This window comes from Nocardia sp. NPDC050175 (assembly GCF_044459885.1).
GTDB lineage: Bacteria > Actinomycetota > Actinomycetes > Mycobacteriales > Mycobacteriaceae > Nocardia.
Genome location: NZ_JBITJI010000015.1, coordinates 1 through 115,343, shown reverse-complemented (window position 1 = coordinate 115,343; position 115,343 = coordinate 1). Strand labels below are relative to the sequence as shown.

Genomic DNA, 115,343 nt, shown 5'->3' with positions numbered 1-115,343 from the left:
CGTCTGGTGTTCGCGCAATCCACCGCGAGGTCGGCCGCGCCCGCCGCGTAGTTGCCGCCCAGGAGGGCGGCACGGACCAGGGAGTCGTCACCGGCCAGGTAGCGGGCGTTGGCCTCGTCGGCGAGGCGGAGCTGGATGGTTTCCAGTGTTTCGGTCGCGATGGGCAGGCCGTGTGCGCGCAGGCTCTCGAAGATGTCGCGGATCGCCAGCGGGGTCTCGTTGACCAGGTGGTACGCGGTATCGCGGGTCGCGATGAGGGAGATCTCCACGATGGCGCGGGCCACGTAGGTCACCGGCACCAGCGAGATCGTCGCGGCGCCGACGTCGGGTGCCATGCCGAGGATGGCCGCCGCGCGGATCATGTTCCAGAACGAGTCGTCGGCACTGTTGACGCCGACCTGCAGATCGCCGGAAACCAGCCCGGGGCGGTAGATCCGGGCGGGCACACCGCGCTCGGCCGCCTGCAGGACCAGTTGCTCCGCCGCCCATTTGCTCGCGATGTACCCCTGCGCGGGCAGTTCGTCGGCACTGATTCGGGTGCCCTCGTCGACCGGCGCACCGGGCTGGACGGCAGAGATCACCGTGTTGATCGTGGAGACGAAGTGGACCGGCTTGACCCGTTGAGTTGTCGCCAGGCGCAACACTTCTCGGGTGCCCTCGACGTTGGCGGCGCGCAGGCGAGGGTACGGCTCGAGGTGGTTCACCTGGGCGCCGTTGTGGTAGATGACGTCGATCCGCTCGGCGAGCCAGGCGTGGGACGTCTCGGACAGTCCGAGCGACGGTTCGGCGAGATCGCCTGGTACGAGCACGATTCGGGCCTCGGGCAGGTCGCCCCACAGCTGGTAGCGCCGCAACGCTTGGTAGACCCGGTCGCGCGCCGCATCGATGCTGTCGGCACGCACCAGGCACCAGACGACGGCGTCGGTGCGGTCGAGCAGTTCTCGCAGCAGGTAGGCCCCCACGAAGCCGGTGGCGCCGGTCAACAGCACGTCGCGGGCGGGACCCGGATGGATCGGTTCGAGGCCTGCGCTCGAAACCTCCGGTCCGAGTACGGCATCGGCGGTGATCATGGCCGGGCTGTGCACCGGGACGTCCTGACCATCGATGCGGGCGGCAAGGCTGCGCACGGTGGACGCGCTGAAGAGGGTAGCGACCGGCAGCTCGAGGCCGAGTCGAGCCGACAGCGCGTGCTGCAGGGTGAGGGTGAGCAACGACGTGCCGCCCCGGCCGAAGAAGTCGTCGTCGGCGCCGACCTGCTCGACTCCGAGCACCTCCGCGAACACCTCCGCGACTGTCTCCTCGGTCCGGGTGGCCGGCGGGCGGAAGGTCGCGGCCGCGAAGGTCGGCTCCGGCAACGCCTTTCGATCCAGCTTGCCGACCGGTGTCAGCGGAATCTCGTCGAGCGGCACGATCGCGGCGGGCACCATATGCCGTGGCAGGCTGCGCTCGGCGTACTCGGTGAGCCGATCCGCGTCCACCTCGCGCCCGGGCACCGCGCGCACATACGACACCAGAACCGTTTCCCCGGTGGGTGTTTCGTGTCCGATCGTGACCGCGAACCCGACGTCCTCGTGCCCGCTCAGCACCGCGTCGATCTCGCCGAGCTCGATGCGGAAGCCGCGGATCTTCACCTGGAAGTCCGAGCGCCCGACGTACTTCAGGTCCCAGGGAACTCGCGCGAAAGTGGCGGCGTCGGCCCGCTGTTCCGGCGGCGCGTTCCAGCGCACCAGGTCGCCGGTGCGGAACATGCGCGCACCCGGTTCGCCCCATGGATTCGCGACGAACCTACCCGCCGTGAGTCCGGCGCGCGCGTGGTAGCCGCGGGCCAAGTTCGCTCCGGCCAAATACAATTCGCCGGTGACACCGGGCGGCACCGGATGTAACCGCGCATCCAGCACCAACGCGGATACGCCGGGCACCGGCCCGCCGATGGTGATGTCACGACCCGCGGTCTGTGCACCGAGGGTCACGGCGATGGTGGCTTCGGTCGGGCCGTAGGCGTTGATATACCGTCGGCCCGGCTGCCATTTCGCCAGCAACTCCGGTGTCGTGACATCGCCGCCGACCAACAAGGTCCCGGTCGGCACGCCGGTGGGATCGACGGTGCTCAGCACCGCCGGGGTGGCGCTGCAGTGCGTCACTTGCTCGTCGCGCAGTACCGCCGCGAACTCGGGCCCGCCGATCACGGTGGGCGGCAGGACGACCAATGTCGCGCCGACCGACAACGTACACAACCACTCGAATGCCGCCGGATCGAAACTCGGCGAAATCGAGTGCAACAGACGGTGATTCGACTCGAGTTCCAGCGCACTCACCGTGTGGTCGATCAACCCGGCGAGCCCGGCGTGGGTGACCATGACACCCTTCGGCACACCCGTCGAACCGGAGGTGTAGATGAGGTACGCCGGATTGTGCAGGCGCAGTGGGGCAATCCGGTCGGCATCGGTGACCGGCGCTGCGGAGCGCCGGGCGCACACCGTCTGGATTGCCGGGTGGTCGAGCATCAGCCAGGTCACCTCATCGGGCAGGCGATCGACGTACTCGGTGGTGGTCAGGCCGATCACGGCCGCCGAATCGGTCACCATATGCCGCACCCGATCCACCGGATAGGCCGGATCGACCGGCACATACCCGCCACCGGCCTTGGTCACCGCGAGCACCGCCGCCAGCATCTGGCATGAGCGCGGGAAGGCCAGCGCGACAAGACGTTCCGGACCGACGCCGAGACTGATGAGGAACCGCGCCAGCTTCGACGAATACTCGTCGAGTGCACCGTAGGTGATCGATCGGCCCTGGTCGCGCACCGCGATACGGTCGCGCCCCCACCGCATCCCGCGGAGCAGCAGATCCGGCATCGCCACGCCTGCCGTCGCCTCGGGGTGGACCCGGGTGAGCGCGGCGTACTCGTCGTCGGCCAGCAACGCGAGATCCCCCACCGGCAGGTGCGGCCGTGCGACGATCGCCGCGAGCAACCGCGTGAACCGGTCCGCCAGCACCCGAATCGTCGCTTCGTCGAACAGCTCTCGCGCGAACGAGAACTGCGCGGCCAGGCCCGCGGTCGTCTCCCGGATCGCCAGCGACAGGTCGAACTTCTCGATACCGGGCTCGAAATCGACTGCGGCGACCCGCAATCCGGGCAACTCGAAGGTGGCATCCGGCAGATTCTGGAAGACGAACCCGACCTGGAACAACGGGTTACGCGCCGTCGACCGATCCGGGTTCAGCGATTCCACCAGCCGCTCGAACGGGATATCGGCATGCTCGAACGCCCGCAGGTCGACCTCGCGCACCTGCTCGAGGAGCGCACCGAAGTCCTGCTGCCCGGTGACCCTGGCGCGCAGCACCAGCGTGTTGACGAACATGCCGATCACCGCGTCGAGTTCGGACTCGCCGCGCCCCGCGACTGCTGTGCCGACGGCGATGTCGTCGGTCCCCGACCACCGGGCCAGGAAGATCGCCAACGCGGTGTGCAGCACCATGAACACCGTCGCGTTGTGCGCACGGGCGAGCTCGGCCAGTCCGTGCTGTACGTCGCTGTCGATCGAGAACCGCACGTGCCCACCGGCAAACGACCGCATGGGCGGGCGCGGACGGTCGAAGGGCAGCGCGAGCTCGTCGGGCAGGTCGGCCAGCGCGGTACGCCAGTAGTCGACCTGACGCGAGATCAGGCTGTCCGGATCCGTCTCGGCCCCGAGTGACTCGCGCTGCCAGATGCTGAAATCGGCGTACTGCACCGGCAGCGGCGCCCAATCCGGGGCCGTACCAGCCGATCTGGCCGCATACGCGACCATCACGTCGCGGGTCAACGGCGCCATCGACCATCCGTCACTGCAGATGTGGTGCGCGACGAACACCAGCACGTGCTCGGTCTCGGCGTCCGTGTCGACCCGGAACAGACTGGCCCGCAACGGAATCTCCACCGCTACGTCGAACCCGGCGGATGCCACTTCGACAGTCCGCGGCAGCACGTCGGCCACCTCGACTACTTCCGGTACGAGGTCGATGACGGCTTGTTCGACGGGCCGGATCGACTGGTAGGCAACACCATTGTGCTGCGGGTACACCGTGCGCAGGATCTCGTGTCGGGCGATCACGTCGCCGATGGCCAGGCGCAGCGCCGCGACATCCAGGTCGCCGGTCAGCCGCACCGCGATGGGGATGTTGTAGACCGCCGATTCCCGATCGAACTGGTTGAGGAACCACATGCGCTGCTGTGCCAGCGACAGCGGGATCCGCTCCGGCCGCGGCCCGGCCACCAAGGCCTGGCGCCCGGTGCCGAGTTGCCGTCCGACCTCGGCGGCCAGGGCGGCCACCGTAGGGGCGGTGAACAGCAGTCGCGCGGGCACCCGCGCGTCCAACGCCGCGCCGAGCCGGGCCGCGACCTGCGTGGCCAGCAGCGAGTTGCCGCCGAGTGCGAAGAAGTTGTCGTCCAAGCCGATTCGGCCGACGCCGAGCACCGACCCGAACACCTCGGCCACCGCTGCTTCGGTGGCGTTCTCCGGCGCGCGGAACACCGCGGTCTCGACCACCGGCGCCGGTAGCGCCTTGCGATCCAGCTTGCCGTGCGCGGTCAGCGGTATCGCGTCGACGACAACGAACGCCGACGGCACCATATATTCGGGCAACACCCGCGCCACCTCGGTGCGCAACGTCGCCACCTCGGGTTGCCCGACCAGATACGCCACGATCCGCTGGTCACCCGGTACGTCCTCGCGAACGACGACCGCGACCTGGCGAACCGACGCCGAAGCCAGGACGGCGGCCTCGATCTCACCGAGTTCGATGCGGAAGCCGCGCACCTTCACCTGATCGTCGGCCCGTCCCAGGTAGACGAGATCACCGTCGGAGTTCCACGAGGCCAGATCGCCGGAGCGGTACAGCCGGGATCCGTCCGCGACAAAGGGATTCGCCACGAACCGCCCCGCCGTCAATCCCGGATTGCCGAGATAGCCACGCGCCAACTGCACACCGGAGACGTAGATCTCGCCCGATACTCCCGTCGGTACCGGATTCAACCGGTCGTCCAGCACCCAGATCCGCAAAGCCGGTATGGCAGTGCCGATTACGCTGCGGTTGCTCGCCGAGACCCGATGCATGGTCGTGTGGACGGTCGTTTCGGTGATGCCGTACATGTTCACCAGCTGCGTCTCGCTGTGGCGGGCGCGCCAATCATCGAGTCGGCCGAACTCCAGCGCCTCGCCGCCGAACACGATGTACCGCAACGACAATGCGGCGAGATCGGTGTCCGCCGACAATGCGCGATCCGCCTCGGCCAGCTGATAGAACGCCGAGGGGGTTTGGTTGAGCACGGTCACCCGCTCGTCGCGCAGCAGCTCCAGGAATTGGTCGGCCGCTCGCGACGTTTCGTAGTCCACGACGACCAACGTGCCGCCGTGCAGCAGCGGTCCCCACAGCTCCCACACGGAGAAGTCGAACGCGTACGAATGGAACATCGTCCACACGTCACGATGGTCGAAGGTGAACTGCGAGCGGGTGTTCGCGAAGAGCGCCACGACATTGCGGTGCGGGATCTGAACGCCCTTGGGACGGCCGGTCGACCCGGATGTGTAGATCACATACGCGAGGTTGTCCCCGCGCAGCGCGCCTATCCGGTCCGCGTCGGTCAGCGGAGCGTCATCCGAAAAGTCGCTGTCGTGCACCGTGATCGAGGGTGCCGTGGTGGGCAGCGTGCTGCCCGGCTCTGTCACCACACACGCCGGATCGGCGTCGGCGAGCAGGTAGGTGATCCGGTCCGCCGGATACGCCGGATCGACCGGTAGATAGCCGCCCCCGGCCTTGACCGTCGCGACCAGCGCGACCACCAGGTCCAGCGATCGGGGCAATGCCACCGCCACCAGCTTTTCCGGACCGATGCCGAGCGCGATCAGCTTGCGCGCCAGCCTGTTTGCCCGGACATCCAATTCGCGGTAGGTCAGTGTCTCGGTGCCGAATTTGACCGCGGTCGCGTTCGGGTGCGCCGCCACCACGCTGTCGAACAACCCGGTGAGCGTCAGGTCCAGCCTGGGCGACGTGGCACGCGGGAACACGGTGGCGAAGAACTCGCGGAGTGGTTCCGGCAGGTGATGATCCGGCTGCGCGCCGATCGTGGCGACCTCCGCCTGGGTCACCGGCACCGCGTCGAAGATGCCCGTCGACCCTGCGGTCACATAGGCGATGTCGTCCTCTTGGATGGGACGCAAGCGATCCTGGTACGTCACCGGATCGCCCGACAGCTGAGCGAGCTCGGCGAGCACCCCGGCCTCGTCGACCGTCAGCCACTGGATCGAGCCGGAATTCCGGCTCGATCCAGGCCACGGCGTACCCGCCGTCAGACCGAGCGCCGGTCGCGCATCGGACAGCAGGTATTCGGCCTGCTCCGCCGGTGCGTTCGCGTCCACCACGACGAAACCCGCGCCGGTCTTCGCCACCGCCCACATCGCGGAAACCGCCCCGATCGGCGCGGCGATGGCCACGGCGACGAGGTCCCCCGACCCGACGCCGCGCCCGATCAGCAGCCGGGCCAACCGCGACGACACCTCGTCGAGCTCGCGATAACGCAGCACCGCGCCCGGCAGCGCCACGGCGACACCGTCGGGATCGGCCTCCGCCGCCACCGCCAACAGCCGCGGCAGGATCGCTGCCTTGAGCCGTCGCGTATGCACCGGTCGTGTGCGCACTGGTTGTCGCACCGGCCCGGACGCGTTATCCGTCACACCTATCTCCCCTACACATTTGCTTTACCCCAGCAGATTGCTCATAGCGCATCGCCGGTTATTGGTCACTTGACCAGTTCACGACACGGAGACTTTTTCGGGTCGGTGACGTCGCCGTCGCCCCCAACCGTCGGATTCCTATCACGAAACCGACCTACTACCGCACACTGGGTCTTCCAATTGAAAGTAGCCACTCAATAGCTCTTTCCTTGAAATAGTATCCGGAATGGTTTGGATTCTGCACCGAAAAGGCACCGGAGTGCCATCCGGCTTCAGCGCGTCATGGCTCATCGCGGACAGTCGGGCCGACCGCCGCCAGTTAACCAAGTCCTGGTCTCGACCGCCACCTACCACGATCACCCCGGACCGGCTCCCCCGCAGCCACTGGACAGGCTGACGTGCGCGATCACGTCCGAATCAGGTTAACGGCCTACGTCCTATTTACTAACACTTCCATGCAAGCCCCATTGCTTACCATTTGCCATACCCAAGATTACAGGGCAACCCCGTGACTCAACCCACATATACCATTTGGATATAATTAGGATTCTATGATGATTTGATTACGTCGATCAATCCACTTGATAGCACACTCGTGCAAAACACAGTCGGGGCCTTTCAGCTCGAGTCTTGCGCACGCCGGGATGCCGCGGGCGGGCGAGTCCACTGCCGAGCGTCTCGGTTCCGGCGCCGAGACCCGGCGCGGCCGCCGACGTGGGTACAGTCACTCAGCGGCGCTGTTGTGTAACAGTTTTGCCGCTGCGGAAGACGCACTGTGTGGGGATTGGGGCGGCCCGCGCCGGTCGAAGCACAGCCGATAGGGAGTACTAGATAGATGCATGTTCGATGAAGCTCACCGCACTACGCAGCACCGCCACGCTGCGCACCACCGTTGTCGCGCTCGCCGCCACGTTGTCCGTGAGCCTGCTCGGCGGGACCGCGTCGGCTGAGCCGCAGAAACCGTCGGCCGTCTCCTCCATCACCAAGGACGGACGCACCTGGCACCTCAAGGTCTACTCCGCCGCGATGGGCACCGACGTCGCGATCGACGTGCAGCGTCCGGCCGACGAGTCCAAGCCCGCGCCGAACCTGTACATGCTCAACGGCCTCGACGGCGGTGAGGGCACCGCCAGCTGGCAGGCGCAGACCAAGGCGCTGGAGTATCTGTCCGACAAGTCGGTCAACGTCATCCAGCCGATCGGCGGCCGCGGCAGCTACTACACGGATTGGCTCGAGCCGGATCCGGCGCTCGGCGTGAACAAGTGGAAGACCTTCTTCACCGAAGAACTGCCGCCGCTACTGGACAAGACGCTGCAGTCCACCGGCCGCAACGCGTTGACCGGCCTGTCGACCTCGGGCACCTCGGTGCTGCAGCTGGCCGAGGCCAAGCCCGGCTTGTTCAAGTCCGTCGCCGCGTACAGCGGCTGCGCGCAGATCGCCGACCCGGCGGGCAAGCAGTTCGTGAAGCTCGCCACCGAGACCTGGGCGGGTGGCGACACCAAGAACATGTACGGTCCCGACGACAGCCCGCTGTGGGCCGAGAACGACCCGGTGATCAACGCGGAGAAGCTGCGCGGCACCCTGCTCTACGTCTCCAGCGGCAGCGGCATCCCGGTGCTGGACGACGTCAAGTACTACCTCGGTAGCTCGCCCGGCCCCTCCGGCGCGCTCAACCTCAGCCTCGGCGTGATCATCGAGGCCGCCGTCAACGGCTGCACGAACAACCTGAAGAACCGGCTCGACTCGCTGAACATCCCGGCGACCTACCAGTTCAACCCCGTCGGCACCCACTACTGGCCGTATTGGGAAGAGGCACTGCACAATTCGTGGCCGATGCTCGCCCAGGGCATGGAACTGCCACACTGATCGGTGATCACTGAACGGGAGGAGTCCATCGGACTCCTCCCGTTTTCGTGTCACTCATCGGCACGCGTGGGGTCAGGCGAAGTCGGCGACCCGGGGCTCGCGTTGTTCAACCTGCGCAAACGGACCTTGGGCAGGGCCTATCGTCACTGCGATGAGCGCACACTTCGAGGAACTCGGCTGGCAGCAGACGGCTATGGGGGAGATCAGTTTGCGGCGGCGGTTCGAGCCGACTGCGCGTATTGATGTTTTCGAGGTCAAGCTCGGGGATGAGTATCTCATGTCGAGTCTGTTCACTGTGGCGGAGCGTGAGCTTGCGCGGTTGGGGTTGGCGCGCACCAAGGGGGCGGATTTGGATGTGATCGTCGGCGGGTTGGGGTTGGGTTATACCGCGCAGGAAGCACTGCGGGACAACAGGATTAGGAACCTTACTGTTGTCGAGTATTCGGATGCGGTGATCGATTGGCACAGCCGCGACTTGCTGCCTGACACAGTCGGATTGGCTGCGGACAGTCGAGTTGCCCTCGTTCGCGCCGACTTCTTCGCCGCAGCGACGGGCACGGTGGGTTTCGATCCGGAGAGTCCCGGGCGAACCTACGACGCGATCTTGCTCGACATCGATCACTCACCGCGCCACGTGCTGCACGACCCGCACACCGCTTTCTACACCCAGGACGGTCTGCGGGCCCTATCCAATTTCCTTGCCCCGCAAGGCACTTTCGCTCTGTGGTCCGACGACGCCCCTGACGAGCAATTCCTGTCGGTCCTGGAAACCGTCTTCACCGACGTCGCAGCCGAACAGGTGCCGTTCGACAACCCGCTCACCCGGGGCCGGTCGACCAACACGATCTACCTCGCCACCAGATCCTGACCTTCATCGCTGAATCCGGAGGATATTGATCGGCCACCAGAACCAGCGACCGGCCAGCGCCGCGATGGCGGGCACGACGAACGAGCGAACTATGAGCGTGTCGAGGAACAGCCCGATGCCGACGGTGGTGCCGATCTGGGCGATGTTGTGCGCGTAGCTGACCAGCATGGCGAACATCGTCACGCCGAAGACGAGCCCCGCGGTGGTGACCACCCCGCCGGTATTGACCATCGAACGGATGATGCCGGTATTGACCCCGGCCACGAGTTCCTCTTTGAATCGACTCACCAGCAGCATGTTGTAGTCCGCGCCCACGGCGACCAGGAAGATGAACGACACCGGCGCCACCGACCAGTGCAGCGGATTGCCGATGATGTGTTGCCAGATAAGGACAGTCAGCCCCAGGGCGGACAGGTAGGACAGCGCGACGGTGCTGATCACCGCGACCGCCGCGACCAGGCTGCGCAGCAGGATCAGGACCACGCAGAACACGAAGGCGAACGCGGCGACCACGCTGGTGATGAAGTCCTCGCGGGCGAAGGCTTCGATATTGAGCAGCGTGCCACCGGGACCGCCGACGCTGACCGTACTTCCGGCCAGCGACGTACCCTTCATCGCCCGCAACGACGCCGGGATGATCTTGGCGCTGAGATCCATCGCCTCCCGGCTGAACCCCTCCATCTGCGGCGTCACCACCATCCGCGTCATCTTGCCGTCCGGCGAAAAGAAGAACGGCAGCGCACTTTTGAACAGCGGACTGTCGAACGCTTGGCTCGGCAGGAAGAAGAACCCGTCGGGATCGCCCGCGGTGAAGCCCTTACCGACTTCGTCCAGGAACTGGGTCATCTCGGATATCTGCGGCAACAGAATATTCAGCGTGCCCTGCAGCGGCGCGAGCACACCGTTCACCTGACCGATGAAATCCCGCAGGCTCGCGATTTGCGCGCCGAGTTGCGGAAGTGCTTGCGACGCAGCATGAACACCGCTGACGAGCCCGTCGACCGTACTGTCGAGCTGCCCCACATCGTCGAACAACGAGAACCCGGTGACCGCCGCCTGACAGGGCCGCACCTCTTGGCAATTCGGGATCGCAGTCACGAATTGCCGTGCGGGCTCGGCGGTATCGCGTAGCGAGTTGAGCTTCTCGACCACGCCGCCGACCGCCGATTGCAACGCGACGGCATTGCTGTTCACCTGCGCGAACCCCTGCTCCCCGGTATCGAGCGCGGTCTGCACCCCTTTGATCGTGAGATTCAACTGATCGATGCGCCCCGCCAGACCGGTCAGGTCATCGAGCCGCGGCGTGAGCATGCTCTTCAGCTGGGTGAAGCGGTTGCCGATGTAGCCCGCCTGATCGGTCAGCGTGCCCTCTGCCAGCGGAGTGGTCAACGGCCGCGTAATGCCTTGTACCGCACTGACTCCGGGCACCTGCAAGACGGCGTTGGTCAGCTTGGCGAGCGCGATCAGATCCGCCGGGTTGCGCAGATCGTGATCGGATTCGACGAGAAACAGGCTCGGCGCCATGATGTTCGGCGGCAAATGCCGGTCCGCCGCCGCAATCCCTTGGTTCGCCAGGGAATCGCTGGGTTGCGCGATGCGCTCGTTGAAGCTCGGCCGGAAAGTCGGCAGCACGAGTATCGCCAGCACCAGCACGGCGAGACCGGCAACGAGCACCGGTCCCGGCCAGCGGACCACGGATGTCGCGATCCGCCGCCACCGACGCTGCGACGACTGCGGGCGTGGCTCGAGAAAACCGAGGCGGCTGCCGAGCGCCAACAACGCGGGCCCCAAGGTCAATGCGGCGGCAAGGGTCACGCTCACCGCGATCGTGCACGGCAGGCCGGAGGTGCTGAAGATCGCGAGCCTGGTGATGGACATGCAGGCCGTCGCGCCCGCGACCGTCAAACCCGAGGCCACGATGATGTGCAGAACCCCGTGCAGCGCTGTGTAATACGCGGTTTCCGGGTCCTCGCCCGCACGCCGGGCCTCTTGATATCGACCGAGCAGGAAGATCCCGTAGTTCGTGCCAGCACCGAGCACGATCACCGCGAGCAACGCGGACGCGAAGATCGAGACACCGATCACCTGGTGTTCGCCGAGGTAGGCGACCACCGGCCTGGCCACCGCCAAACCCATCCCGACCGTCAGCAGCGGCATGGCCGCAGTGATCGGCGAGCGATAGACGCACAGCAGCACCGCACCGACCAACCCCGCACACACCACGATGAGCAACAGCATCGAATCGCTGATCGCGACGAGTTCATCGTTGACGACCGCGGAGGGCCCCGTCAGGTGCACCTTGATCCCCGGCGGTGGCGGCGTATCGGCGATGATGTCCCTGGCCGCCTGGGTGGACTCCATGGCCAACGCGGTGCCCATATTCCCGGCCAGATTGAGCAGCACATAGGACGCTTTCCCATCCGAACTCTCACTGGCCGGCGAGAAATTCGGGTTGGACCACAGGTCCATCGCGGAGTTGACGTGCTTTTTGTCCTGAATCAGCCGATCCAGCAGCGTCGTGTAATAGCGGTGGGCGTCATTGCCGAGCGGCATGTCCCCCTCCAGCAGCACGTAGACGAAATTGTTCGTCCCCGACCCACCGAAAGAATTGCCCATCTTGACGATCGCCTGCACCGAGGAAGCCTGGTCCGGCAGAAATGACTGCGCGTGTCCCTTGACCACTGTTTCCAGTTGCGGGACAAAAAGATTGAGCCCACCGGCGGCCAGCAACCACACCGCGATGATCGGCAACGAAAACAGGTACAGCAGCCGCGCCGGCAACGGTCGACCAGGCGCACGCCGCGCAAGTGTCCTGTTGAACGGCACCGACAGCTCCGCGCGCATCCTGACCAGCACCGCACGCGCGCGCATCGAAGCCCGCGTTCTCCACTGCGGCATGCTCATGACACCGGTACCGCGCAGTTGACGGCGGCAAACCGCCCGCTCGACACCTGCGAATCACGAGCGTGCCCATCGACGACAATTCGGCACGAGACTCGGTCGGCTTCCGATTGCGCGACCACTCCCGTCGGCATCGTCAGTCGGTGGGTACGCAACGAAGTCCGCCACGGCAAATCGGTCGAGACATCCTTGACGTTGCCCTGGTCATCCAGATACGACAGCCGTACCGGCATTCCGCTCGGGCCGTCGATCTCATAGTCGACGACCTTCTCACTCGGCCGCCCCAGCACCGGCGGCGCGCTCGAATGCCCGATCGCCAAGTCCGGAATCTCGCTCAATCGCAACCGGCCGATGAATATCGCGGTCACACCCAGAACCAGGAATACAACGCCGTATACCCAAGCACTCTTCATAACGGTCTCCGCTATCTGTTCGAGTCCTTTTGTCCTTTTGTCCCGCAGAGTTCGCGGTACTCCGGTGCGGGCCTCGTTTCGCCAACACGTCGGCTGCCGATTCGACAGTCACGGAGATCTGCCGAGGGCGGTATATTGCCGTGACGCACGGTAACAGACACCATCGCAGGTCGGCAATATGTCATACGGCATACTTATGCCAGCGTCAGGCCCTTGACCACGCTGTTTGACCTGAAACCCGGGTCGGTGACCGGCTAGCGGTGCACAATCATCCCGTTGGGCACCCGCCCGTCGGCAGCGGTTTCCGCCGCAGTAGGCAACGCCGCAACGGTCGGCCCGTCACCCTCGGGCGCCCGCCGATCCTTTTCTCCCGCAATGATTTCCGCGGGCAGATGCAGCCGCGCGACGATCCCGCTGACCGGCGACACAGTCAGCTCGACCTCGATACCGAGCCGCCGCGCCAACCGCCCGACCACGTAGTGCCCGAGATACCGCGTCGGCGCGACGACGAAGTCCTGTTCGCCGCGCAAACGGGCGTTGGCCTGGGCCAATCGGTCCGAGGGCATGCCGATGCCGTGGTCGACCACGGCGAGCAGATAACCGGTCGGCAGCATCCGCCCATAGATCTCCACGTCGAGGTCCGGCGGTGAGAAGGCCAGTCCGTTCTCGATCAGCTCGGCGAGCATGTGCGCGAGCGCGGTGACCGCCCCGCCGACGATCGCGACGTCGTCCACCCGGTGCACCACCACCGGGTGGTAGTCGTCCACCTCGGACAGTCCGGCCCGGATCACGTCGGTGAGCGCGATCGGCTCCGCCCAGCGTCGCGGGCTGGCCTCGCCGACGAGCACCAGCAGGTTCTCGGCGTTGCGGCGCATGCGGGTCGCGAGATGGTCGAGCTCGAACAGGTTGGACAGGCTCTTGGGATCGAGTTCCTGCCGCTCGAATTCACTGATCAGGCTGAGCTGGCGGCGGACCAGGTTCTGGTTGCGGCGCGCGAGATTGGCCAGCGACTCGACGGTATTGCGCCGGACCAGTGCCTGCTCCGAAGCCAAGGTGAACGCGGTGCTCTGCACGCCGTCCAATGCCGCTGCCAGCGCGGTGATTTCGGTGCTCGCGCCCGGCGCGGCGCGCACCGGCTCCGGCGGCGGCGGCTGGGATTGGTCGGAGGTGTGCCAGGCCGCGATGACGCCGGGCAGCCTGCGATCGGCCACGTCGTCGGCCTCGAACGCCAGCATGGCCAGCGGACGCACGATCGCTCGCACACTGACGAAAACCATTGTCACCTCGGCGATTACCGCGATCAGCGCGGCGAGCAGCACGCCGCCGAGGATCAACGCGGCCTGCTTGCGCTGCACCACCGCGCGCTGGCGTACGTCGTCGCCGATCGCCTGCTGCACCCTGCGCTGCTCATCGATGACCGCCGTCATCTGCGCCCACCAGGTCACCGGATCCACCGAACGCAGCAGCGGCCCCGCGTACGACGCGATCGCGATCTTCTCCGATTCCGCTGCCTTGGTGGCGTTTTCGCTACGCAACGCGGCATCGAGCAGTTGCTGTTGCCGACTGGTCGCGTCGCGGGCGAATGCGGCGAGACCGGCCGTCTTGGCGGCGCGGATCTCCTGGAATTGCCCGTACTCGTCGACTCGGAACTCGTCGGCGGCGAAGACACCATTGAGGAAGCCGCGCTCCTTGGCCGTCTGTTCCTTCGTGTCGCCCAGCGCGTACAGCGCCCGCAGTCCGTGCCTGACCTCCGAGTCGCGCGCCGAATCCAGCCCGAGCGTCAGGCGATTCAACACGGTGATGCCGTCGGTATAGAACTGGAAGGCCACCTGCCTGCTGATCTGCCGACCATCGATCTGCCAGCGAGTGTTGGCCAGCGCGGCGAATCTGTCCAGCGCCGAACGCAATTCGGCCGCACCCGGCGTATCACCGATGCCACTTTCGAGCGCGTTCAACGCCCGATCGGTATTCACCCGCTGGTCGGCGACCGACTTCTCCAGCCGAGCATCGCCACCGAGCAGCCCATTGCTCAGCCCGCGCTCCCGCTGCACCTCTTGCACCAGATCCTGCACGGCCAGCGCCAGCGAAACCCCCGCCACAGTGTCCCCACTCTGCCGATACGACCCGACTTCCCGGACCACGATCACGCCGAGCAACACCGAAACCAGCACCAAGGAAACAATCAGAATCCGACTCAATTGACCGCGGATTGTGCGCGGCCGCACGATTCTGCTGCGCGCACCGCCAACTCCGGCAACAACTTCCGTTCTGCCACCGAGAATTTCCGAACGCTGAGGCAAACGCACAACCTGCTCCTCTGATCGACACCGCGATCGCCCCACGCAGAGCACACGGAAAGTCAGCAGCAGCCTCCGCCCACCCCCACCCCCTGTCAACGAAAATCCGGACAAACACCCCACTCGTTACATTTCTAAACACACTGGTAATCAACCCTTTTCGAGATGTCGACAACCTCACAACGCCGGATCGACGGCTGTGAGGTGACCGAAGGAGGCGACGCAGTCCACGACGAGCCGTTCACCGCCGCGCAGTCGTGCAGTCGTGCAGCCGACGAGCCCACAGCCGCAAATTCACCCCAGCTAGTGCATCCCCACGCACATATGTCGCCAACGACATATAGACTGTTGGAGTGAAGCCGCTGTTCTCGATCGAGATCGAGCCAGAAGTGCGGGACTGGCTGGAGTTGCTGCCCGCTAAGCACTTCCTCGAGGTTGACGAATATGTTGGCCTGCTCGCCGAGCGCGCTCAGACACTGGGCGAACCGTTCGCACGCCATCTAGGCGAGGGTGTGCGTGAGTTACGACCGACGCTCGATGGGGCCGCAACCCGGATCACCTACTGGTTCCGGTCCGACCGCACGATCGTGTTACTCACGACATTCCGAAAAACCAAGGACCGGGAGGACGCTGAGGTGAAGCGTGCCATCCGTGCGCGAATGGTGTGCGAGGCCGAACATGGCCCAGCACATGACGAGTTCGTTCGCGTGATCGAAAAAGGAGAGCTGTGATGACACACAGTCGATGGACGAGGCGAAACGATGACGAGCTGACCGAATCTGCGGCTGTCACCGAGGTACGGCAGGAGATCCGACTGTCGATGGCGTTGGCCGAGGCCGTCTACCTTCGCCGCACCGAGCTCGACTTGACGCAAACCGAGCTTGCCCACCGCGCGGGACTCACCCAGGCAAAGATCTCCCGGATCGAGGGGGCAGATGCCGTCCCCACTCTCCCACTGCTGGCAAAACTGGCGCGCGCCCTCGATGCATCGCTCAATATCGCGATCGACGAGGATGACGCACAGGTCAGCTTCACGCCGCACACCAGCGCGGCGTAGCCGACCGCCAGCCCGTTGATCGCCGGTGGCGCGCACACAGCGCGAGGCACTCGAGCAGCTGGTGCGGCGCCGCGTAATCATGCTGCCGCAGCAGCTCGAAGCGCACATTCCACCGGCGGCGGGACACCGATCCGGCATAGGGTTTCGGGTATGACGAGCAACCCGTTCTTCGAGCGCAGCGCGCTGCCCTACCAGTTGCCACCGTTTGCCGAGATCGGCGAGGAGCACTATGTGCCCGCGTTCGAGCGTGGCATGGCGGAGCAGCTGGGTGAGGTCGCTGCGATCACGGCCGTGGATGAGGAGCCGACCTTCGGCAATACCGTCGAGGCGCTCGAACGTTCGGGGGCGTTGCTCACCAGGGTGTCCAATGTCTTCTTCAATATCGCGTCGTCGGACTCCAGCGCGGGCACCGATGCGATCGAGGCGGAGATGTCCCCGAAGTTGGCTGCGCACCGGGACGCCATCTATCTCGATCCCGCGCTGTTCGCCAAGGTCGAATCGCTCTATCGACGCCGCGCCGAGCTGGGACTGGGCGCCGAGGAACTGCGGCTGGTCGAGCAGTATCACCTCCGGTTCGTCCGCGCCGGCGCCGGGCTGGATGACGCGGGTCAGGCCCGGTTGCGCGAGCTCAACACCGAAATCGCCGCGGCGACAACCGAGTTCGGGCAGAACAATGTGGCTGCCAGGAACGCCGCGACGGTGGTCCTCGACACCGAGGACGAACTGGCCGGACTCAGCCCGGCGGCGGTGACCGCCGCGGCCGAGAATGCCCGATCGGCCGGCCGCGCGGACGCCTGGGCGCTGAGCCTGCAGAACGTCTCCAACCAGCCCGTCCTCGCCCAGCTGGCCGACCGGGACGTGCGCCGCCGCGTGATGACGGCCTCGCTGGGACGCGGGCTGACCCCAGACCTCGACAACGGCAGCCTCGCCGTCCGCATCGCCACCCTGCGCGCCGAACGCGCCGCATTGCTCGGCTACCCCGACCACGCGTCCTACGCCGTGGCCGACCAGACCGCGAAGACCCCCGAGGCAGTCGAAGAGATGCTCGGACGCCTGGTCCCGCCCGCGGTGGCCAACGCGGAACGAGAGGCCGCCGAGCTGACGTCGGCAATGCGGGCCGACGACGAACTCCGCTCGTGGGACTGGCAATTCTGGTCCCAGCGAGTGCGCGCCGAGCGGTTCTCGGTGGACGCCGAGGCCTTGCGCCCCTACTTCGAACTCGAGCGAGTGTTGCGCGACGGCGTGTTCTTCGCCGCCGAACAGGTCTACGGCATCACGCTGCGCGAGCGCGACGACCTGGTCGGCTACCACCCCGAGGTCCGCGTCTTCGAGGTCTTCGACGCCGACGGCAGCGCACTCGGACTGTTCCTCGGCGACTTCTTCGCCCGGCCGTCGAAGCACGGCGGCGCCTGGATGAACGAACTGGTCAGCCAGTCCCGGCTGCTGGACGAGCTGCCGGTGGTGGTGAACAACCTCAATATCGTGAAGCCGCCGACCGGCGAACCGGCCCTGCTCACCTGGGACAACGTCCGGACCCTGTTCCACGAGTTCGGGCACGCACTGCACGGCCTGTTCTCCGATGTCCGGTACCCGTTCTTCTCCGGAACCGAGGTGCCCCGCGACTTCGTCGAGTTCCCGTCGCAGGTGAACGAGATGTGGATGGCCTGGCCGGAGGTACTGGCCAACTACGCCAAGCACATCGACACCGGCGAGCAGATGCCCGCCGAACTGGTCGAGCGGATGTCGGCGGCCGAACGGTTCGGCGAAGGCTTCCGGACCGTCGAGTATCTCGGTGCGGCGCTGCTGGATTGGGCGTGGCACCGCGTACCCGGGGCCGAGGCGCTGGCCGGGACGGACGCCGAGACGTTCGAGGAGGAGGCCCTGCGGAAGGCGGGCCTCGCGATCGAGGCGATCCCGCCGCGCTACCGGACCGGTTACTTCGCCCACATCTTCGCGGGTGGCTACGCCGCGGGGTACTACTCCTACATCTGGAGCGAGGTACTGGACGCGGACACGGTGGACTGGTTCGACGACGGTGCCGCGTCGATCCGCGAGAAGGGCACGGCATTCCGGCGCGAACTGCTCGCCCGCGGCGGATCGGTCGACCCGCTGGTCGCCTTCGAAGCCTTCCGTGGACGCGCGCCTCAGATCGAGCCGCTCCTGACCCGCCGAGGACTGATCAGCTGATGCGAGTGCAGGAGTGGCGCGACGGTGGGCGCCGGCTACGCACGCGAGCCGGCTCGGTGTTCGTCCGCTCCGCGCCAGGCGACGGGCCGACCGTCGTGCTGCTGCACGGTTATCCGTCCAGCTCCTACGACTTCCGTGAGGTCGTCGAGAGGCTCGGCGGCCGGGCCTGGCTCGCCATAGATTTCCTCGGCTTCGGCCTGTCGGAGAAGCCGCGCCCGCACCACTACAGCCTGTTCGAGCAGGCCGACATCGTCGAGGAGGTGCTCGCCGCCACCACGACGGACCCGATCGTCCTGCTGGCGCACGACATGGGCACCTCCGTCGCCACCGAACTGCTCGCCAGGGACCTCGACGGCTCGCTGACCTGCACCCTCGAACGCGCGGTGCTGAGCAATGGCAGTGTGATCCTGGAGAAGGCGTCGCTGCGCCCGATTCAGCAGATCCTGCGCGGCCCGCTCGGGCCGGTGGCGGCACGGCTGGCGAACCGCCCCGTCTTCACTCGCGAGTTCGCCCAACTGTTTTCGGCAGCCCACCCGCTGACGGCGAACGAGGCTCGGGCGCAGTGGGAACTGCTCTCGCACGACGCCGGTCATCGGATCGCGCACCTGCTCACGGCCTATCTCGACGAGCGGGTGACCTACGCCGACCGGTGGCACGGCGCGGTCCGCGACTGGACCAAACCGCTCGGCTTGCTGTGGGGCACTGCGGATCCGGTGGCCACCGTGGCCGTCCTCGACGGACTGCGCGCGCTGCGCCCCGCGGCCACGGTGCTCGAACTCACCGGCCTGGGCCACTATCCGCAACTCGAGGACCCCGAAGCCTTCGCCGCCGGTGCTCGAAAGCTGTTGGCTATCGATAACGCCTAGCCGAATTCGATTGTGGCGTAGCCTGTTTGGAAACGCGCAACGCGGGAATGACGCGAAGACCCGGCCAGCCGGTACCGGGAGATCGACCAGAGGAGTCATGCTCGTGACACGAACCGCACTCGTCTTTGCCGCCGCCACCGCCGCCGTGGCGCTCGGGACCGCCTCCGCCGCAGCGCAAACGGACAATGTCCCGCCGACCGTCGGGGGTGGTTCCGGCATCCTGGTCGACTCGCATGTCGGGTGCACGCTGACAACCATCGGCCGGGACAGCGCGCAACGGCTGGTCGGCTTGACGGCCGGACACTGTGGGCAGCCGGGCGCGACCGTGGTCGTCGAAGGCGATCCCGACGGTGCGGCGGTGGGCCGGTTCGTCTACTCCGATCACACCTTGGACTACGCGGTCATCGAATTCGATTCGGCGCGAGTGACTCCGGTGAACCAGGTCGGCGGCACCACCATCACCGGACTCGGCGGACCCGCCTCCTTCCCGAATGTCGTGTGCAAGCGCGGCAGCACCAGCGGGACGAGTTGCGGTGTCGTCTGGGGCGATGTGCGCGCGACCGCCACCGAGACCTGGACCCAAATGTGTGTGATGAAGGGCGATTCCGGGGCACCGGTAGTGATCGGCAGCACATTGGTCGGCATGGTGAACGCCTATCTCGGCGTCGGCTGCTTCGGACCGGAGGTCGGCACCAACATCAGCGCCATCATGAACGATCTGAACGCGCGCGGCGATATCGGCGCCGGGTACCAACCACTCTGACGTTTCGGGCTACGGCAGGAATCGCGCCAGCTGCGGGACCGCTTCGGCCACGTGATGGGCGTAGAGGCCTTCACCGATCCCGACGAAGTACCAACACTGCGGTGTCCGAACGAGTTTGCCCATCGCCAGGCCGGTGTGCGGGCCACCGCTCAGCACGTATCGGGTGATCTCGGCACCGGACGTGGTGTCGAGGAGGCGGAAGTACGCGTTCTCGATCTGCGCGAAACTCTGTTCGGAGTACGAGGTTACGAGGAAGATCACCGATGTCACCTCCGGCGCCAGCCGGGTCAGGTCGACGGTGATCACCTCGTTGTCGCCCGCGCCGTCGCCCATCGGGCTGTCGCCGCTGTGCGAGACCGATCCGTCGCGGGAGACCAGCTGCTCGTGGTAGACGGCGTCGAACAGGACTTCGCCCGCGAAAAGCAAAGCCGCCGAATTCAAGTCGACCCTGCCGCCGGGTGTGACCGTGCCGTCGTCGTCGACCCACAGGGCTTCGTCGGACGGATCCCAACCCAACGAGACCGCGACATGCTCGGGCAACGTGCCATCGGGATTCTGCAACGGAAAGGACAACCGTGTCCCCTTTCTCAGGGGCGACCACGGTATCCAGCTACCGCAACGCCTGACTATCTCGAAACTTGCCCGGGCTCAACCGCGTTCGGCCGACGATAGCTCCCGTCGCGCCTGCTCACCGTCGAGCGGCTCGTCACCATTGACGTGGCCGGGGCATCTTTTCGACCGCTGCCACCACGGACTCGGCCCGCATCCCTGCCAACCGAGTCCGAAACAGCCCGTTACCGGCCGCATACCCCGCAAATATCGAATCCAACCCCCGACTTTCGGCTACGTCCGGCGAATCACCACCGACGCGCACCCGCAAACGGCATCGACGACGGTGCGTCGCCCGCGTCAGTTCTGGTCGCAGGCGGTGACGGAACCTCGCGAGCCCTGGCCTTTGATGGTGCAGGTGTTCTTGCCTGCGCTGCCGTCGACGAGGTTGTTGTTGACATCGATGGTGATGGTGTCGTCGTCGTTGCCGCCGAAGATGCTGCCGTTGTTGGCGATTGCGGTGATGGTGTCCTTGCCGGTGCCGCTGTTGGGGTCGGCGCCGCTGGCGAAGTCGCTGCCGTCGCCGAGCACGACGGAGTCGGTGGTGCCGACGGTGCCGACGTCGATCTTGTCGTCGCCGTTGCCGCCGATCACGGTGGCGGCGCGGGAGTTTCCGTCCTTGTTGAGCGAGGTCGCCGACAGCACGTCGTTGCCGTCGCCACCGAAAACGCTGGCGCCGAGGTACATGTCGCCGGCTTTGATGGTGTCGTTGCCGTCGTCGCCCCACAGCGCGGAGCCCGAGCCGCCGAGCGTGCCGCCGGTGAGGGTGTCGTCGCCGGGCCCGCCGTGTACCCAGCCGCCGGTCATCTCGTCCACCGTGATGGTGTCGTTGCCCGCGTCCGGGATCGGTGCGAAGGCGTCGCCGTAGATGTCGGCCGCGCCGACGGTCCGGTGGATCGCGATCGTATCCTTGCCCGCACCGCCGAACACGGCGTCGGGCGCGTCCGGCGCGGTGGCGCTCGGCGGACGCTCGCCGAGACTGACGGTGTCGATGGTGATGGTGTCGTCGCCCTCGTCGCCGGACACCCGACCGCCGTGCGCACCGGCGGTGGTCTCCGGCTTGGCGGGATCGGGCTGGAAGACATACCCGAGGCTGCCGACCTTGATCACGTCGTTGCCCGGGCCACCCACGACGGCACCGTGGCGCCCGACGTTGCCGCCCGCGCCCTTCTGCATCGCCGCGTCGCAGGCGGCGGGACGATCTTGCCCGCCGACCGTGATCTCGTCATCGCCCGGACCACCGTCAAGGACGCCACCATTGATGTCGTTGGCGCCGAGGCCATCTGCCGGACAAACGAATCGACCGACATTACGCGCCGAGATCTTGTCCTTGCCCGCACCACCCAACACGACCGCCCCCTCGAGCACGTCCCCCTCGATCACGATCGTGTCATCGCCGTCCCCCGCGTCGAGCACCGCCCCGGCCGGCAGATTATCGGTACAGGTAATGGTGTCGTTGCCCGGCGTCACCGCTCCCCTGCACCCGGCGGGCAAACCCTCGGCCTGCGCCGGACCGGCCAGCACCAGCCCCGCAAGCAACGCGGAAACTCCCACGATCGACCGCGCCCGCATGACCACAGTTCATCCCTCCGTCGCACCGAAAACCTGCCCGGCCAAGATCACCGCCATTCCGTATTCGAACCTGCGGGGCATTCGGATCGGCGGCACTTGGCACTGCGTTCGGTGCGGAAGGATGGGAAATGCGCAATCCTGCGGCAACCGCACTGATCGAAAGCACCACCGACGCGGAAACGTCGAGTCGGGAAATCAGCTCGTGCGGTTTCGCCGCGATGGAAACCGGGTGCAGTGGGTCGGTCTCCATCGCAACGCTCAGGGTGGGATGAGCAGTGTCACAGCGGATTCGCGCACAGTAATCTCGGCGCGACTGTCGGATCGAGCGCTAATCCACCGGATCCGTCTCATAGACCGGGATCCCCCTGGCGTCCAGCATCTGGATGATGCCGACGAACTGATCGCGATCTCCGACGGCCTCCGGAACGTATTCGTTGATCTCGGCGTGGGTGATGTACTTCTGCTCGTGACCGAGGGTGATCAGTTCCTTGATTCCAGCATGGGGCATACGGTGATCTCCAGGTCTCGGGTAGCCGTACTGCTGTCGGCCCAGGGAAGCCAACGCTATCAGCGCCGCGCAGGTGATCGCTGAAATATCGGCGGAATCTACGGTTTCCACGGCTGTGCGACGGCGGCTCCGGCCGTTGGTCCGGTGAGATAGCCCGCTATGTGCGTCAGCCTGCCCCGCTGAGCGGGCGTCAGAAATTTGTAGCCGGGAATCGTGCGACGACAAGTCGTTGCACCGCAATGACATTCAGGCACGGCGATGCTGTGGTATTCGGAAGTCGCAACGGATTACGCGTGCCTCGAATCGCCGAATTCGCCGAACACCTTGCGCGCGTGGACATCAGCTTCGATGCAGCGCGCGGCTCCGGCATCGTTGTCGGCACCGACGATGCGGTCACCGGTGCGATCGAGTACGTCGCCATCGGCCGCGCCGAGGCCGAACACCTCGAGCAACAACTGGCGACCCGACCGAAGGCGCCCTCCAGCCGGACTGAGGCACTGAAGGGCGCCTTCGGTCGATATCGGGCCGAGCATTCAGGACGCGGTACTAGCACATTTACGCTGGACACGGCACGCGAGTACCCGTTCGGGTCAGCCGGAGCGGGCCCGCGATTTGGTAAGATTTGGACTGATCTCCGCTCGCCCCGCAGCAAGAACGTCGAGTTTCCAGCGTGAATTTCGCCAGAGCCATCGTTGTTCGAACTCGAGGGAGTATCAGTGCGACGAGTCGGTGTGCTGCTGATCGTTATCGGTGTCGGCCTAGGCTGGCCCTCGGCGGGCGCTGAGCCGCCGAAACCGGCTGCCGCACCGGCTCGCCAGGCGCTGTATCCCGAGAGCAGCTTCTATCCGCGGCTGATTCGACTCGAACACAGTGGCACGGCCAACGGCACCATTGTGGCGAGCGTCAATACGCTGCAACAAACCGGCGCGATCATCGCGAGTATCGACGGCGGCAAGACCTTTCGGCAGCGCGGCACCATCAGCGATTCCGTGTCCAGGAAGGGCAGCCAGCTGTGCTGTTCCGCGCTGTTCGAACTGCCGACGGCGGTGGGCGATATGCCGGCGGGCACCCTGCTGTGGGCCGACACGGTGTTTTCCGACGTGCTCGATGTCGTGCTGCGCCACGTAGAACAACGACTATGGGCCAGCAGGGACCATGGCGCGCAGTGGGAATTCGTGTCCAGCATCGCGACGTCGAACAGCCTGTTCAGCTTTACCGACTGGGGACCGCTGCTACCGAGCGCGTGGGAACCGAGCCTGTCGATGTCGGCCGACGGGCAACTCGTCGCCTTCTACTCCGACGAGACCGACAGCCGCGACCACAGCCAGAAATTGGTGCAGGTCCGCTCCCCCGACGGCGTGCACTGGGTGAATCAAACGGACACCGTGGTCAGCGACGTCAAATACGTCCGGCCCGGCATGGCCAATGCCCTCCGATTGCCGGACGGCAGCTACTTCCTGAGCTACGAAATCTGCAACACCGACAAGGTGCATCAGTGCCTGGCCTATTTCCGGAGATCAACGGACGGCTGGAATTACGGCGATCCGCGGTTCCTCGGCACGATGGTGCGCACCGGCACCGACGGCGGTTATACCCAGCACGCGCCCTACCCGGCCTGGAGTCCAGGGCCCGGCCCGAACGGCACCCTCCTGCTGTCCGGTCAGATGGTGTCGAGCGTGGACGGCACGGTGACGCCGAAAACCGGGCGGACCATCTTGGCCAACGACACCATGGGCGACGGCAATTGGTATGAAATCCCCGCACCGATCGTCATCGACGGCATCACCGACGCGCCGTGCAAGAACTACAGTTCGGCGCTCTTGCCCGCACCGGACGGAAAATCGGTCATCGAGGCCGCGACCGATCTGGACAGCAACGGAGTCTGCCGCGCGTATTACGCCGAGGGCCCGCTGACCGGCCCACCCCCGCCACCCGTCGCCGCGGGCAAGTAGCGGCCTATTTGGCGATGGTGAAGCTGGTGCCGTCCTTGGTGATCGGACCTGGATGCAGCTCGCCGTTCGTGGCGCCGATCGAGTAGCTCACTGGTTTGAAGGACGCCAACGGCTTTCCGTCGACCTTCACATTGGTGAACACCACCGGGCTGAATCCCGGCAGCGCACTGTTGAGCTGACCCTCGACGATGACCTCCGCGGTCTGCGCGGGCGCGTCGGAATGCGCGACCGTGGTCCGCGTCCAATTCTGTGTCACGTTCGCGACCGTCATCGTGTAGGTCTGACCGTCGAAGTCGACCGAGGCCTGCATCTTGTCGCCGGGGGCCGACGTGATGTCCGGGTAGATCACCGGGTTCGCCGGATACGCCTCCCACAACGCCATCCGATACGTCTGCTGCGCACACATCGCCGCGCCGGGTGCCGAGCCGGTGCCGGTGCTCGCACACGCGCCCGCCGCGGCCTGACCCATTTGTGTGTTCACGCTCTCGGCGGCCCTGATCGCATTACGGAACCACGCGGGATTATTGGCCACCGTCGCGCTCGCCAGGTTCACGATCGCCAGCCCGGGCAGCGACGCCAACGCGCCCGCAGCGCTCACGCAAATGGCCTCGGAACCGGTCTGCATCAACGGCAAGGCCTGCTTGCCATTGACCAAAGTCCCGTTCAAACCGACCCACGGCACCACGCGCTGAATCACGCCCGTGTCGGAGCATTGCACTTCCGGTTCGACCCATTCCGCGGAAATACTCTTGAAGTTCCCGGTGACCACATATCCGGCCCAGTTCGTGCCGCGAATACGCGGTGGCGTCTGCTCCGTCTTCGCGCTCGGCGGTGCCGCATTCGGTGCCGTGCTCGGCTCCGGCGCGCCATCCGCAGTTGCCAACGACGGCGAAACCAGCACTGCCACGATCGCCCCCACCACCGACGCGGCGAGACGGTTTCGAATTCGCGTCCGACCCGGGGTAGTCATCATGAACAGGGACAATAGCCGAAAAGCATCACTGCCGCGCGCCGCCGCGCGGCAGTGTTTTCGCAGGTAGTGAACGGTTTCCGCGAACGTCGGAACTAGCTGACCTGCACCCCTTGAAGGTCGGCAACTCCGGCGTGTCGCCTCCGCCCCACCCGAATTTCACGCCGCGACACGCCGTACACACTCGCACGGGTTGCGCCACCGCGGCCGGATCCGCCGCGGCAAGCGGAGAAGTCAGGGTTTGCTCGGCAACCACCAATTCCGCGTCGCACAAGTCAATTGCACACGGGTGGATTTCATACCCGAGCCGAACCACCGACTATACCCGCATACGGGAATTCTATTCATTTGGCGGACACTCCGGAGCGGCTGCGCGGCAACGACCGTTACCAGTGATTTGCTGAATTAGCACTACCGGCTTCGAGTTTCACCCGTGGATACGAAAGGACCGAATCGACGATGCGGTACTTCATTCCTACCCTCGCAGCAGCCGTCTGTGCCCTTTTCTTCTGTGCCGCTCCGGCAAACGCGGTCGCCACCGACTGCGCGGCGCCCGACGCACCGCCGATTTGCGCGACGCCGTCGAGCACCTGGAAAACCCAGCCGGCCGGCTCGGTCCTCTCGATGCCGCGGGCCGCCGTCAAGGCGTTGGCGATGACACTTGTGCCGCCGCACCATTTCTGGGCGTTCGACAACATCATCACCCGGGAAAGCGGCTGGAATGTCTTCGCCGTCAATCCGGAAAGCGGCGCCTACGGCCTCGGTCAGGCGCTGCCGCCGGAAAAGATGGGCACGCACGGGGCCGACTGGCCGTTCAACCCGGTGACGCAGATCCGCTGGACCTACGACTACATGAACAAGCGCTACGGCAGCCCCATCGGCGCCTGGGAATTCTGGCAAATACATCACTGGTACTGACGGGTCAATCGCGTAAAGCCTTTTCGCGCAACGCGTCCAGAGTCCTGGACAGGATGCGGGAGACATGCATCTGGGAGATGCCGAGTTGCTCGGCGATCTGGGTTTGCCGTTTGGCTTCGAAGAACCGCATGAACAGCACCTCCCGCTCACGCTCGGGCAGCGCGGCGATCAATGGCCGCACCGCCAGGACGTCCTCGATGGTCCGGTAGTCCGGCATCTCGACACCGAGCGCGTCCAGCAGTGACGCACCCGGCCCGTCACTGTCCGTCGGCGCGTCGAGCGACGAGGTCTGATAACCGTTGTGCGCGATCATCGCCTGCGTGACGTCCACGACGTCGACCCCGAGTTCCGTCGCGATCTCGCCCGCTTTCGGCATCCGGCCGAGTCGCTGGAACAGCACGTCGATCGCGGGACCGATGCTCAGTTGAATGTCCTTGAGCCGCCGCGGCACCCGCACCGCCCAGGTGTAGTCGCGGAAATGGCGGCGCACCTCACCCATGATGGTCGGCACCGCGAAGGCGACGAAGGACGCGCCGTAGTTCGGGTCGTACCGGTCCACCGCGGCCACCATGCCCACCCTGGCGGTCTGCAGCAGGTCGTCGAAGTTCTCGCCGCGGCCCGCGTACTTGCGGGCGATGTGCTCGGCCAGCGGTAGGCATCGGGTGATCAGGTCGGCCCGCAGGGTGATTCGGTGCGGGTCGTTCGGTTCCAGCGTGGCGAGCTCGGCGAACAGCGGCTCCAGCTGGGTGTAGTCGTCGGAACTGCGATAGGTGCGGGGCGCTCGCGCGCGGGTGAGTGTCGACGTTTCGGTCACGGTGCTGCCTCGGATCCAGCTGAAGTCGACGATGGCCAGATCCGGACAACAACGGTGCCGAACGGGTGAGGCCGTGGTGGCCGGAACCAGCGCTCGAAACGGCCGTTCATTGAGTACACGCCGTCCGAAGCGCTGTGTCAACAGTGTAGGTCTACACCATCTATCTACACGGTTCGCCGCGCGGTCGCTGGCCGAGGCCAACTCACACGCGCGCGACCGCATCCACGATCGGGCCGGGTAGCACCCGCATCACCTGGTAGGCGAGTCGCACCTCGAACCCCGAGGACACCAGCCCGCGATTGTGCGCGACGGCGGCGACCACCGACTTGGCGACTACGTCGGGATCGTGGCTGTATCCGAAGGCCTTGGCGATCCAGTCCTGTTCGGCAATCGCGCTGCCGCGCAACCGACTTCGGGTGTGAATGCCGGTATTGATCACGCCGGGACAGATCGCGCTCACCCCGACGCCGCGCGCCGCCCAATCGGCCCGCAGGCACCGCGACAGCATGATCACCGCGGCTTTCGAGGCACAGTAGGTCGCCATCCGCCGGTTCGGCAGGTAGCCCGCGCCGGAGGCGATATTGACCACGTGCCCGTGCCTGCGCGCCACCATTCCCGCGCCGAAAAGGTGGCAGCAGTTGATGACACCGTCGAGATTGATCGAGCGCAGCCAGGCCCAGTCGTCCAGGGTGGTCTCGAGGAACGGACCGCCGACGCCGACCCCCGCGTTGTTGACCAAGATATCGACCGGACCGACCTGGTCGGCGAGGTCGGCCACCGCCGCGGCATCGGCGACATCGCAGCTGTAGGCCGAGCCATGGCAAGCTGCCGCGGTCTGCTTCGCAGCGGACTCGTCGATGTCGACGGCGACGACGCTGGCACCTAGGGAGGCGTATCTGCGTGCGGTAGCCGCGCCGATCCCCCGGCCCGCACCGGTGATCACGACGACCGCCCCGCGCGGGTCGACGCGCGTCATGACTGCGCCGCGGCAACGGTTTCCGCGACCACCGGGCGTATTACCCTGCGCCGAGCGATCATTCGCAGTCCGTCGCGCGGCCGCAGCGTCAGCGTCGCCTCCGGCGCGACGGGATGACCTGGCACGAGGTCGAAGACGAACTTCTGGCTCAGCATCGCCGTGATCAACACCGACTCCATCACCGCGAAACTCGAACCGATGCAGATCCGTTTGCCGCCGCCGAACGGCAGATACGCCGAGCGCGCGCGGTCGCGGCCCGCGCCGGGCAGGAAGCGCGCGGGATCGAATTCCTCAGGGTTGGGCCACCATCGCGCGTCGTGGTGGATGTGGTGCGTCGGAATGATCACGGTGGTGCCCTTGCGAATGTGGTGACCGTCGATCACATCGTCTTCGATCGCCACCCGCGGAATCGCCCACGCCGGTGAGAAGTAGCGCATCGACTCCTGGAAACACGCTGCGGTCCAAGGCAATCGGGGCAGATCCGCCGCCGTCGGGCGGCGGCCCTGCAGCACGGTGTCGACCTCCGCCAGCAATCGCGTTCTGGCACCAGGGTTCAGCGCGAGCAGGTACCACATCCACGACAGGGCGTTCGCCGTGGTTTCGTGTCCGGCCAGCATGAAGGTGAGCGCCTCGTTGCGGACCCGGCGCACCGGCAGCCCGCCCGCTTCGTCGGACGCGTTCAGCAGATGGTTGAGCAGATCCGGGCTGTCGGTCGGGTGCGCCCGCCGCTCGTTGACGACGTCCCACACCTCCTTGTCGAGGGTCTGTGCGACCCGCTGAATCCGGCGAAACGGCGGCGGCAGCGGGATCGGCGTCAACGCCACCGCGGCGGCCGCACGCCAGACCTGCTTCGGCGGGGCGGCCACGATGAACAGCCGTTCCAACCGCTCGGCGAACCGCAGCCCATCGGTGACCAGGTGCGACATACCCACCGCGATGCGCCCGAACTGCTGCCCGAACAGGGCGTTGCCGACGACGTTCAGGGTGAGTTCGACCATCTCGCCGACCATGTCGACCTCGACCCGCCCGTGCCGCGCATCGATCCTGGCGACGCTGGCCTCGATCGGCTCGATCATCAGATCGATCAGCCCGTGCAGGTGCCGCTTCGCGAACATCGGCGTGATCATCGCCCGATGGCGTTGCCAGGATTCGTCCTCGTCGGTGAACAGGCTGACCCCGAGCAGCGCGCGCAGTAGCTCGTACTCGAACGACTTGTGATATTTCAGCCGACCGGCGTGCAGCACGTGATCCACGTAGTCGGGATTGATGAACGCGACGAAACGTCTTGTCCCGGCACGGAATCGGAGGATGTCGTGCCCCTTCGTCCGGCCGATCATCCCGCCCTCGTAGTCCAGGCCGATGGTCAAGGCCTCGATGGTGGCGACCAGCGTGCTGGTGTGCCCGGTGGGTTTCGGTCGCGGATCGGCAGGCGCGGCGTCGTGGTCGTCCGTGATGGTAGCCATCGAGTCTCCTGTTCGAGCAGACGGCGGATCCGCGATGATCCGCGTCTCCGAGTCGAGCGAACCGAGGCCCCACCTCGATTGGTGTCGCATGACACCACTGTCCGCGCGTGCCACCAGTTTGTGGTCGGCCGCTCCGCTTGTCAAGATGGAAACGTGGCACGAGCAGGAACTTGGGGCGGGCGCACCGCCGAGCAACGCCGCGCCGAGCGGCGCGAGCGCATGGTCGGCGCGGCCATCGACCTCTGGCGCGAACAGGGCTGGACCGCGGTGACCATGCGGGCCGTCTGCGCGGGCGCCTCGCTCAACGACCGCTACTTCTACGAGGAGTTCGCCGACCGCGACGGCTTGCTGGTCGCGGCCTGGGAGCAGGTACGCGACGACATGCTGTCCCGGCTCACCGTCGCCTTCGCCGAGAACATCGATCGGACACCGCAGGAGATCGCGCGGATCGCGGCCGAGGTGGTGGTCACTCGGATGACCGAAGACCCCGACTACGCGCGCATCCTGCTGATGCACCACGGCGGCAGCACCGCGCTCGAGCAGTGCCGGAGCACGGCGCTACAGCTGACCGCGGGACTGGTTGTCGCTGCGGCACAACCGTTCCTGAAGCCCGACGCCGACCAGATGGGGCTGCGGATGGACGCCATCGTCGGCGTCGGCGGCTTCGTCGAACTGATCAGCGCGTGGCAGGCGGGCACCATCGACTGCGACGGTCAGGAGATCATCGACCAAACCGTCCGGATAGCAACTACTTTCGGCGCGCGATATCTCGCCGACACCTGAAAGCAGCTGCACCGGAGTCGAATCCGCTCAGAGCGCGCGGCGCACCTGGCTGGTGTGTGTCGTCCATTCGAGGATGGTGTTCGCGACCAGCGCCGGGTCGTCGTACATAGGTACGTGCCCCACATCGGGCAGGGTTCGCCAGGTCGCCGACGGCGCCCACCGACGCCAGCCCTCGGCATAGCGGTCGGCGGGGATCATCCGATCCCGGCCGCTCCAGGCGATGAGCACCGGGGTGTCGAGCGTGCCGTACGGCTCGTACTCGGTGGCGATGACCTGCGGCAGATAGTCCCTGATCGCCGTGCAGCGCAACGCGTTCCGGCTCGCGAGGATGGCCTGCTGCGCGCTGACCCGGTCGCCGTGCTCGCAGATGGTGCGCATCGCCGCGCGGCGCAGCCCGGGCGACCGCATGACCAGTGGCACGAGCGGATAGGAGAGACGCATCTGCTTGCGCATCGACTGGAACAGCGCCGGAACTCGCGTCTCGTCGGTCCGCCAGGCGCCGGCCGGCGACAGCGCGACCACACTGCGGGCCCGGCCGCGGCGCGCCAGCTCCATCGCCAGCCAGCCACCCAGCGAGTTCCCCGCGATATGCGCGGTCTCGAATCCCGCATCGTCCATGGACTTTTCGACCGCGTCGGTGACAGCGCTGATCGTGTAGGGGCCCGCGAGGTCGGGCCTGCCGCCGTGGCCGGGCAGGTTCGGCGCGAAGACGTCGTGCTGCCCGCTGAGCAACGGAATGACCGATTCCCAGCAGTGCCACGAGCTGGTGCCGCCGTGCAGCAGCACCAGCGGCTCGCCGGTACCCACCCGATAGAACGGATGCGCGGCGCGGTCGATTTTCGTCCTCATTGACGAGTCCTTTCTACGTCGGATCAGCGAGCGCGAGCCGCGCGAGTTGTCCGAGGGATCGGGCCGTCAGTTCCGGCGGCTCGACGGGTTGGATCATGTGACTGAACAGCAACCGGACCAGGCTGTTGACGAAGAACCGCAGATCGATGTCGGCCCTGAGCAGATGCGACCAGTGCTGATCGGCGTGGGCGAGGCCGAGCAGGGTCGCCGCCTCGACGAACGGGCCGGACTGGGTGGTCACCATCAACAACATCTCGTCCGGGGTATCCGGGGCCGCGGTGAGAATGACCGTGGCCAGCGGGTCCTCGGCGATGGTGCGCAGCACGAAGTCGGCGACGGCGGTGATCGCCGCGACCGGGTCGTCGTTGTGCTGCTCCAGCAGCGCCGTGGTACCGGACAGGTACCGCTCGGTGTTGTGCCACGACATCGCCTCGAGCACACCGGCTTTCGAGCCGAACTCGTTGAAGACGGTCCGCCTGCTCACGCCCGCCCGGTTCGCGATGTCGATCATCCGGACCGCGTTCCAGCCGGTACTGCCCGCCAGTTCCAGCGCGGCGTCCAGCACGCGCTGCCGGGCGAGCGCGCGACTGGCCGCGCGCAGGGAGGTGGTCTCGGCGCTGTTCACGGGTGACATCCTCCCTTCCCGGCCTGGTTGACACCCAACCAGCCAACCTGGATAGTTGCACTCTGATGCTATCAGAGTGCACTTTGCGCACTATGGAGTCTTGAAGATGCAAATCGTGGAGGAACAGTGCCGTTACCCGCGGATTTGGCCGATCGGCTGTCGCTACCGCTGATCGCTGCCCCGATGACCGGCGTGTCCGGGCCCGAGCTGGCCGCGGTGGCCTGCCGCAATGGCGTGATCGGGTCGTTTCCGACACACAATGCGGCGACCGTCGAGGTGCTCGACGAGTGGTTGACCCAGCTCGGCACCGACCTGTCCGAGCACCCCGATGCCGCGCCCCTCGCGCCCAACCTGGTGGTACACCGCACCAACCACCGGCTCGCGGGCGACGTCGATCGGCTCATCGCACACGGCGTCGAGCTCGTCATCACCAGCGTCGGTTCGCCCGAGCCGGTCGTCGAACGACTACACGCGGCGGACTGTCTGGTGTTCGCCGATGTCGCGAGCCTCCGCCATGCCGAGCGCGCCCTAGAAGCGGGTGCCGACGGGCTGGTACTGCTCACGGCGGGCGCGGGCGGGCAGACCGGATCGGCGAATCCGTTCGCCTTCGTGCGCGCGATCCGCGAACACTTCACCGGCCCGCTGGTGCTGGCAGGCGGGATCAGCGACGGACCCTCCCTACTCGCCGCCGAAGCGCTCGGCGTCGACCTGGCCTACATGGGCACCGGCTTCATCGCGACCACCGAAAGCCTTGCCCCCGAGGACTATCAAGCCGCCGTGGTGGCGGCGTCCCTCGACGACGTCCGCCAGACCGAACAGGTCGGCGGACTCCCCGCCAACCTGCTCGCCGAATGGCTGGAAGCGCAACGCGCGCCGACGGTTTCGGCGGGCGACTTCCAGGCGGACCGGCTGATGAACGGCCGCACGGTATGGAGCGCCGGGCACAGCGTCTCGGGCGTGCACTACGTGTGCTCCGCCGCCGAAGTGATCGACCGGGTGCGCCTGCAATACCGCGCCGCCCGCAACCAACTGCTCGAAATCTCGTGCTGATGAAGGGAATACCAGCGATGACAGACCAGAACTCGATGTGGGGTCCGGTCACCCGGGTGCTCGATCGCGCGTGCACCTACTACGCCGACCGCGTCGCCGTGATCGCGGGCGACCGGTGGCTGACCTACGCGCAGCTACGGTCGCTGTCGAACCGCATCGGCAACGGGCTGATTCGGCTCGGCGTCGCCAAGGGTGAGCGGGTCGGGCTGTTGATGCCGAACACGCTGGAGTACATCCCGACGCAGCACGGGATCTGGAAGTCCGGCGCCGTACCGGTCCAGATGGCGGCGCGTGCTTCGACCGAGGATCACTGCTACTTCCTGACCGAGTCCGCGGCGACCACGCTGATCTACCACGAAGCGTTCGACGGCACCGTCGCCGAGATCAAGGATCGGGTGCCCACACTGCGCAGGCTGATCCGGCTGGGCGACCAGCCGAATCCCGCTGCGGCGGACTACTACGAAACATTCGACACCGCAGCGGATTCCGATCCGGAGGTCGCGGTCTCCGAAGACGACACGGCGCACGTGATGTTCACGTCGGGCTCGACCGGCACCCCGAAGGGCGTGCTGTTCACCCACGGCCAGATGAGCCACTATCTGATCACCGCGGGCCTGGAAATCGGCGACGCCCGGCCGGGCGAGGTGTTCGCGCACGGCGCGCCGCTGACCCACTTCACCCAGGTCTTCGTGCTGCCGACCTTCATGCGCGGCGGCACCAACGTGATCCTGCCCGGCTTGGACGTCGACACTCTGCTCGATGCCGTTGTGCGCCACCGGGTCACCGCGACCGCGGTCGTGCCCACGGTGATCTACCTGCTGCTCAATCACCCGAAACTCGCTGCGGCAGACCTGTCTTCGCTGCAGACCGTCGTCTACGCCGGTTCACCGATGGCACCGGACAAACTGCGTGCCGCGATCGAGGCACTCGGCGCGGTCTTCATCCAGACGTACGCAGGCACCGAACCAGGCTTCCTCACCTGCTTACGCAAAGAGGACCACCGGCTCGACACCCCGGAAGCGCTGGCGCGGCTCAGCTCCGCGGGCCGACCGCTGTTCCACGTCGACATCTCCATCCAGGACGACGACGACAAGCACCTGCCCGTCGGCGCGGTCGGTGAAATCTGCGCCCGCCAGCCCGGCCGGATGTCCGGCTACCTCGATGCCAGCAAGGACACCGAGGCGCTGCGCGACCATTGGGTCCACTCCGGCGACGTCGGCTACGTCGACGCCGAAGGCTACGTGTTCCTCATCGACCGCAAGAAAGACCTCGTGGTGACCGGCGGCTTCAACGTCTTCCCACGCCAGATCGAAGACGTACTGGCCACCCACGCCGCCGTCGCGCATTCCGCTGTCATCGGGATACCGCATGACAAATGGGGCGAGGCCGTGCACGCCGTCGTAGTGCCGAAGCCGGGCCACTCGGTCACCGCCGACGAACTGATCGCGCTGGTCAAGGAGCACAAGGGCAGCGTCTGGGCCCCGAAAACCCTCGACTTCGCCGAAGCCCTCCCGCTCAACCCGTCCGGCAAGGTCGACAAGAAGGCACTGCGCGCACCGTACTGGGCGGGCCAGGCCCGACAAGTCAACTGACACTGCCGAATTGGATGTCCCTGATATGCCGTACAGCAGGGACATTCCACTCCTACTCTTGATCCCGTGCGCCGGCTTCTCCCCCTCTTGCTGCTATCCCTCGCCGCCTGCGGCGCCGAACCGGCCACGACAGCACCACCCCCGACGACCACCACGGCCGCCCCGTACGTCCGCACACCGCTGGACTGCAGCAAGCTGACCGTCACCGCCCTGAACGTCGAACCCGGCATCGGCTACATCTTCGGCACCCACGCCGAATGGCTACCCAAGGGCCAGTACATCCGCATCAGAGTGGCAATCACCAACACCGACAACACCTTCCACACCACCCGCCCCACCGACTACCAACTCGACGACGCCGCCGACCACCCCCACCAAACCAGCGTCGACGCGATGGAAATCAAACGCCAACCGAACGAAATCAATATCGGCGCGGGCAACCGCCTGGAAATGGACCTCTGGTACGACATCCCCCTCGACACCACCCCAAAACTCCTCCGCGACAACACCTGCACCACCACCATCCCGCTCCCCGGCTGACGAGCGGCGACAGCTGCCCGTCAGGGGGTGGGGATGCCGGACCAGAGTTCGCAGTGGTGGTTTCGGGCGGCGTCGGTGGTGGTGATCTTCTCCGGGTTGAGGACCAGGTCCTGGTCGCCGGTGTGGCGTGGCCAGTCGGGCAGGCCGCGGGAGTTCGGGTCGCCGGTGCGGATGAAGGCGGACCAGTAGCGGATCATCTTGTCGGACAGGATCTTCTGGGCCGGTGTCGCCGGAGGGGTGGCCTGCGCCAGGTCGAACAGGTAGGGCAGTTCGAAAGCGTGCGACGCACCGAGCGGGAACGGTGGCGGCGACGGCAAGCCGGGTAGCGGTGCCGCGTTCTGGTCGGCGAATTCGTAGGCATAGACGGGGCCGGTGCGGACGAGGGATTTGGTCGCGTCGGCGATGGGGCAGACGAAGATGTGGTCTGTCATGACCGCCGACCAGGCCAGCACCGGTTGCGGATAGGCGTCCAGCGGATACCGCGCGGCCACGGTGTCGGCATGTGCACCGAACGTCTGCAGTAGCTGGGGGTACTCCTCGGCGGTAATCGTCCGGCCGGCCACGAAGCTCGTGTACTCGTCGTGATTCGCGCCGATCAACACCGGCACCTTTGCGGCTTTACCTTCCCGGAAAGCGGTCACCGGGTCTTCGGGCAGCAAGGGTTGGCCGAAGGCCGGGCTGGGCAGCCCGGACCCGTCCGATCCGGTGTACTGCAACGTCGTCGCGGCAAGCTTGTCCGCGGGGATCGCGCGCAGGCACTGCGCGGTCGCGGCATCGGTGCCGGGGCAGCCGAGCGTCGTCGCGTACTGCTCGCTCTTGTCGACCGCGGTCTGCCGGTCGACCTGCAATTCGCAGGGCCCGCTTTCCAGAATCGCGCCCTGGAACAGCCGCTCCGACCGGGGCGACACCAGGTGATCGCAGACCGACATCGCGCCCGCCGACTCACCGGCAATGGTCACCTTGGCCGGATCGCCGCCGAACGCGGCGATATTGTCATGCACCCATTGCAACGCCGCCTGCTGATCCAGCAGCCCGAAATTGCCGACCTGCCCGTCCTCGTGCGCCACCGCCGAATGTCCGAGAAAACCCAGCGCACCGAGCCGGTAGTTGATCGTGACCACCACCATGTCACCGGTGCGCACCAGCCGCGACGGGTCGTACTCGGCACCGCTACCGGACACAAAGGCGCCGCCGTGGATCCACACCAGCACCGGCCGGCGCTGCGCGGCCGCACCGGCCGGCGTCGACACATTCAGGAACAGGCAGTCCTCGCTGCCACCGAGCTCGCCGGTCAGTTGGGGCTGATTACACCGCGACCCCGGTGTGGTCGCATCCCGCTCCTGGGTCCAGTGGGCCGGTGCCACCGGCGGTTTCCACCGCAACTCCCCGGTCGGCGGCGCCGCATAGGGAATCCCCGAAAACGATCGGGTGTCCCCCGCGAGCTTCCCGCGCACCGGACCGGACTGCGTCCCGACCACCACCGAGTCGGTCGCGGGTCGATCCTTCTCGTCGCCGCACGCGGTGACGCCGCTGAACACCGCCGCCATGGCGGCGACACCCACCGCGACCCGCACGCCACGCCTACGTACCCGCAACCGGAGCTTGTCAGCGTTCATCGCGGAGCCTCTCTGTCGCGGGCGGTCAGCGCTCAATCGGCGAGATCGGTAGCCGGCTTCGCACCGATGAGCTCACTGAAAGTCTGCACGACCTGATCATGGTATTCGCGAACCAGTGTCTCGATCATGCCGATCGCGGACAGGTCGAGGTCGACCTTCGACTCCCAGACCTCCAGAAGTTTGCGGCAGAGCACGACGTGGCCCGCGGGCTCCACCGGATCGTAAAAGGCCTGTCCCGCTTCGGGAATGGAGATCAGCATCTCGCCGACGGTGTTGAACAGGCTGAGGAATCCCGGCTTACCGAGCGCGGCGAACATGCAGCGCAGCATGTGCAGCTCGGCCGCCATGATGTCGGTCAGCTCGGATTTATCGTCGCCGACCAGCAATTCGAGCCGGTCGAGCGCGTGCACCGCCCGCGACATGTCGTAGCGGCGCGGCTCGGCGGCGACCGCGCGGATGGCGTGCATGACCAGCATGTGGTCGACGTCGATGACGTCGGCGAAGATCGTGGCGGCCCGGTCGGGCACCCGATGGGCGAACCGGAACAGGAAACGCCAGGTGTCGATGCCGCCGTAGAGCTGGATGTCGCGCACGAGATAGCCGAGACCGCGGCGCGCCTCGACGAAGCCGAGTGCGGCGAGCCTGCCGAGGGCGCTGTTGGCGGTCGGCGTGCTGACGCTGAACTCGGCGGCCACCTGGCGCACCGACGGCAGCAGTTCACCGGGCTGGTAGCCGCCTGCCGCGATGCGATAGGCCAGCTGCTCGGTGATGTCGTCGACGACCGTTGGTGTTGCCACGCCGGGATTCTTCCAGGCTTCCGGTCGAGGCCGCGCCACCTCGGCGGCCGCGGACGAGCGGGCGGGCGGCGGCGCGGGGCCCGCCCAGCTCGTCGTGGTCACCGGCGGAACTCCTATGCTCCCGACGCGAGTTGGTCGGCGACCACCTGCGACTTCTCGAAGCGGTAGTCGTCGAGCGGGAACTTGCGATTGCCGCGACTGGCCTCGAAGAAGCCGGACGGACGCAGATAGGTGCTGTCCCCCTGCGAGTTTCGGTAGTAGGTCGGCACGTGCCCGTTGAGTTCGTTGAAGTAGAACCGCACCGCCTCGGCGCGCTGCAGGGTCTTGCGGTGGTAGGCGTCGTGCGCGTCCTGGCGCACCTCCACCGTGGTCGCGCCGCGGCGAATACCTTCCTTGATGGCGCGCACGGCGTGATCGGCGGTCATCTCCACGAAGGCGTGCCAGCCGCTGCCCGTCCACGAGTACGGCCCGACCAGCGTCCACCGGTTCGGCAGGCTCGGCACCGAAACACTCTGGTACGCCTGCATGCCGTGCTCGGTGTAGAACTTGCCGAGATCGAATCCGTTGCGCCCCACGATGGTTCCCGGCCGGTAGGTCTCCGGATCGGAGAACACCTCGTAACCCGTTGCGAGCACGATCATGTCGAACTTGTGCTCGACGCCGTCGCGGGTCTTGATGCCGCGCGGGGTGATCTTCTCGATCGGGTCGGTGGTCAGCGTGACGTTGTCGCGGTTGAACGCCTCGAGGTAACCGTTGGACATGGTCGGGCGCTTGGCGACGACACCGAAGTTCGGCGCGAGCTGCGCCCGGGTGGCCGGGTCGTCGATGATCATCTTCAGGTATCGGCGGTAGGCGGCGATGGTCCACCGGTCGAAGGCGGTGACGGTCGGGCGCACCACCCGCATCGGCGCCGCGACGGCGGCCCGCAGCACGAGGTCGGCTACGACAAGAACACCGCCGTGCACGGCGGCCTGTAGCCCTGGCACGCCCAGAATGCGCTGGCCGACGTTACGTATGGCGAAATCGGGCTTGGGCAGCGACCACACCGGAGTGCGTTGGAAGACACCGAGTTCGGCGACCTCGGGCGCGATGGACGGAATGATCTGCACGGCACTGGCGCCCGTGCCGATGATGCCGACCTTCTTACCGGCATGGTCGTAGTCGTGGTCCCAGTTGGACGGGCGCTGGATCTTGCCCTTGAACGACTTCCAGCCCGCGATGCCCGGATCTTCCTTGGGCCGGACGAAGGCGCCGACCGCACTGATCAAAAACCGCGCGGTAATGGTCTTTCCGTCGTCGGTATGCAGCTTCCAGTAGTTGTTGGCGTCATCCCACTCTTCGCGCAAAACGTTCGTGTTGAAACGCAAATGTGGATACAGCCCGAACTTGCGGGCCACGTCCATGTGGTACTGCTTGACCTCGGCACCGTACGGGAATACTCGGCTCCACCTGGAGTTACGGGCAAACGAGTACTGATACGCAATGGCCGGAATGTCCACGCCGAGACCGGGATAGGTGTTTTCCTGCCAGCTGCCGCCGACCTCGTCGGCCCGCTCGATGATGACGAAGTCGCCGACCCCGGCCTGCTTCAGTTTCACACCGGCCGCGAGTCCGCCCGGCCCGGCGCCGATTACCGCGACCTGATGATCGGGCGCGTTTGTCTCATTGGACAGAGGAGTCGAAAAGCTCACGGTCGTTGTCTTTCTCGTGACGGGTTGCTGGAAGCGATCGCGCCCGGGATATTCATCATCCACGGTCCGCCGGGTTGTCGACACCGTGGTCGGCCCGGAACGGCACCCGATCGGCGAGGCGGTCGAGCCGGTCGAGCAGGCCGTTGTCCTCGACGGCGGCGTGGATGTCGGGTTTGGCCGCCGCGGTCATCAACGCACGGACCGGTCCGGGGAACCAGCGGGCGAGCGGGTAGGAGATCCTGGCCTCCAGGCGGATGGGCTCGACGGCGACATTGCGCCGGATGGCCCGCACGATGATGCGGCCCGCCTTGTCCGGGTGCATGCCGAGCAACGCTTGACCTTTGAGCATCGTCTTGCGGGTGATCGAGGAGCGTTCCTCGTCCAGCACCGACGACATGCGGGCCGTCGCCGAAAGATTGGTGGCGATCAGACCGGGACAGACTGCGGTGACACCGATCTGATGTGTCACCAACTCGGCGCGCAGGCATTCACTGAAGTGCTTCACCGCGTACTTGCTGATGCTGTACGGCGCGGTGTACGGGGCGGCGGCGAAGGCCGCCATGGAGGCCACGTTCACCAGGTGCCCGCCGCGGCCGCGTTCGACCATCTGCGCGCCGAAGATGCGGCAACCGTGGATCATTGCCATCAGGTTGATGTCGATGATGCGCCGCAGATCCGCCATCGGGACGTCCAGGAACGGCCCGCCGACGAGGATGCCCGCGTTGTTGACCACCACGTCGGGCACCCCGTAGGTGCTGCGGATCTCCTTGCCGAAATCCTCGAGTGCGGCGGTGTCGGCGACGTCGAGCCGGTACGCCACGGCGAGACCGCCGAGCCGGCGGATCTCCGCGACGGCGTCCTGCGCGGAGTCCAGATCGATATCGGCGACAACGACTTCCGCGCCGACGGCGGCCAGCGCCTTGGCGGTGCCGCGGCCGATACCGCTGCCCGCGCCGGTAACCACCGCGATGCTCGGATAGAAGGGTTTCATGTTCGTCCTCGATTCGACGGGGTGTTATGCGACGCGGGTGCGGCGGGTGAACCGGCGCTTGGCCGACGGACGCTGCACCGAACCGTTGAGGGTGCGCTGGTTGAACGCGCCGATCTCGCCGATCGCCTGCCTGGCGTCCGGCAGCAGGTCGGCGGCGACCTGGAAGACGTGAATGCCCTTGTCCCAGACCTGCATCGTGCAGGTCACGCCGGCCTCGGCGCAGCGCTCTGCGAGTGCCTCGGCGTCGGCGAGCAGCACCTCGGTGGAGCCCACCTGGATCAATACCGGTGGGAGCCCGGTGAATTGATGATTGACCGGTGACCACTTCGGGTCGAGCACACCGTCCACCAGCATGCCGAGCCGGACCGGAAGGGCTAGCGCGGCAGCGCTGATCATCGGATCGCGACGATCGTTGGGGTGCGCGACGCGGCGGGTCGAGTCGTAGTCGGCCCACGGCGCGATCGCCACGATCGCGCCCGGCATGGGCAGGCCACGCTCGCGCGCGGCCAGTGCGAGCCCGAAAGTCAGTCCGCCACCGACCGAATCACCGGCGAAGACGATGCGTTCGGGCGGAAAGCCTTGCGACAGCAGCCATTCGTAGGATTCGACGCAGTCCGCGATGGTCTCCGCCAGGCGCGCCTTCGGCAGTTGCCGATAGCCGACGTTGAACACCGGCATGCCACTCGCCCTGCCGATCCGCGCCACCAGCCGACGATGCGAGTTCAGGCCACACGCCACGAACCCGCCGCCGTGGAAGTAGAGGATGGCGCTGTCTTTGACCTGCGTCGGGTCCGGCATGTCGCGCTGCCACACCCACTCCGCCGGGAAGCGGTCGAAAAGCATTGACCGCCGGACTGTTCCGCGCGGCGGCAGCAGCAGCGCGGCCAGCGGATCGAGCAGGCCGCTGAGGTGGAAATTGCGCGCGTCGCGGAAGGGAATCCCGCGGCCGACTAGGGCCACGATCGCATTCATCCCCAGCCGCAGCGTCGCATAGGACAGCGGGTGTGCGATGCGCAGCACGAGGCTCGCGCGGCGCGGCAGTTCGATCGTCACAGACGAGGCGGGAGGCCGGGCCAGGGCCCGTGGCGCGGTCGGCATGTGCGTCTCCTTTGTCCCGGCAGCATTGCCGTTGTCCCCACTGTGTAACACAGTGTAGATTGTCTGGGACAGTAGCACGAGGGCGTGCCGTTAGGAACCGAGGTAAGAGATGACCAAGTTCGACGACAAGCTGGTGATCGTGACCGGCGCGGGCAGCGGCATCGGCCGGGCCACCGCCATTCGATTCGCGAAATACGGTGCCCGAGTGGTGACCAGCGATCTGAACAAAGACACCGCACAGGACACGGTCGCCACCATCGAGGCAACCGGCGGGCGCGCGTACCCCTACGCGGTCGACGTCTCAGACGATGCGGCTATGACCGCCTTCGCCGCCACGGTCTACGACGAACACGGTGCGCCGGACGTCCTCATCAACAACGCGGGTTACACCACGGCCGGGCCGTTTCTCGGGCACAGCGTCGCGGACTGGGACCGGATCATGGGCGTGAACTTCTGGGGAGTTGTGCACGGCAGCAAGCTGTTCGGACGCCAGATGATCGACGCGGGGCGCGGCGGGCGAATCCTGAACGTGACCTCACCCGCGGCGGTACTGCCGATCCCACTCAGCACCGCCTACTGCACCAGCAAGGCCGCCGCGCAGATGCTCACCGAGTGCCTGCGGCTCGAGTTCGCCGGGACCGGCGTCGGTGTCACGGCGGTGCTGCCCGCGTTCATCAACACCGGTTTCTATCCCAACGCGCAGATCGTCGGCCTAGACGAGCAGCAGGGCATTCGCGGCAGAAACATCTCGGTGCTCGCCGCAGGCCTGGTGGCCCGCAGCCCGGAAACGGTGGCGCGCAATATTGTTCGGATCGCCGAGCGCAATCCCGCGGTCGCGCCGACCCCGTTCGAGGCAAGACTGGCATGCACGGCGGGCCGGGTTTCCCCCGGCGGCGCGCGCCTGGCCGCCCGGTTCATGGACATCGAGGGACTGCTCGGCACGGCCGAACGTTTCGTACCCGACGCGATTCTGCGACGGCTCGATGCCGCGGCCGCCCGCGCGGTAGCCGCGCGCGACTGAATTCGACTGTTCCATAGACCGTTTCGAGGATTTAGACCGACGAACGGTCACCGATCTGCCGCAGGAGGCGGCGGCTAACCCTCAGGAGCCGCTGCCTGTGGACGGGCGCGAGCGCCGCCACTCGCAGACGGCGTGGTCGGCGTCGGGGCGGTCGACGCCGTTTCGGGCGCAGCCCTGCGCCGTGTAGCCGTTCCGGTCGTAGCCGAACCTGTCATAGCCGGATCGGTTGTAACCGAAGCGGTTGTAGCCGAACCTGTCGTAACCGAAGTTGTCGAAACCGTCCGCCCCGTATTTCGGATTCTCGTTGAGATGGCCCGGACGATGCTGCGGACCGGTATTGAGGGTGCCGTCGGGGTTGGTGCAGCCGACGTCCGTAGGCAGACGACACGGGGCGGCGGACGCTGACGGGATGATCACTGCTACCGGAGCCAGCGCCAAGGTCGCAGCGACCACGGTCCGCACCACTACCCGTCGGGCTCTGCCGGTACTCACGCTGTTCATCGTCACCATCGACCTCTAGTTCACCGGGAACGCGCACACCGCGTTCGGATTCGAGACAAACCCTTCCCACCGGAAGCTTTTCCGGTCGCGGCAAGGTGTCTAATGCATTGGGTTGCAGTGGTTTTCAGTCAGCAACTGCCATAAATCCAATTTATCCGAAACGAATCTGTTTCCGCCTCAGGGGAATCCCCCATTTCACCATCCATCGTGGGACGTACCCTTCCGGTGGATCGCGCGGCCGGGCAACCCGTCGGCCACGTTCCATGACTCGACTCGCACGCCGCTTCGCCCCCCACACGGCTATTACGTCCGATCGGTCGGACTTATTGCGATAGGATGAGGACATGACGAACAGGCACCCCGCCGACGGGCGCCGAGCACGCGGCGACCGATCCAGAACCGCCGTGCTGGACGCGGTGGTCTCGATGGCCTCCGTCGCCGGGCTCGGCGCGCTGAGCATGGGCCAGGTCGCCGCCGAGGCAGGCGTGAGCAAGTCCGGCCTGTTCTCGCTCTGGCGCGACAAGGAAGAGCTGCAACTGGCGGCCATCGAACGCGCGCGAGCACAGTGGGCGGAACTGGTCGTCGCGCCCGCACTCAAAGCCCCGGCAGGCGTGCGCCAGCTGTGGGCGCTGCACGAATCCCGCCTGGCGTTCTACACCGATCTCGTGCTGCCCGGCGGCTGCTTCTTCGTGGCCATCCAGCACGAATTCGACGACCAGCCCGGGCCGGTACACGACCTGCTCGTGACCAATGCCCACGAGTGGGATGCGTTCGTGCACTCCATCATTCGCACCGCACTCGATAGCGGGGAGCTGCGGCCGGACACCGATCCCGGCGTCCTCTCCTTCGAACTCGACGCGCTGGGCTACGCCGCGGTCACCCGCGCCCGGCTGCTGGATCGCGACGCCGCGTTCGCCCAGGCCCGCGCCGCCATGCTGGGCCGACTGCGGGCGTACTGCACCGATCCGTCGATCCTGCCCGAATCATGAACTTGCGGACACCTGGATAGCCGCCTGATCGATCCGGCTCGGCGAGAGCGTATGTTGCGTAGGTAATTTCCCTGCCGCGAACGGGCAGAAGGGATGGTGCGAGGGTGCAGGCCGAGCCAGCGAGACCCGCCGATCGGGTTCCCGCTATTTCGCCGGATTCGACCAGGCTGCGGACGTTTTCGACCAGCAGACCACCTGGCCTACGCTGCGTCGGTCAGATCGATCTCTCGACGCACGACGCGTGGGAGACCGCCCTGGCCGAGCTCCCCGGCACCCCCGACATCCACCTGGAATTGTCCGAGCTGACCTTCATCGACACGCACGGCACGCTGATACTGATGGAAGCGACGAATCAGGCGGCGCAGGGCCGCCGCGTCGTGCTGCACAACCCGCCCGAGACGCTGGTCCGCATCCTGGAGCTGTTCTGGCCGTCGCTCCCGACAATCGAGGTTGACCGCGCATGACCGCCACCACCGCCGGACCACCCGACACCGATCCCTTCGCGCATCCGGCACTGTTCTACAGCGACACCGAGGAGTACCTGGCGGGCACCGTCGGGTTCATCCGAGAGGGGTTGGCCAACCACGAGCCTGTGGCGGTGTCGGTCCCCGGACCGAACCTGGACTTGATTCGTGCCGAACTCGGGGCCGAGGCCGACGCGGTGAAGCTGATGGACATGACCGTCGAAGGCCGCAACCCCGGCCGGATCATTCCCGGTGTGCTCCGCGCGTTCGCCGACACCTATCCGACCGGACGGGTGCGGATCATCGGCGAACCCATCTGGGCCGGTCGCTCGGCGACGGAGTATCCGGCCTGCGTCCAGCACGAGGCGCTGATCAATGCCGCGTTCACCGGTCGCGCGGTCACCATCCTGTGCCCCTACGACACCGAACGCCTCGACCCGACCGTGCTGGTCGACGCGCACGCCACCCACCCGACCCTGATCGACCGCAGCGGCGAACGCCCCAGTGGCGCATACGATCCCGATCGCATCGTCGCCTCGTACAACAAACCGCTGTCCCCGCCGCCCGCGATCGCCCGCGTGTTCGCCTTCGACGCCACCTCGCTCACCGAAACCCGGCACCGGGCAGGCGAATACGCGCACCGGGCGGGCATGGTCGAGGATCGCATCATCGATCTGGAACTGGTCATCGCCGAGACCATCACCAACTCGGTGGTACACGGCGGCGGCAGCGGCACCCTGGCCCTCTGGATCGACGGCAGGCAACTGCGCGCCCAGGTCCGCGACGCGGGCCACATCACCAACCCCCTGGCAGGCCGAGTACCACCGAAACCCTTCCAATTCGGCGGGCGCGGCCTGCTTCTCGTCAACCACCTGACCGACCTGGTCCGCATCCACACCGGCGTGCACGGCACCACCATCCAGATGGACATGCGCCTGGCCTGAGCGGCGTGACCCCGAAAAGCCAACCGGTACATCACTTCCCGGTGAAATTGGCCTTCCGGCGCTCGATGAACGATTGGACGCCCTCCGCGCCGTCGGCGGTCGCGAACAGCTTGGTGACGTCACCGACCAGGTGTTCGGCGGCAGCGGCGTTGCCTTCGTCGCGCGCTCGGTGTGCGGAGGCGAGGATCGTGCGGACGCCCAATGGTGCTGAGTCCTCGGCGATTTCGGTGGCCAGGGTCCGTGCCGCGGCCAGCGCCGACTCAGCATCGGGCGTGACCTGCTGGACCAGGCCGATGCGATGGGCCTCGGCGGCGTCGAATTCGGCGCCGGTGAGGATCCAGCGCATCGCGTTGCCCCAGCCCGCTTCACGCCAAAACCGCAGTGTCGCACCGCCGAACGGGTAGATACCGCGGCGGACCTCAAGCTGACTGAATCGGGCACCCTCGGCGGCGATCCGGATGTCGGCGGCCAGCAGCAGTTCGATGCCGAGCGTCATGCACCACCCCTGGGTCACCGCGATCACCGGCTTGGTCCAGTTGTAGTTCAGCCGCCACGGGTCGAGACCGTCCTCGGGATAGCTGATCGCGCCCGTTGCCAGCGCGGGCGCGGCGTCGACCAGGTCGAGGCCCGCGGTGAAATGGTCGCCCTTGCCGTACAGGACACCGACGCGCAGGTCGTCGTCGTTTTCGAGCAGGGCGTACGCGCGGGACAGCTCGGCGAGCATCTCGAGGGTGAAGGCGTTGCGCTTCTCCGGGCGGTTGAGTCCGATGAGCAGGACATGTCCGTCGCGTTCGACGGTAACGGTGTCGGCCATGAGCTCAGTCAACAACAGCCCTATGAATTATGCAATAGTCCATAATCGACACCGGGTCGGCCGCTCACGCGCCGGATTCGACACGAATCTCGCCCGCCAGCCGCTGGAAGGTGCTCGCGACGTACTCGATTCGCGCGTCCTCGAGTTCGGGCCGCGGGTAGGTGGAGCGGAAGATCGCCTCGCCGTCGAACATGTGCACAATCGAGGTGGCCAGCAGGCGGGCGACGTCGGGCGGGACGGCGGGCGACAGCGCCGCGATCGCGACCCGCTCGACGTCGTCGAGCAGCGCCTCGGCGACCGGGGCGAGCCTGGCCCGCAGCTCCGGCTCGGTGCGCGCGGCGACGAGCAGCTCGAACCAGACCGTGTTGGTCTCCTGGCGGATCTGATTGCGGGCGCGGTGCAGGATGTCCGTCAAATCCAGTGGCTGGTCGGTGCTTTCGCGCGGGTGGATATTGTCGAACGCGCGCATGTGCCTGCGGCCGACCTCTTCGGCGGCGGCCACGACCAGGTCGGTGCGCGAGTCGAAGTGCCGGAAGATACCGCCCTTGGACACACCCGCCCGGCGGCTGATCTCGCCGAGCGAGGCATTGTGGTAGCCGACCTCGGCGATGGCCTCGATGGTGGCCTCGACGAGTTTGCCGATCGTGGCGGCGCGGCGCTGGGCTTGGGTGCGGCGCGGCTCGGTCACCGCACCTGGGACCTGAGGAATCGTCCGGTGCGGTCGGTGCCGAGGATCGGCGCGGGCGTGCCGTCGCCGAAGACGTACTTGCCGCCGATGAAGACGGCCGAGACCGCCCCGTCATTGCGATTCACCATGCGAGACAGGTTGTCATACTGCGCGACCGTGCTTTCGGCATAGGCGTCCAGCGAGGCATCCAGATGTGCGGGGTCGATGATCACCAGATCCGCCCGATCGCCCTCGCGCAGGTGGCCCGCGTCGATGCCGTACCAGTCGGCGAGCTCACCGGTGAGCCGGTGCACCGCGCGTTCCAGCGAGATGAACGGCGCGCCGGACTGTTCGGCGTCGCGCACCCGGCGCAGGAAGCGGAGCCCGAAGTTGTAGAACGCCATGTTCCGCAGGTGCGCGCCCGCGTCGGAAAAGCCCAGCTGCACACCGGGATCCGCGCCGAGCTTGGTCAGGAACTTCGGCCGATGGTTGGAAATCGTGGTGCGCCAACGCAATTTGGTGCCGTGCTCGACGACCAGATCGAGGAACGCGTCCACCGGGTGCACCCCGCCACGATCGAGACCGACCTGTCCGAACGTCTGGCCGACCACGGAATCGTCCGGGCAGGCGACGATCTCGGCGTCGAAGAAGTCACGGTGCCAGACCCGCAGCCCGAACTTGGAGTCGTAGTCCTTGCGGAACCGGCGCCGATACGACTCGTCCTGCATCAGCGCGTTGCGCTCGACCTGATCGGCGAGGTGCAGCGCCGCGGCACCCGAGCCGAACTCCTCGAAGATCACCAGGTCGATGCCGTCGGCGTACACCTCGAACGGCACCGGCAGGTGCTGCCAGCGGAAGTCGCCGCCCAGTGCGTTCAGTGCGCGCGCGATCGGTCCCATGATGTAGACCAGGGCCGGATTCGCCTTGATGTCCGCGGCCGACAGCAGCGTGGTCTTCAGGCGTTTGCGGAAGATGCCCAAGCTGCTGAGCGTCATCGCGGCGATGCTGCGCACCGAGGCGATGTCGGGACCGGCCTGCAGTACCCGCCGCCGACGACGCAGAATCGCGTTGAGGCGACGACGTTCTCGGGCCTTGGCGTAGGTGGACGGCAGCGTGCGTGAGCGGCAGGTGTCACCGTCGAGCTTGTCGAAAAGCAGCTGCTGGGCCGACATTCCGACGAAGCCGGCGTCGAGGGCCTCATTCAGCGCCGATTCCATCGCGGCCTGCTCGGCCGCTGTGGGACGAACTTCCTTGCGGGTGGCGCGATCGAGTCCCATCTGCGCCGTCCGGATATCCGAATGACCAAGCATCGCCGCGATATTCGGGCCGAGTGGCAGCTCCTCCAGCGCCGCGATGTACTCGCGCGCCGAGTGCCAGGTCTTGGTCTCCTCGATGGCCTCGATGACGTGCCGCCGCGGGATGGCCTCGACCCGGCCGAACAGATCGCCCGCCTCGATCGCCCCGACGTGCACGGTCGACAGCGAGCACGACCCGAGCAGCACCGTCGTCATGCCGTGCCGCACCGACTCGGCGAGCTCGGGCGTCTTCAGCACCTCGATGTCGTAGTGCGTGTGGATGTCGATCATCCCGGGGACCACCCACTTGCCCGCGGCGTCGATGACATTCGGGCAGCCCGTCTCGTCGAGCGGCTCCGCCGACACCGCGACGACCCGATCGCCGCGAAGTCCGAGGTGGCGCGTGCCGGAGGGCGAACCGGCGCCGTCGAACCAGCGCCCGGCCTTGATGATCGTGTCGTAGCTCACTCCTACATTGCAACCGATCGGTTGCTAACCGTCAAGGACCAGTTCTCACACCTCACGGCGATGGCAGGCGAGAAATGATTTGCTGCTCCGTAACTTCCGGCTCGCTACACCGCAACTAATGCCCGCCATTCTCATTCACCAAATGCAGGAACAGGGAAGTAGCATTTCCGACCCAATTGTCCGAATAGTTGCTGAATATGATGAGCGGACGCAGCTTTCTCGGCGAATACCCCCGTGTTTCCCACATTCGCAGAAATGAGATGGAGGGGCCCATGCCCACGCTCACACCGGGACGTGCCGATCATCCGCTCGCCCTGCCCACCGAGGCGGAGATCGCCGAGGTGCGCGCCGTCGTCGCGGCCGCCGGGCTGATCGCGCCGACAACACGTTTCGTCTACGTCGGACTGGACGAGCCGGACAAATACCAGGTCTACCCATGGTCCGGCGCGTTGGATCGCCGCTTCCGGGTGCTGCTGCACGACATCGACCGCCCGAACGCCATCGATCTGATCGTGTCGCTCGGCAGCGGGGCGGTGCTCGCTCAGCGCACCCTGGACGCGGTCGTCGACGGCCAGTTGCCCGTGCTCGACGAGGAGTTCGAGCTGGTCGAGGCGGTGCTGGCGGACAACCCCGACTGGTTGGCCGCACTGGCCGCCCGCGGGCTCGACGCCACGCAGGTGCGGGTCGCCCCGCTGTCGGCAGGGGTGTTCGACTACGCGGGCGAGGAGGGCCGCCGCATTCTGCGCGGCTTGGCGTTCCACCAGCAGCACGAGAAGGACCATCCCTGGGCGCACCCGATCGACGGGCTGGTGGCGTTCGTCGACGTGATGACCCGCCAGGTGTTGCGGGTGCTCGACACCGGACCGGTCGACATACCGCAGGAATCCGGGAACTTCGACGACCCGGCCGTCACCGGTCCCCCGCGCACCACGCAAAAGCCGATCGAGATCACCCAGCCGCACGGGCCGAGTTTCACCGTGCACGGCAATCTCGTCGAATGGGAGAAGTGGTCGGTGCGAGTGGGTTTCGATGCCCGCGAGGGACTTGTCCTGCACCAGCTCGGTTTTCACGATAACGGCCGGGTCCGTCCGATAATCCACCGCGCGTCCATCGCGGAAATGGTGGTGCCCTACGCCGATCCGTCGCCGATCCGCTCCTGGCAGAACTACTTCGACACCGGCGAGTACCTCGTCGGACGCTACGCCAACGCGCTCGAGCTCGGCTGCGACTGCCTCGGCGACATCACCTATTTCGACGCCGTCATCGCCGACGAGGCGGGCAACCCGCGCGTGCTGCGCAACGCGATCTGCATGCACGAGGAGGACTTCGGCGTGCTGTGGAAGCACACCGACCTGTGGACCGGGTCGCGCGAGGTGCGCAGGCAACGCAGGCTGGTGATCTCGTTCTTCACCACGGTGGGCAACTACGACTACGGCTTCTTCTGGTACCTGTACCTCGACGGCACCATCGGCTTCGAGGTCAAGGCGACCGGAATCGTCTTCACCGCAGCGTATCCCGGCGCCGATCACCCGTTCTCCACCCAAGTGGCACCTGGTCTCGGCGCGCCGTATCACCAGCACCTGTTCAGCGCTCGACTCGACATGATGGTCGACGGGCATCGCAATCGCGTCGAAGAGGTAGAGAGCGTCCGCGTACCGATCGGCCCGGACAACCCGCACGGCAACGCTTTCACGCTGCAGCGCACCACGCTCGCTCGCGAATCGACGGCGCAGCGGCTCGCGGACAATCGCGTCGGCCGTACCTGGCAGATCAGCAATCCCGACGTACTCAACCGCCTCGGCCTGCCCGTCTCTTACGTGCTGCACCCCGAGGGCAAGGAAACCCTGCTCGCCGACGACGCAGCACCGATCGCCAAGCGGGCCGCATTCGCGACGAAGAGCCTCTGGGTCAGCCGCTACGATCCCGCACAGCGTTATGCCGCAGGCGATTTCGTGAACCAGCATCCGGGCGGCGCCGGTCTTCCGGAGTACGTCGCCGCCGATCGACCACTCGACAACGAAGACCTGGTCGTGTGGCACACGTTCGGCCTCACGCATTTTCCGCGACCGGAGGACTGGCCGATCATGCCGGTCGACTACACCGGATTCGTGCTCAAACCGGTCGGCTTCTTCGACCGCAATCCCACCCTCGACGTGCCGCGCGCCGGCCACGGCGCGGCGTCGACCAGTTGCTGCCATGGAGCTCCCGATGACTGAATCATCCACTGCCGGTGCACGATTACGCGGTTCGATCGGGGTGACGGGGATCGTGTTCCTCGTCATCGCGGCCGCCGCCCCGCTGACCGCCGTCGGTGGCGCGCTGCCGCTGATGATCGGGCTCGGGAACGGGGCGGGCGCACCGACGGCTTACCTCGTCGCGGCGGCCGTCCTACTCGTCTTCAGCGTCGGATACGCGGCGATGAGTGGTCATTTGGACGAGGCGGGCGCGTTCTACGCCTACGTCCGCAGCGGTCTCGGCGTCAGCGCCGGAATCGGGGCGGCCGGGCTGGCATTGCTCACCTACACCGCCATCCAGGCCGGAATCTACGGACTGGCGGCATCGACCGTCGAAGAGCTCGTCGTGCACTACGGCGGGCCCGACTTGCCTTGGTATATCTACGCTTTCGCGCTGATGGCGGTCGTCGCCGTGCTCGGCTATCGCAACATCGAACTCGGCGCAAAGGTTCTCGGTGTACTGCTCGTGGTCGAGATCGGCATCATCGTCGCGTTGTCCGCCGCCGTGCTGCTGCACGGTGGCGCGCACGGCATCGACACCGTCTCCTTCACTCCGTCGGCGTTCTTCGACGGCTCTCCCGGCGTGGCATTGATGTTCGCCATCGCGTCGTTCATCGGCTTCGAGGCCACCGCGATCTACGGCGAGGAGACCCGCGATCCGCGCCGCACCATCCCGCGGGCCACCTACCTCGCGGTGCTCACGATCGGCGCGCTGTACGCGGTGGCCAGCTGGGCGGTGGTGCTCGCGTTCGGCAGCGACGACGTCGCGGCGGCCGCGGGCGACGATCCCGAAGGATTGACCTTCACCGCCGCGCGGCTGTTCCTCGGCGAGTCCGCCGCCGACCTCATGTCGATCCTGCTGGTAACCAGCTTGTTCGCCGCCTTGCTCGCGTTCCACAACGCGATCTCTCGCTACGGCTACGCGCTGGCCCGCGACGGCGTCGGTCATCCGGCCCTGGGCCACATCCATCCGCGCCACGGCTCCCCGCACAAGGCGTCGCTCGCTCAAACCCTGTCGGCGACACTGGTCGTCGGCACGTTCGCCCTCGCGGGCGCGGACCCGGTGCGGCACCTGTTCACCTGGATGTCCGGCCTGGCCACGGTTGCCATCCTGCTGCTGATGCTGCTCACCAGCGTCGCCATCATCGCCTTCTTCCGCCGCACCGGCCTGGACCGCCGACGCTGGCACACCGTCCTCGCACCGACCCTCGGCACAGCCGGGTTACTAGTCGTAACAGCCCTGGTCATCGACAATTTCACCACCTTGGTCGGCGGCTCGGCGATCGTCGCGACCACCCTGCTGGCCATCGTCGCGGCGACCTTCGGTATCGGCGCCGCCATCGCCCGGAAACGACGGGCGACAACCTCCGTCAGCTAACGATTCGGCGTGGCGTGCGCCCGACTCGGTAGCGCGCGGACCCGACTCGGGACACACTTGACGGCGTGAATCGCATGCCATTCGGGCCGATCGCCGACGACCGGGCCGGTCCGCGGTGACCGCCCTCGCCCGCGGCGAGAACCGGCCCGCGCCCGCCGACCGGATGACGGTGACCGTCACCTGCTCGGCCGGGGTCGACGTCTCCGCGCTGCTGCTCAACGCCGACGGACGGGTCCGGACCGACGCCGACTTCGTATTCTTCAATCAGCCGGTCGGGCCCGGCGTCACCTATCGGCACGGCAGCGGTCGTGGCGACATGGTCGACGTGCAGACCAGCGCGCTGCCACCGGATGTCGACAAGGTGGTGGTCACCGCCAGCCTCGACGGCAGCGGACCGCCCACCTTCGCCGCCGCGGGCACGCTGCTCGCCACGATCGGATCCGATTCGGGGGCATTGACTTTCCCGATGGACGGGCTCACCACCGAAACCGCCGTGGTGTGCGTGGAGATCTATCGCCGCGGTGGCGCCTGGAAGGTGCGCGCGGTCGGCCAGGGCTACGACAACGGGCTGGCCGGTATCGCGACGGCGTTCGGCGTGAATATCGACGACGAGCCCGAAGCTCCCGCCGCGCCGAATCCGCCTGCCGCCGCACCGGTTTCGGCGCCGAACTACCAGCCACAGGCCGCGCCGAACTACCCGCCGCCTGCCCAGAACTACCCGCCGCCCGCTCCCCCGCCGTCGTACCCGTCGGCCCCCGCATACTCACCGCCCGCACCATCATCACCTCAGCAAGGAGCACTGCCGATGCAGAGCGATCTGTTCAACCCGAACCACGCCGAAGTCACCGGCGTCGGCATCCAGAAGCAGGGCGGCAAGATGATCAAGGTCGCCGTCAACGGCGAGGTGATGGCTCGGGCCGGTTCCATGGTCGCCTACCAGGGCGACATGCAGTTCAAGGCGCTCGGCTCCGGCGGCATCGGCCGCGCCATCACCCAGCGGCTCACCGGTGAGGGCGTGCCGCTGATGAACGTCTCCGGCCGCGGCGACCTGTTCCTCGCCGACAGCGCCGCCGACGTGCACATCATCGACCTCGACGGCAGCGACGGCCTCACCATCAACGGCTCCAACGTGCTCGCCTTCGACACCAGCCTGTCCTACCGGGTCGCCCGGGTGCAGGGCGCGGCGGGAGTCGCCAGCAACGCCGGGCTTTTCAACTGCGTGTTCACCGGCCGCGGCCGAATCGCCATCACCACGCACGGCTCGCCGGTGGTGCTCCAGGTCGACCAACCGACCTACGCCGATCCGCAGGCGGCGGTGGCGTGGTCGTCGAGCCTGCAGACCGGAATCAAGCGCAACGACTCGTTCGGACTCGGCCGGTTGATCGGCCGCAGCACCGGAGAAGGACTCACGCTGGCCTTCTCCGGGCGCGGCTTCGTCATCGTGCAGCCCTCGGAGCTGCCGCCCGGCGGGCTCATCGGCGGCACCGGCGGCGGCCAGCAGGCCGGACAGAGCGGCGGCGCACTCGGCGGATTGTTCGGATAGTGAAACACCTGCGCGCCGCGATTGACCCGGCGCGCATGGTCCGCGATGATCCCTATCACCTCGCATTCTCCAGTTTCTTGCGACGAGGTACTCCTATTCACCCTGGCATTCGGCACGAAGCGTGGCGGCAAGGCGAAGAGAGGCCTGAAATTGATGAGCAGCAAGCGTTTTAGAGAGTGGTCGGCAAGATTCGCGGTACTCACCGGAGTCGCAATTGCCGGATTCGCAATGACAGCAACCGCGCAGGCCGAACCGCTATGGCCCGGCGGACCGGACATTCCCGGCATTCCTGCCATCATTCAGCCGCCGCCGCCCGCACCGGTCTACGCGCCGTGCACCGCGGCGAAGACGCGCGCGTGCATGCGGCTGTCGACCAAGGAAATGTGGCTGATGGAGGACGGCAAGACCATCTACGGTCCGAAGCCGATCGAGATCGGCAGGCCGGGATACGAGTCGCATGTCGGTGTCTTCGACGTCGACTTCAAGCGCGAACATTTCTGGAGCACAATGCACAACGCGCCGATGGAGTGGGCCGTCTTCTTCGACGGCGATATCGCCACCCACATCGGTCCGCTCGATTCCAACTCGCACGGCTGCATTCGGATGAACCCCGATGCCGCGGAGGCCACTTACCGCCACCTCGAGCCCGGTGACATCGTCGAGGTCGTGGAGTGAGCTGGTAATTCCATTCCTCGCATAAACGGGATGCCGTGACCGGCATCCCGTTTTTGTTTGCCCGATCCCGCCCCGGATCGATCCGATCCGGTCAGCGAACCGGAGGGTTCCGGCAATGGTGATCAGCTCCCCAGAATTGCGCCAGGGCTGCTGACGTGGCCGTGGGCAATGTGGAGGGTAGCGGGATGCCAGACGACTTCGGGCGAGGCAAGCAGGGTGGGGCACGGACCGATGCGGCGAGCGAGCCGAGCGGACCGAAGGCACCCTCGATCGCGCTGCCGAAGGGCGGCGGCGCGATCAAGGGAATCGGGGAGAAGTTCGCGGCGAATCCGGTGACCGGGACCGGCTCGCTGACCGTCCCGATCAGTGTCAGCCCCGGCCGCGGCGGGTTCGGGCCGCAGTTGTCGCTCGGCTACGACTCGGGGTCGGGCAATGGACCGTTCGGGTTGGGCTGGAGTCTGGGGCTGCCCGCGATCACCCGCAAGACCGACAAGGGGCTGCCGAGATACGACGAGGCCGGTGAGTCGGATGTGTTCATTCTGTCCGGCGCGGCGGATCTGGTTCCGGTTCTGGTTGAGCAGCAAGGGAATTGGGTTCGCGAGGAACTGCCGATCCGCACCGTCGGCGGGAACGACTACCACGTCCGGCGCTACCGGCCACGCGTCGAAGGGTTGTTCGCGCGCATCGAGCACTGGACGAATCTCGCCGACGCGCGCGACGTGAGTTGGCGCTCGATCTCCCGGGACAACGTCACGACCTGGTACGGCCGCGACGCTCGGTCGCGTATCGCCGATCCCGTGAATCCGCAACACATCTTCAGCTGGTTGATCTGCCTGAGCTACGACGACAAAGGCAACGTCATCAGCTATGAGTACAAATCCGAGAACAACGAGCAGATCCCGGCGGACCGGGCCAGCGAACTCCCGCGCGAGCGCCGGGCCAACCGATACCCGAAGCGAATTCGCTACGGAAACCACACGCCGTACTTCCCCACCCTGGACCCGGTAGCCGCCTGGCCGATGCCGCCCGCAGACGACCAGTGGTATTTCGAGCTGGTCTTCGATTATGGCGAACACGATCTCGCGCACCCGCTGCCCGCGGACGGGCCAGGCTGGGGCAATCGGCCGGACCCGTTCTCGTCCTACCGCTCCGGTTTCGAGGTACGCACCCACCGGCTCTGCCGACGCGCCTTGATGTTTCATCACTTTCCCGGCGAACCCGAGGTCGGCGCCGACTGCCTGGTCCGTTCCACCGACTTCGGTTACGCCCATGACGTCGACCCAGCTGACGAGCGCAATCCGATCTACGCCCAGCTCAATTCGGTCACCCAGCACGGCTACCGGCGCCAGGACGACGGATACCGCAGCAGGGCGTTGCCGCCGGTCGAATTCGGCTACAGCGAGGCGCGGATTCAGAGCGAGTTGCGCGAACTCGACCGGGACAGCCTGTCGGGCTTGCCGATCGGCTTGGACGGCACCGGATATCAGTGGGTCGATCTCGATGGCGACGGCGTCGCTGGCATCCTCACCGAGCAGGACGGCGGCTGGTTCTATAAGCGAAACCTGAGTCCTGCCAACGCAGTTGGTGACGCCCGCCTCGGGGTACCCGAGCTCGTCGCGCCACTGCCCGCGGTCTCGCTGGCCGCCGGTGCCCGCTTCGTCGACCTGGCGGGCGACGGGCGACCGGACGTGGTGCGGTTCGACGGACCCGATCCGGGCTTCTACGAGCGCGGCGACGACAGCTGGTCGCCGTTCGCACTCTTCGACCAACTGCCCAACCAGAATTGGCACGACCCGAACCTGCGCTTCATCGATCTCGACGGCGACGGCCGTTCCGATGTGCTGATCGCCGAGCAGGACGCCCTCGTCTGGTATCCGTCGCTGGGCGAGGACGGCTTCGGCCCGGAACAGCGCGTCGCCACCGGCGGAGACGAAAATCGCGGTCCGGCAGTTATTTTCGCCGACGGCGAGCAGACCGTCCAGCTCGCCGATATGACCGGCGACGGCCTCACCGACCTGGTCCGGATCCGCAACGGCGAGGTCTGCTACTGGCCGAACCTCGGCTACGGCCAGTTCGGCAGGAAGGTCACCATGGACCGCGCGCCGTGGTTCGACCATCCCGACCGGTTCGACAGCCAGCGCGTCCTGGTGGCCGACATCGACGGTTCCGGCACCACCGACCTCCTCTACCTGCACGCCGACGGCCTCCGCGTCTACCTCAACCAGTCCGGCAACAGCTGGGGAAAGCCAGTGGCACTGCCGGTCTTTCCGCCTGTCGCCGAGCCGATTCGAGTGCAGGCGCTCGACCTGCTCGGCAACGGCACCGCCTGCCTGGTGTGGTCCTCTCCCCTGGCAGGTGATGCGCACGCCCCGCTGCGCTATCTCGATCTGATGGGCGGGCAGAAGCCGCACCTGCTCGTTTCGGTCAAGAACAACCTGGGTGCCGAAACCGAGATCAGTTACACACCGTCGACCGCGTTCTATCTAGCCGACAAGCTGGCCGGAAATCCCTGGGCCACAAAGCTTCCCTTCCCCGTCCACGTCGTCGATCGGGTCACGGTGCGAGATCGCTGGCGCAACACCACCTTCGCGAGCACCTACAGCTATCACCACGGCTACTTCGACGGACCCGAACGCGAATTCCGTGGCTTCGGACGCATCGAGCAGATCGATACCGAGGACTACGGGACCTTCGGCGATGCGAACACCAACAGCCCGTACGTAACTCAGGACCACCGGCTCTATCAACCGCCCGTCAAAACGGTCACCTGGTTCCACACCGGTGCACCGACGCTGCAGCAGTTCGAGCGTGAATACTTCCCCCGCTGGTTCGAAGACCAGCAGCCCGGCACCCAGGTGCTCGGCACCTTCCACGAGCGTGCCGTCCCGGAACCGGATCTCGACGCACTCGACCTTACCGCCGATGAGCGGCGGGAAGCACTGCGCGCATGCCGCGGAACGGCAGTACGCCAGGAGGTCTATGAATTGGCGGTCGAGGCGCTGACGACCGGCACGCAGCGACCGATCCGGCTCTTCTCCGCGACCTCACACGGACAGCACATTCGACTGATTCAGCCACGAAAGGGCAACCAGCACGCTGTCTTTCACACGACCGAGGCCGAGTCGGTCAGCTACCACTACGAACTCGACCTGCGCCCGGCAACGCCGACACCCGACCCGCGGATCAGCCACACGCTCAATCTGCGCTTCGACGAGTACGGCAATGTGCTGCAAAGCGTCACGGTCGGTTACCCACGTTGGCTAGCGGTACCGCTGAACGACCCGCTACTGCCCGCCGGAGTCGAAACCTTGGTCGCCGCGGTACAGGGTGAGCTCCATCTCGCCTACGTCGAGAACCGCTTCACCAATGATGCCATCCCCGACCCGGATCAGTATCGCCTCCGCATACCCTGCGAGACAACGACTTACGAGCTCACCGGGATCACTCCGGGCGATCGATACTTCGATATCGACCGGTTGCTCGGGTTCGAGATCAGCGACAACTATGCGGGTCACGGGACACCGGTCGAGACAATTCCGTATCAGCAGTTGCCCGACCACACACATCCGCAGCGACGGCAGGTCGAGCACACGCGCACGCTGTTCTGCTCCGACGCACTGAACGATCCATTGCCTTTCGCATCGCTGAATGCCAGAGCCCTGCCCTATGAGACCTACACCCTCGCATCAACCGACGCACTACTGGCGACGATATTCGGCGACCTGCTGACACCCGATGTGACTGCGGCACTGGGCAACACAACCGTCAGCGGCTATCTGAGCGGACCGGAAGCCATTCGGCTGCTCGGTCCGGACGCCGCTGGCCAGTATTGGCGGCGCGCCGGAGTCGCGGGCTACCGTACCGACGCAGCGCAGCATTTCTATCTCGCGCAGCGCTACATCGACCCCTTCGGCAATGCCACTGTGCTCGAATACGACTCGCGCGATCTGTTCCCGCTGACGAGCACCGACGCCCTCGGCAATCGCACCGAGACAATCGAATTCGACTTCCGCGTCCTGGCGCCTATCCACGTCGAGGACATCAACGGCAACCATTCCCGGCTGAAGTTCGATGCCCTCGGCATGCCGACCGCATCGGCACTGAGCGGAAAGCAGGGCGAGGGCGACACCCTCGACGGATTCGACGATGCGACAACGGATGTCGACGATGCCACCCTGCTCGCCTTCTTCGTGACCGACGACTACCACGCGGCAGCGGCACAGACGCTGCTCGGCGGCGCGACCGCACGCCACCTCTACTACTTCGGCGAAACCGTGCAGAACGGCACCATCATCTGGGGCACCCACCCGCCATGCGCGGCCGGAATCATGCGCGAGCAGCACCACGCACAGGCACCGAACAGCCTGGTACAGGCCAAGTTCGAATACTCCGACGGTGCCGGGACGGTCCTCGTCGCGAAGGTCCAAGCCGAGCCCGCGACACCCGGCGGCCCGCTGCGCTGGATCGCGAACGGCAAGACGATCCAGAACAACAAGGGAAAACCGGTCAAGCAATACGAGCCGTACTTCAGCCCACCCGAGGTCGGGCACCGCTACGAGGAACCGGCCGACCTCGGTGTGACCCCAGTACTTTTCTACGACGCGATCGGACGGCAGATCCGCACCGACTCCCCCGACGGCAGCATCACCAGGGTGGAATACACGCCGTGGCAGTTCGCCGCCTACGACGCGAACGACACCGTGCTGGAACCTGGCAACGCCTGGTACACCCGAATGAGCACGTCCACGGTGCCTGCCGAGCGCCGCGCCGCACAGCTCGCCGCCGCGCACGCAGGCACACCCGCAGGGACAGTGCTGGACAGTCTCGCGCGCACGGTGCTGACGGTCGTGCACAACCGCACCGACGGCGTCGACGAAAAACAGGCCACCTTCACCAGGCTCGATGCCGAAGGCAAGCCGCTGTGGATTCAGGACGCGCGCGGCAACCGGGTGATGCAATACGTCACGCCGCCGCTGCCGGGTGGCGTCCATCCGTTCGACGACGCCCAGAACATCACCCCACAGGGATTCGCGCCGTGCTACGACATCGGCGGAACGGAACTGTTCCGGCACACCATGGACGCGGGAGTGCGTTGGACGCTGTCCGACGCCGCGGGTAAACCGTTCTTCGCCTGGAACAGCCGAGGCTTCCGCAACCGGATGACCTACGACGCATTGCACCGCCCACTCGCCGTATTCGTCACCGCTACCGGCGATTCGACGCCGGGCGGCGACCCACGCGATCCGGCACTGCCTGCCGCCGAGGCGCTCGTCGAGCGACGGATCTACGGCGAAGCCCATCCGAACGCCGATAACAACCTGCGCGGCAAGCCGTTTCGCATCTATGACGGCGCCGGTGTCGCGACCAGCGCTCGCTACGATTTCAAGGGCAACCTGCTGACCAGCGACCGCCGTTTCACCCGCGATTACACCACCGTCGCGGATTGGTCGCCCCTCGCCGACTTGACCGGCATCGACGAAATCGAAACTGCCGCAGCGCCGTTGCTCACCACGGAGGCACTCACCAGCCGTACCGAGTACGACGCACTCAACCGCCCGATGACGGTGACCGCGCCGGACGCAAGTATCTACCGCGCGATGTTCAACGAGGCGGGCCTGATCGAACGAGTCGAGGTCGCCCTACCCGGCACCGCCTCGGCCACCCCATTCGTGACGAACATCGACTACAACGCCAAGGGCCAGCGGACCGGAATCGACTACGGCAACGGCGCCGCCACCCGATACACCTACGACCCGTTCACTTTCCGGCTGTCCTCGCTGCGCACGACCCGCCCCGCCGGCCCTGACACCACCGCCTCCCTGCTGTTCACCAACGCGGCCGTGGTCCAGGACCTGCGCTACACCTACGACCCCTCCGGCAACGTCACCCGCATCGAAGACGCCGCGCTCGCGACGACCGTACAAGCCAGTGCCACTTGCGATTACGTGTACGACGCGCGATACCAGCTCATCGCGGCGAGCGGCCGCGAGCACAGCGGCCAAACCGATTTCGCGCTGAGCCCGAACGACAGCAGCCGCCGCGACTACCCCTTCGCCGGTGCCCGCGTGCACGCCAACGACCTGCAGGGGCTGCGCGGCTATATCGAGCGCTACCGCTACGACGCCGTCGGCAACATCATTCGGCTGGCCCATCACGCCGGAAGCAACGTCGAGCAGCCCGGCGCGACACTGTGGCAGCGCCGCTACCAGTACGCACTCGACAGCAATCGGCTGCTGGCGACCAGCCTCCCCGGCGACCCGGACGATCTGCCGGATTATGTTGCGACGGGCGGCTATTCCGCCAAGTACGGCTACGACACCCGCGGGAACATCGCGGAGATGTCACACCTCCCGCTGATGCGATGGAACTACCGAGATCAGCTGGGTGCCACCGCGCAGCAGGTGGTCACCAGCGGCACCCGCGAAACCACCTACTACCTCTACGATGCCAACGGCGAGCGGATCCGAAAGGTCACCGAGACCCGCAACGGCACGCCCAAGAACGAGCGAATATATCTGGGCGGCTTCGAAATCTACCGCGAGCACAGCGGCGGCACCGTTTCCCTCGAACGCCGATCCCTGCACGTGATGGACGATCACCAGCGCGTCGCACTGGTCGAAACCGACGCCGCCGCACTCGGTTCGCCACGGATCCGCTACCAGCTCGGCAACAACCTGGGCTCGGCGAGCGTCGAGCTCGACCAGCACGGCGCGCTGATCGCCTACGAGGACTACCACCCCTACGGCACCGCGGCGTTCCAAGCCGGACGCAGCGCCGCCGAGGTCGGCCTGAAGCGCTATCGCTACACCGGCAAGGAACGCGACGACGAGACCGGGTTCGGCTATCACAGCGCCCGCTACCTGCTGCCCTGGCTCGGGCGATGGCTCAGTACCGATCCGGCCGGATTGGCCGACGGCACGAATGTCTATGCGTATGGCCGAAACTGCCCGACCGGCAACGTGGACAGTCAGGGCACGCAATCGACGCCGCCGAGCCCGGCGGCCGTCGGCGAGCAGATCAAGGACATTCTGCACAGCTACCAGCGACCGACCGCGGGAACCGAGACCGGCGATTATGCGATCGATGTGAAACAGACCGTCGTCGCCAAGGACGAGCCGGAGGGGCCGCGCACCGCCGCCTCGGGTCCGCCGCCCGTGCCGGACTTCGACGGCGGCCCGCACGGCTACACCGACCAGCGCGAAAAACTGAAGCACGGTTCCACGAAGGATCGAGTGCATGCCACCCTGCTCACCCCGCTGGCGATCGGCGAGGCCGCGCTCCGCAACACCTTGAACGCGCTGCCGACGGCGGGACGGTACGCCCAGCGGTGGATCTGGTACGACATGCACGGCCAGGCAGGCAAGGGCCTCGGCGAGCTCGCGAAGGGCGTCGGGACGACCGTGCTCCTGCTGCTCGACGTGAAGGCGCTGGCCGGGATCGTGGAATCGACCGTCAAGGGCGCGGGGCGGCACACCCTGACCGACGTTGCCAAAGACGAGGTCGGGGCGCTGAAGGTCGGCTACGACAAGAAGGAGTTGCGCCGCGCCGCCGACCTCATCGACGACGTCAACAAGACCGAGGGTGTCTACAAGGCCGCGGCCACCGAGGAAGAAGTCCGGTCCTTCCTGGACTTCAAACAGGCCTACAACAACGCGCGCCGCGAGCTGGCGAAGTTCGGTGCGCCGTTCGAGGGCTTCGAGAAGCAGGCGATCAAGGACGTGAACATCGGCATGCTGCGCGGTACCCGGGCCAAGGACTTCACGGCGGCGAACAAGGCCGCGGGCCTCGCCGAGACCCCGAAGGGGTGGACCTGGCACCATCACCCGGACTACGGGCGAATGGTGCTGGTGCCCACCTGGTTCCATGATTTGTACCCGCATTGGGGCGGTGTCTCCATCTACAATGCGGTGTCCAAGGTGCCGTATCCGCGATGATCGGCCGGCACCGCGCGCCTGCCTCGGTATCGGCCGCCGGGCGGTCATCCTGAAGTCGGCCATCCGGGCAGGTCCCGGCCTGTACACGAGGAAGCGAGTCGATCGTGCGAGTAGTAGCCGAGGTGCTGGTCGGATTGGTGGCGGCGCTGCACGTCTACATCGTGGTGATGGAGATGTTCCTGTGGACGACGCCGCGGGTGCGCGCGGCGTTCGGCAGCACGGTCGAATTCGCCGAGCAGACCAAGGTGCTCGCCGCGAATCAGGGCCTGTACAACGGGTTCCTCGCGGCCGGGTTGATCTGGGGCATCATCGCGGCGGACCCGGTCGGGCACGCCGCGATGATCTTCTTCACCGCCTGCGTCGTGGTCGCGGGCTGCTACGGGGCCGCCACCGCCAGCCGCCGCATCCTGGTGGTGCAGGCGCTGCCCGGCGCGATCGCGCTGATCGCGGTGCTGGTAGCGGGCAGCCAGTAGCGCCCGCGCTCAGGGCACCGCGAGGTCGACGCAGCCGGGAGTCGGGTCGACGATGAGGCAGCCGGACGGCGGGCGGGTGGGGCGATAGTCGGCCGGGACGCCGCCCGCCGCGATGGTCTCGGTGTAGGTGGCGACGGCCTTGGTCGGGTGGCGCTCCAGCTTGGGATCGTCGCGCACATTGACCGTGTAGAGGCCGAATCGTGGGCTGTAGCTGCCCCATTCGTAGTTGTCGGTGATGCTCCAGTAGTTGTAGCCCATCAGGTTCACGCCGTCGGCCTTGGCGCGTTGCAGCCAGTAGACGGTGTCGCGCAAATGGTCGCTGCGGTTGTAGTTTCCGGTGCCGGGGACGTTGCCGTCGTCGGAATTGGCGTTCTCCGTCGGCATGCCGTTCTCGACCACGTAGATCGGTATGCGCGGCTTGCCGGGCACCGGCGGGAACATGTCCGAATAGCGTTTCACCGCATAGTAAATGCCCTCGGTCCGGATCGGCAGATTCCACATGCCGGGCGCCCCGACGGCCGCGATGGACCGGACGGTGGCGGGCGGACTCGACATCGGCGGCTCGAAGGCGAAGTAGTAGTCGACGCCGATGTAGTCGAGCCGGTCCCGGATCTTCGCGAACAACGGTCCGTTGACCTGATCGTCGATGCCGGCGACGTAGCCGATATTGCTGGTCACCTGGGCATCTGGGCGCTGCTTGTGGATGTAGTCGTAGATCTGGTTGTGCGCGTCCGCGACCTTGCCCTCCATCCGCTGCTGGTCGGTCGCGTTGTTGCGGACCTCGTGCATGATGTAGGCGACCGGCTCATTGATGGTGACCCACAGCGGATTTCGTGGCGCGTATCGGTCGACCACCTTGCGCATGTTGGTCAGCCAGGCGTCCAGCATCTCCGGGTTGTCCCAACCGGTATCCGGCGTATCCGAATGCGGCCCATGGAACGCCCCGTCGTAGGCCCAGCCCGGATACACCCAGTGATCGAGGGTGAGCATCGGGCGCATGCCCGAATTGATGATCTTGGCGATCACCTTGTCGTAGAAGCGGAATCCGTCGGCGTCCCACTCCAGCCGGCTCGTCGGCTGCAGCCGCGCCCACTCGATCCCGATCCGGAATACCTTCACCCCCAGCGCTTTCGCCAGATCGATGTCGGCGGCGTACCGGTTGTAGAAGTCGATCGAGCTCTGGTACCTGTCGTACTCCGGGTGATTCTCGATATAGCGCACCCAATTGCTGTCGGGCGCATCGTTGCCCGGCGATTTCCTAGGTGGCACACCGGGGTCGAGTGAACCCGAGTTGAGCGAGCCCGAACCGGGCGCATCGTCGTCGGGCGCGTGCCCCTCCGACTGGAATCCGGACTCCGCGACGCCCCACAGAAACCCGGGCCCCAGCGCGAAATCCCCCGCTACCGGCCCCGGCGGAGCAGCAATACCCACGCCGGGCACCAGCAGCGCGGCCGTCGAGGCCGCGAGCGCTACCGCGGCGCGTCGAGTCCATGTGCGCATAAACCGAGAACTTAACCGACTAATTGCTGAACCCCCGTCAACTCCGGTCCCTGCGGCGAGTATCGACCGAGGAACGCATACCTTCGGTGGCTAATTCACGGACAGGCGGTGGCCGATCCGCGCGATCGTCGCGAGGGGAGGGGCGCCATATGCCCCGTTACTGGCACCCGCTGCGGCCTCCTCGGCCGCCGCGGCGGCATCGGCGACCGTGACGTCGTCGGGCGCGAAGGCGGCGGCCTTCGCGGCATCGAGCGCGGCGGCGGCCGCGTCCTGGACGGTGACCGCCGCATCGGCGGTGACGACCGCGTAGAAGGTCGCCTTGATCGCGTGGTTCGCGGCGACGTAGGCGTGCCACGCGGCATCACGGGTGGTGTCCGCGGCGGCCACGGCCCGCGCGGCGCCGTGCGCACGCGCGACGTGGTCGACGGCCTTCTCCCGGTTCACCGCTCGCTTGGCCGCCGCGCTGGCCCGACCCGCCGCGCTGCTCGCCCTGGCATGGGCTTGGGCAAGCAGTTCCCTGGTCGCGTCGGCCTCCAGCACGGCGATCCCGCGGGCGCCGCCGGGTAGCAGTGGAATGACCTTGCCTACCAACGGAACCCGCCGACATGATCGAGCCGCTCCGCGTCGTCGTCCGCGTCGAACCAGTCCGAACCCGCGGTCTCCGGTCCGGCGTCGGACTTCCAGAAGGACAGGGAATCCGTTCCGGCACAATAGATGACGACTGCCAGCACCGCCAACGCCGCCAGTTCCTTCGACAGACGCGCCACAGCGAACCTCCTCGATCGACGATTGTGTGCCGGTGAACCCCGGCGGATGCGGTAGCGCGGAATGCGGAATGCGCGCATCGCCGGATTGTCCGAATTCGCTCCGGAGTCAACGGAAATGCGCGCGTGCCGCCTAGCCCAAAATGCCGAAGGTAAGAATCCCCACCAGGTTCTCCGTTACCGCGAGCACGCTGTTCACTAGACCGAAGAGACCACTCAACATGACTTGCTCCTGTGATACGCCATCGACGGATCGGTGTCATTTGTCGAACGAGAGCACGAGCTGGATCGCCGAGGAAGGCTAGCGCACCTGTCGCCAAAAGGACAAAACACCTGCGTCGGCGCGTTCCTCGCCGACACGATCCACGACCGCGGGCATTACCCCAGCTCACAGCCCGTTCAAAATTGGTTCGAAATTTCTTCCATCCGAACGCACTTGGGTAACGAAGACACTATCGACGCCTGCCACTGACGGTTCCCGGCATGGTCAGCGTTGGACACCCACCCGGGTTGTTCCCGCCGTCTGGAGTTTTCGCAGCGGAGCACCACCGGCATTTCAGACTTGGTGCCGGATTTACCGCACGAAGACTGACCGGGCGGCTTGTAACCACATGAAAACGAAAGGGAGAACATGATCGCACCGCTCCTCACCGCCGTTGTCACCGCCCTCACCTCGGGACTCACCAGCGTCGTAACCGCGCTGCTCGGCGGCTGATTCGACACGGTCCGGGGTGGCGGCGAAGCCCACCCCGGACCGGCGGACGCCGGAGACTCTCCTGACCAGAACCAGCCTCAGGCCGAGCGGATCAATGTGAAGGTGGGGACGTTGCGTCGAATGCTGTTCTCCAGAACAGGTATTCGGAGACTAGGAACACTCGTCGCAGGCACGGCCTTCGTCATGAACGCGGGAGTCGGCCTGGTCGCGGCACAGCCGGCACCCGGCCAATCACTGCGTTGCCCAGCCCTTTACGCCATCGGGGTACCCGGTACGGGCGAATCCTCCCCCGATGCGAACCCCTCCGACGACCACGGCATGCTGTCGTCGATCTTCCTCCCGATGCTGGCCGCCGAGCCGGACCGCACCGATCGGGCTTATGTGCCTTACGAAGCCGGTTTCGGCGGTGCCGTGCCCGGCGGCCCGGTCCCGTACTCGCAATCGGTGACCGGCGGATTGACGGAACTCCGGTCAATGGCGCAGTCGGTCGCCGACCGATGCCAGAACACCCGTCTCGCCTTCGTCGGCTACTCCCAGGGCGCACACGTCGCCTCCCTGTTCGCGCAGGAGATCGGCCGCGGGCAGTCCACCATTCCGGCCGACCGGATCGCCGGCGTCGCCCTGCTCGCCGACCCCACCCGATACCCCGGCGCCTCACTGTTCCCCGGTGCCGCAGGCAAACTCGCGCCCGATCCCGCGCCGGGCACGATCGCCTCGGGCCTGTCCGCGCTGCAGGCCCAGCCCGCACCCGCCCCGGGCGGCGGGATCGGACCGTTGCGCGACCTCGCCCCCGACTTCGGCGCGCTCACCGGTCGGGTCGCGTCGTTCTGCATCGACGGCGACCTGGCCTGCGACTCCCCCGCGAACGCGCCGATCCTGCACATGATCACCAACATCGCGGGCCAGGCCCTGCTGCCACTGGACGACCCGCTCACCGCGCTGTCCTCGATCTCCGACGCACTGGCCGCCACCGTCGCCAAGACCACCACCGACGTGGTCGACAAGGACCTGCACGGCCTGGCTCCCGGCAGTCTCGTGCTGTCGCGCGACAAGTCGCTCAGCGAGCGGCTCGCCGAAGCCTCCGACCCGCGCTCGGTGATCGACGACCCGACCGCACAGTCGGCCGCGCTGCGCCTGGCGACCATCACGCTGAACACCCTGACCAGCATCGTCGGTGTCGTGCTCAGCCCCGAGGACGTCTGCCAGATCGGCACCATCGGCGCGCGGGATCCGCTGGCCGGGCTGGCCGCGTTGGCCGCCAAGATGTTCGCCGCGATGCCCAAACGCTCCGCCGCGCCGCGCTTCACCCAGGTCGTCACCCAGGCGTTCAATGCGATCGGGCGGCTGGTCAGCGACAACCTCGAACTCGTCGACACTCAGGTCTGGTCCAAATACCAGGACGCGGTGGCCAGGCACGGCGCCTACGCGTTGACCACGGTCGCCGCGGGCCGCCCCTCGGTGCAATTCGTCGCCGACTGGTTCATCGCGCTCGCCCGCGCGCTACCCGCGCCGACCCAACCCAAACCGGTTGTCGCCCAACCGGACAGCGTGCTCGCCTCGATGCCGGACCAGAACGCCCAGGCCCCAGCCGCCGATGATCCCGCCGAACCGCCACCCCCGCACCGCAACTCGCCGAAGCCGAAGGGCCCCACCACCGGAGCGGGCACGGCGGTGCGAGTGGACAAGACCGATCCGACCCACGGTCGCATCCGACCGGAATCCGCCAAGGCACAAGCCAAGCGACTCGAGGCCAGTCGGCACGTCGTCTGGGCCCTGCTGCTCTCGGAGAGCGCGTGCCTGCTCTATACGGGGCGTCGACGCATCGTCCGAACGGGTTGGGACACCGACTTTCTCGGCTGAATCGACAACAGGCAGGTCCGATCGCTCATGGGAGCGAAGCAGACCTGCCTGCCGACGGTTGAATCAGTAACGCGTGCAGCTCAACTCATCACCTGATCGGCTTGGCCTTGGGCGTGCCGCCGTCGGGGCTCGGCTTGGACCCGAGGAAAAGATCGAGCCACTCGTCCGAGGTTTTGCCGAGCGGCCCCATCTCGGCGCCACCGTTCGGCGGGCGCAGGAAGTCCCGCAGGGCGGAATCGAGCGCGGCAGCGACCGCCGGGTCCGCAGCGGGTGTCTCCTCCTCCGCCTTGCCGTCCTTGCCTTTGCCCTTCTTGCCCTCGGCGCCCTTCTCACCCGACTTCTTGCCGCCCTCCGGCGCGAAGAGTCCGAGCAGGCCGCTCTGCTCAGCCGGTGCGGCCTCGCTGGGCGATGAACCCGGTGCCTGCGGTGTCGGGGCGGCATTGGCCGCGCCGGTGGCAACGGCGAGCGTCGCCGCGACGGCGAGCAGACCGGTCACCGCGGCGGTCGCGGTTTTGTGAAACATAGGTAACCCCTTGTCGTATCGAATGCGGTACATGCGGCCGACGGCAAGTCAGACACTTGTCGGCACTACGGCATATTCGGATCCACGGCGGGTATGGATCGGAGAATTCGGCACAAATATTCGCTGGGGCCGTTGAATTACCCGACTACACCGGGTCACGCCGCAAATATCCGCTGCCGGATGCACGACCAATGAGGCCCGGGGGTCTCCCGGACCTCATTGGACTGTGTGTACAGCGATAGTGAGCCGCAGGGGCGACCACGACTCACTCTGCGGAGCTGTCCCGAAGTTCGTGGGACCCCATCAGATTACATAGCCGGTCGCTCTTCCGTGGCGATTCCGGATGGAATGATCTGCTGACCGTGCGGCCGCAGATAAACGCAATCTTGCATTCCGCAAAAAGTGACACGCCGATGCACACAACGCTTGACGCGAATCAGTAACAAGAACCGCGCTGATCCCGAATCACGGTTAGTTCGCCTATTTTCCGCGAAGCAGTACGAATGAGGACGGTCCGATGACAACAAGCGGTTCCGGTTCGAAGTCGATGCGGCGATACCGCCGTGCCACCTGGGCGGTCGCGGCCGCGCTCGCGGTGGTCGCGCCGCTTGTTTCGACGCCACCCAGGGCGAGCGCGCAGGCCGTGGTCGATCACATCACCAAGCGCACCGATCGTTGGGAAGAGGTGTATGTGCAATCACCGGCGATGGGTCGCCTCGTCCAGCTCGACGTGCTACTCCCCGCGAACCAGACGGCACCCCGCCCCACCCTCTATCTGCTCGACGGAAACGGGTCGACCGAAAGCCAGACGCTGAGCACCTGGACCATGCGCACCGACATCGTGAACTTCTTCTCCGACAAGGAAACCAACGTCGTGATGCCCGTCGGCGGCGGCGGAACGTTCTACACCGACTGGCTCAACGATGACCGCAAGCTCGGGCACAACAGGTGGGAAACCTTTCTGACCCAGGAACTTCCGCCGCTGGTCGATAATGTGTTGAGCGGCAACGGCGTCAACGCCATGGCGGGCGTCTCGATGGGCGCCCAGGCCGCGACGACGCTGACCTTCCGCCACCCGACGCTCTATCGGGCCCTCGCCGCCTACAGCGGCTGCCTGTACTCCAGCAACCTCGGGCAGGCCACCGTCCGCACCACCGTCGCCGACAAGGGCGGCAATGCCGACAACATGTGGGGCGGCATCGCCAACCCCGAATGGCCCGCGCACGACCCGACCCGGCATACCGATGCCCTGCGCGGCAAACCCATCTACCTGTCCACCGGCAGCGGCGTCCCCGGTCCGTACGACCTCACCTTCGATCCCAGCTACTCCTACCCGACCGACCTCACCGCGGCCATCGCCATCGAACAGGTCGTGCACGACTGCACCCTGGTCTTCGACACCGACCTGCGCCTGCACAACGTCGCGGCCACCATCCGCTACAACACGCTCGGCACCCATTCCTGGCCGTATTGGCAAGACGCCCTGCATGATTCGTGGCCGACACTCAAAGCCGGCCTCGGCATCTGAGGGTGCTACGGCTCGTGCGGATCGTGCCCGGTGAGGTCGTTGTAGGCGTCGCAGGCGGCGATCAGGGCCTTCCGGGTCTCCGTCTGACGGGACGGGTCGTCGTTGCTGGTCACACTGCGCCAGTCGACCCAGGCGGCGGCCAACTGGTCCACCGCCTTACCGACGCCGTCGACGCCGGGGGCCGCGTCGGCGATGCCTTCGATCAGATAGCGGCGCAGGGTGCGGGCCGCGCGCTCGATCCCGGGGCCGTTCACCCGGCGTGAGGCGGGCGCGGTGAGTTCGATCTCGACGCGGTGGCGGTGGATCCACTCGTCCACCGCGGCGAGCAGGCAGGCGGCGCGCAGGATCGACGCGGACGGATGTCGTTCGGGGACAACGTCATGCATCGCGTCCAGGAGTTCGCGGGCGGTCGGCAGGATGGGCGATGGCCGCCCCCCGCGGGGCGGTAGGTCTGCGAGCTCGGGCATGGTTCCGACTCCATACAGTGGGCGTTCGGCGAACGAGCGAGGCAGGTGGCGGGCTCGGCTCGGTCGATGACCGGGATCGGCGCGATGTGCCGGGCGGAACCTCTTACCTGCGTTGAGCGTCGCAGGTAAGAGGGCAGGTTGTCTTGGGCTGGCGCCCAAGATCGGCCGCGTAACTTGTTCTCCGACACAGCCATTCGATATTGCTCGACTCAGACAGTGCAGAGGGCCCCCGCTCCCGGCTGTTCGGCGCAGGTCGGCCCACAACGCTGGCAGCCGTGTCGGTCCACTCGGCGCTACGCCATCTGCGGCGTGTCGCCGGGTCGATAGCAATATGCTCTGGATAATCCGGGAGGTGGCAATGGTGACGGTGAGTCGCAGGTCCGCGCTGGCGTTGGCCGCAGGTTTGCCCCTGAGCCTGCTGGCCCTGAAGCATGCCGCGGCCGCCGGGCCGGTGGTGCGGTACACGATGACCTCGTTCACGAATGACAGCGAATCCGATTTGTATGTCTACGAATCCACCGACGCCACCAATTTCCAGCTGCTGCGCGGCCCGGCCTACAGTCCGCCGTCCGGGCTGCTGCGCGACCCGAGCCTCTTCCGACACGTCGACGGCGTCTACTACCTCACCTACACCACCGGGTGGGAAGGCCAGACGATCGGCTTCGCGCGCAGCACCAACCGCGTCGACTGGCAGCACATGTACGACTACCCGACCCAGGTGGGCGCCTTCAACGTGACGTCGAGCTGGGCGCCGGAATGGCTGGTCGACGCACAGGACCGCGTCAACGTCATCGTGTCCCTGTCCGACGGCTGCCGCTTCACACCGCACCTGATGACCGCAACCGACCCGACACTACGGTCCTGGACGCCACTGACCCCGCTGGCCGGCCTCGGCCCCGCCCCCGGCTACGTGACCCCGACCGACCACAAGATCTGCGAAACCTCCGGCTACGGCTTCGGCTACATCGACACCACCATCGTCCACACCAACGGCTTCTACGTCGCCTTCACCAAGAACGAAACCAGCAAACTCATCGAACTCGCGGTAGCCCGCGCCCCACTCGGCCCGTACATCTTTGTCGCAACAGGAGATTGGGCCAACTGGGGCGCCCCCCGAGAAGGTCAATGCGTCATCCCCATGCCCAACGGCGGCTGGCGAATCTACTTCGACGACTACGACGAAAACAACCCGAGATACTTCTACAGCGACAGCCCCAACCTCCGCACCTGGACGCCCCCCACCGAACTCCCCAACCTCTCCGGCACCGTCCGCCACTTCACCGTCCTCCCCGAAACCGCGCCCTGAGCCCTGCGTCGCGCAGCGGCACACCCGGTGTCGTGAATGCGCTGCTGCCGGACCGACACTGCCGACTAGCGGGACTTCTCCAGCAGTTCGAGGATCTCGGCGGTGGTGCCGGTTTCGGCGAAGCGCGGGAGGATTCGGGCGATGCTGTGCTGGTGGATGGTTTCGTCCATGTCGGTGCTGGCGTCGGTGACCAGGGTGACGTGGTAGCCGTGGTCGTGCGCGGCGCGGGCGGTGGATTCGACGCCCATGCTGGTGGCGACGCCGGCCAGCACGATCTGGGTGATGCCGCGGCGGCGCAGGTGCAGTTCGAGGTCGGTGCCGTAGAACGCGCCGACGTTGCGCTTGGTCACCACGAGATCCTCGGCGTGCCCGGCCAATTCGTCGACGATGACGTCCCAGCCCTCGGGGCGGGTGCCGCCGGTGCGACGCAGAGCGTCGGTGCGGCCCTGCGCGAAGTCGGAGCCGTCAGGAGCCCCGCTGACCCGCACCAAGACGACGGGCAGTTGATGGGCGCGGAAGGCGTCGGCGAGTTCGGTTGCGCGGGCGATGACCTCGGACATCGAGTGCGGTGCACCCGGCATCACGGTGATGCCTTGCTGCAGGTCGATGAGGACGAGCGCGGTGCGTGCGTCGAGGGTGCTGAGTGCCATGCTGATTTCTCCTAGAGGGTTGTCAGACAATCGTGGGATCCGGGCTGGATATCGAGTCACGCTGTGGCGGTTCGGATTTACGTCGGCTGCCGCGCAGTACCGCGATAGCGGCCAGTGCGGCGAGCACCGCGCCGAAGGCGAACACGATGACCAGACCGGTGTGGAAGGGACCGGAGATCAACTGCGGGAAGAACTCTCGCCCGGTCAAGGTCTGCTGCTGCGCGCTGGTGAGGGTCGTCAACACCCCGCTCGGCTCGAGCGTGTGCTGGATCGGATTGACACCGAGCTGGGCGGCGAACAGGGTAGCCACCGGCGGTAAGGTGGCGGCCTGGGTGGCAACGGCGGCCGGAACACCTTGCTGCTCCAGGCCATTGGCGAGCGTACTCGGCAAGCTGTTCGCCAGTCCGGCGATCATGAGGGCGAAGAACACCGCGATCGACACGGCGGTACCGGTGTTCTGGAAGGTCGAGCGGACCCCCGAGGCGACGCCGCGCTGATCCGGGCGCACGCTGCCCATGATCGCCGAGGAATTCGGTGAGGCGAACATGCCGCTGGCGATCCCGTTGATCGCGATCAGCACCGCGAAGATCCAGTAGCTGAAGTCGATCGGCAGCAGCAGCAACCCGATGAAGCTGGCGCCGAACAACCACGCACCACTGCCGGCCAGGCCGCGCGAACCGAACCGATCCGACAGATATCCCGAAACCGGCCCGGCCGCAAGGAATCCCGCCGTCAGCGGCAGCATGAAGATGCCTGCCCACAGCGGGGTGTCGGCATAGTCGTAGCCGTGCAGCGGCAGCCAGATGCCCTGCAGCCAGATGATCAGGATGAACTGCAGCCCGCCGCGACCGATCGCGATGGCCAGGCTAGCCAGATTGCCCGCGGTGAAGGCGCGCACCCGGAACAAGCTCAGATCGATCATCGGCATGCGCACCCGCTGCTCGATGACGACGAACGCCGCGAGCAGCCCGAGTCCGGCCGCGCCGAGACCGATCACCACCGGACTGGTCCAGCCCATGGTGTGCCCGCCGTGCGGCTGCAAACCGAAGGTGGCCGCCACCAGGATCGCGCTCAACCCGACCGCGAAGGTGATGTTGCCCCACCAATCGATGCGCCCGCCGCCCGCCCGGCTGGTCTCGCGCAGCGTGCGGTACGCCCAGACCGTGAAGAACAGCCCGATGGGCACGTTCACCCAGAACACCGCCCGCCAGTCCCACGCGACCAGCAGTCCGCCCGCGACCAGGCCGATGAACATCCCGGCCAGCGCGGCAACCTGGTTGATGCCCAACGCGAAACCGCGCTGCCGCTCCGGAAACGCGTCGGTGAGGATGGCGGCCGAGTTGGCCGTGAGCATCGACCCGCCGATGGCCTGCGCCACCCGCCAGCCGATCAGCCACATGGCCGCGTGTCCGCCGTCGAGCGGATCGACCGACAGCAGGATCGACGCGACGGTGAACACCGCGAACCCGGCGTTGTAGATCCGCACCCGGCCGTACATGTCGCCGAGCCTGCCGACGGTCACCGTCAGCACCGCCTGCACCAGCCGGTACCCCATGATCATCCACAGCAGATAGGCAATGTTGCCGGGCGCCAACGGATCCAGGTGAATGCCGCGGAAGATCGCGGGCAGCGCGATCAACACGATCGAACCGTCCAGCGCCGACATGAACACTGCCGCAGTGGTATTGGTCAGTGCCGCCCATTTGTATCCGTCGGTCGTGCGATCGTCGGTGCGCTGCTGCTGCAGATCGATCATCGTCACATGCGCCTATCGAACGTTAGGGATCAGATGTTGTGGGCGAGCCGCTCGATCAGCGGGGCGGCCACGGCCAGCTGCTTCAACTGCGCGGGTGTGAACTCCTCGGCGAGCACACGCGCCATCAATTCGGTTTTCGCACTGCGTTTTTCAGTCAGTACCTGGGCACCGGCGGGTGTCACCGCGAGGACGACCCGCCTGCGATCCGCCGGGTCCGAGTTACGCTCGATCAAGCCGCGAGCTTGCAACGCGCTCAGCGTCGCCCCCATGGCCTGCGGCGTGATCTGTTCCTTGCGCGCCAGTTCCGCCGAGGTGGCAGGCCCCTCGCGATCCAGCCGCGACAACGCGGTGCGCTCGGGCATCGTGAGCGCGTCCTCCAGCTGCAGATGACGCAGCCTGCGCAACAGTGCGCCCAGGCCCGTCAGCAGGACGGAGGCAACCTCGGCGGCGTCCAGATCGTCGGTCACATGCTAAGGCTACCTTATCAATCATATTTATCAACCTACCTTAGCAACTCGGCACGGATTGCCCAGGCATAACCAAAGAGGCCAAACCGAGCGCGAAATGACCTGAATTCGGCTTACGGAAGGCCACCCGATGGCCGAAACTTGAAGGTGCATCCGGCGCCGGGCGTTTGCTCCCTTATCTCGGGTACGCGCAGAACGACCGGTCTGCCCAGAGGAATACGGCTGGTCACCGACGTCGGATGCACCTCGACCGTCGCTAGGGAAGGCCAACCTTGCCCACGCAGCTGGACCACCGAGAGATGGCGGACGCGCGGCAGCGCGTCCGAACCATGACGCAGAGTCTCCGCAGTGAGGCACGAGCTGGTCGCATTTGCCAGGTGCCCGCGCCGGGTCGCGCCGACCCCGTCACGTGACCGTGCAGACCGCCGAGGGACCGAGACCGCGAGCGATGTCCATCGAAGACGGCGGCACCCCGCCGCTGCTGCCGGACTGGCACGAACTGTCCGCCGCGCTGCGCTTACACACCGGCGACCGACCCGGCGACCACCTCGTCATCCAATTGGCGCGAGCCTTGGCGCAGCTGCACCACACGCGCCGCGCACAACCGGAGCGCCTGGTGGAAATCGACTGTCGCCGTCGCGAAGTCGTCACCGTGATCGACGAATGGGTGGCCAAACAGGTGACGCCGCGGCGCACGAAGGAGCGGCCCGCCGAGTCCCTCGGCAGCACCGTCGACCGGATGGCCGCCGCCCAGATCCTGGCCGATCACCTGCTGATGACCGCCGACAACGTGCCGGAGCAGCGGGTGCACGCCGCGTGGTCCCGGCTCGCCGCGCTCGCGATCCAGTGGACCGATCTCGCGCACGACATCGAGTCGCGGCGACCACGATCCATCAGGCACCGATAGTTTCATCGAGCCATGCGCTACGACGGAATAGTCCAGAGGTAGGCAGATATCGGAGGGAGTTCCGTGGTATCGAGAAGGGGGTCGACACGTAGTAAGCCGATGAATTCTTCCAACGACGTATAGCGCACCAAAATGTCCGCCAGCAAGCGGCGCGCGGCTTCCTCCGGTTTCATGGCGGGGTTATGCCCACGAGTCCGTTAGACAAACCGACCAATACGTTTCGGCGGTGCTGGGTAGTTCGCTGATCGACGATCCGTTCATTACGGCCCTCCGCATGTTGGGTCAGCGCTGAATGGAACGTGCTCAGATTACCTATCCGTCGTACGCGGAGGCGCATTCCGCAGTGTGCGTCGCGAACTTTTCAGACAGGAAAATCAGCCATGGATGCCGACCAGTCGGTAATCGCCGTCGACAACTCGGTCGAAGCCCCAAGTAGGCAGTACTCCTTGACATCTCGTCGCACCGATAGGACGAATGCGCCGCGCCCGAGCAGACAGCGCAGCAGAATGTGGGCTATGACTGCCTTGGATCAGGAAGCCCTCGACTGGCTCGTCCAGTTCGGGGCACAGGCTCGCAACGACGAGCAGACCCAACAGCTGGTCGACCTGGTCGACGGCAGGATCAACGAGGTCAACGCGCAACTGCCCGGCGATGCCGAACTCGCCGAGATGCTGCACGCCGCGACGCGCGCGCATTGGCGCAGCTTCCTCGCCATGGTGAGCCGGGAAGTCTTCGAGGTGCACCCGCCGGCGGAGGTGCTCGCGCTGTCGCGGACCGTCGCCCGGCGCGGCTTCGGGATCGACGTGGTGATGCGCACGTACCGGGTCGGGCAGGCCATGCTCTGGCAGTTCATCACCGACTTCCTGAACAAGGCGATCGAGGACGACCAGCTGCGCAGCGCGGTCCTGCTGCTGTTCTGGGATCGGGTGCTCGAATGGACCGACACCTGCGTGGAGGCGTCCGTCGCGGTCTATACCGACGAGCGCGAGCAGTGGCAGCGCGGCGCGCTGGCCCGCCGATTCGGACTGGCCGGTTCGCTGCTGCGCGGCGACGCGGTCGACATCGATCACGCCGAAACGCAGCTCGGCCATTCGCTGCGCAGGCACCAGACCGCGATCGTGCTGTGGGCCGACGAGTCGGTGACCACCGCGGATCCGGTGCGCACGCTGGAGAAGTTCGGCAACGACATCGCCACGCTGCTCGACGCGCCGCGACCGCTGATGCTCTCGTCCGGTGTGCGCGGCATGTGGGCCTGGATCGCCACGACGGGCGTGCCGGACCTCTCGACCCTGCCCACCGTCGGGCAGCCGGGCCTGCATGCCGCCGTCGGGTCGTCGGCGCCGGATATCGCCGGGTTCCGGCAGAGTCACCGCGAGGCGCTCGCCGCACAGCGGGTGGCGATGGCCACCGATTACGTACCGACGGTGATCCGTTACGCCGACGTCGAATTGGTCTGTCTCACCACCGGTGACGGCAGCGTCGAGGCGATGCGAGTCATGGCGACAAGGGAATTGGGCGCATTGACGAGCGCCGACGAGACCACCGCGCGATTGCGCGAAACGCTGCTCGCCTACCTGGCCAGCGGTCGCAACGCACCGGCCACCGCACAACAATTGAACGTGCACCCCAACACTGTTCGCTATCGCATCAACCAATCCGAAGAATTGCTCGGCCATTCCATCGAGGAACGCGCGACTTATATCGAATTGGCGTTGCGTTGCGCACAGGCCTACGGCGACAGAATCCTTACCCCGCAGCCGGATCGAGCAATTGCCTGAGGGACGAAAACGCGGCACGTCGGTCCTTATCCGTCGACATCGGCCAGAAAGCTCTGCACCAGTGCGGTAACGACGCCGGGTTGCTCCAAAACGCAGCAGTGCCCGGCCTTCTCGATCACCTCGAACCGCGCCTTGGGAATCAGCTCGGTGAGCCGCCACGCGTCGGCGATCGGGGTCACCGCGTCGTCGGCGCCGACGGCGACCAGGGTCGGCGCGGTGATGCCGGAGATCTCCCGATCGGCGGGCGCGCGACCGATCGCGCCGCGGATCGCCCGGCGGGTGCCGACGCGGTCGACGCGATCGAGCCGCTCGGCCCATTCGTCGATGGTCGCCGCGGCGGCGGGATCGGCCAGGAACGCGGGCCCGAACAGCAGCCGCGCGACCTTGCCGCGGACCGCGTCGACGCCGAAAAGCCGTACCGCCCAAGTGAGTCGGGTGTATTTGCCGACTTTGCTGCGGTCCTGGGAGCCCGCGCTGGTGGACAGCAGGGTGAGTGAGCGCAGCAGCTCGCCGTGCCGGGCGGCGACCCGTTGCCCGACGAAACCGCCCATGCCGATGCCGACCCAGTGCACCGGCGCGAGGCCGAGCGCCCGGATCAGCCCGACCGCGTCGGCGGTCAGGGTGTCCATGTCGTAGCCGTCCTGGGTGGGCTGGGTGCCGCCCTGCCCGCGCCAGTCGATGGCGATGCAGCGGTAGTGCTCGCGCAGCACGGCGATCTGTGCGCGGAACATCCAGCTGCCGAACAGCAGGCTGTGCCCGAAAACGATGACGGGAGTGTCGGATCGGCCGTTCGGATCGCCGGTGTCGGTGTAGCCGATCGGCACGCCGTTCACCTCGATCGTCCGGATGATCGTGGAGAGCATCACCGGTCCACCCGCGGCCGGGCCGCAGTTTCGGGGCGAGCGAGCTGGTCATAGGTGCGATCGAGCGTGGACAAGAGGGGCTCCTCGGGGATGGCCTCAACCGAAATCCGGGATAGCGCACCTATGAGCGTGCCAGAGACGGGCCCTCGACTCTTGGCTCAGCCACCAACGCTGTCACGGTGGGTTGTTATCGAGCACAACTCCGCGCGGTCCGCGCCTCGCCGCGGCCGCGGGCCGGCGGATCGGGCGGGTCATGATCGAAAGATCCATGGATATGCCAATTTTCGGAACGAGTCGGCGGAGAAATATCCCGTATCGTGCGAATCGGGCAGGCCCGGTATCGACTACTGACAGACCGGTCTGATCGTCTTCGATATGTGCAATGTGCACAGTCGAAGACTCGAGAAATTAGTACTTTGCCTCTGGACCTATGACCAGTTCTAGCATTTGCTGTTACTTAGCCTTACAGACATTCTGGTGGGTTACGCGCGGCGCGCCGGATTCCGGTGCGCGGTCGTGGCCGGAATAATTTCTGCGCCCGACAGATCCGTTTTCGGATCTCATCAGCACAGCTCACCAGCGAAAGTAGCTCTATGAATATCGTCGTACCCGGAAGAATCGGGCGATTCCGCACTGCGGCCTGTATCGCCCTGATCGCGACTTCCCTGCAAGTAGCTGTCGGAATACCGGCAATTGCGGCACCGGCCGAACAAAACCCTGCCGCGCAGCAGGTTCCGGTGCAACCGCCGCTGCCGTTCCCGATTCCGCCGGCGCCGCCGGAACTCGATCCGGGATTCTATGCACCGCCCGCGGACGTCGTCGCCGCGAAGCAGCCCGGCGAAATCATCGCGGCCCGCGAGGTGCATCTGGCGTTCTATTCGGTCATTCCGTTCAATATCGACGCCTGGCAGCTGTCGTACCGGTCCACCAACACCAGGGACGAACCGATTGCCGCCGTCACCACGCTGATGAAGCCGCGCGGCGACAATGGTGGCGCGCCGCGCCCGCTGCTGTCGTATCAGTTCCCGCAGGACTCGAACGCGGAGTACTGCGCGGCATCCTATGTCCTGCAACAGGCTTCGATACCGGGCAATATCACCGGACAGTTCGACATCCCGTTCGAGTTCGTGCTGCCGCTGACCGCGCTCGGCGCGGGCTGGGCGGTGGCGATGCCGGACCACGAGGGCCCGGACTCCGCGTTCGCCGCCGGTCCGCTCGGCGCACGCATCACCCTGGACGGTGTCCGGGCGGCGGAGAACTTCCAGCCGATGGGCCTCCAACCGCAGACCAAGGTGGGCCTGGCCGGGTACTCCGGCGGCGCGATCACCACCGGGCACACCGCCGAACTGGCCGCGTCCTACGCGCCCGAGCTCAATATCGTCGGCGTGTCAGAGGGCGGCGTCCCGGCCGATATCAAGGCGATGTATCAGATGGCCAGCGGCAATCTTGGTGCCGGGCTGATCTTTTCGGGACTGCTCGGTGTCGCGCGGGAGTATCCGGAATTGGCCGCCTACAACGACCAGCACATGAAACCGATCGGCAAGGCGCTCGCTCCGGTCAAGAACTCGTTGTGCCTCTACTCCGCCGCGCTGCTCCCGTTCATGAACCTGACCGACGGCATGTACGACACACCCGATGCGCTCAACGATCCCGTCCCCGCCAAGGTGTTCGACGCACTGCGGATGGGCCATTCGGTGCCGAAGATGCCGATGTTCATCTTCAACTCCAACCCCGACTGGATCGCCCCGGTCGGCCCGGTCAACACACTGGTCGACGAGTACTGCCGAGACCCGAGCGCCCAGGTCCACTACACCCGTGACCACTTCAGCGAGCACATCACGCTGGAAATCGACAGCATCGCGCGGGTGCTGCTGTGGATGAAGGACCGGTTCGACGGTGTCCCCGCCGAACCTGGCTGCTCCATCCACGACGAGGGCTCCATGGCACTGGACCCGGCAAGCTGGCCGATCTGGCTCCAAGGCGCAGGCACGGTGCTGGCCGGGCTGCTGCAACAGCCCATCGGCAGCCGGTAGGCCGCTCGATAATCCGTCGCGATCCCTGGCCGACCATGCAACAGTCATGGGATGACCGGGCAGCGGACGGGCGTACCCGTCCAGCAGATCGGCGCGGCGGAGGGCACCACCGGCGCGACGATCGCCATTGCCGTTGGTGCGCTCGCGGTTTCGACTTCGGGCGTGCTCATCGCGTTGGCGAATGCGCCGACCGAGGTGTCGACGTTCTATCGCTGCGCGTTGGCTCTGCCTGCGCTCGCGGTGTTCGCGTGGCTGGAGAGCCGGCGCAGCGGTGTGCTCGACGCACGCGAGTGGGGGCTCGCGCTGCTGTGCGGGGCGTTCTTCGCCGCCGACATGTTCTGGTGGGGCGCGGCGATTTTGGAGGCCGGTGCCGGTCTCACCACGGTGCTGGTGAACGTGCAGGTGGTGGTCGTGCCGCTGCTCGCGTTGCTGATCGATCGCGAAAAGCCCAGTAGGCGTGTGATTTTCGCGCTGCCGATCATGATCGTCGGTCTGACCGCGGCCAGCGGAGTGTTCCAGCAAGGCAGTACCGGGCCTGCGCCGGTGGCCGGTGCCGTGCATGCCATCGCGGCGGGTATCTGCTACTCCGGTTTCCTATTTCTGTTGCGGCGCAGCGGAAGACAGGGGCGCAACCTGCAGACCTACGCCGTTTCGATCGCCGTCCCGGCCGTTGCCGCGCTCGCCTGGGCGCTGCTCCGCGGGTTTCCGTCGACGCTGGCCATCGGCGGTGCGGCACTCGGCTGGATCGCGCTCACCGCACTTACCAACGGGGTGATCGGCTGGCTGCTCGTCGCCCGGTATTCGCCGCACGTGCCCAGTTCGGTCGGGGCGGCACTGCTGCTGTTGACGCCGGTCGGCTCGCTGCTGCTGGGCGCGCTGATCCTCGGCGAGCGGCCCGCGCCGGTCCAAATCATCGGCTGCGCACTGATTCTCGCCGTCGCCTACGGCGCCTCGGTGATCAGAAAAGGGTCATCGGCTCGATAGGCGCCGGTTCGGGCAGCGGGGTCAACTCCGGGACCGCTGCCGCCACTTCCGCGTGAAAACGGCGAGCGAGCGTCACCCCCTGGGCGTTGTCCGGGGTGTGGATGAAGACGGTGGGCGATCGGCCTTCGCGCAGCCAGTCGGCAACCGTGCCGATCCACGGCTGCCAGCCCTCGACGGTGCGCTCGGTCGAGTCGCGGCCGTGGTATCTGACGATCGGGAACTCGGTGAGCGCGTGGGTCCGGCGCGGCAGGCGCGGCTTCTTCGAATACGCCTCCTGCTCGGCGGCGGTGACCGGGAGCCCGTCGAAAAGGATGGTGGTGTCGAAGGGAATCCATTCCGCGCCGACGCGACCGAGCACGCTCTCCAACTGCCTGGCGGCCTGCTCGTTCTCGAAAAACGCGGGATGGCGCACTTCGACCGCCGAGCGGTAGTACTCCGGCAACCGCCGCAGAAACAGCGCGAGCGCGCCGAGATCGTTCGGACCGAACGAGCCGGGCAGCTGCACCCACAGGGCGTGTGTGCGCGGGCCGAGCGGTTCGATCGCCGACAGAAACGCGCGCATCTCCTCGTCGACGCCGGTGAGCCTGCGCTCGTGCGTGATCGACTTGTGCAGCTTGATCACGAACCGGAACTCAGGCGCGGTCTGCGCGGCCCACGACTCGACCGTGCGCCGCGCCGGTATCGCATAAAAGGTGGTGTTGCCCTCGACCGCGTTGCACCGCTCGGCGTAGGCGGCCAGCCGGTCTCCCGAGGCCGGTTGCCATTCCTGCCATGCCGCGTGCGTCCACATCGCACAGCCCACGTGAAGCCGCATGCCAGCGACGTTAGTAGAGCGGGCCGACACGATCCTCGGCCACGTTGGCCGGGAATGAATACGCCGACGCGGTGGTAGAACACAGCATGCAACTCGACGACTCTGCTCGCGCACTCATCGGGGCCGGTGCCGACGCCACGCTGGTCACGATCAACCCGGACGGCAGCCCGCAGGTGAGCGTGGTGTGGGTGGCCCTGCAATCGACGCCGGACGGCGACGAACTCGTCACCGCCCACCTCGGCGAATACAAGAAGGTCCGCAACGTCCGCCGCGACGGCCGGGTCGCGGTGACCATCCTCTCCGCCGAGCGCGGCGAGGTCATGCGGCCCTACCTCTCGGTCACCGGCACCGCCCGGATCGTCGAGGGCGGCGCCCCCGAACTGCTCACCGAACTGGCCAAGACGCTGGCCAGCCCGGGTGCCGGGTTCCCGCCCGCCGACGCACCGCCCGGCCTGCTGACCCGCATCCGCATCGAAAAGGTCGGCGGCATCGGGCCGTGGGCCGCCTGACCGACCGCTGACGGGCGGTCGACGGAATGTGACGTAGTACCGATCGGCTATGAACCGCCGACGAAAACTCGTTCGGCTGCTTACAGTTTCGGTAACGCCGTTGCGGGCACCCCGCTACCGCGGGGTGCCCGCGCAACGTACCGATCTGAGGAGATCCTCCGTCGTGGTCCGTCCAGACAACTTCACACGTACCAGCAAAGTCCCCACCGGCAGTGCGGTCCGAACCGGTCCCACCGTCGTGTGGCCCGACCCGAGCCCGCTCGCGTCCTGGTGGCAACAGGTGATGCAGCCCGGTTCCAGCGAGCATGCCGCATTCGAGGCCGTGTGATGACCGAGGGCGAGACCTGGGTGCGTGGCACTGTGCACTGGTTCGACCCCGAGAAGGGCTTCGGCTTTCTCGAAGCCGCGGAGTATCCGGGTGGTGTTTTCGTGGAGTACTCCAGCATCGACTCTCCCGGCTTCAAGACGCTCACCACCGGCCAGCCGGTCGTGTTCACCTGTGAGTTGCGACCGCGCGGGGTCGAAGCCGTGGCGGTGCGGCCGGTGGCGCTGTTATCCAGAAGCGCCGCATAGTCACGACAGGCCGAGCACCTCGGCGCCCAGCGCCGCCGACGCGGACACGAGGTCGGGAAACGCGCGCAGGTGCGGGATCAGGGCGAGATCGTTCAGCATCGATTGCGCGGCTTGGACTCTCATCCGGGCAGGGATCGGGTCCAAGCCGGGGTGCAGTCTACGCAGTAGATGCACCCATTCCGCGATGTAAGCCCGCTGTGCCGCCTTGGTGCGCTGCCGGTCCGCATCGGGGAGGTACCTGGCCTCCGAGACGAGAGTCTGCATGAGATAGGGATTCTCGAAGACGAACGCGCCGTAGCCCGCGAGCAGGCGTTCGAGTCCGTCGCGCGGGTCGGCGGCCTGGGCGAGGGCGCGGTTCAGGTCGATGCGCAGCCATTCGTCGCCACGGACGATGGCCGCCATCAGGATGTCCACTTTCCCGGGGAAGTGGTTGTAGACACTCGGACCGGCAATGCCTACGGCGGCACCGATTTCGTCCATGCTGACGCTCGCGAAGCCGCGTTCGGCGAAGAGCGTCGTCGCCTCGGTGAGGAGCGCTTCGCGGCGCGAGCGCGCGGCCAGCTGCGGCGGCACCACGTGGCGGTCCTGCCGTTCGCCCAGTGCCGGTCGGGGCGCGGAGATCACCGCGGCAATGAATTCGCCGAGCAGCGTGCTGAATTCGGGCTCGGGCAGCGAAAGACCGTGGAAAGAAACGCTATTGGCGACCGCCAAGGCCGCCCAGGAGAGCAGGTCCGCTGCGGCCGGATCCAGTTCGGGACGGCGCGCGGCGATGATCTCGGCGAGGCGGGCACCGATCTGCCTGGCCTGGATGCGGAAGGCGACTCGATCGTCCTCGGAAAGGTGCCGGGCTTCGCGCCGCCACAGCACCCCGACGTCGCGGCGGGCCAGCACGGTCGTCGCCAGCGTGCGCGCGATGTCGTCGGGTTCGCGCGCCGCGGTATCGACCGCCGCGGCGAACGCGGTCAAGGCCTCGTCCACCACCGTCGCCAGCAGGCTCTGCTTGCCGCGGAAATGCCGGTACAGCGCGGACGGCCCGATGGCCACCGCCTCGGCGACCTCGCCCATCCCCACATTCGCGTATCCGTTGCGGCAGAACAACTCCGCGGCCGCCGCGACGATCAGCGCGCGCCGATTCGCCGGCCTGGTGCCACGGGCCGGACGGACCACGCCCGGCCCGTTCACCATTCGCTATCGCTCCCTCAGGAAACTTGACTGTCGCTGGGATCCCAGTACTTCTTGCGAAGTTCGCGCTTGAGGATCTTACCGGCGCCCGACATCGGCAACGCATCGGTGAACTCCACCGTGCGCGGCGACTTGTAGCCGGCGATCAGCGTTTTGCAGTGCGCCCGCAGCTCCTCGTCGGTGGCCTGCGCGCCGGGCAGCAACACCACGACGGCGTGCACCCGCTCACCCCATTCGTCGTCCGGCACGCCGATCACCGCGCAGGTGGCGACCGCGGCATGGGCCGCGAGGGCGTTCTCCACCTCGGCGGAATACACGTTCTCGCCGCCGGTGATGATCATGTCCTTGATCCGGTCGACGATGAACACATAGCCGTTCTCGTCCATCCGGCCGCCGTCGCCGGTGTGCATCCAGCCGCCGCGCAGGGCGTCGGCGGTGTCCTGCGGCCGATTCCAGTAGCCGAGCATGACGTTGTCGCCGCGCACCACGACCTCGCCGACCTCGCCGCGCGGCACCTCGTTGTCGTCCGGGTCGACGATGCGCACCTCGACGTGCGGTGTCGCGCGGCCCGCCGAGCGCCGCAGCGCCGGATTATCGTGGTCGGTGGGCGAGAGCAGCGTGGCCACCGGCGCCAGCTCGGTCATGCCGTACGCCTGGGTGAATCCCGCTGTGGGAAAGACCTTTCGGGCCCGGCCGAGGACCGCCTCGGAGATCGGCGAGGCGCCGTAGGTCACCGTCTCGACCGTGCTGAGATCGAACTCGGCGACGATCGGATCGTCGACCAGCAGCTGAATCATGGTGGGCACCAACAGGACATTGGTGACGCCGTGCTCGCTGATCGCCCGCAGCACACCGGCCGGGGTGAACATCGGCACGATGACGTGGGTGCAGTTGACCAGGTTGCCCGCCGTCATCATGGCGATATCCGCGAGGTGGAACATCGGCGCAGTGTGCAGCACGGTGCCGCCCCGGCTCACGAATTCGCCGCCGGCGGTGCTGCCGAGGGCGGAGATGATCATGTTGTCGTGGCTGAGCATCACGCCTTTGGGATGCCCGGTGGTGCCGCCGGTGTAGAAGACACCGGCCAGGGTGTCGCCGCCGGTTCTGGTGTCCGCGACGGGCGCGTGCTCGGCGACGAGCGTCTCGTAGTGCAGCACGTCGGCGGGCGGTGCGCCGTCGCCGCAGAAGATCACCGAGGACAATTCCGGAAAGTCTTGCCGCAGTGTGGGAATCATCGCGGCGAAGGCTTCGTCGACGAGCAGCACCCTGGTATCGGATTCGCGCAACGAGTACCCGATCTCGGCCGGACTCCAGCGAATGTTCACCGGATTGACCGCCGCCCCGATCCACGGCACCGCGTACAGATATTCGTAGTAGCGATCGGAATTCAGCGCCAGCATGCCGACCCGATCGCCGGGCCGGACGCCGAGCGCGACCAGCGCACCCGCGAAACGCGCTATCCGATCGACGGATTCGGCGATGGTGCGCACCCGGTCGCGGTAGATCGTCAGCGGACGATCCGGATTCTGCTGCAGATTGCGGTGCAGGGATTGGGTCAGGTACATGGCGGCCCGGTCCTAGATGTTGAAGCCGCCGCCACAGACCAGGGTCTGCGCGCTGACATAGTCGGACTCGGGCAGGCAGAGCAGGTACACCGCACCGGCGGCCTCGGCCGGCGTGCCGCCGCGGCCGAGCGGGATCATCTGCTCCATCGCGGCGAGCAGGTTCGGGTTCACCCCGACCTTGATCTCCTTGCCCTGCACGTCGATCGTGCCGCCGGTGCCCGCGGGCGCCTCGGTGAGCCGGGTCTTGATCAGGCCGAACGCGACCGCGTTCACGGTGACGTTGTAGCGGCCCCACTCCTTGGCGAGCGCCTTGGTGAGGCCGAGCACGCCCGCCTTGCCCGACGAGTAATTCGCCTGTCCCGCATTGCCACCGGTGCCCGCCATCGAGGAGATGTTGACGACCTTGCGGCACGGCACCGGTTCGCCGGCCGCCTTGGCCTGCTTCACCGCCGCCGCGATCACCGGCTGCGCGGCCCGCAGAATCCGGAACGGCGCCTTGAGGTGTACGTCGAGGATGGCGTCCCACTGTTCGTCGGTCATCTTCTGGATGACCGAGTCCCAGGTGTAGCCCGCGTTGTTGATGATGATGTCCAGCCCGCCGAACTCGTCGACGGCGGTCTGCACGAAGCGTTCCGCGAAACCGTCCTCGGTGACGCTGCCGACACACGAGACAGCCTGCCCGCCAGCGGCTTCCACGGCGGCGACGGTCTCCTTGGCCGGTTCGGCGTCGAGATCGTTCACCACCACCTTCGCACCTTCACCAGCCAGTTTGAGCGCGATCTCCCGGCCGATGCCGCGGCCGGAGCCGGAGACGATAGCGACCTTGCCATCCAGAGTTCCCATGTGCTGCAAGTCCTTTCAGAGGGCGACGACGGCGTCGCCGGTGAGCGTGACGGTGCCGTCGGCGAGGGTGACGGCGAGTTCGAGGGTGGCCCGGCGTTCGCCGTCCACGGTGTCGATCGACACGACCTTGCCGGTCGCGGTGGGCTCGGCGTGGACCGGCGTGATGGCGGCGAAGCGCACCCGATAGCTCCGAATCGCCTGCGGGTCGAACCGATCGGTGAGCAGTCGGCCGAGGTAGGCCATCGACAGCATGCCGTGCGCGAACACGTCGTCCAGCCCGGCCGACTTCGCCACGTCGAGGTCGATGTGGATCGGGTTGTGATCACCGGACGCTCCGGCGAACAGCGCCAACGTGGTTCGCGAGATCGGCCGCATCCACAGCGGTGGCAGCTCGGTGCCGACGTCGATGGATGCGAGGTCGGTCATTTCGCTGCCTCCGGGTTGCGCACGACGATCACGGTTTTCAGCTCGGCGACCAGGGTGCCGTCGGCGCGAGTGACGGTGGAGATCTTCTCGATGAAGTCCAGCGCGCCGCCCTTCTTGCTGTAGACGTTGCCGATGGCCGGCGTCGAGGTCAGCACGTCGCCGGCTACGGCGGTGACGTGATAGGTGAACGACTGCTCACCGTGCAGCACCCAGCGCAGATCGATGCCGAGGTCGGCCAGCCAGCTGAAGGACTCGGGATTGTCCAGTTCGAGGCCGAACAAGAAGGTCGGCGGCACTGGGAGATTCGGGTAACCCGCGGCCTTCGCCGCGTCGAGGTCGGTGAAGATCGGGTTCCGCTCCCCGATCGCCTCGGCGAAGAACCGCAGCCGTCCGGCCTCCACCGTCAAGGTGCACGGCGCCAACTGCTTGCCGATTACGCTCTGGTCCAAGGGCATTCGCTCAGCTCACCTTCTCGTACAGGGTCACCACGGCCGCGCCGCCGAGCCCGATGTTGTGCTGCAGGGCAACTTTCAAGTCGTCGGCCACCTGACGGCCCTCGGCCTGTCCGCGCAGCTGCCACACCAATTCGGCGCACTGGGCCAGCCCGGTCGCGCCGAGCGGATGCCCCTTGGACAGCAGCCCGCCGGACGGATTGGTCACCACCCGACCGCCGTAGGTGTTGTCGCCGTCGTTGACGAACTGCTCCGCCGTGCCCTCCGGGGTGAGCCCGAGCGCCTCGTAGGTGAGCAGTTCGTTGGCGGTGAAGCAGTCGTGCAGCTCGACCACACGGATGTCTTCGGGCGAGACACCCGACGCTTCGTAAACCTGTTGGGCCGCAGCCTTGGACATGTCGTAACCGACGATCTTGGTCATGTCCTTCTCGGTGAAAGTCGACGGAAAGTCGGTGGTCATCGCCTGCGCCCTGATCACGATCGACGGATCGATGCCGTTGGCCCTGGCGAAATCCTCGCTGACGATGACCGCGGCGGCCGCGCCACAGGTGGGCGGGCAGCACTGCAGCCGAGTGAGCGGGCCGTAGATGTGCGGCGAGGCAAGCACTTCCGCCACCGTCACCGGATCCTTGAACACCGCGTACGGATTGTTGGCGGCGTGCCTGCGCGACTTCACCGAGATCTTCGCGAAGGTTTCGACTGCGGTGCCGTACTTTTCCGCGTACTGCCGCCCGGCTCCGCCGAACATCTGTGCCGCGAAGGGCGATTCGTCGCGCTCCTGGATCTCGTCCATCACCTCGTCGAACCGGGCGAACGGGCTGGGCCGGTCGGCATAGCCGCGGGCCAGCGCGCCGCGCTGCATCTGCTCGAAGCCGACGGCGAGAACCGCCTCGGCGGCACCGGATTCCACCGCCTGGCGCGCGAGGAACAACGCCGACGAGCCGGTCGAGCAGTTGTTGTTGACGTTGATCACCGGGATACCGGTCTGCCCGAGTCCGTAGATCACGGCCTGCCCGCAGGTCGAATCGCCGTAGACATAGCCGGCGTAGGCCTGCTGGATCTTGTCGTACTCGACCCCGGCATCGAGCAGCGCGGCCCGCGCCGCGCCGGTGCCCATGATGTCGTAGGTCTGGCTCCGGCTCGGCGTGGTGAACGGAATCATTCCCACACCGGCGACGACGGCGCGTCTGCTCATGTCGTTCCCATCAACGGTGACTAGTGGATATTCACTTATTGAACATCAAGTCGCCGGTAGCTGGTGAAGGATTCGACAAAGTCGCTGGTCAGTGACGCGCGTTACGCTATGGACAATTCACTTACCGTGCGTTGGGCACCCGCGAACGACGCGAGCCCCCGCATCTCTCGAAGAGATGCGGGGGCTCGCGTCATGTCCGGCGTCAGGCGTGCGGCGGAGTGACCTCCCCGACAGCCCCGGAGCCGTCTTCGGCTCTACTGAATACCGGCTGATGATGTACGTCACTGCTCTCGGCAGGCGTATACACCTGAATGGGAATGGTGTCATGGCTGAACAGCCCGGACCCTTGCCCGCTTTCCTGACTCATCCGTCGAGCCTCCTCCGATCGGCCGCGAATAGCCAATCCCCCCTATTCAACCCCGTCCGCCCGTGGAACCGCGCACGATCCCGCTCCAATGGGATGTTGTCGTGTCCCGACTCGGGTATCCGGTGCCGCCATGTCCCGTTGTACTGACGTCTCCCTGCTGTTGCCGCTGCGGTGTCCGAGGCGCTGGTACCGTCGAGGCAAGAATCATCATCGGCCATCGGCCGACCATCGAGCTCGGTTCAGCCGAGCAACGCCGATCACGACACGCGTCGGCGGCCCGACTCGGGCTTCTGCGCCTGCACAGCCGATCCATCCGAAGAGGACCAATGGCCATCACCGATATTGCCGTGTACACGCACCTGAGCAAGGAAGACATCGAGGCCCTCGGCACCGAACTCGACGCGATCCATCGTGATGTCAGCGACTCGCTCGGCGGCCGCGACGCCGCTTACATCCGGCGCACCATTCGATTCCAGCGGGCGCTCGACATCGCGGCCCGGCTGCTGATCGCGGTGAATCGGAACAAGGCGACCTGGCTGCTCGGCACGGCGGCGCTGGCCGCGGCCAAGTGCATCGAGAACATGGAGATCGGGCACAACGTCTCGCACGGTCAGTGGGATTGGATGAACGACCCGGAGATCCACTCCAGCACCTGGGAATGGGACATGGTCGGGCTGTCTTCCCAGTGGCGGTACTCGCACAACTTCCGCCACCACGTCTACACCAATGTCATCGACATGGACGACGACATCGGCTTCGGCGTGATGCGGGTGACCAGGGACCAGGAGTGGACCCCGAGCCATCTGCTGCAGCCGCTGCAAAACCTGTTGCTGGCCACCACCTTCGAGTGGGGCATCGGCCTGCACGGCCTGTACGCGGACCGCGACCGCTTCGAGACGAAGGCCGAAAAGGCCACCGTGACAAAGGCTTTCCTGAAGAAGATCTCCCGGCAGGCGCTCAAGGACTACGTGCTGTTCCCCGCGCTGAGCGGCAAGCGCTGGCGCCGCGCGCTGGCGGCGAACGTCACCGCCAACGTGGTGCGCAACGCCTGGACGTACGTGGTCATCTTCTGCGGCCACTTCCCCGACGGTGCGGAGAAGTTCACGCCCGCCGCGCTCGAGGACGAGACGAAATCCGAGTGGTACCTGCGGCAGATGCTCGGCACCGCGAACTTCGACGCCGGGCCGACCCTCGCCTTCGCCAGCGGAAACCTGTGCTACCAGATCGAACACCACCTGTTCCCGGACCTGCCGAGCAATCGCTACGCCGAGATCGCGGTGCGGGTTCGCGCACTGTGCGACAAGTACGACCTGCCCTACACCAGCGGGCCACTGTTGCGGCAGTACCTGCTCACCATGCGGACCATCCACAAGCTGGCGGTGCCCGACCGCTTCCTGATCGCCACCTCCGACGACGCGCCGGAGACCGCGTCGGAGCGCAAATTCCAAACCGGTGCCGCGCTCGCCGTCGCCGAAATCTCGGACGCGACAACGGGTTTGCGCACCGCACTGCACAACGGTCGCTTGCGGCTGGAGCTGGAAGCCGGCCTCAAGGGCGGCCGGTTGCGCCGGAACGCGCAACGGGTGCGTTCGAATATCGCAGGCTCGCTGCGTAGGCCGGTCGCCAGCACCGGATAGCCGTCAGCGCGCTTCGGCCTCGTCCCGTCGTCGCTTGGACCGCAACCAGCCGAACGTCAATTGCACTGCGCGCTGCCAGTTCTCGTACTCGTCCGCGCGAAGCACCGGGTCCATCTGCGGTATCCATTGCGCGGCCAGGCGCCAGTTGTTGCGCAGGCCCTCCAGGTCCGGCCAGTAGCCGACGGCTAGCCCGGCGGCGTAAGCCGCACCGAGCGAGACGGTTTCGGCGTTGAACGGGCGCATGACCGGGACGTCGAGTACGTCGGAGACGATCTGCATGAGCAGGTTGTCGGAGGTCATGCCGCCGTCCACGCGCAGCGCGCGGGCCTGCAATCCGGAGTCGGCGTTCATGGCGTCGACCACCTCACGGGTCTGCCACGCGGTGGCCTCCAGAACCGCACGAGCGATGTGTCCCTTGGTGATGTAGGACGTCAGACCGGCGATCAGGCCGCGCGCGTCACTACGCCAATGCGGTGCGTAGAGCCCGGAGAACGCGGGCACGATGTAGCAGCCACCGTTGTCCTGCACTGTGCGAGCGAGGGTTTCGATCTCGGGCGCGCTGGCCACCAAGCCGATGTTGTCCCGCACCCACTGCACCAGCGAGCCGGTCACCGCGATCGGCCCCTCCAGCGCGTACACCGGTTTCTCGTCGCCGATCTGATAGCCGATGGTGGTGAGCAGGCCGTGCGAGGACTGCACCAGCTCGCGGCCGGTGTTCATCATGAGAAAGCCGCCGGTGCCGTAGGTGCACTTGGTTTCCCCACGCGCGAAACAGGTTTGGCCGAACAGCGCGGCATGCTGATCGCCGAGCGCGGCGGCGATCGGGATGCCGGGCACGACGCGACGGGTCGTGCCGTAGGACGCGGTCGAGGGCTGGATGCGCGGCAGCATCGCCGCGGGTATGCCGAAGAAATCCAGCAGCTCCGGGTCCCAGGCCAGGGTGGCGATGTTCATCAGCAGCGTGCGGCTGGCATTGGTGACGTCGGTGAAGTGCAGGCCACCGTCGACTCCGCCGGTCAGATTCCAGATCAGCCAGGTTTCCATGGTGCCGAACAGCACCTCGCCGCGTTCGGCCCGATCACGCAGTCCCGCAATGTTGTCCAGCAGCCAGCGTAGCCGCGGCGCGGCGAAGTAGGTGGCCAGCGGCAACCCGCTCAGTTCCCGAATACGTTGCGCGCCAGGCCTTTCCTCGTACTCGCGGACCAGCTCCTCGGTGCGCACGTCCTGCCAGACGATGGCCCGCCGGATCGGCGCACCGGTCCGCCGGTCCCACACCACGGTGGTCTCCCGCTGGTTCGCAATGCCAAGGGCCGCAACCTGATCGGCGGTGATACCGGAGTCGCGCAGCGCCTGCGGCACGATCCGGTCGACATTGCGCCAGATCTCCATCGCGTCCTGCTCGATCCAGCCCGGCCGCGGATAGTGCTGCTTGTGCTCGCGTTGCGCGACGCCGACCAGGCGAGCGCGCTGATCGAACAGAATGCACCTGGTCGAGGTGGTGCCCTGATCGATCGCCAGCACGAAACGTTGCGTCATCCGCGTCCTCTCCTGCCATCAGTCAGTGGGTCAGTGTCCGGCGCCCAGATCTCGCGAGACCGCATGGGCGGCGTCGCGCACGTGCCCGACCAGGGCGGGTCGATGTCGTAATTGCGCATCACAGAGCCGGTCGACCGGCCCGCTGATGCCGATGGCGCCCACCACGAGTCCGCCGTGCGCGCGGATCGGCGCGGCGATGCCCGCCTCCCCCGGCCGGTACTCCTCGGTGTCGCCCGCCCAGCCCACCTGCCGGACCGCGGCGAGGGCACGGGTGAGTACGGTGCGGTCGACGATGGTGCGCCTGGTGAGCGAGGGCAGCGTGGTTCCGCGCACGGTGGCCATGAGGTCGGCGTCGTAGGCCAGCAGCACCTTGCCGAGCGCGGTGGCGTGCGGCGGCAGCAATTCGCCGAGCTCGAGCGCCTGTTCGGTGTTGTCGGGGCGGAATACGTGGTGCACCACCACGACGCTGCCGTCGACCGGAGCGCCGATGCGGACGGATTCGCCTGTGCGCGCGGCCAACGCGTCGGCCCAGTTGATGGCGCGGGAGCGCAGCTCGTTGCCATCGAGATAGCTCGTGCCGAGGTGAACCAGGGCCGCGCCGAGCTGGTACTTGCCGGTCGCCGGATCCTGCTCGACGAAGCCGACGCCCTGCAGGGTGCGCAGGATGCCGTGCGCGGTCGGTTTGGCGAGACCGAGCGCGCCCGCGATTTCGCCGACGCCGAGTCGGCCTGAGCCGCGGGCCAGCAGCCGCAGGATGGCCGCCGCTCGCTCGATCGACTGGATCGGACCGGGCATGCCCCGAAACTAGCCGCCGGATTCGACAATGTCGAACATGCGGTGAACAAAGAGCAACACCCCCGGGGTCCAGTGTGACGTGCGTCATGCCCGCTTGCTCGGCCGCCCGACAGTAGCGGCAGCAGCTCGGGGCGGCCAGCCCCACCGTTCAGCATTGTCGAACGCACGCTATGTCCGGGTTCGCGCCGCCGTCGTAACGTCGGATTCCGCAGGGTCGCGTCCGCGACCGCGGGCGAACGGAGACTCAACGATGAACTTCGGCTCGATCTTCCTGAGTGAAGCACTAGGCACAGGGATGCTGGTCTTACTCGGTGTCGGCGTAGTCGCGAATGTATTGCTGACCAAATCCAAGGGCTTCGACGGCGGCTGGCTGTTGATCAACTTCGGGTGGGGTCTCGGCGTCCTCGCGGGCGTGTACGTCGCATATAAGACGGGCGGGCATCTGAATCCCGCGTACACGATCGGCGTGCTTGCCAGCGGCGCGGACGAGTACACGCCCGGCGTTTCGATCACCGTCGCGACCACCCTCGCCTACATTCTCGGCCAGTTGGTCGGCGCGTTCGTCGGTGCGAACCTCGCCTATGTCGCCTACAAGCGGCACTTCGACGAGGAAACCGACGAGGGAAAGAAGCTCGGCGTGTTCGCCACCGGTCCCGCGATCCGCGGCCTGCCGTGGAACTTCGCCACCGAGGTGGTCGCCACCTTCGCCCTCGTGCTCGTGCTGCTGGCCATGGGCCACACCGCGACCGGCCTCGGCCCGCTCGCCGCGGCACTGCTGGTGGTCGGCATCGGCGCTTCGCTCGGCGGGCCGACCGGCTACGCCATCAATCCCGCCCGTGACCTCGGGCCCCGGCTGGCGCACGCGCTGCTTCCGGTGAACAAGGGTGCGGCGGTTCGAGTAGCTGAGCCCGCGACCGTCGGTGGCGGCTCGGCCGAGCCGCTCGCCGACCCGGGCCCCACCGATCTGCCGGGTCGTAAGAACTCCGACTGGGGTTATGCCTGGGTGCCTATCGCCGGCCCGCTGCTGGGCGGCGTGCTCGCCGGATTGGCCGCACAGGTCCTTTTCTGAATCACCTTTTCTATCAATCGTTTTCTTTTCGAAAGGACCACGCGTGAGCGAGCGCAGCGAGCGAACCAAAAACTCAGCGCCCTTGGGCATGACGGAGCCGAGCGCCAGCGAGGTGCAGTCATGAGCCAGTACGTCGGCGCCATCGACCAGGGCACCACCAGCACACGCTTCATGGTGTTCGATCACAGCGGCAACGAAGTCGCCCGCCACCAGCTCGAGCACCAGCAGATCCTCCCGCAGCCGGGCTGGGTGGAGCACGACCCGACCGAGATCTGGGAGCGCACCCGCGCGGTCATCCAGAGCACGCTCACCAAAGCCGACCTGCAGGCGAGCGACCTCGCCGCGGTCGGCGTCACCAACCAGCGCGAAACCACCGTGGTGTGGAACCGCAAGACCGGGCGGCCGTACTGCAACGCCATCGTCTGGCAGGACACCCGCACCGACCGCATCGCCGCCGAACTGGAGCGCGCCGGGCACGGCGACACCATTCGGCACAAAGCCGGATTGCCCCCGGCCACTTACTTTTCCGGCGGCAAGCTGCGCTGGATCCTGGACAACGTCGCCGGTGTCGCGGAAGCGGCCGAGCGCGGCGAGGCGATCTTCGGCAACACCGACAGCTGGCTGCTGTGGAACCTGACCGGCGGGGTGGACGGTGGCGTGCACGTCACCGATCCGACCAATGCCAGCCGCACCATGCTGATGAACCTGGAGACCCTGGACTGGGACGACGAACTGTTGTCCATCTTCGGCATCCCGCGCTCGATGCTGCCGACCATCGCGCCGTCGTCGAATCCGGAGCTGTTCGGAAAGACCAGGGCCGATGGGCCGTTCGGCGGCGAGGTGCCGCTGTCCGGCGTGCTCGGCGATCAGCAGGCGGCCACGGTCGGCCAAGTGTGTTTCCGGCCCGGCGAGGCGAAGAACACCTACGGCACCGGAAACTTCTTGCTGCTCAACACCGGTGAGGACATCGTGCGATCGCAGCACGGGCTGCTCACCACGGTCGCCTATCAGTTCGGCGACCAGAAGCCGGTGTACGCGCTGGAAGGCTCGATCGCGGTGACCGGCTCGGCGGTGCAGTGGCTGCGCGATCAGCTGGGCATCATTTCCGGTGCGTCGCAAAGCGAATCGCTGGCCAGGCAGGTCGAGGACAACGGAGGCGTGTACTTCGTGCCCGCGTTCTCCGGGTTGTTCGCGCCCTACTGGCGTTCGGACGCGCGCGGCGCGATCGTCGGGCTGTCCCGGTTCAGCACCAACGCCCATCTGGCGCGGGCGACGCTGGAATCCATTTGCTACCAGACCCGCGACGTCGTCGAGGCGATGCAGGCCGACTCCGGCGTGCCGCTCGACGTGCTGCGGGTGGACGGCGGTGTCACCGCCAACGAGCTGTGCATGCAGATCCAGGCCGACTTCCTCGGCGTGCCGGTGTCGAAGCCGGTGGTCGCGGAGACCACCGCGCTCGGCGCCGCCTATGCGGCCGGTTTGGCCGTCGGATTCTGGGGCAGCACAGACGAACTCGTACAGAACTGGCACGAAGACAAGCGCTGGTACCCCACCTGGTCCGAGGAGCAACGCGAACGCGGCTACGCCCGCTGGCAGAAGGCCGTGTCGCGCACCCTCGACTGGATAGACGTAGACGACTGAGTCGCCGACGCGAATATCACTGGAACAAGGAGAGATTCATGTCAGCACGATTAGACCCCAGCTACCGCGCCGAGGCGATCGACGCCCTTGGCGACGACGAGATCGATGTGCTGGTGATCGGCGGCGGCGTGGTCGGCGCCGGCGCCGCACTGGATGCCGCCGCGCGCGGCCTGAGCGTCACCCTGGTGGAAGCCAGGGACTTCGCGGCGGGCACGTCCAGCCGCTCCAGCAAGCTCATCCACGGCGGGCTGCGCTACCTCGAGCAGCTCGACTTCTGGCTGGTGCGTGAGGCTTTGAAGGAACGCGGCCTGCTGCTGAACAAGCTGGCGCCGCACCTGGTGCGCCCGGTGTCGTTCCTGCTGCCGCTGCAGCATCGGGTGTGGGAGCGCGCGTACATCGGTGCGGGCGTCGCCCTGTACGACACGATCGGTGGTGCCAGGGCGCTGCCCATGCACCGGCATCTGACCCGTACGCGCGCACTGGAATTGGCGCCCGCGCTGCGCGAAGACTCGATGACCGGTGCCATCCGGTACTTCGACGCACAGGTCGACGACGCGCGGCACACCATGACGATCGCGCGTACCGCCGCGCAGCACGGCGCGACCGTGCTCACCCGCACCAAGGTCACCGGCCTGCTGCGCGACGGCGAGCGGGTCGTCGGCGCGCACGTCACCGATCTGGAGACCGGCTGCGAATACACCGTGCGCGCCCGCCGGGTGATCAGCGCGACCGGCGTGTGGACCGATGAGATGAACCGGATGACCGGCGTCGAATTCCCGTTCCACGTGCGCACTTCCAAGGGCGTGCACATCCTGGTGCCGCGCGAGCGGCTCGACCTGGACACCGGGCTGATCATGCGCACCGAGAAGAGCGTGCTGTTCGTGATCCCGTGGCACCAGCACTGGATCATCGGCACCACCGACACCGATTGGTCGCTGGACAAGGATCATCCGGCCGCCAGCAACGCCGACGTGCAGTACATCCTCGATCACGTCAACGCGGTGCTGCGCGACCCGCTGACCCGCGACGACATCGTCGGCACCTACGCCGGGCTGCGCCCGCTGGTGTCCGGCGCGTCCAGCGACACCGCGAAGCTGTCGCGCGAACACGCGGTGGCCGAACCGGTTCCGGGTCTGTTCGTGATCGCGGGCGGCAAGTACACCACCTACCGGGTGATGGCGGCCGACGTGGTGGACGCCGCGGTGGCCGGCCTCGGTCGCGCCGTCGCGCCGTCGGTGACCGACAAGCTGCCGCTGCTCGGTGCGGTCGGCTACCAGGAGATGGCCGCCGATCTGGACAGCCTCGCGCAGCGCTCCGGGCTGCCGAAGGCCACCGTCGAGCACCTGCTCGGCCGCTACGGTTCCGCCGTGCACGACCTGTTCGAGCTGATCGCGGAGGATCCGGCACTGGGCCAGCCGCTGGCGGGCGCCGAGGAGTACCTCGCCGCCGAGGTCGTCTACGCCGTAACCCACGAGGGCGCACTGCATCTCGACGACGTGCTCACCCGCCGCACCCGCATCTCCATCGAGGCGTCGGACCGCGGCCTGATCGCCGCGCCCGAGGTGGCGTTCCTGATCGGCGCCCGGCTCGGCTGGGATGCCGACACCGCCGAGCGCGAGCTCAGCCGCTACCGGGACCGCGTCGAGGCCGAACTGGCCGCCAACCGGGCCGCCGACGACGAGGCCGCGAACGCCGCCCGCCTGGTCGCCGTCGCCTGACCCGTGCGCCGCTCGGCGAGCTCGATCCTGGTTCAGGCCTGTGGTTTCGGCCGATCATCGAGCTCGCCGGGCGCGCGGAGCGTCAAATATCCTTGCCGCGCAACCGGTTGCATCGGTAGTTCGCGATGGAAAAGCGCGTCGATGAACGGGATGTTCCGGTGATAGGCGTACAGCGAGGATTCGCTGCCGACGATGCCCGCGGTGTCGACGAGCAGCGGTATGTCGGCCAGAAAGTATTGGGCCGCGAGCTCACACTGGTGCGCGGTCGGCTCACTGCCGTCAGGTAGCCGGTGCCGCAGGACATTTCGGGTGGTCTCCAGGCAGCGGTCGCGAAATTCCTGGTGGGTGGCGAACAGCTGCTGCGCTTCTCGGTGCAATTCGACGAAGATCGAGTTCTCCGCGAGGTAGGTCCAGTCGATCACCCGCGACTCCAGACCGGACAGACCCGCCGACCCCAGCGCGTCCCGGATCCGATTGCGCATCTTCAGCCCGTTCTCGTGAGCTCGCTTGCGCGCCTTGTCCTCCGGTAGCCCGAGCGCCTGCAACGTGAACACGCACGGCACATCGGGCAGATGAAACTGGACGTAGGCGAACTCCGCGGCCGCCCACCTCGTCAGCTCCGCGATCCGCACCCGCTTGAAATAGCTGTTGAACGGGCTGATGCCCAAGAAGACGTGCTCTCTCCGCGCGAAGAGCTCGGCACAGTTGGGCGTCAGCGGCAACGCAGTGAGCTCGACCGCCGTCTGCATCAGAGCATGCTGTCAAACCCGGCGGCGATCGCGGTCCGACACGCCGCCCGCGCTGTTCAACCCATTGACCTCAACCACGGTTCAGGGTGAACCATTCAGGTATGACGAGATCCGCCGATTTCTGGAATTCCGCCTATGACAACGACATCGCACCGTGGGTGATCGGAGAACCACAGCCCGCGATCGTCGCGCTGGAGCGCGACGGCTGGATTCGCGGCCGGGTGCTCGACCCCGGTTCCGGCGCGGGTGAACACACGATCCTGCTGACCGAGCTCGGCTATGACGTGCTCGGTATCGACCTGTCCTCCAGCGCGGTCGAGTTCGCTCGCGGAAACGCTGCCGCGCAAGGGGTTCCGAGCGCGCGGTTCGAGGTGGCCGATGCCATCGCGTTCGGTGCCGCCGCGGACGCGCCGACCTTCGACACGATCGTGGACAGCGCGCTGTTCCACGTCTTCGGCACCGAACCCGAGCCGCGTGCCGCGTACGTGCGCAGCCTGCACGCACTCTGCAAGCCGGGCGGGGTGGTCAATATCCTCGCGCTGTCCGATGCCGGACCCGGCTTCGGGCCGCAGATCAGTGACTCGGTCATCCGCGAATCATTCGTCGACGGTTGGGAATTGGAGGATCTGCAGTCCACGCACTATCGCGGCCGAGTCACCGCGTCCGCGCTCGAGCAGAAGCCGGATCTCGGCCTGCCCGAGGGCAGTTCCATCGATGTGGTGGCGTGGCTGGCCAGGATCCGCCGCGTCTAGATCCGGTCCCGCTCTGGTCCGCTCATGCCCGCCGGGTGCTCATCCGCGATGCGCGCATGCAGATGCATGTCATGCCAGCCGTCGGCGTGCAGCCCAGCACTGCGCATGGTCCCTTCCAGGGCATAGCCGAGCTTGGCGGCGACCCGGCACGACGGCTGGTTCGCCACCGAGTGGCTCAGTTGCAGCCGGTGGAATCCGACACCGAACGCCCAGGTTGTCAGCGTGGCAATCGCGCGCGGTGTGACGGCCTGCCCGCGGGCAGCGGGCGCGGTCCAGTAGGCGACCTCGGCTTGGCCGACGGCGAGCTGGAAGTCCTTCAACGCGGCTCGGGCGACCAGTCGCCCGCTTGCGATATCGATGACCGCCCAATGGGCGCCGATGCCCGCACGCCACGTCCCCGACCATCGTTCGATCCAGTCGCACACCTCGTCGACCGAGTCGGCGCTGCGGACATGCCAGCGTTGGATCGAGGGATCGGCGAACACCTCGAAGACCTCGGGTGCGTCATCGACCGTCCATGGCCGGAGCAGCAACCCGTCGCCGGTAGTGAACACCGGTTGCGCTGACTGCGTGAACATTTCGGCGGCGACCAAGTCGTCCGTCAACATTGGCATGACGTCGATTCTTCCCCGTCCGCGGCACGTTCGACGCAAGAAACGTGCTCACCGCCGAGCGGGTCCGCAGGGTTGTCGCGTGTGGCGGATCGCGTACGGACCAGGTGGTCTCAATGATCTAGTGTCGAATCATGGAGACGCTGGATGTGGTCGAGGCCGAGCGGGTTTCCGCTCTGTTGGCGGCGGAGGCCAATGCCGTGGCATTGTTCGACGAGGTGGTCGCTCGCGGGATCATCGCGCCGGGCAAACGCGAATCGGTGGTGAGCGACGCGGTGCGCGATCTGGCCGGCGAGATGTTCGGCACGCGGCGGTTCTGGCACAAGCGGATCGTGCGGTCCGGCATCAATACGCTCGAGCCGTACAGCGCGAACCCGCCGGATCGGATCATCGGCGCGGACGACATCTGCTTCCTCGACTTCGGGCCGATCTTCGCCGAATGGGAGGCCGACTTCGGCCGCACCTATGTGCTCGGCGACGATCCGGCCAAGCTGGCCTTGCGGGACGCGCTGGAGCCGTTCTGGGAGCGGGGCCGGGCGCACTTCGAGGCGCATCCCGATATCACCGGCGACCAGCTCTACACCTGGGTCGTCGAGCAGGCGGCCGAGCAAGGCTGGGAGGTGACCGCGGAGATCGCCGGACATCTTGTTGGCGAGTTCCCGCACAAGCAGATCTCCGGCACCGAGGTCACCACGTATGTCGCGGCGGGCTCGACCCCGCCGATGCGGCGCCTCGATCCCAAAGGCCGGATCTGCCATTGGATTCTGGAGATCCACCTGGTGGACCGCGCGAACAACATCGGCGGGTTCTTCGAGCAGCTCCTGGATATCCGGCCTGCGGTGTAGTCGCTCAGCGCTCCGCGGCGGTGGCGATGTCGTCGAGGTCGCGGCGGAGCATGCGGCGGGTAGGGCCCTCTAGGAGTTTGCCGATGAAGGCGGCCATGCGGCCGACCTTGCCGTGCGGCCGACCTTCGAAACCCATGGCCAGCAGGGTGTTCGAGCCCTGCGCCGTGAGGGTGAAGATGGAGCGATAGTGGGTGCCGTGCGAATCGGCTTCGGTGGTGTAGGACTGGCCGGGCACGATGGCCGTCACGGTCATCGTCTCGGTGGATTCCTTGCCGAACGCGACCCGGGTTTCCTTCCAGGAGGTGCCGACCTCGAAGCCGGTTCCGCCATCGAGGCGCTCCAGCCGGGAGATACCCCTGATCACCTCGGCCGTGCGATCGAGATCGGTGATCACTGCCCAGACCTGCTCCGGTGGCACGGCGATCTCGCGGGTAACCGTGATCATCGACAAAACGTGCCTCCTCCGACCGCCGACACTCGGCCGCCTTCGGCCGAACTACGGCAAGTTCTATCAGCCCGAGGCCGGATACGCGAGCACGCCCACCCGGTTCTGCCGCCGCGGTCGTCCTCGATCGCTATCGGATAGTTGCGAGCAGCTCGGCGGCAGGGAGCGATCCGGGCGCCCGTCCTTCGCGGGCAAAGGTGTCGGCCACCTCGCAGATGCGCTCGTTGACCGGGGCCGGCACGCCGTGCAGGCGGCCGAGCAGCACGATCTCGCCGTTGAGGTAGTCGGTCTCGATGCTGCCGGTGCCGCGGGCCAGGCTCTGCCAGGACGAGCTGCCGGACCGGCTGGTGCCGCCGGTGCGCAGGATGTCGCCGCGCCTGGCCTTGTCCTCTTCGGCGGAGGCGAACGGAATACCGGCGGCGGTCAGCACCTCGACGGCCTCGGCGCGCGCACGATCGAGAATCTCGGTGACACCGTCGCCCGGCTGGATGGTCGCGTCGACGGCGTTGCCGAGATTCATCAGCAGCTTGTTGTACTTCCAGCGCATGATGTCCGATCGCGGCTCCGAGTGGCAGCCCGCCGAACGGAACGCGGCCGCGATGGATTCCGCGGTCTCGTCGCTGCCCGTGGGGTACCTGCCGATATCGAGAATGGCGGGCACCGGCCACGCTCGCGGCTGCACCACACCCGGCTCCAGATGGGTGGACGGGAACATCACGCAGACCCCGTACACGTTCGGGAAGCGGCGCAACGCGGCACGCTCGTTGGCGACACCGTTCTGCAGGCATACGATCGGCGTCTCGCGATCCACCACTCCCGACAGATCCCGCAGTGCCGCTTCGGTATTCATACTCTTCATCGTCAGCAGCACCACGTCGCCGGGTGCGCCGGTGAGCTCCGCCGGACTCGACACGGCGGGAATGGACAACGTCTCGGCACCGCCGCCAGTCACCAAACGCAGTCCCTCCGACTGGATCGCGGCCAGGTGCGCGCCCCGCGCGATGAGCACGACCTCGTGCCCGGCCCGGTGCAGCAGCCCACCGAGGCTGCCGCCGACCGCACCCGCCCCGTACACAATGAACCGCTTGGTAGCCATGCCCCGAGCCTGCCAGTTCGGGCGAGGTGCCGCCCGCCGCCGCGACAGTTCGACTTGCTCTTGGTCGCGCATTTGGACGGTGTCGCTCAGTAGGATCGGTCGGGGTTGCACCCGAAAGCCGCGTTCGATCCGAAGGATGGCCGATGCTGCGTTTCTTCCTGTTCGGCGCGCTGGTGCCCGCCGTGCTGACCGTCGGCTTCGCCGCCGTCATCGGCGGTTGGGCCTGGACAGTGGTGCTGATCCTGCTCGGGGCGCTGCTGCTGCTCGGCGTCTACGACCTGCTGCAGCGCAAGCACTCGCTGCTGCGGAACTATCCGCTGCTCGGGCATCTGCGCTATCTGCTCGAAGAGATCCGGCCCGAGATCCAGCAGTATTTCGTGGAGCGCAACTTCGACGGACGCCCCTACGATCGCGAGATCCGATCGACGATCTACGAGCGCGCCAAGGGAATTCACGGCGAGCAGTCGTTCGGCACCGAGCGCGACCTCAGCGCGATCGGCAGCGAGTACCTGGTGCACTCGATCGCGCCGGTGCCCGAACCGGCGGAACCGCCCCGGGTGCTGGTGGGCGGGCCGGATTGCACCAAGCCGTACGCGATGTCGCTGATGAACGTCTCGGCGATGAGCTTCGGCGCGCTGTCGGCCAATGCCATCCGTGCGTTGAATCACGGTGCGGCCCTTGGTGGTTTCGCGCACGATACCGGCGAGGGCGGCCTCACCTCCTATCACCTCGACGGCGGCGGCGACCTGATCTGGGAACTGGGGTCGGGCTACTTCGGCGCGCGCACCGCGGCAGGCGATTTCGACCCGGCCCAGTTCGCCGATAAGGCCGCCGACGACCGGATCAAGGCAATCTCGTTGAAGCTCAGTCAAGGTGCGAAGCCGGGCATCGGCGGCGTGCTGCCCGCCGCGAAGGTGACCGCGGAGATCGCGGGCTTCCGCGGCGTGCCCGCGCACGTGAAATGCGTGAGCCCGCCGATGCATTCGGCCTTCTCGACGCCGCGCGAGATGATCGAGTTCATCGCGCGCCTGCGCGAGCTCTCCGGCGGGAAGCCGGTGGGCTTCAAGCTCTGTGTCGGATCCAGGATCGACGTGATCGCGTTCTGCAAAGCGATGGTGGCCGAAGGCATCACCCCGGACTTCATCACCATCGACGGCGCCGAGGGCGGAACCGCCGCCGCGCCACTGGAATACGAGGACAACGTCGGTCTGCCGCTCACCGACGGGCTGATGACCGTGCACAACGCGCTGGTCGGCACCGGACTGCGCGACCGGATAAAGCTGGGCGCGAGCGGAAAGGTCGCCACCGCAAGCGATATCGTCATCCGCCTCATCCAGGGCGCCGACTTCACCAACTCCGCCCGGGCCATGATGATGGCGGTCGGCTGCATCCAGGCCATGATGTGCCACACCAACAAATGCCCGGTCGGCGTGGCCACCCAGGATCCCAAGCGCGCCCGCGCACTCGACGTGGCGGACAAGAGCATTCGCGTCCAGCGCTACCACGAGGCGGTCGTCGCGCAGGCCGTCGGCCTGATGGCCACCCTCGGCGTCCAGCACCCGGCCGACCTGACCCCGCACATGCTCCGGAAACGGGTGTCCACCACCACCGTTCGCTCCTACGCCGAACTGTACGAATGGCTCACCCCCGGCGAGTTGCTCGCCGACACCCCGGCGGCCTGGCGCGACGACTGGAATTACGCCTCGGCAGATTCGTTCCGGATCAACGCGCCGCATCCCGCCGCGCGGTGAATCAGGCGACGGCCTCGCCCTGGTCGCTCGCGAAGCCGCGGCGCGAGCCCGGCCCATATCCGGGCACATTGATGCCCGGCACGTCCGCACCCAACCCGATGATCTGGTTGAGCGTGTTGTGATACTGCTGCACTTCGGCGATCTGTCCCTCGTGGAACCGGATTTCACTGAGAAACGTTGCGTGATAGTGACGTTGGCTCTCGATCGCGGTGAAGTCGCCCTCGATGTTGGCGAACCAGGCGTGCGGCGCGGCGAACGGGCGCACGGCGATGCGGCACAGGCTGCCGGGCTGCCACAGTTCGGCGCTCCACCAGAGCATGCTCTCGCCCAACTCTTCGCGGCCCTCGATGGTGTCCGGCAGGCCGGGTAGCTGCCACGGCGCGTGGAACCGCACGTCGGCGGTGACCAGGTCCAGGATCTGCTCATGGTCCTGCAGGAAGAGCAGCTCGTAGAAGCGTTCGATCGCGGCGCGTTCGACGGCCGCGTCGGGGAGTCCGGTGGACCCGTTGCTCCGGGTGCCGATACGTCTCCGGTCCTGCGGAGCGGTTGTCATGCTGATCATCACAAGCCTTCCCATCGTGCCGGTCGATCACTCGAAGATGAGTCAGCAAATCATGAGCAAACATCAGCCGTCAATGAGTATTCGGCGAATCCGCTGTGGCGCTCACCACTGGTCAGCGCCCGTTCGGGCGACCCGCCGTGCTGGGCGTTCGTTTGCTGTTCTGTGACGGCGGTCATAGCCTTGAGTTGTTCGCATGGAGGTCGAGCCGCGACACCGGAGCCGGGGTTCGGCGAACACCGCGGGGGCGCAACAGTACAGCTATACCTGATCGGGGCTATTCGATGTCGACGATTCTCTACGTCCTTCTCCAGCCGTTCCTCGGCGAACAGGCCGCCCAGCAGTTGGCCACGGACTTCATGTTCGGCCCGAGCAACTGACGACGATCCCGCGCGGGCAAGGCAGCGCCGTCGGGCCGCTAAACTGCTGAGCGGGACAGTAAGTCGAGGGTGCGCAGCGGGAAGCGCACGGCGAACACAGGAGAAATCATGTCGAGTCGCCGCTTCCGATCCAGTGTTGCCGGGATAGTCATCCTGGTTACCGCATTGGTGGTTGCCGGTTGTTCAGCGTCGGAGTCGAAGAAGCCGGGAGCGGCCGACCCCGCGCCGCCCGCTATCTCCATCACCCCGGCGTCGGGCGCGAAGGATGTCGATCCGAAGACTCCGGTCCAGGTGACCGCGGGCGACGGCGTGCTGACCTCGGTCACCATGACCAACGAGAAGGGCAAGCCCATCGAGGGCATCTTCACGCCGGACAAGACGGCGTGGAAACCCACCGAACCGGTCGGCTACGGCCACTCGTACACGATCACCGCCGAGGGGCTCACGATCACCGGCCGCAGTGGCCCGCTGACCTCGACGTTTTCCACGTTGACACCGAACAACCAGACCAAGGTCTACTTCGAGACCACCGGCGGTGGGCTGCTCGACGGCGGCACCTTCGGCGTCGGCGCGGTGATCGCCGCGCACTTCGACGAGGACGTGCCGGACCGCGCGCTCGCCGAGAAGCGGCTGCAGGTCACCACGACCCCGCCGCTGGAGGGCTCCTGGTATTGGCTCGACAATCAGCACGTGCACTGGCGGCCGAAGGAGTACTACCCGTCCGGCACGAAGGTGACGGTCGCGGCCAACATCTACGCGGTCGACCTCGGCGGCGGCCTGTACGGCCAGGAGGACACCAAGGCCTCGTTCACCATCGGCGCCTCGCACGTCTCCATCGCCGACGACAACACCAAGCAGGTCCAGGTGTTCGAGGACGGCAAGATGATCCGCTCCATGCCCACCTCGATGGGCATGGGCGGCAGTGAGAACGTCGGCGGCAAGACGATCACCTTCTGGACCCAGCCCGGCGTCTACACGGTGATGAGCAAGGCCAACCCGGTGGTCATGGACTCGTCCACCTTCGGGCTGCCGGTCAACTCCCGGCTCGGCTACAAGGAATCCATCAACTGGGCGACCCGGATCAGCACCGACGGCATCTATCTGCACGAGCTGGCGTCCACGGTGTGGGCGCAGGGCAATACCGACACCTCGCACGGCTGCCTGAACCTCAGCCCGGACAACGCGCGATGGTTCTACGACTTCGCGGTCCCCGGCGACGTGGTGGAGGTGCGCAATACCGGTGGCGCGCCGCTCGACGTCTGGCAGAACGGTGACTGGGGTCTGTCGTGGGATCAGTGGCAGGCGGGCAGCGCGCTGAAGTAGTAAGGCCAGCAGCTGCCGACTGGCTCCCGACAAGTCAGGGGTGCGGCTCGTAGCGTCGGGGTGTGGACGAAAACCTTGCCGCCGACCTCGCCGAATTGCCTGCGTTGCTGGATGCGGTGCGCGAATCGGCGACGGACCTGTTGACCGGTATCGAGACGCGGCCGGTCGCGCGGGCACCGAAAGAGGTAGGGCCCGCGGCACTTCCGGAACACGGCATCGGCCTTGGCCGGGCACTCGCGCTGTTCCGTGAACGCTGGGAGCCGCAGTTCTCTGGGAGCGCGGGCCCGCGCTATTTCGGTTTCGTCACCGGTGGCGCCACCCCGGCGTCGGTCGCGGGCGATTGGCTGACCGGGGTGCTCGATCAGAACGCGATGTCGGGTGAGGATTCCGCGGCGATCGAGTTGGAACATCAGACGGTGGGCTGGATCGGGGGGCTGTTCGGACTGGAACAGCACACCGGGGCGTTTGTCAGCGGGGCGACGATGTCGAATTTCGTCGGCTTGGCGATCGCGCGGGAGTGGTTGGGCGAACAGCTGGGAATCTCGGTGGCGCAGGCCGGAATCGGCGCGCTGGGGCCGGTGCACGTGCTGTCGGGAACGCCGCATTCCAGCATCGTCAAGTCGTTGTCCATGCTCGGAATCGGGCGGGACAGTATGCGATTGGTGCCGACCATGCCCGGCCGGGAGGCCGTCGACGTGGACCGGCTCGCCGAGGCCCTCGCGGCGCTGGACGGCCGGCCCGCCATTGTGGTCGCCAATGCGGGCACGGTGAACACCGTCGACTTCGACGATCTGCGCGCGATTGCCGCACTGCGCCAACGGTATCCGTTCTGGCTGCATGTCGACGGCGCGTTCGGCGCGTTCGCGGCGCTGGCACCGGAGTATGCCGAGTTGGTAGACGGGCTCGGGGAAGCGGATTCGGTCTGTGTCGATCTGCACAAGTGGTTCAACGTGCCCTACGACGCGGCGGTCCAGTACACCCGGCACCGGGATCTGCAGCTGCGCGTCTTCCTGAATTCCGCCGCCTATCTGACCCCGCCCACCGGCACACCAGATTTCGGGCATTTGGTGCCGGAGAACTCGCGGCGACTGCGTGCGCTCGCGGCTTGGTTCTCGCTCACCGCGTACGGTCGCGATGGTCACCGGGATATCGTGCAGCGCAACATCTCCGGTGCCAACAGCCTTGCCGAGCGGCTCGTCGCGACCGGGCTGCTCCGGCTCGTCGCTCCGGTGCGGCTCAACGTCGTGTGTTTTACGTTGACCGACCAGCCCACTACCGAGCGGGTGCACGCGCTGGTCGACGCCATCGCCGAGTCCGGCGAAACCTTTGTGACGCCAACGGTTTACGAGGGAGTGCCAGCGATTCGCGCCGCGTTCAGCAATTGGCGAACGACCGACACCGACGTGGATCGGGCGGCCGAGGCGATCGCCGCGGCGGCACTCGCCCTCGGTTGATCGTCAGCTCGCCACTTCCGTGGCGGGCGGTGGATGAAAACCGGGACCGGGCTGTGGTTCGACGTCGCGGGGATCGAGTTCGGTGCGGCAGTGGTCGCACACCAGCAGCGGCGTGATCGGGTGGCCGCAGGTGCGGTGCTCGAGGATGAGCGGCGGGCCGTCCGGCTCGGCCAGGTGCCGGTCGCCCCACGCCGACATGGCGATGATGATCGGGTACAGCTCGCGACCCGCGGCGGTGAGGTGGTAGTCGACGCGGCCGCCGCCCTCGTCGGTGCGGGCGAAGATGCCGGCGTCGATCAGCATGCGCAGGCGGCTGGTGAGCAGGTTGCGGTTGGTGATGCCGATGTTGCGGGCGAAATCGCTGAACCGGCGCACGCCGAAGAACGCCTCGGCGATGACCAGGATGGACCACCGGTCGCCGAGCAGCTCGACGACGCGGGTCACCGAATCATCGGCGGGGCGTCGGATGGTCATCCGGATATCTTCGCATTCGTTGTTGGTATTGCATTCCTACTGTTGGTATCGGAATAATACTACCTATCCGAGCGCAGCACGGGCACGATCGGTTGCCGCCGGGTCGATGAGGTGGGAGTCCTATGACGTCAGCAGAAGAGTCGAGCGCCGACTACGTCCGTTTGCTCGACCCCGCGGTGCGGCCGAATCCCTACCCCCTGTTCGCGCGGTTGCGGGAGCGCGGACCGTTCCGGATCGGGACGGCGCCGGTGGTCATCGTGCCCGGCCACGCCGACTGCGCGGCGGTGCTGCGCGATCCTCGGGTGAGCGTCGACCGCTCGCTGGCGAAGCTGCAACTGGGCTCGATGCCGATCTACGACGCGACGAAAACCACTGCCGACCAGGTGAAGCCGTCGTTTCTGTTCCTCGATCCGCCGGACCACACCCGGCTGCGGCGGCTGGTGTCGAAGGCCTTCACCCCGCGCGTGGTGCAGCAGCTCGAACCAAGGATCACCGAGATCGTCGACGACATCCTCGACAAGCACTCGGCGGCAGGCACTTTCGATGCCGTCACCGAGTTCGCCTATCCGCTGCCGGTGACCGTCATCTGCGAACTGCTCGGCGTGCCGCTGGAAGACGAAGCGCAGCTGAGTCATTGGTCGTCGCTGCTGTCTCGCACGTTGGATCCGACGTCGCGGCAGGCGGCCGAGCACCAGGCCGATCCCGCCGAATTGCAGCGCGCCGGAACCGAACTCAGCATCTACTTCGAGCGGTTGACCGAACGCCGCCGCGCCACACCGGGACCCGACCTGCTCTCGCAACTGCTCGCGGCGGAGGACGCCGGGGACATGCTCAGCCACGAGGAGCTGATCTCCACCTGCGCGCTGCTGCTCGTCGCGGGGCACGAGACCACGGTCAACCTCATCGCCAACGCGACCCTCGCGCTGCTGCGCCGCCCCGACGAACTCGCCGCCCTGCGCGCGAATCCCGAACGCGCACAGGGCGTTGTCGAGGAGACGCTGCGCTTCGATCCGCCGGTGCAGCTGATCCCGCGCATCGCCGCCGACGACCTGACGGTGGGCGAGCTCGCCGTCCGGCGCGGCGATCTGGTGGTGATGCTGGTCGCCGCCGCGCAGCGCGACCCCGCCGCGTTCCCCGATCCGGACCGCTTCGATCCGGCCCGCGACAACCGGCACCTGGCCTTCGGACTCGGCGCCCACTTCTGTCTCGGCGCTCCGCTGGCCCGGCTGGAGGCGCGGGTGGCGCTCACCCGGTTCGCGCAACGCGTCGAATCGCCGCGGCTGCCCACGGATCCGCCGGTGTATCGCGAACACGTGAACCTGCGCGGTCCGGCGCACATGCCGATCGAGTTCGCGGCGATCCTGCCGCGTTAGTCAGCCGTCGTAGGAGACGTGCGGCGTCCAGTCGTCGAGGGGCCGGACGGCGGCGGCGTGCAGCGCCTCGGCGACCAACTCCCTGGTGAACGCGCCCTCGCCGAGCACGCCGTTGATCTGCACGGCCACGGCCCGAAAACCCTTGGGCGCCAATGTGGTATCTAAGCTGGTCACCAGATTGCGGACCGCCGCCTTCTGCACGCCGAGCGACGCGGCTTGATTCCACGGCTTGTCCGCCGCCGCGCTCCCGGTGACCAGCACCCGCGCGCCCTCGGCGAAGAACGGCAGCGCCGACTGCACGGCGGGCAGCAGCGCGGCGGCGCCGATGGTGAAGTCCTCGATCAACTCCGGCACCGACAGCTGCAACGGATCCGACTGGCGGAACATGCTCGGGTTGAAATGCAGCACGTCGATCCGGCCGTGCTGCTCCCCCACCGCGGTCACCACTCGGGCAATGTCGGCCGGATCGGACAGATCGACGCCGACGCCCTCCGCGTCGAAACCCTCGCCGCGCAACTGTGCGGCCAGCGGCTCGGCCTCCTCCGGCAGCCGGGCGGCCAGGAATACCGCATAACCGTCGTCGGCGAAGAGTCGGGCAACAGCCAATCCGACACCGGGACCGGCGCCGAGCACGAGAAGCACGGGAGCAGACATGATCTCGAGCCTAGAGGCGACGCGGTGATCACGGCCAGCAGTTGCTGGGTAGTCGCCGTGCCGCGCACGGCACACCGCCGCGACTGTCGCGAAAGCCACTACATAACCGCCGCTGATCTGGGTATTGCGCGCGCGTGGGTACTCTCGAACGGGTCGGACAAGGAACAAGACGGCGAGGAACGATCCGTGGCGCGAGTGCCGAGAAAAGCGCAGGGCACAGAGTCTGCGGCGTTGAACGATGACGACACAGTCGAGTTTGCCCGGGTCACCGACCCGCCCGCGCGGCCGGCGCGGCATCGACGTGCCGCGCCGAAACAGCGCCGGGTCGCGGCAAAGCCGCACCGGGCTCGGCAGGCGGCGAAGGTCGCGGTCCGGGTGGTCGTCTCGGTCACCGCGCTCGCGGTGCTCTCCGGCACCGGATTCGCCTGGTCGGCCAAGCTCGACTTCAACAATGGGTTCAACCGCTCGGACGCGATCGGCGAGGACGCACCGCGCTCGCTGGGCGGCGACGTCAACATCCTGCTGATCGGCCTGGACACCCGCAAGGACCAGAACGGCAACAATCTGCCGAAGGAGATCCTGGACCAGCTGCACGCGGGCGACGGGGATGAGGGCGGCTACAACGCCAACTCGCTCATCCTGCTGCACGTCCCGGCGAACATGCAGCACATCGTCGCGTTCTCCATTCCGCGTGACGACTACGTCGCGGTCTCCAACATCCCCGGTTACGACCACGTCAAGATCAAAGAGGCGTACGGGCTGAAAAAGGCGGCCGCGGAGGCCAAGCTGATCGCCAACGGCGAGAAGGATCAGGTCACGCTGGAACGCGCGGGTCGCGAGGCGGGGCGGGCGTCCATCGTGTCGGCCGTGCGCAACCTGACCGGCGTGCCGATCGACCGGTTCGCCGAGATCGCCCTCGCCGGTTTCTACCACCTGGCCGAGGCCCTCGGCGGCGTCGACGTGTGCCTGAACAAGGCCGTCGACGACAGCTACTACTCCGGCGCCAAGTTCCCCGCCGGGCCGCAGCATCTCAACGGTTCCGACGCGCTCGCGTTCGTCCGGCAGCGGCACGGGCTGGAAAACGGCGACCTCGACCGGACGCACCGGCAGCAGGCGTATCTCACCTCGGTCGCCAAGTCGCTCAAGGATTCCGGGACGCTCACCAATGTGAGCAAGGTGTCGGACCTGATGAAGGTGGCGCACCAGGACGTGGTGCTCTCCGATGGTTGGGACCTGCTCGATTTCGCGCAGAACCTCGGGGGTGCGGGCTCGATGTCGGTCGAGTTCCGGACGCTGCCGGTGTTGCGCTACGACAACGTGAACGGTCAGGACGTCAACATCATCGATCCGGCCGCCATCAAGAAGGAGGTGCGGGCCGCGTTCGGGATCCAAACTCCGAGCAGCACACCGACGCACGCGCCGACCAGCACGGTCGATGTGAAGAACGCGGGCAGTGCGGCCGGAATGGCCGCGAAGCTGTCCACGGCGCTGACGAACCGCGGCTATCGCGAGGGCGAAGTCGGGAACCTGGGCACCAGCACCACGACGACCACGGTGACCTATGGCACGGGTGCCGAGGCGGATGCCACGCAATTGGCCGAGACGCTCGGTGGACTCACGGCGACCGCCTCGTCCAACGTCCAGGCGGGCCACATTCAGGTCGTCATCGGGAGCGACTTCACGATGCCCACCGAACTGACCTCGAGCTCGGACTCGACCACCGCCACGACGACGTCCGCCGTGCCAACCACAACCGCCGATCCCGCCCCCGACTCCGGTAAGCCCGTCACGACGACGATCGGCAGCACGATCCCCTGCGTGAACTGACCGCTATTCGACGAACGCCTTGATCCGGTTCAACGTCTCGCGCATCCCGTCGACGTTCGTCTTGGTGCGCGCCCGACCGGCCAGCAGCCAGTACACCCGCAATGCCGGGGTGCTGTGCAGGTGGAACGATTCGGTGACGTCGGTGCCACCCTCGACCGGCTCGAATCGGTAAGTCCAGGTATTGATCGATATCCCGCCCGGCCCGAGCACCGTGAACGCGAATTCACGGCCCGGCTCGCACGTGATGATCCGGCACACGGTCCAGTACTTCAGACCCCAGCCGTTGCGGTTGACGTGTCCACGGAACTTCACCCCGACGGCGGGTTCGGTAGCGCCGCCGAGCCATTCGGCCGCGAAGGTCTCCGGACTGAACCGTCCCGTATTCGTGATATCGCTGACCAGCGGCCAGATCTTGTCGGCGGGCGCGGCCATTCGCACTGTCACACTGTCCTGCATGCCCGAACGCTAGCAGGGAGTAAGCGTCGCTACCGGGTGTCGGAAAGTGGCGTCAGTGCGTCGAATGCGGCGCCCCAGCGGTCCGGATCGGCCAGCAGCGCGCCGGGCGGTAGCTCCCAGTAGGCGGCGAGCAGGTCGTAGCCGAGGTGGGCGGTGGTGGCGTGGGTGGGCCAGTGCGCGGTGGTCCACTGCGGATCCTCGGTGGCCGAGTCGATTCCGGTGCGGGCGACGCCGACCAGTTCGAATTGCAGTTGCTGGATCAGCGCGACCGCGGGGGCGCCGGCGGGCTCGGTGCGCGACAGTTTCAGCAAGGCCCGGGCGACGGCGCAGACTCGAATTTCGATCCAGCGGAAGGTGCGTCGATGTGCACGCGGGACAACGACGTGCGGGACGAGCACCGCGACGGCGACGCCGATCACGGTCTCGATGAAGCGATCTCGGATCAGCGGCGCGACGGCACCGTCGGGCGTCGAACCGACCGCGAGCAGTGCGATCGGGGTGATGAAGATGGCGGCGAGCGCGTAGTTGCGCGGCACGAACAGCTCCATACAGAACAGCAGCGCGGCCACCAGCGCGATGAGGGCGTAGCCGGTGAACGCGAGCTGGTGCACCACGCCGAAGAGCGCCAAACCCACGACCGTGCCGACGAAGCGGTGGATGCCGCGCACCTTGCCGCGAACTCGATCAGGGCCGATCTGCAACACCATCAGCGCGGTGAACACGGCCCAGTGCGGCCGCTCCTGGCCGAGCAGCGCGCTGAGTCCGCCGGCGACCAGGCAGGCGATGCCGACGCGGAAGGCGCTGATGGTGGCGTGTGAATCGAAGGACAGCGAGCGGCGCAGGCGGAACCAGACGCCGGGGCGGACGAAGGAGATCAGCGGGTCGACGACCAGGTCGTTGGTGTCGTCGTAGGCCGGACCGGCGAGTCGGCGGCGGGCCGCGACCAAGGTGGCCAGCAGTTCCGAATCCGGTGCTCGGCTGGGCAGTCCCGCGTCGTAGACCGCTGCCCAGGCCTCAGCGACCGCGCCGCCTGCCTGATGCCGCAGGTCGATGGCGGGTTGGCCGGATGCCCGCGCCGACAGGTAGGAGTCGACCGCGCGGATCGCGGCTTCGACGGCTACCCGCTCGGGCTTGCGCCGATCACGCAGTACTCCGGCCATCGATGCGAGCACCGACGCAGCGACGCCGAATGCCGTGCAGGACAACAGGTCCGCTGTCGATATGCCCGCCTCGGCGGCCATCATGGCGCCGCCACAGGCGATCACGAAGAGCAGGGCACCCGGCGGGCCGAGTCGCAGCGCATCGATCGCGTAGACGGCAACGACCGCGACGACCGTCAGCAGGGCCACCGTGAGCAGCGAAGCGCCGAGTCCACCGGAGAGCCCGTGCCCGAGCAGTGCACCGACACCGCAGGACGCGAGCAGCGCGAGGCCCGCGGCGAGCACCACCCCTGCGCGCATGCGATATGCCCTGCGCTCTCCGTACATCACCGCGAAGGCACCGAACAGCACGAACAACGCCTGCTGCGGGTGTCCGGTCGCGACGACCACCGCGGCGGGCAGCGCGAAGGCCAGCGCGGACCGCAGACCGGGGCTCCAGCGTCGTCCCGCAGGCGGAAGCGCGAACAGCAGCGCGCCGATTCGCCCCTGTGGCGGCAGCGGGTCGGAGACCGACTGGACCATGTCCGTCCTTCCTGATCGTCAAGCGGGGTTGCCGTTCCACCGTATGCGCGTGACGGCCGCCACTGGACAGACGGTCCGCCGCGCGGCGCGCCGCTAGATTCGAAGAGTGACCGCTGACGCGCAACCCACCCGCATCCACTCGTTCGCCGACGACGCACTCGGCGAGCACGACGCGGTCGCCTTGGCCGAACTGGTGCGCAGCGGGGAACGCAGCCCGCGCGAACTCGCCGCGGCGGCGGTGGAACGCGCGCGGCAGGTCGAGGAGTTGGCCGCGGTCGCGTACGAGAGTTACGAGAAGCCGCTGCTGCCCGCCGAGCGGACCGGGCGGTTGTACGGGGTCCCGACGTTCGTGAAGGACAACGCCGACATCGCCGGGATGCCGACCAACCAGGGCGCCCAAGCGTTCCGGGCCAAGCCAGCGCGGGAGCACGGCGCGTACGCGCGCCAATTCCTCAGTGCCGGAATGACAGTGCTCGGCAAGAGCACGCTGCCCGAGTTCGGATTCAACGCGACCACCGAGCCGCCGTTCGCCCGGCCGACCCGAAACCCTTGGCACACTGGCTATTCGGTGGGTGGATCGTCCGGCGGGTCGGCGGCGTTGGTCGCGTCCGGGGTGGTGCCGATCGCGCACGGCAACGATGGCGGCGGATCGATCCGCATTCCGGCGGCCTGCGCCGGGCTGGTCGGACTGAAGCCGAGCCGAGGTCGGCACATCGATTCGGCGATGGCGCGCAAGCTGCCGGTCAATATCGTCAGCGAAGGCGTGCTGACCAGGACGGTGCGCGACACTGCCGCGTATACCGCTGCGGCGGAACAGTATTGGCACAATCCCGCACTGCCGCCGATCGGCTACGTCGAGGGCCCGGGGACAAAACGGCTACGCATCGCACTACTGCTGGAGAACATCGGCGGCCCGGTACCCGCCGGACCGATCCGAGACGCCGTCGAAAAGGTCGCCGTCACACTGGAATCCCACGGCCACCACGTCGAGCCGGTGCCGATGCCATTCGACAACACGCTCGAAACAGCGTTCCTGCAGTACTGGGGCCTACTAGCCACCTTCGTCGCCTCCACCGGCAAGCTCGCCGACCGCCACTTCGACACCGCCCGCCTCGACGACCTCACCCTCGGCCTACGCCGCTACTTCCTCCGCACCGCCTGGCGCACCCCCATCATGCTGTACCGCCTACGCACCGCAGCCACCACTTACCAACGCACCCTTGGCCCTTACGACGCCGTACTCCTCCCCACCCTCGGCCACGAAACCCCCGAACTCGGCTACCTCAGCCCCACCGTCCCCTTCGACGACCTACTAGACCGCCTACGCACCTACGTCTCATTCACCCCCATCAACAACATAACCGGCACCCCCGCCATCACCCTCCCCGCAGACTTAACCCCCACCGGCCTACCCATAGGCATCCAATTCGCCACCACCTACGGCAACGAACGCACCCTCCTAGAACTCGCCTACCTCCTCGAAGCCGAACACCCCTTCCCCCACCTCAACCACTAACCAATCCCCAACCTCCCCAAGCCAGTTCAGGACTTCACACGCCACTTTCATCCGCCAGGCCCTCAACAAGTACGCGAAGGACGCAATTACGTGTGCGAGGAACACGGCCCTGGCGACTTGACGTACGAAGCATGCTCTTGACGCAGGTTGCAGCATGCGTCAAGAACACGCTTCGTACGTCAAGTGGGCCTGCGCGTGATGGTTGCACCGAACAGTGGGACTGCTTGG

The 115,343-nt window shown here is 66.8% G+C and carries 96 protein-coding genes and 2 pseudogenes (1 of these 98 running past the window's edge); 46 read left to right on the top strand and 52 right to left on the bottom strand.

What is annotated here, in order from left to right; all coding sequences use genetic code 11:
- The 3 genes and pseudogenes from ACIBK2_RS38000 to ACIBK2_RS37990 all read right to left on the bottom strand — a co-directional run.
- Positions 1-4,469 carry the 5' portion of an amino acid adenylation domain-containing protein gene (locus ACIBK2_RS38000; RefSeq protein WP_396974954.1) on the bottom strand. It extends 121 nt beyond the left edge of the window, so the window shows 4,469 of its 4,590 coding nt (coding positions 1-4,469); the start codon lies at positions 4,467-4,469; its stop codon lies off the left edge, out of view.
- Between the two features lie 78 nt (positions 4,470-4,547).
- Positions 4,548-6,017 (bottom strand): annotated as a pseudogene (locus ACIBK2_RS37995) (amino acid adenylation domain-containing protein); the annotation flags it as partial.
- A 102-nt stretch (positions 6,018-6,119) separates the two neighbouring features.
- Positions 6,120-6,614: pseudogene (locus tag ACIBK2_RS37990) on the bottom strand (AMP-binding protein); the annotation flags it as partial.
- Between the two features lie 945 nt (positions 6,615-7,559).
- On the opposite strand from ACIBK2_RS37990, the gene ACIBK2_RS37985 reads away from it, so the two are divergent.
- The gene (locus ACIBK2_RS37985) at positions 7,560-8,579 is read left to right on the top strand and encodes an alpha/beta hydrolase (RefSeq protein WP_396974753.1); all 1,020 of its coding nucleotides are present in this window, start codon (positions 7,560-7,562) and stop codon (positions 8,577-8,579) included.
- Between the two features lie 151 nt (positions 8,580-8,730).
- Positions 8,731-9,447, top strand: coding sequence for a spermidine synthase (locus ACIBK2_RS37980; RefSeq protein ID WP_396974751.1), 717 nt, complete (start codon positions 8,731-8,733; stop codon positions 9,445-9,447).
- Between the two features lie 3 nt (positions 9,448-9,450).
- Here the strand turns inward: ACIBK2_RS37980 and ACIBK2_RS37975 are convergent, their stop codons facing one another.
- From ACIBK2_RS37975 to ACIBK2_RS37965, 3 genes are all read right to left on the bottom strand, one after another.
- Positions 9,451-12,291, bottom strand: coding sequence for an RND family transporter (locus ACIBK2_RS37975; RefSeq protein WP_396974952.1), 2,841 nt, complete (start codon positions 12,289-12,291; stop codon positions 9,451-9,453).
- Positions 12,292-12,347: 56 nt separating this feature from the next.
- The gene (locus ACIBK2_RS37970; RefSeq protein ID WP_396974749.1) at positions 12,348-12,761 is read right to left on the bottom strand and encodes an MmpS family transport accessory protein; all 414 of its coding nucleotides are present in this window, start codon (positions 12,759-12,761) and stop codon (positions 12,348-12,350) included.
- A gap of 254 nt (positions 12,762-13,015) precedes the next feature.
- Entirely contained in the window at positions 13,016-14,932 is a 1,917-nt protein-coding gene (locus ACIBK2_RS37965) for a nitrate- and nitrite sensing domain-containing protein (RefSeq protein ID WP_396974747.1), read from the bottom strand.
- Positions 14,933-15,411: 479 nt separating this feature from the next.
- Between ACIBK2_RS37965 and ACIBK2_RS37960 the strand changes: the two genes are divergently transcribed.
- From ACIBK2_RS37960 to ACIBK2_RS37940, 5 genes are all read left to right on the top strand, one after another.
- On the top strand, positions 15,412-15,789 hold the full coding sequence (locus tag ACIBK2_RS37960; RefSeq protein WP_396974745.1) for a type II toxin-antitoxin system RelE/ParE family toxin: 378 nt from the start codon (positions 15,412-15,414) through the stop codon (positions 15,787-15,789).
- Positions 15,789-16,115, top strand: a complete 327-nt coding sequence (locus ACIBK2_RS37955; protein WP_396974743.1) for a helix-turn-helix domain-containing protein — start codon at positions 15,789-15,791, stop codon at positions 16,113-16,115. The genes ACIBK2_RS37960 and ACIBK2_RS37955 overlap by 1 nt, the downstream gene beginning before the upstream one ends.
- Before the next feature lie 150 nt (positions 16,116-16,265).
- Entirely contained in the window at positions 16,266-18,302 is a 2,037-nt protein-coding gene (locus tag ACIBK2_RS37950) for a M3 family metallopeptidase (RefSeq protein ID WP_396974742.1), read from the top strand.
- Positions 18,302-19,168: an alpha/beta fold hydrolase gene (locus tag ACIBK2_RS37945; protein WP_396974740.1), complete on the top strand. Its 867-nt coding sequence runs from the start codon at positions 18,302-18,304 to the stop codon at positions 19,166-19,168. Before ACIBK2_RS37950 ends, ACIBK2_RS37945 begins: the two co-directional genes overlap by 1 nt.
- Positions 19,169-19,265: 97 nt before the next feature.
- Positions 19,266-19,931, top strand: coding sequence for a serine protease (locus tag ACIBK2_RS37940; RefSeq protein WP_396974738.1), 666 nt, complete (start codon positions 19,266-19,268; stop codon positions 19,929-19,931).
- A gap of 9 nt (positions 19,932-19,940) precedes the next feature.
- Here the strand turns inward: ACIBK2_RS37940 and ACIBK2_RS37935 are convergent, their stop codons facing one another.
- The 3 genes from ACIBK2_RS37935 to ACIBK2_RS37925 all read right to left on the bottom strand — a co-directional run bounded on the left by ACIBK2_RS37935 (position 19,941) and on the right by ACIBK2_RS37925 (position 22,620).
- Positions 19,941-20,522 carry a TerD family protein gene (locus ACIBK2_RS37935; protein ID WP_396974950.1) on the bottom strand — a complete coding sequence of 194 codons (582 nt, stop codon included), beginning with the start codon at positions 20,520-20,522 and terminating at the stop codon, positions 19,941-19,943.
- Between the two features lie 318 nt (positions 20,523-20,840).
- Positions 20,841-22,112: a hypothetical protein gene (locus ACIBK2_RS37930; protein ID WP_396974736.1), complete on the bottom strand. Its 1,272-nt coding sequence runs from the start codon at positions 22,110-22,112 to the stop codon at positions 20,841-20,843.
- A 328-nt stretch (positions 22,113-22,440) separates the two neighbouring features.
- The gene (locus ACIBK2_RS37925) at positions 22,441-22,620 is read right to left on the bottom strand and encodes an RNA polymerase sigma factor region1.1 domain-containing protein (RefSeq protein ID WP_150403419.1); all 180 of its coding nucleotides are present in this window, start codon (positions 22,618-22,620) and stop codon (positions 22,441-22,443) included.
- Between the two features lie 293 nt (positions 22,621-22,913).
- Here ACIBK2_RS37925 and ACIBK2_RS37920 point away from each other — a divergent pair, with 293 nt between their 5' ends.
- Together ACIBK2_RS37920 and ACIBK2_RS37915 are read left to right on the top strand one after the other, a co-directional pair.
- Complete coding sequence (locus tag ACIBK2_RS37920) at positions 22,914-23,294, top strand: hypothetical protein (RefSeq protein ID WP_396974734.1); 381 nt, start codon at positions 22,914-22,916, stop codon at positions 23,292-23,294.
- 42 nt (positions 23,295-23,336) lie between these two features.
- Positions 23,337-24,572, top strand: coding sequence for an exo-alpha-sialidase (locus ACIBK2_RS37915; RefSeq protein WP_396974732.1), 1,236 nt, complete (start codon positions 23,337-23,339; stop codon positions 24,570-24,572).
- 4 nt (positions 24,573-24,576) lie between these two features.
- On the opposite strand, the gene ACIBK2_RS37910 is transcribed toward ACIBK2_RS37915, so the two are convergent.
- On the bottom strand, positions 24,577-25,545 hold the full coding sequence (locus ACIBK2_RS37910; protein ID WP_396974730.1) for a G1 family glutamic endopeptidase: 969 nt from the start codon (positions 25,543-25,545) through the stop codon (positions 24,577-24,579).
- A gap of 456 nt (positions 25,546-26,001) precedes the next feature.
- Here ACIBK2_RS37910 and ACIBK2_RS37905 point away from each other — a divergent pair, with 456 nt between their 5' ends.
- Positions 26,002-26,460 (top strand): lytic transglycosylase domain-containing protein, encoded by a 459-nt coding sequence (locus ACIBK2_RS37905; protein WP_379284950.1) that lies wholly within the window; start codon positions 26,002-26,004, stop codon positions 26,458-26,460.
- 4 nt (positions 26,461-26,464) lie between these two features.
- Here the strand turns inward: ACIBK2_RS37905 and ACIBK2_RS37900 are convergent, their stop codons facing one another.
- From ACIBK2_RS37900 to ACIBK2_RS37890, 3 genes are all read right to left on the bottom strand, one after another.
- The gene (locus tag ACIBK2_RS37900; RefSeq protein WP_396974728.1) at positions 26,465-27,274 is read right to left on the bottom strand and encodes an RNA polymerase sigma factor SigF; all 810 of its coding nucleotides are present in this window, start codon (positions 27,272-27,274) and stop codon (positions 26,465-26,467) included.
- A gap of 202 nt (positions 27,275-27,476) precedes the next feature.
- A complete protein-coding gene (locus tag ACIBK2_RS37895) occupies positions 27,477-28,250 on the bottom strand; it encodes an SDR family NAD(P)-dependent oxidoreductase (RefSeq protein WP_396974726.1) in 774 nt (257 codons plus the stop codon).
- A complete protein-coding gene (locus tag ACIBK2_RS37890) occupies positions 28,247-29,713 on the bottom strand; it encodes a cytochrome P450 (RefSeq protein ID WP_396974724.1) in 1,467 nt (488 codons plus the stop codon). Before ACIBK2_RS37890 ends, ACIBK2_RS37895 begins: the two co-directional genes overlap by 4 nt.
- A 153-nt stretch (positions 29,714-29,866) precedes the next feature.
- Between ACIBK2_RS37890 and ACIBK2_RS37885 the strand changes: the two genes are divergently transcribed.
- Positions 29,867-30,496 carry a TetR/AcrR family transcriptional regulator gene (locus ACIBK2_RS37885; RefSeq protein ID WP_396974722.1) on the top strand — a complete coding sequence of 210 codons (630 nt, stop codon included), beginning with the start codon at positions 29,867-29,869 and terminating at the stop codon, positions 30,494-30,496.
- Between the two features lie 27 nt (positions 30,497-30,523).
- On the opposite strand, the gene ACIBK2_RS37880 is transcribed toward ACIBK2_RS37885, so the two are convergent.
- On the bottom strand, positions 30,524-31,345 hold the full coding sequence (locus ACIBK2_RS37880; RefSeq protein ID WP_396974720.1) for an alpha/beta fold hydrolase: 822 nt from the start codon (positions 31,343-31,345) through the stop codon (positions 30,524-30,526).
- 13 nt (positions 31,346-31,358) lie between these two features.
- The gene (locus ACIBK2_RS37875) at positions 31,359-31,970 is read right to left on the bottom strand and encodes a TetR family transcriptional regulator (protein ID WP_396974718.1); all 612 of its coding nucleotides are present in this window, start codon (positions 31,968-31,970) and stop codon (positions 31,359-31,361) included.
- 126 nt (positions 31,971-32,096) lie between these two features.
- On the opposite strand from ACIBK2_RS37875, the gene ACIBK2_RS37870 reads away from it, so the two are divergent.
- From ACIBK2_RS37870 to ACIBK2_RS37860, 3 genes are all read left to right on the top strand, one after another.
- Entirely contained in the window at positions 32,097-33,020 is a 924-nt protein-coding gene (locus ACIBK2_RS37870; protein ID WP_396974716.1) for an NAD(P)H-dependent flavin oxidoreductase, read from the top strand.
- A gap of 17 nt (positions 33,021-33,037) precedes the next feature.
- The gene (locus ACIBK2_RS37865; RefSeq protein ID WP_396974714.1) at positions 33,038-34,612 is read left to right on the top strand and encodes an AMP-binding protein; all 1,575 of its coding nucleotides are present in this window, start codon (positions 33,038-33,040) and stop codon (positions 34,610-34,612) included.
- Positions 34,613-34,678: 66 nt separating this feature from the next.
- Positions 34,679-35,152, top strand: a complete 474-nt coding sequence (locus ACIBK2_RS37860) for a hypothetical protein (RefSeq protein WP_396974712.1) — start codon at positions 34,679-34,681, stop codon at positions 35,150-35,152.
- 20 nt (positions 35,153-35,172) lie between these two features.
- On the opposite strand, the gene ACIBK2_RS37855 is transcribed toward ACIBK2_RS37860, so the two are convergent.
- Genes ACIBK2_RS37855 through ACIBK2_RS37835 form a run of 5 tightly spaced genes read right to left on the bottom strand, consistent with a single transcriptional unit; the run spans position 35,173 to position 41,345 of the window.
- A complete protein-coding gene (locus ACIBK2_RS37855; RefSeq protein WP_396974710.1) occupies positions 35,173-36,768 on the bottom strand; it encodes a carboxylesterase/lipase family protein in 1,596 nt (531 codons plus the stop codon).
- 32 nt (positions 36,769-36,800) lie between these two features.
- A complete protein-coding gene (locus ACIBK2_RS37850) occupies positions 36,801-37,667 on the bottom strand; it encodes a FadR/GntR family transcriptional regulator (RefSeq protein ID WP_396974708.1) in 867 nt (288 codons plus the stop codon).
- An 11-nt stretch (positions 37,668-37,678) separates the two neighbouring features.
- The gene (locus ACIBK2_RS37845) at positions 37,679-39,256 is read right to left on the bottom strand and encodes a flavin-containing monooxygenase (protein WP_396974706.1); all 1,578 of its coding nucleotides are present in this window, start codon (positions 39,254-39,256) and stop codon (positions 37,679-37,681) included.
- 55 nt (positions 39,257-39,311) lie between these two features.
- Positions 39,312-40,247 (bottom strand): SDR family NAD(P)-dependent oxidoreductase, encoded by a 936-nt coding sequence (locus tag ACIBK2_RS37840; RefSeq protein WP_396974704.1) that lies wholly within the window; start codon positions 40,245-40,247, stop codon positions 39,312-39,314.
- Between the two features lie 24 nt (positions 40,248-40,271).
- Positions 40,272-41,345 carry an alpha/beta hydrolase gene (locus tag ACIBK2_RS37835; protein WP_396974702.1) on the bottom strand — a complete coding sequence of 358 codons (1,074 nt, stop codon included), beginning with the start codon at positions 41,343-41,345 and terminating at the stop codon, positions 40,272-40,274.
- A 109-nt stretch (positions 41,346-41,454) separates the two neighbouring features.
- Between ACIBK2_RS37835 and ACIBK2_RS37830 the strand changes: the two genes are divergently transcribed.
- Complete coding sequence (locus ACIBK2_RS37830) at positions 41,455-42,366, top strand: SDR family NAD(P)-dependent oxidoreductase (protein WP_396974700.1); 912 nt, start codon at positions 41,455-41,457, stop codon at positions 42,364-42,366.
- Positions 42,367-42,447: 81 nt separating this feature from the next.
- Here ACIBK2_RS37830 and ACIBK2_RS37825 read toward each other — a convergent pair whose 3' ends face one another.
- Positions 42,448-42,858 (bottom strand): hypothetical protein, encoded by a 411-nt coding sequence (locus ACIBK2_RS37825; protein WP_396974698.1) that lies wholly within the window; start codon positions 42,856-42,858, stop codon positions 42,448-42,450.
- Positions 42,859-43,211: 353 nt separating this feature from the next.
- Between ACIBK2_RS37825 and ACIBK2_RS37820 the strand changes: the two genes are divergently transcribed.
- From ACIBK2_RS37820 to ACIBK2_RS37810, 3 genes are all read left to right on the top strand, one after another.
- Complete coding sequence (locus ACIBK2_RS37820; RefSeq protein WP_396974696.1) at positions 43,212-43,856, top strand: TetR/AcrR family transcriptional regulator; 645 nt, start codon at positions 43,212-43,214, stop codon at positions 43,854-43,856.
- A 104-nt stretch (positions 43,857-43,960) separates the two neighbouring features.
- Positions 43,961-44,320, top strand: a complete 360-nt coding sequence (locus ACIBK2_RS37815; protein ID WP_396974694.1) for an STAS domain-containing protein — start codon at positions 43,961-43,963, stop codon at positions 44,318-44,320.
- Complete coding sequence (locus ACIBK2_RS37810; RefSeq protein ID WP_396974691.1) at positions 44,317-45,264, top strand: anti-sigma factor RsbA family regulatory protein; 948 nt, start codon at positions 44,317-44,319, stop codon at positions 45,262-45,264. Before ACIBK2_RS37815 ends, ACIBK2_RS37810 begins: the two co-directional genes overlap by 4 nt.
- Positions 45,265-45,295: 31 nt before the next feature.
- Here the strand turns inward: ACIBK2_RS37810 and ACIBK2_RS37805 are convergent, their stop codons facing one another.
- The 3 genes from ACIBK2_RS37805 to ACIBK2_RS37795 all read right to left on the bottom strand — a co-directional run bounded on the left by ACIBK2_RS37805 (position 45,296) and on the right by ACIBK2_RS37795 (position 48,508).
- Positions 45,296-46,078: a crotonase/enoyl-CoA hydratase family protein gene (locus ACIBK2_RS37805; RefSeq protein WP_396974689.1), complete on the bottom strand. Its 783-nt coding sequence runs from the start codon at positions 46,076-46,078 to the stop codon at positions 45,296-45,298.
- A gap of 64 nt (positions 46,079-46,142) precedes the next feature.
- The gene (locus ACIBK2_RS37800) at positions 46,143-46,766 is read right to left on the bottom strand and encodes a TetR/AcrR family transcriptional regulator (RefSeq protein ID WP_396974687.1); all 624 of its coding nucleotides are present in this window, start codon (positions 46,764-46,766) and stop codon (positions 46,143-46,145) included.
- Positions 46,763-48,508, bottom strand: coding sequence for an amidohydrolase family protein (locus tag ACIBK2_RS37795; RefSeq protein WP_396974685.1), 1,746 nt, complete (start codon positions 48,506-48,508; stop codon positions 46,763-46,765). Before ACIBK2_RS37795 ends, ACIBK2_RS37800 begins: the two co-directional genes overlap by 4 nt.
- A gap of 272 nt (positions 48,509-48,780) precedes the next feature.
- On the opposite strand from ACIBK2_RS37795, the gene ACIBK2_RS37790 reads away from it, so the two are divergent.
- The 6 genes from ACIBK2_RS37790 to ACIBK2_RS37765 all read left to right on the top strand — a co-directional run bounded on the left by ACIBK2_RS37790 (position 48,781) and on the right by ACIBK2_RS37765 (position 62,745).
- Complete coding sequence (locus tag ACIBK2_RS37790; protein ID WP_396974683.1) at positions 48,781-50,724, top strand: primary-amine oxidase; 1,944 nt, start codon at positions 48,781-48,783, stop codon at positions 50,722-50,724.
- The gene (locus ACIBK2_RS37785) at positions 50,717-52,120 is read left to right on the top strand and encodes an APC family permease (protein ID WP_396974681.1); all 1,404 of its coding nucleotides are present in this window, start codon (positions 50,717-50,719) and stop codon (positions 52,118-52,120) included. Before ACIBK2_RS37790 ends, ACIBK2_RS37785 begins: the two co-directional genes overlap by 8 nt.
- A 115-nt stretch (positions 52,121-52,235) precedes the next feature.
- On the top strand, positions 52,236-53,663 hold the full coding sequence (locus tag ACIBK2_RS37780; RefSeq protein WP_396974679.1) for an AIM24 family protein: 1,428 nt from the start codon (positions 52,236-52,238) through the stop codon (positions 53,661-53,663).
- Between the two features lie 228 nt (positions 53,664-53,891).
- Positions 53,892-54,338, top strand: coding sequence for a L,D-transpeptidase (locus ACIBK2_RS37775; protein WP_396974677.1), 447 nt, complete (start codon positions 53,892-53,894; stop codon positions 54,336-54,338).
- Between the two features lie 185 nt (positions 54,339-54,523).
- Entirely contained in the window at positions 54,524-62,272 is a 7,749-nt protein-coding gene (locus ACIBK2_RS37770) for a SpvB/TcaC N-terminal domain-containing protein (RefSeq protein WP_396974676.1), read from the top strand.
- A gap of 104 nt (positions 62,273-62,376) precedes the next feature.
- A complete protein-coding gene (locus ACIBK2_RS37765) occupies positions 62,377-62,745 on the top strand; it encodes a DUF1304 domain-containing protein (protein WP_396974675.1) in 369 nt (122 codons plus the stop codon).
- 9 nt (positions 62,746-62,754) lie between these two features.
- On the opposite strand, the gene ACIBK2_RS37760 is transcribed toward ACIBK2_RS37765, so the two are convergent.
- The 3 genes from ACIBK2_RS37760 to ACIBK2_RS37750 all read right to left on the bottom strand — a co-directional run bounded on the left by ACIBK2_RS37760 (position 62,755) and on the right by ACIBK2_RS37750 (position 65,012).
- The gene (locus tag ACIBK2_RS37760; RefSeq protein ID WP_396974674.1) at positions 62,755-64,245 is read right to left on the bottom strand and encodes a family 1 glycosylhydrolase; all 1,491 of its coding nucleotides are present in this window, start codon (positions 64,243-64,245) and stop codon (positions 62,755-62,757) included.
- A 90-nt stretch (positions 64,246-64,335) separates the two neighbouring features.
- Complete coding sequence (locus ACIBK2_RS37755) at positions 64,336-64,836, bottom strand: hypothetical protein (RefSeq protein ID WP_396974673.1); 501 nt, start codon at positions 64,834-64,836, stop codon at positions 64,336-64,338.
- Entirely contained in the window at positions 64,830-65,012 is a 183-nt protein-coding gene (locus ACIBK2_RS37750; protein WP_396974672.1) for a hypothetical protein, read from the bottom strand. Before ACIBK2_RS37750 ends, ACIBK2_RS37755 begins: the two co-directional genes overlap by 7 nt.
- 895 nt (positions 65,013-65,907) lie before the next feature.
- Here ACIBK2_RS37750 and ACIBK2_RS37745 point away from each other — a divergent pair.
- Positions 65,908-67,584 (top strand): cutinase family protein, encoded by a 1,677-nt coding sequence (locus ACIBK2_RS37745; protein WP_396974671.1) that lies wholly within the window; start codon positions 65,908-65,910, stop codon positions 67,582-67,584.
- An 88-nt stretch (positions 67,585-67,672) separates the two neighbouring features.
- Here the strand turns inward: ACIBK2_RS37745 and ACIBK2_RS37740 are convergent, their stop codons facing one another.
- On the bottom strand, positions 67,673-68,107 hold the full coding sequence (locus ACIBK2_RS37740) for a hypothetical protein (protein ID WP_396974670.1): 435 nt from the start codon (positions 68,105-68,107) through the stop codon (positions 67,673-67,675).
- 547 nt (positions 68,108-68,654) lie between these two features.
- Between ACIBK2_RS37740 and ACIBK2_RS37735 the strand changes: the two genes are divergently transcribed.
- Positions 68,655-69,635: an alpha/beta hydrolase gene (locus tag ACIBK2_RS37735; protein WP_396974948.1), complete on the top strand. Its 981-nt coding sequence runs from the start codon at positions 68,655-68,657 to the stop codon at positions 69,633-69,635.
- A 5-nt stretch (positions 69,636-69,640) separates the two neighbouring features.
- Here the strand turns inward: ACIBK2_RS37735 and ACIBK2_RS37730 are convergent, their stop codons facing one another.
- Positions 69,641-70,102: a hypothetical protein gene (locus tag ACIBK2_RS37730; protein ID WP_396974669.1), complete on the bottom strand. Its 462-nt coding sequence runs from the start codon at positions 70,100-70,102 to the stop codon at positions 69,641-69,643.
- 358 nt (positions 70,103-70,460) lie between these two features.
- Between ACIBK2_RS37730 and ACIBK2_RS37725 the strand changes: the two genes are divergently transcribed.
- Positions 70,461-71,408 carry a glycoside hydrolase gene (locus ACIBK2_RS37725; RefSeq protein ID WP_396974668.1) on the top strand — a complete coding sequence of 316 codons (948 nt, stop codon included), beginning with the start codon at positions 70,461-70,463 and terminating at the stop codon, positions 71,406-71,408.
- A gap of 65 nt (positions 71,409-71,473) precedes the next feature.
- Here ACIBK2_RS37725 and ACIBK2_RS37720 read toward each other — a convergent pair whose 3' ends face one another.
- From ACIBK2_RS37720 to ACIBK2_RS37710, 3 genes are read right to left on the bottom strand one after another with little or no spacing between them, the layout of a single operon-like run.
- On the bottom strand, positions 71,474-72,058 hold the full coding sequence (locus ACIBK2_RS37720) for an isochorismatase family protein (RefSeq protein WP_396974667.1): 585 nt from the start codon (positions 72,056-72,058) through the stop codon (positions 71,474-71,476).
- A gap of 22 nt (positions 72,059-72,080) precedes the next feature.
- Complete coding sequence (locus ACIBK2_RS37715; RefSeq protein WP_396974666.1) at positions 72,081-73,814, bottom strand: MFS transporter; 1,734 nt, start codon at positions 73,812-73,814, stop codon at positions 72,081-72,083.
- 29 nt (positions 73,815-73,843) lie between these two features.
- Complete coding sequence (locus tag ACIBK2_RS37710; protein WP_396974665.1) at positions 73,844-74,281, bottom strand: MarR family winged helix-turn-helix transcriptional regulator; 438 nt, start codon at positions 74,279-74,281, stop codon at positions 73,844-73,846.
- A gap of 448 nt (positions 74,282-74,729) precedes the next feature.
- On the opposite strand from ACIBK2_RS37710, the gene ACIBK2_RS37705 reads away from it, so the two are divergent.
- Both ACIBK2_RS37705 and ACIBK2_RS37700 read left to right on the top strand, forming a co-directional pair.
- Complete coding sequence (locus ACIBK2_RS37705; RefSeq protein ID WP_396974664.1) at positions 74,730-75,188, top strand: DUF4254 domain-containing protein; 459 nt, start codon at positions 74,730-74,732, stop codon at positions 75,186-75,188.
- A gap of 515 nt (positions 75,189-75,703) precedes the next feature.
- Entirely contained in the window at positions 75,704-76,966 is a 1,263-nt protein-coding gene (locus ACIBK2_RS37700) for a PucR family transcriptional regulator (RefSeq protein WP_396974663.1), read from the top strand.
- A gap of 26 nt (positions 76,967-76,992) precedes the next feature.
- On the opposite strand, the gene ACIBK2_RS37695 is transcribed toward ACIBK2_RS37700, so the two are convergent.
- Positions 76,993-77,829, bottom strand: a complete 837-nt coding sequence (locus tag ACIBK2_RS37695) for an alpha/beta fold hydrolase (protein WP_396974662.1) — start codon at positions 77,827-77,829, stop codon at positions 76,993-76,995.
- Positions 77,830-78,422: 593 nt separating this feature from the next.
- On the opposite strand from ACIBK2_RS37695, the gene ACIBK2_RS37690 reads away from it, so the two are divergent.
- Together ACIBK2_RS37690 and ACIBK2_RS37685 are read left to right on the top strand one after the other, a co-directional pair.
- Positions 78,423-79,862, top strand: a complete 1,440-nt coding sequence (locus ACIBK2_RS37690) for a lipase family protein (RefSeq protein WP_396974661.1) — start codon at positions 78,423-78,425, stop codon at positions 79,860-79,862.
- Positions 79,863-79,913: 51 nt separating this feature from the next.
- Positions 79,914-80,846 (top strand): DMT family transporter, encoded by a 933-nt coding sequence (locus ACIBK2_RS37685; RefSeq protein WP_396974660.1) that lies wholly within the window; start codon positions 79,914-79,916, stop codon positions 80,844-80,846.
- On the opposite strand, the gene ACIBK2_RS37680 is transcribed toward ACIBK2_RS37685, so the two are convergent.
- Positions 80,821-81,660 (bottom strand): DUF72 domain-containing protein, encoded by an 840-nt coding sequence (locus ACIBK2_RS37680; RefSeq protein WP_396974659.1) that lies wholly within the window; start codon positions 81,658-81,660, stop codon positions 80,821-80,823. The genes ACIBK2_RS37685 and ACIBK2_RS37680 overlap by 26 nt on opposite strands.
- Positions 81,661-81,746: 86 nt before the next feature.
- Between ACIBK2_RS37680 and ACIBK2_RS37675 the strand changes: the two genes are divergently transcribed.
- The 3 genes from ACIBK2_RS37675 to ACIBK2_RS37665 all read left to right on the top strand — a co-directional run bounded on the left by ACIBK2_RS37675 (position 81,747) and on the right by ACIBK2_RS37665 (position 82,742).
- A complete protein-coding gene (locus tag ACIBK2_RS37675; protein ID WP_396974946.1) occupies positions 81,747-82,169 on the top strand; it encodes a PPOX class F420-dependent oxidoreductase in 423 nt (140 codons plus the stop codon).
- 163 nt (positions 82,170-82,332) lie between these two features.
- The gene (locus ACIBK2_RS37670) at positions 82,333-82,497 is read left to right on the top strand and encodes a hypothetical protein (RefSeq protein WP_396974658.1); all 165 of its coding nucleotides are present in this window, start codon (positions 82,333-82,335) and stop codon (positions 82,495-82,497) included.
- On the top strand, positions 82,497-82,742 hold the full coding sequence (locus ACIBK2_RS37665; protein WP_396974657.1) for a cold-shock protein: 246 nt from the start codon (positions 82,497-82,499) through the stop codon (positions 82,740-82,742). The genes ACIBK2_RS37670 and ACIBK2_RS37665 overlap by 1 nt, the downstream gene beginning before the upstream one ends.
- On the opposite strand, the gene ACIBK2_RS37660 is transcribed toward ACIBK2_RS37665, so the two are convergent.
- The 7 genes from ACIBK2_RS37660 to ACIBK2_RS37630 all read right to left on the bottom strand — a co-directional run bounded on the left by ACIBK2_RS37660 (position 82,743) and on the right by ACIBK2_RS37630 (position 88,772).
- Positions 82,743-83,927: a TetR/AcrR family transcriptional regulator gene (locus ACIBK2_RS37660; RefSeq protein WP_396974656.1), complete on the bottom strand. Its 1,185-nt coding sequence runs from the start codon at positions 83,925-83,927 to the stop codon at positions 82,743-82,745.
- Positions 83,928-83,941: 14 nt separating this feature from the next.
- Complete coding sequence (locus ACIBK2_RS37655) at positions 83,942-85,489, bottom strand: long-chain-fatty-acid--CoA ligase (RefSeq protein WP_396974655.1); 1,548 nt, start codon at positions 85,487-85,489, stop codon at positions 83,942-83,944.
- 12 nt (positions 85,490-85,501) lie between these two features.
- Positions 85,502-86,332 carry an SDR family NAD(P)-dependent oxidoreductase gene (locus ACIBK2_RS37650; RefSeq protein WP_396974654.1) on the bottom strand — a complete coding sequence of 277 codons (831 nt, stop codon included), beginning with the start codon at positions 86,330-86,332 and terminating at the stop codon, positions 85,502-85,504.
- A gap of 15 nt (positions 86,333-86,347) precedes the next feature.
- Positions 86,348-86,758, bottom strand: coding sequence for a MaoC/PaaZ C-terminal domain-containing protein (locus ACIBK2_RS37645; RefSeq protein WP_396974653.1), 411 nt, complete (start codon positions 86,756-86,758; stop codon positions 86,348-86,350).
- The gene (locus ACIBK2_RS37640; protein ID WP_396974652.1) at positions 86,755-87,213 is read right to left on the bottom strand and encodes a MaoC family dehydratase N-terminal domain-containing protein; all 459 of its coding nucleotides are present in this window, start codon (positions 87,211-87,213) and stop codon (positions 86,755-86,757) included. Before ACIBK2_RS37640 ends, ACIBK2_RS37645 begins: the two co-directional genes overlap by 4 nt.
- A 4-nt stretch (positions 87,214-87,217) precedes the next feature.
- The gene (locus ACIBK2_RS37635; RefSeq protein ID WP_396974651.1) at positions 87,218-88,405 is read right to left on the bottom strand and encodes a lipid-transfer protein; all 1,188 of its coding nucleotides are present in this window, start codon (positions 88,403-88,405) and stop codon (positions 87,218-87,220) included.
- Between the two features lie 202 nt (positions 88,406-88,607).
- The gene (locus tag ACIBK2_RS37630) at positions 88,608-88,772 is read right to left on the bottom strand and encodes a hypothetical protein (RefSeq protein ID WP_357390862.1); all 165 of its coding nucleotides are present in this window, start codon (positions 88,770-88,772) and stop codon (positions 88,608-88,610) included.
- Positions 88,773-89,098: 326 nt separating this feature from the next.
- Here ACIBK2_RS37630 and ACIBK2_RS37625 point away from each other — a divergent pair, with 326 nt between their 5' ends.
- Complete coding sequence (locus ACIBK2_RS37625) at positions 89,099-90,409, top strand: fatty acid desaturase family protein (RefSeq protein ID WP_396974648.1); 1,311 nt, start codon at positions 89,099-89,101, stop codon at positions 90,407-90,409.
- Between the two features lie 3 nt (positions 90,410-90,412).
- On the opposite strand, the gene glpK (ACIBK2_RS37620) is transcribed toward ACIBK2_RS37625, so the two are convergent.
- Positions 90,413-91,945, bottom strand: coding sequence for a glycerol kinase GlpK (glpK, locus tag ACIBK2_RS37620; protein WP_396974646.1), 1,533 nt, complete (start codon positions 91,943-91,945; stop codon positions 90,413-90,415).
- Between the two features lie 30 nt (positions 91,946-91,975).
- Entirely contained in the window at positions 91,976-92,740 is a 765-nt protein-coding gene (locus ACIBK2_RS37615; protein ID WP_396974644.1) for an IclR family transcriptional regulator, read from the bottom strand.
- 250 nt (positions 92,741-92,990) lie between these two features.
- Here ACIBK2_RS37615 and ACIBK2_RS37610 point away from each other — a divergent pair, with 250 nt between their 5' ends.
- The 3 genes from ACIBK2_RS37610 (at position 92,991) to glpD (ending at position 97,168) form a co-directional block, all read left to right on the top strand.
- Positions 92,991-93,809: an MIP/aquaporin family protein gene (locus tag ACIBK2_RS37610; protein ID WP_396974642.1), complete on the top strand. Its 819-nt coding sequence runs from the start codon at positions 92,991-92,993 to the stop codon at positions 93,807-93,809.
- A gap of 120 nt (positions 93,810-93,929) precedes the next feature.
- A complete protein-coding gene (glpK, locus tag ACIBK2_RS37605; protein WP_396974640.1) occupies positions 93,930-95,450 on the top strand; it encodes a glycerol kinase GlpK in 1,521 nt (506 codons plus the stop codon).
- A 38-nt stretch (positions 95,451-95,488) separates the two neighbouring features.
- The gene (gene glpD / locus ACIBK2_RS37600) at positions 95,489-97,168 is read left to right on the top strand and encodes a glycerol-3-phosphate dehydrogenase (RefSeq protein WP_396974638.1); all 1,680 of its coding nucleotides are present in this window, start codon (positions 95,489-95,491) and stop codon (positions 97,166-97,168) included.
- Between the two features lie 32 nt (positions 97,169-97,200).
- Here the strand turns inward: glpD and ACIBK2_RS37595 are convergent, their stop codons facing one another.
- Positions 97,201-97,917 carry a tRNA-dependent cyclodipeptide synthase gene (locus ACIBK2_RS37595; protein WP_396974636.1) on the bottom strand — a complete coding sequence of 239 codons (717 nt, stop codon included), beginning with the start codon at positions 97,915-97,917 and terminating at the stop codon, positions 97,201-97,203.
- Positions 97,918-98,018: 101 nt separating this feature from the next.
- On the opposite strand from ACIBK2_RS37595, the gene ACIBK2_RS37590 reads away from it, so the two are divergent.
- Positions 98,019-98,669: a class I SAM-dependent methyltransferase gene (locus ACIBK2_RS37590; protein WP_396974634.1), complete on the top strand. Its 651-nt coding sequence runs from the start codon at positions 98,019-98,021 to the stop codon at positions 98,667-98,669.
- On the opposite strand, the gene ACIBK2_RS37585 is transcribed toward ACIBK2_RS37590, so the two are convergent.
- A complete protein-coding gene (locus ACIBK2_RS37585) occupies positions 98,666-99,283 on the bottom strand; it encodes a GNAT family N-acetyltransferase (protein WP_396974632.1) in 618 nt (205 codons plus the stop codon). The two genes, ACIBK2_RS37590 and ACIBK2_RS37585, sit on opposite strands and share 4 nt — an antisense overlap.
- Before the next feature lie 140 nt (positions 99,284-99,423).
- Here ACIBK2_RS37585 and ACIBK2_RS37580 point away from each other — a divergent pair, with 140 nt between their 5' ends.
- Entirely contained in the window at positions 99,424-100,125 is a 702-nt protein-coding gene (locus tag ACIBK2_RS37580; RefSeq protein ID WP_396974944.1) for a M24 family metallopeptidase, read from the top strand.
- 4 nt (positions 100,126-100,129) lie between these two features.
- Here ACIBK2_RS37580 and ACIBK2_RS37575 read toward each other — a convergent pair whose 3' ends face one another.
- Positions 100,130-100,570 carry an SRPBCC family protein gene (locus tag ACIBK2_RS37575; protein ID WP_396974630.1) on the bottom strand — a complete coding sequence of 147 codons (441 nt, stop codon included), beginning with the start codon at positions 100,568-100,570 and terminating at the stop codon, positions 100,130-100,132.
- A 130-nt stretch (positions 100,571-100,700) separates the two neighbouring features.
- Positions 100,701-101,666 (bottom strand): ketopantoate reductase family protein, encoded by a 966-nt coding sequence (locus ACIBK2_RS37570; RefSeq protein ID WP_396974628.1) that lies wholly within the window; start codon positions 101,664-101,666, stop codon positions 100,701-100,703.
- Positions 101,667-101,809: 143 nt separating this feature from the next.
- On the opposite strand from ACIBK2_RS37570, the gene ACIBK2_RS37565 reads away from it, so the two are divergent.
- Positions 101,810-103,417, top strand: coding sequence for an FMN-binding glutamate synthase family protein (locus ACIBK2_RS37565; protein WP_396974626.1), 1,608 nt, complete (start codon positions 101,810-101,812; stop codon positions 103,415-103,417).
- Position 103,418: 1 nt separating this feature from the next.
- On the opposite strand, the gene ACIBK2_RS37560 is transcribed toward ACIBK2_RS37565, so the two are convergent.
- Positions 103,419-103,970 (bottom strand): nuclear transport factor 2 family protein, encoded by a 552-nt coding sequence (locus tag ACIBK2_RS37560; RefSeq protein WP_396974625.1) that lies wholly within the window; start codon positions 103,968-103,970, stop codon positions 103,419-103,421.
- A gap of 494 nt (positions 103,971-104,464) precedes the next feature.
- Between ACIBK2_RS37560 and ACIBK2_RS37555 the strand changes: the two genes are divergently transcribed.
- Together ACIBK2_RS37555 and ACIBK2_RS37550 are read left to right on the top strand one after the other, a co-directional pair.
- A complete protein-coding gene (locus tag ACIBK2_RS37555) occupies positions 104,465-105,679 on the top strand; it encodes an Ig-like domain-containing protein (RefSeq protein ID WP_396974623.1) in 1,215 nt (404 codons plus the stop codon).
- 62 nt (positions 105,680-105,741) lie between these two features.
- Entirely contained in the window at positions 105,742-107,133 is a 1,392-nt protein-coding gene (locus ACIBK2_RS37550; RefSeq protein ID WP_396974621.1) for a pyridoxal phosphate-dependent decarboxylase family protein, read from the top strand.
- Between the two features lie 3 nt (positions 107,134-107,136).
- Here the strand turns inward: ACIBK2_RS37550 and ACIBK2_RS37545 are convergent, their stop codons facing one another.
- A complete protein-coding gene (locus ACIBK2_RS37545; RefSeq protein WP_396974619.1) occupies positions 107,137-107,607 on the bottom strand; it encodes a winged helix-turn-helix transcriptional regulator in 471 nt (156 codons plus the stop codon).
- Between the two features lie 122 nt (positions 107,608-107,729).
- Here ACIBK2_RS37545 and ACIBK2_RS37540 point away from each other — a divergent pair, with 122 nt between their 5' ends.
- The gene (locus tag ACIBK2_RS37540) at positions 107,730-108,980 is read left to right on the top strand and encodes a cytochrome P450 (RefSeq protein WP_396974617.1); all 1,251 of its coding nucleotides are present in this window, start codon (positions 107,730-107,732) and stop codon (positions 108,978-108,980) included.
- On the opposite strand, the gene ACIBK2_RS37535 is transcribed toward ACIBK2_RS37540, so the two are convergent.
- Positions 108,981-109,634 carry an SDR family NAD(P)-dependent oxidoreductase gene (locus ACIBK2_RS37535; protein ID WP_396974615.1) on the bottom strand — a complete coding sequence of 218 codons (654 nt, stop codon included), beginning with the start codon at positions 109,632-109,634 and terminating at the stop codon, positions 108,981-108,983.
- Positions 109,635-109,865: 231 nt separating this feature from the next.
- On the opposite strand from ACIBK2_RS37535, the gene ACIBK2_RS37530 reads away from it, so the two are divergent.
- On the top strand, positions 109,866-111,461 hold the full coding sequence (locus ACIBK2_RS37530; protein ID WP_396974613.1) for an LCP family protein: 1,596 nt from the start codon (positions 109,866-109,868) through the stop codon (positions 111,459-111,461).
- 3 nt (positions 111,462-111,464) lie between these two features.
- Here ACIBK2_RS37530 and ACIBK2_RS37525 read toward each other — a convergent pair whose 3' ends face one another.
- Positions 111,465-111,917 carry an SRPBCC family protein gene (locus tag ACIBK2_RS37525; protein WP_396974611.1) on the bottom strand — a complete coding sequence of 151 codons (453 nt, stop codon included), beginning with the start codon at positions 111,915-111,917 and terminating at the stop codon, positions 111,465-111,467.
- A 29-nt stretch (positions 111,918-111,946) separates the two neighbouring features.
- Positions 111,947-113,599 carry an FUSC family protein gene (locus ACIBK2_RS37520; RefSeq protein WP_396974609.1) on the bottom strand — a complete coding sequence of 551 codons (1,653 nt, stop codon included), beginning with the start codon at positions 113,597-113,599 and terminating at the stop codon, positions 111,947-111,949.
- Positions 113,600-113,705: 106 nt separating this feature from the next.
- Between ACIBK2_RS37520 and ACIBK2_RS37515 the strand changes: the two genes are divergently transcribed.
- Positions 113,706-115,115 (top strand): amidase, encoded by a 1,410-nt coding sequence (locus ACIBK2_RS37515; protein WP_396974607.1) that lies wholly within the window; start codon positions 113,706-113,708, stop codon positions 115,113-115,115.
- Positions 115,116-115,343: the final 228 nt, after the last annotated feature.

Coding starts and splice junctions, on each gene's coding strand:
- ACIBK2_RS37985 (WP_396974753.1), top strand. CDS start 7,560: ATGAAGCTCACCGCACTACGCAGCACCGCCACGCTGCGCACCACCGTT.
- ACIBK2_RS37980 (WP_396974751.1), top strand. CDS start 8,731: ATGAGCGCACACTTCGAGGAACTCGGCTGGCAGCAGACGGCTATGGGG.
- ACIBK2_RS37975 (WP_396974952.1), bottom strand. CDS start 12,291: ATGCGCGCGGAGCTGTCGGTGCCGTTCAACAGGACACTTGCGCGGCGT.
- ACIBK2_RS37970 (WP_396974749.1), bottom strand. CDS start 12,761: ATGAAGAGTGCTTGGGTATACGGCGTTGTATTCCTGGTTCTGGGTGTG.
- ACIBK2_RS37955 (WP_396974743.1), top strand. CDS start 15,789: ATGACACACAGTCGATGGACGAGGCGAAACGATGACGAGCTGACCGAA.
- ACIBK2_RS37950 (WP_396974742.1), top strand. CDS start 16,266: ATGACGAGCAACCCGTTCTTCGAGCGCAGCGCGCTGCCCTACCAGTTG.
- ACIBK2_RS37945 (WP_396974740.1), top strand. CDS start 18,302: ATGCGAGTGCAGGAGTGGCGCGACGGTGGGCGCCGGCTACGCACGCGA.
- ACIBK2_RS37940 (WP_396974738.1), top strand. CDS start 19,266: ATGCTCGTGACACGAACCGCACTCGTCTTTGCCGCCGCCACCGCCGCC.
- ACIBK2_RS37930 (WP_396974736.1), bottom strand. CDS start 22,112: ATGCGGGCGCGGTCGATCGTGGGAGTTTCCGCGTTGCTTGCGGGGCTG.
- ACIBK2_RS37925 (WP_150403419.1), bottom strand. CDS start 22,620: ATGCCCCATGCTGGAATCAAGGAACTGATCACCCTCGGTCACGAGCAG.
- ACIBK2_RS37910 (WP_396974730.1), bottom strand. CDS start 25,545: ATGATGACTACCCCGGGTCGGACGCGAATTCGAAACCGTCTCGCCGCG.
- ACIBK2_RS37905 (WP_379284950.1), top strand. CDS start 26,002: ATGCGGTACTTCATTCCTACCCTCGCAGCAGCCGTCTGTGCCCTTTTC.
- ACIBK2_RS37895 (WP_396974726.1), bottom strand. CDS start 28,250: ATGACGCGCGTCGACCCGCGCGGGGCGGTCGTCGTGATCACCGGTGCG.
- ACIBK2_RS37890 (WP_396974724.1), bottom strand. CDS start 29,713: ATGGCTACCATCACGGACGACCACGACGCCGCGCCTGCCGATCCGCGA.
- ACIBK2_RS37880 (WP_396974720.1), bottom strand. CDS start 31,345: ATGAGGACGAAAATCGACCGCGCCGCGCATCCGTTCTATCGGGTGGGT.
- ACIBK2_RS37865 (WP_396974714.1), top strand. CDS start 33,038: ATGACAGACCAGAACTCGATGTGGGGTCCGGTCACCCGGGTGCTCGAT.
- ACIBK2_RS37855 (WP_396974710.1), bottom strand. CDS start 36,768: ATGAACGCTGACAAGCTCCGGTTGCGGGTACGTAGGCGTGGCGTGCGG.
- ACIBK2_RS37840 (WP_396974704.1), bottom strand. CDS start 40,247: ATGAAACCCTTCTATCCGAGCATCGCGGTGGTTACCGGCGCGGGCAGC.
- ACIBK2_RS37835 (WP_396974702.1), bottom strand. CDS start 41,345: ATGCCGACCGCGCCACGGGCCCTGGCCCGGCCTCCCGCCTCGTCTGTG.
- ACIBK2_RS37830 (WP_396974700.1), top strand. CDS start 41,455: ATGACCAAGTTCGACGACAAGCTGGTGATCGTGACCGGCGCGGGCAGC.
- ACIBK2_RS37820 (WP_396974696.1), top strand. CDS start 43,212: ATGACGAACAGGCACCCCGCCGACGGGCGCCGAGCACGCGGCGACCGA.
- ACIBK2_RS37810 (WP_396974691.1), top strand. CDS start 44,317: ATGACCGCCACCACCGCCGGACCACCCGACACCGATCCCTTCGCGCAT.
- ACIBK2_RS37805 (WP_396974689.1), bottom strand. CDS start 46,078: ATGGCCGACACCGTTACCGTCGAACGCGACGGACATGTCCTGCTCATC.
- ACIBK2_RS37790 (WP_396974683.1), top strand. CDS start 48,781: ATGCCCACGCTCACACCGGGACGTGCCGATCATCCGCTCGCCCTGCCC.
- ACIBK2_RS37785 (WP_396974681.1), top strand. CDS start 50,717: ATGACTGAATCATCCACTGCCGGTGCACGATTACGCGGTTCGATCGGG.
- ACIBK2_RS37775 (WP_396974677.1), top strand. CDS start 53,892: ATGACAGCAACCGCGCAGGCCGAACCGCTATGGCCCGGCGGACCGGAC.
- ACIBK2_RS37770 (WP_396974676.1), top strand. CDS start 54,524: ATGCCAGACGACTTCGGGCGAGGCAAGCAGGGTGGGGCACGGACCGAT.
- ACIBK2_RS37760 (WP_396974674.1), bottom strand. CDS start 64,245: ATGCGCACATGGACTCGACGCGCCGCGGTAGCGCTCGCGGCCTCGACG.
- ACIBK2_RS37745 (WP_396974671.1), top strand. CDS start 65,908: ATGAACGCGGGAGTCGGCCTGGTCGCGGCACAGCCGGCACCCGGCCAA.
- ACIBK2_RS37740 (WP_396974670.1), bottom strand. CDS start 68,107: ATGTTTCACAAAACCGCGACCGCCGCGGTGACCGGTCTGCTCGCCGTC.
- ACIBK2_RS37735 (WP_396974948.1), top strand. CDS start 68,655: ATGCGGCGATACCGCCGTGCCACCTGGGCGGTCGCGGCCGCGCTCGCG.
- ACIBK2_RS37730 (WP_396974669.1), bottom strand. CDS start 70,102: ATGCCCGAGCTCGCAGACCTACCGCCCCGCGGGGGGCGGCCATCGCCC.
- ACIBK2_RS37725 (WP_396974668.1), top strand. CDS start 70,461: ATGGTGACGGTGAGTCGCAGGTCCGCGCTGGCGTTGGCCGCAGGTTTG.
- ACIBK2_RS37720 (WP_396974667.1), bottom strand. CDS start 72,058: ATGGCACTCAGCACCCTCGACGCACGCACCGCGCTCGTCCTCATCGAC.
- ACIBK2_RS37715 (WP_396974666.1), bottom strand. CDS start 73,814: ATGATCGATCTGCAGCAGCAGCGCACCGACGATCGCACGACCGACGGA.
- ACIBK2_RS37705 (WP_396974664.1), top strand. CDS start 74,730: ATGTCCATCGAAGACGGCGGCACCCCGCCGCTGCTGCCGGACTGGCAC.
- ACIBK2_RS37700 (WP_396974663.1), top strand. CDS start 75,704: ATGACTGCCTTGGATCAGGAAGCCCTCGACTGGCTCGTCCAGTTCGGG.
- ACIBK2_RS37695 (WP_396974662.1), bottom strand. CDS start 77,829: ATGCTCTCCACGATCATCCGGACGATCGAGGTGAACGGCGTGCCGATC.
- ACIBK2_RS37690 (WP_396974661.1), top strand. CDS start 78,423: ATGAATATCGTCGTACCCGGAAGAATCGGGCGATTCCGCACTGCGGCC.
- ACIBK2_RS37685 (WP_396974660.1), top strand. CDS start 79,914: ATGACCGGGCAGCGGACGGGCGTACCCGTCCAGCAGATCGGCGCGGCG.
- ACIBK2_RS37680 (WP_396974659.1), bottom strand. CDS start 81,660: ATGCGGCTTCACGTGGGCTGTGCGATGTGGACGCACGCGGCATGGCAG.
- ACIBK2_RS37675 (WP_396974946.1), top strand. CDS start 81,747: ATGCAACTCGACGACTCTGCTCGCGCACTCATCGGGGCCGGTGCCGAC.
- ACIBK2_RS37665 (WP_396974657.1), top strand. CDS start 82,497: ATGACCGAGGGCGAGACCTGGGTGCGTGGCACTGTGCACTGGTTCGAC.
- ACIBK2_RS37660 (WP_396974656.1), bottom strand. CDS start 83,927: ATGGTGAACGGGCCGGGCGTGGTCCGTCCGGCCCGTGGCACCAGGCCG.
- ACIBK2_RS37655 (WP_396974655.1), bottom strand. CDS start 85,489: ATGTACCTGACCCAATCCCTGCACCGCAATCTGCAGCAGAATCCGGAT.
- ACIBK2_RS37650 (WP_396974654.1), bottom strand. CDS start 86,332: ATGGGAACTCTGGATGGCAAGGTCGCTATCGTCTCCGGCTCCGGCCGC.
- ACIBK2_RS37645 (WP_396974653.1), bottom strand. CDS start 86,758: ATGACCGACCTCGCATCCATCGACGTCGGCACCGAGCTGCCACCGCTG.
- ACIBK2_RS37640 (WP_396974652.1), bottom strand. CDS start 87,213: ATGCCCTTGGACCAGAGCGTAATCGGCAAGCAGTTGGCGCCGTGCACC.
- ACIBK2_RS37635 (WP_396974651.1), bottom strand. CDS start 88,405: ATGAGCAGACGCGCCGTCGTCGCCGGTGTGGGAATGATTCCGTTCACC.
- ACIBK2_RS37630 (WP_357390862.1), bottom strand. CDS start 88,772: ATGAGTCAGGAAAGCGGGCAAGGGTCCGGGCTGTTCAGCCATGACACC.
- ACIBK2_RS37625 (WP_396974648.1), top strand. CDS start 89,099: ATGGCCATCACCGATATTGCCGTGTACACGCACCTGAGCAAGGAAGAC.
- glpK (WP_396974646.1), bottom strand. CDS start 91,945: ATGACGCAACGTTTCGTGCTGGCGATCGATCAGGGCACCACCTCGACC.
- ACIBK2_RS37615 (WP_396974644.1), bottom strand. CDS start 92,740: ATGCCCGGTCCGATCCAGTCGATCGAGCGAGCGGCGGCCATCCTGCGG.
- ACIBK2_RS37610 (WP_396974642.1), top strand. CDS start 92,991: ATGAACTTCGGCTCGATCTTCCTGAGTGAAGCACTAGGCACAGGGATG.
- glpK (WP_396974640.1), top strand. CDS start 93,930: ATGAGCCAGTACGTCGGCGCCATCGACCAGGGCACCACCAGCACACGC.
- glpD (WP_396974638.1), top strand. CDS start 95,489: ATGTCAGCACGATTAGACCCCAGCTACCGCGCCGAGGCGATCGACGCC.
- ACIBK2_RS37595 (WP_396974636.1), bottom strand. CDS start 97,917: ATGCAGACGGCGGTCGAGCTCACTGCGTTGCCGCTGACGCCCAACTGT.
- ACIBK2_RS37590 (WP_396974634.1), top strand. CDS start 98,019: ATGACGAGATCCGCCGATTTCTGGAATTCCGCCTATGACAACGACATC.
- ACIBK2_RS37585 (WP_396974632.1), bottom strand. CDS start 99,283: ATGCCAATGTTGACGGACGACTTGGTCGCCGCCGAAATGTTCACGCAG.
- ACIBK2_RS37575 (WP_396974630.1), bottom strand. CDS start 100,570: ATGATCACGGTTACCCGCGAGATCGCCGTGCCACCGGAGCAGGTCTGG.
- ACIBK2_RS37570 (WP_396974628.1), bottom strand. CDS start 101,666: ATGGCTACCAAGCGGTTCATTGTGTACGGGGCGGGTGCGGTCGGCGGC.
- ACIBK2_RS37565 (WP_396974626.1), top strand. CDS start 101,810: ATGCTGCGTTTCTTCCTGTTCGGCGCGCTGGTGCCCGCCGTGCTGACC.
- ACIBK2_RS37560 (WP_396974625.1), bottom strand. CDS start 103,970: ATGACAACCGCTCCGCAGGACCGGAGACGTATCGGCACCCGGAGCAAC.
- ACIBK2_RS37555 (WP_396974623.1), top strand. CDS start 104,465: ATGTCGAGTCGCCGCTTCCGATCCAGTGTTGCCGGGATAGTCATCCTG.
- ACIBK2_RS37545 (WP_396974619.1), bottom strand. CDS start 107,607: ATGACCATCCGACGCCCCGCCGATGATTCGGTGACCCGCGTCGTCGAG.
- ACIBK2_RS37540 (WP_396974617.1), top strand. CDS start 107,730: ATGACGTCAGCAGAAGAGTCGAGCGCCGACTACGTCCGTTTGCTCGAC.
- ACIBK2_RS37535 (WP_396974615.1), bottom strand. CDS start 109,634: ATGTCTGCTCCCGTGCTTCTCGTGCTCGGCGCCGGTCCCGGTGTCGGA.
- ACIBK2_RS37525 (WP_396974611.1), bottom strand. CDS start 111,917: ATGCAGGACAGTGTGACAGTGCGAATGGCCGCGCCCGCCGACAAGATC.
- ACIBK2_RS37520 (WP_396974609.1), bottom strand. CDS start 113,599: ATGGTCCAGTCGGTCTCCGACCCGCTGCCGCCACAGGGGCGAATCGGC.